This is a genomic window from Hahella sp. NS-SX17, from assembly GCF_057367735.1.
Genome location: NZ_CM170632.1, coordinates 1,262,137 through 1,377,479, shown reverse-complemented (window position 1 = coordinate 1,377,479; position 115,343 = coordinate 1,262,137). Strand labels below are relative to the sequence as shown.

Sequence of the window (115,343 nt, the reverse complement as noted above, 5' to 3'; positions counted from 1 at the left end):
TGCCTAAGAGACTTTAAATAAATGTAGGAGTTATACATCTCAGGATATTTCTCTCGCAGCAAGCGGGCGGTGGTTATAAAGCTATTGCTATATGTCAGCCGCTCGTCATCGTGAAGCCGGATGATGGCTTGCGCTTCAGGCGCATGAACGATCTTCTTTCCGCTCATCAGAAAGTTAATGGCGATCTCTTTATCCTGCCCATTCCGAAAACGGGGGTCATAACCGCCGCGCTCAATAAATGCGCTTTTCCTGATCGTTACCGAGGAGCCGGTATAACCAGGGTTTTGGTAGATAAAGCCTGATAGTTTTGGTGTATTTACAGGGTCCTTAAACGGTAGAATTTTCCCATTTAGAAGCTTATCCAACTTCGCGACGACCAAATCTGGATGATCCTCATCAATGGCTTTCTGAATTTTCTCCAGATACCGGTCTTCCCAAATATCGTCATCGTCAAGGAAGGCGATAAACTCCCCGTCAGCCATACAGGCGCCAAAGTTTCTGGCTTGAGCCGCCCCCGCCCGATTCATAATACGATATAGACGGACCGAGTCCGGGAAGTGTGGCTCCAACTGACAAGGTTCGGTACCGTTATCGACAACAATGATTTCATATGGAGGAAGCGTCTGCCGCAACACCATATCTATGGTTGTATTGATATACTGCGGTCGGTTATAAGTTGGAATGACAACCGATATTCTATTCACCCCAGGCACCCTCTTGTTCTCAACTGTCATCCCGCCTCGCCCCCCATCTGGAGTAGCTCAAATACAAACCCAACGCCACCAGAGCTATAAACGCGGTATCTCTACGCATAGTCGTGGTTACTAACCCCGCCACTATTAAAGTCAGAAGGGTATTCATTGCAATAGTCCACAAGCATGCAAACATGGGATCTTCCCTAAGTTTGGAGAAGTCCTGTAATAGCGTAATCAGCCATGCCAAGAAAAAAAACAAAAGACAGAACAAACCTATCCCACCGTGCTCAACCAGCCAAGTCAGATAGACATTATGGGCATGCTCCACAAACCAAAAGCGGTCGGGATTGTATGTTTCTCCCCGGCTCTTAGCGACCTCTTTTATATAATCTTCTGTTAACTGCTTATACTCGTTGTATCCTCTGCCCAACCAAGGCGTTTCAGGATACGCCTCCAGTGCGGTATTCCATATTCTCTCCCTGGGGGTCATCTTACCCTCAAACATAGTGGACCACTGACTCTGTTTAGCGACAGCGCCAGGGAAAACCGTAATCAGTGCACCAGAGCCACCCAGTAATACAACAAGGGCGATAACAGCAACTTTTCTGCTCCGCATAACCACGGGAATTAAAGCAACAACAACGGATAAAGCCGCAACGCCAATTGCTGCACGACTGCTTGCCGCCAGTAGCCAAGCACCGGATACGACTACAGATGCCGCCAACATGGTAAATAGCAGCCAGCGCTTGCAAAATAAGACATACAGCAGGCTGGACAGAAGAAACTGAAAGACGATCAACACATATAAGGACGCGTGATTGACATGCTGAATATTTGGCAAGCGCAGAGCTGTAAAATTGTGGGTGCTTAGATAGTCAGGCCAGCTCCACGACATACCCGCAAAGGTAGACAGGGTAAGAGCAGCCAATAGCAACCAGTACTGCCGCATTGAAAACTGCGAATGCCTCAGTATGAAAAACACAATCAAATAACGAAGGACGTGAGAAACTTTTGTCGCCAAGTCATCCTGCAGCGCAACCGCAAGCTGGGTAACAACCATGCTTAAGGCAAGCAATACTGTCGCCAGATCCCATCTATCCCACACCAGCTTGAAGTCTTTAAGGCGGAGACGATTAACAAGCCAGATCGCCATGAAACCCACTAATCCGCTATTCCGCACCCCCTCAAGCAATGGCGTACCAACGACACCCGCCAACAGTAATGTAAACTCAACATACCGCCATATCAAATCGGTTTTGCTTAAAGAGCGCTCGCAGCAGTGCCGTGTCATAACTGAGCAGGTTCACATCACTTGCGTGAATTTGTTCGTGAGCTAAGAGTCTCACGATAAAGGTCAATATACTGTTGAGCGACAATTGGCCAGTCATGCTTCGCAATATACTCAGTTGTAGAAGCAGCGGTCTTTTGCATCAGCTGCCGATCTGCAAAAGCTTGATCTATCAGATGAGCCATAGCATCTATATCTTCACTGGGAAATAACCAGCCATTCACGCCTGGCGTCACCATTTCCAAGCACCCATCCACTGCGCTTGCGATGACCGGCAGCCCTGCAGCCATTGCCTCTAATAAAGAGTTGGAATATGGTTCTTTACGGGATGCAGACAGAAACACCGTCCCGCCTTTCAGTAGAGCAATTTTTTCATCGCCGATCGTAGGACCGTGGAAGATCACCCTATCTGCGACCCCCAACTCTTCCGCCAAAGATTTATATTTATCCATGTTGTCGCCACGCCCCAAAATCCTGAAGTCAATATCCTTACGCTGCAGCTTTGCAAAAGCTTTCAGCATGATATCGAAGCCTTTTCTGGGTATCAGATTCGCCACGCTAATGGCGTACGGTCTATCCGCGGCGTATGGAGCAACGTTAGAGAAGTCTTCAAGGCTGACTCCATTATTAATAATGTCGATACGATCTGAAGCTATTCCAAAGTCTTCCATAACATCCGCCATATAGCGGCACTGGGCGACAAAGCGATCAACAACAGCCAGCCCCTTGCGCATTCGTTTCGTCGCATAATCACTTTTGCGAATCCCCCCTTCAGGCACAATATCGCTGCCATGGGGGCGACAGATGATAGAAAAGCTCGTCCACCGCCGTAACTCACGCGCAACAAATGTCTGCGGGTATGCGGCATGGCAATGCAGCACATTGAAACGGTATTTTCGATAAACTTTATATAAATCAATAAGCCTCAGTCGATTGCCAATCTTTTTCGACCTGGGCGCTTTAAAACGAACGACATCATATGCATATTGGCTGTCGTCATACTCCCTTCTTTTCGGCGCAGGCGCCAGGACAACCACCTTGACGCCTAATTTGCTACATTCTGTGGCCAAATGGTGGAGCACTGTCTGAGCGCCGCCAATCGAAGGTAAAAACACATCTGTGTAAAAGCAGATACAAAGGTTGGACATGATAATCTTATATGCTTCCAATAATCACTTTAGCCACTCGTTCATCCCAAGAAAAACCCAGGCCTGTCACTATAAAACCGTAAACAGGGTGATAGCGCTAAAGCATTCAATCTAGTGAATCAACGACGGATAAACCTTTTCATACTATGCAGCGATATTACGCCATCTTGATGGATGCACGACAGAATAAGCCCTATTGCAAAGACTTTTCCTTAATTCTCCGTCATGCCATAAACGCGCTACTGCACATGCCAGCTGATCGACACTTTCGACCGAATACGCCAGCCCCGTCGAGCTATAGTCAATGATTTCGCGTTTGCCGCCCACCTCAGAAGCGCAATGTCAAAACCACAATCTGAACTTCCCGCCCAGTGAGCCCGGTCGACAAGTGGTGAAGCACTACCTGCATGCGCCTAACGAGAGAAAAACACCTGTATAAAAAGCATTCTGGGCCCGCCTTGCGCATCCGGTCTAGCGGTCTTCATTTACGTCCAGTTCTCGCAACTTGGCGTACTTAAAGAAACTATTCATACAACCCACTACTATGTGAACAAACCCCGGCGCACCATCTAGAAAACCCCGTTTAAGAAAATAAAACTTTATAAAGCGAAATAAAGGGCTAAAGATTAATTGGGCAAAAGAGAACTTTTTTCCTCTGCGCATCAACTCATGTGCTTGCAACGTCGTATACCGGTTTTGCTTTTCCAAATATGCTGCAACGCCATCCTCCGAGAAGTGCAGCAAGTCTCCGCTTAATCGTCCAGCTTCTGACCCCAAAATCACTTTTTCATGGATGGGATCATCGCTCCAACGCCCCTTAGACCGATCAAACAAACGTAGACTCAAATCGGGATAGCCCTCTCCATACCTGAGCCAGCGCCCCATAAATCTATTGCATCTCGGCATTGTGTAGCCCGAATGAGCAGGATTTTGCATTACTTCGAGAATTTCTTTCGCCAACTCCGGCGTCACGCGTTCATCCGCATCCAGACACAACACCCAATCATTTTCTGCTTGCTCAACAGCAAACTGTTTTTGCCTGCCATAACCCAGCCATGATTTCTCTATCACCTTGGCGCCAAGCGACTGTGCAATTTCGCGAGTATCATCAACACTACCTGAATCAATGACCACCACTTCATCCGCGAAGGCCACACTTTCTATACAGGATTTTATTCTCGCAGATTCATTAAACGTAATAATGGTTACGCTCAATAATTTTGAATCAGGGCTCACGATACTCACTCCCTATCAACAAGCTTGATAATCCTTTCCCAAATCGAGTCGGGCGAAAGCTCATTCCAGCATGGAGGGTAATTAAAGCCCTCACCCAAAACTTCATAACGGCAATGCTTTCGCATACAGGGCGCACAATGATAACTTGAGCGAAGAGAAGTCTGTTGCGCTCCGTATATTCCTGTGAGTGCAGGATTTGTTGGTCCATACAAAGCAATTGTAGGTTTGGCCAACGCAGCCGCCAAATGACCCAGCCCGGTATCCACGGTGACAATGACTTGAGCCCCGGCGATATGCTCTGCGACCCCTTGCAGAGGCATTTTTGGCAGTACCTCCACACCCGCTGAAGTTCCCAAGCGCTCAGCTCTCGCTCTCTCCTCCGCACTCCCCCAGGCAGCCCATACGCGAAACCCCGCCTCTCTACACTTTTGCGCAAGTTCGCCCCAAAAAGACTCAGGCCAGTGTTTGGTGCTCCATGTGGTTCCATGCAAGAACATAACCGTCGGCCTGGAATCGTCATGGATAGCAGGTTTCACCTTGAGTCCGTAATCCGGCTCTCCTGCCTTCGCATAACCGAGCCCCTGCGCGAATAACTCACGAGAGCGTTCGACCGCGTGCATTTGCTTGGTTACCGAATATCTACGGTGGTAAAACAAGCTGGCGAACGGCTCTCTAGCGGAGGCGCCATCATATCCAATAATTTCCGCGCTGGCTTTTTTAGCGACGAATGCGCTCTTAAGCAATCCTTGAGCGTCAATTACAACGTCATAGTCAGCTTTCAGTTTTTCATTAAAGGCCGCCCACTCATCCGACCTAAACGCTTTCAGAGGACTTTTTCGCCAACGGCGCAATGCGACGGGAATGACTTTGTTTACGGACGGGTGCCACGCAGGAATTTCTGCAAACGCCTCCTCGACCACCCAATCCAACTGCAAACCGGGCACATTCAGGGCAGCCTCGGTAACCGCAGGCAGCGTATGCACGACATCTCCCAAAGAGGACATTTTCACCAGCAGAACTTTAGGCAACGGGAGCGGCTCCCTGGTTATCAGAGCCGCAAGGCAACTTATCCAACGCAGAAATTACCTGCTGCGCCGGTAACTGCTTGAGGCAGTTGTAATGTCCCAAAGGGCAAGTGCGCTCAAAACAAGGGCTGCAGTCCAAGCCTAAGCGAACGATTTGCTTATGCTCTGAAAGGGGGGGCGTAAAGTCCGGAGAAGTAGAGCCGTAAACAGCGACCAAGGGACTTCCTAGCGCTGCGGCGACATGCATAAGGCCGGAGTCATTACTGACAACGCGAGAAGTCAATGACAACAATGCAACAGCCTCCTGCAAAGTCGTCAAGCCGGCAAAGTTCACTATGCCAACTGAGCCGCAGGCTGCCGTAATCTCCTCGCAAACAGGTTTGTCATTGGCGGAGCCAAACAGCCAAACACGCCACCCTTTGTTGAGATAGTGGCACGCAACCGCGGCATAGTATTCCGCCGGCCATTGTTTGGCTGCGCCAAACTCCGCGCCCGGGCACAACCCCAAAACCGGGGCCTCGTCTCCATTTACAGAGTACTTGGCGCATACCTTAGCAATCAGCGTCGCATCAGGCTTCAGCTCGGGGTTTGGAATTTCAGTTAGATCTGCACGACCTTTATCGTAGGCGAGCGCCACGAAGCGCTCGACCATCAGTGGGTACTGTGCTTTATCCAGTTTGCGAATATCATTCAACAAGCCATAGCGCATTTCCCCCCGCCAGCCCGTGCGCCTTGGTATGCTCGCAAACCAAGGAATTAAGGCGGATTTCAGGGAGTTAGGGAGAACGATAGACCAAGCGTAGTCTCTTGCCTTCAATGAGCTGGCCAGCTCACGTCGCGCCTTCCACATCAGCTTGCCATGACCAACCGGCATATCAATGGCGTCTCTAACTTCAGGCATGGCTTCGAGAATGGGACGACTCCAACCTGGAGCAAGAACGTCTATTTGGGCATCGGGATAAAGGCGCACAAGCACTTTAAAAAGGCTTTGCGCCATCACCATATCGCCAACCCACGACGGCCCGATAATCAGAATATTCAAGGGCTGGCGCCTCTCACAAGGAAATGAACTGAAACTTAGGCGACGGGCGTCAGCCAGTGTTTGAATTCTTCGTTACGCCCTTTAACCACGTCAAAATACAAAGACTGAAGTTTTTCAGTGATCGGTCCACGTTGTCCAGACCCGATAGGGCGACCGTCCAACTCCCTTATAGGCGTCACTTCGGCTGCCGTGCCGGTAAAGAATGCTTCATCAGCGATATAAACTTCGTCACGAGTGATACGCTTTTCCACCAGTTCAAAGCCCATGTGCTCGGCCAGATGAAAGATCGTATTGCGGGTGATTCCGTTGAGGCAAGAGGTCAGCTCCGGTGTGTAAATTACGCCATCACGGATAACAAAGATATTCTCGCCGGAGCCTTCCGCCACATAGCCTTCCGGATCAAGCAGCAGCGCTTCGTCACATCCACACGCCAATGCTTCATTAAGGGCCAGCATAGAGTTGATGTAATGACCATTCGCTTTGGCGCGCGTCATGGAAATGTTCACATGGTGCCGAGTATAAGAGCTCGTGCGAACCTTAATGCCTTTTTGCAGCGACTCTTCGCCCAAATACGCCCCCCATTCCCAAGCGGCGACAATTACATGCACGCTCAGATTATTAGCGCGCAGCCCCATGCCTTCAGATCCATAGAAAGCCATTGGACGCATATAAGCGGAACTCAGGTTGTTCTCACGCACGGCTTGACGCTGTGCTTCATTAAGCTCGTCCTTGGTAAAGGGCAGCTTCATATTCATGATATGCGCAGAGTCGAACAACCTGTCAGTATGCTCCTGCAAGCGGAAGATCGCAGCGCCGTTGGGAGTCTGATAGGCGCGAACCCCTTCAAAAACGCCCATCCCGTAATGCAGCGTATGCGTTAACACATGCACATTGGCGTCACGCCAAGGCGTCATTTTGCCGTCGAACCAGATCAAACCGTCACGATCAGCCATGGACATAGCAGTCAACTCCTTCGGGCCCAAAGCCACAAATTCTAAAACAGTAACCCAACGTTAACGTCGGAAGAATATAAATGAATAAGGGAGGAACCAGGTCACTCCGCGAAAACTTTATCCCAGAATGCTTCAACCCAACGCCGCTCTTCTTGCAGCTCGTCGGCGTGTAAACGCGCAGGGAGGTTCTGAAGCGCCAGCCGGTGCCCACGGGCGCGTAACAAACGGTATATATCGCACAGTTTATCCGCATCTGCGACAGCAAAAACGCCAGCTTCGCCCAAGGCTTCCAATATCCTGATATTGTCGCTCCAGACAACGATCTGAGGATACTCATTAGCCCAACGCAAAGCCGCATATTGAACCATAAATTCGATATCAACGATACCGCCCCTATCGTGCTTGAGGTCGAAATAAGGCGGGCTTCCAGAGGAATCGGGCTTGGCCCCCAGAGACGCACGCATTTTCTCTCTCATTTCCATGACGTCTTCGCGCAACTTAACCGGGTCCCTCGGCTGCGTGAGCAAGCCTTTTCTCACCGCTTCAAACTCAGCTCGAATAGCCGGGCACCCCGCCACCGCCCGCGACCGAACTAAAGCCTGATGCTCCCACGTCCAGGCGCTCTTCTCCTGATAAAGTCGAAATGCATTTAATGAACTGACCAATAGCCCCGAATTACCCGATGGTCGCAACCTCATATCCACTTCGTAAATATCGCCTGAAGCAGTTTTTGTCGTCAGCAGGTGAATAATCCTCTGACCCAGGCGAGTAAAAAATACTTGGTTGGCGATACTTGTTTCTCCATCGGTGTTTAAATCACCAGAGGCGCCGTGAAGAAAAACAAGATCCAGATCAGAGCCATAACTCATCTCAATCCCGCCAAGCTTGCCATATCCAATTACGGCAAATCGCATGTCATTGGCTTCGTTATCCTCATGCCCGGGCTCACCGTGCTTTTTCACCATGGTTTCCCATGCTTCGTCCACTACCTGTTCAAGAATGGTTTCTGCGATAAATGTCAGGTAATCGCTGACCTTCATCAGCGGCAGAGTTTCCCGCAAGTCTGAGGCGGCGACTCTGAGCACGTGCGCCTTTTTAAAGTACCTCAACGCCTCCATCTGTTGCTCTAGATCATCGTTGGGAATACGCAGCATTTGCTGTCGCAGCTCATCACGCAACGCAGTAGTATCAGGCGGCGTATAGAGTCCAGTGGAGTGTAACAACTCATCCAACAATAAAGGCGTAGTTACAATTTGCGTCGCAATCCAGGCGCTTTCTGCAAATAATCGAATAAGCTCCGTCAGCGCGTTTGGATTCTCATTCAGTAACGCCAAGTAAGCGCTCCTGCGCAGAACGGCTTCTACCAAAGCCAATAGTCTTCTGCACGTTTCGTGTGAGGCTCTGCTTTGCGCCAAAGACTGCAGTAGATTCGGCATGAATTCATCTAAACGCTCTCTTCCCTGCAACTGCATATGCTGCACCCTGGAGCTTAGGCGCAGCTGCTTCACCGCTTCATATATCTCACTCGCCTGCTCACACCCGAATCGCAACAACAACTCCTGCGCTTCCTCGCCAGCCAATCTACCCGCCCACAGCGCACGCCACTCAACCGCCTCCGGCTTCTCGAGCGGCGTCTCTCGACGCTCAGCAATGATGTCAGCAAAGTGCTCTGATACAGTGTCGCGGTGTTTATCAAGCTGTATCCTACACTCTCCCCACCCAGTAAAGCCCATTGCAACAGCAACTCGCTCCCGTCCTTCTTCATCCTCAGGTATCTCCTGAGTCTGCTTGTCATCCAATCCCTGAATTGCATGCTCCAGATTGCGCAGAAAAATATAAGCCTCACGTAATTCGGCAGCCGCGGAGACAGGCAATAACTCCTCATCCTCAAGACATTTCAAAGTTGACAACAAGTTGCGCTGCTGCAATCTGACATCACGACCGCCACGCATCAGCTGGAACACTTGAACAATAAACTCGACTTCCCTAATGCCTCCCCGGCCTACTTTAATATTTCCATCCAACCCCTTACGCTGAACCTCCCTTTCAATCATTTCTTTCATAGCTCTTAGAGCCTGAACAGCGCCGAAGTCGATATATTTACGGTAAACGAAGGGCTTAAGTGAGATTAGCAACTCTTCACCGGCATCAATATCCCCTGCGACCGCTCGAGCCTTGATCATCGCATAACGCTCCCAATCCCTGCCCTGCTCCTGGTAGTACGCCTCCATCGCCGCAAAGCTGAGAGCTAAAGCGCCGCTCTGTCCATAAGGTCGCAATCTCATGTCAACCCTGAACACAAACCCATCAGCCGTTGTTTTATCTAACGCTTGTATTAACCTTTGCCCTAGCCGAGTGAAAAACGTCTGGTTATCTATGGAGCGGGGCCCACCTTGCGTCTCTCCCTTCTCTGGAAAGGTAAAAATCAAATCAATATCTGAAGAAACGTTGAGTTCAGCCGCCCCCAGTTTTCCCATTGCAATAACAACCAGTTGCTGCTTATCGCCATCAACAGAAAACGGCTCGCCAAATTGCCGACACAGATCAAGATATACCCAGCGCAATGCCTCATCAATGCAAACCTCTGCAAGCCATGACATCTCGCGGGCGGTAATCTCGTAATCCGACATTTGCACTATGTCTCGCCATATAATTCGAAACATCATACGGCGGCGATATCGCCTCAACACCTGAAGCAGATCTTCCTCTTTCTGAACCTCTGACAACTCTTCAGCTAATAGCGTTCGATAATCGACAAGCTGGTAATCTTTTTGGGGCGGCAAAGTCTGCAAGAAGTTAAGAACCAGCTCAGGCTCTCTAAGAATAGTTAAAGCGAGGAAATCACTGACTGCAAACGCGCGGAGAATATCGGGATAGAAAGAAGAAAACGCGCCGAATATCTCGGCAGGCAAATCAGCAAACTCTTCCCAATACTTCTGAATTGTTGGGTGGATTGCCAACGGATATGAATTAAGCTCGCTTGGCGCAGCCATTAGTCTGTGCTCCCCTGACCAAAATTTCTTTTGTTCAGGATAGCACGATAAGAATCGTAGCTACCGCTTCTATACGCGACATAACCCAGCGCTATCACTTACCAATCGTTCTTGGCTAACGCTCGTTTCAATTCTGAACGACTCAAAGTGGCGTTAACATTCCAGTTATACGGCAAATCCGCGGAAAACTTAATGCCTACGGGCAGGTCTTGGCGATACTTACGGACAAATGCTTCAACCCCACCCACTACTGCAAAGTCGTCCTCAAACCAACCAAATATACTGGACAAATGGACAACACCATTTTCAATGACTATCCCTTTGTTATCCTGCATTAAGTATTTTTGGGATTGTTGCTCTAGTTGCAAATCGAGTTTATTTGCGGTGTAAGGTTCAAGTCGCAAGTCTGGGCAACTCATAGATGCACAATTAAGGGCCATATGGATCCTTGGGTCCCCCATCTTACGCAAAACCTCATGCTCCAAATAACGCAGGGTCACCGTCTCTCCACACAACACTCCCGCATCAAATGTCCAGACCGGCTTAAAGAAAGAGCCTAACGATTTAAGCTTTATGACTGGCCAATTATCGACCACCATCTTAATTGCGAGGATATTATAGCCATTCAGATAAAAGGCCATGCGCTCTTCATGAGTCTCAAGCTCAGACAAAGGAAAGGTAGCGATTTGCTCAACTAATTTGGCAAATTTCTCATTCCCCTTCAATGCCACGTAGTCTACAAAGTTCGCATCCATATACTCTTTGTGACCAGGTTTGACATACTGCTGAAGTAGTTCTGAGTATGCCGCCCAATCTGGCTCTTTGGCGTTTGCTGTAAATGCACCTAAAACAGCTAATCCAACACATAAGAAACAAATAGACCTCAAATTGAGACGCATACTCTTCCCCTCTGAAAACAGAATCAGCCTGCTAGCTCCCTCCTCAGCACTTCTAAACCTATCAAGCCAGGTGCTGTAGAGTTAAGTACATATTCTGAAAAACCAACCTCTTGCTCTCTACTCAACCACTCAAACAAAGACTCAACTTCCGCTTTAACTAACCGTCCCACATTATTTCCCTTGAGACCACTTAAAGTCAGCAATGAACTTATCCCCGCCATACATTCAACGTACTTGCACCAATCCTTAGCCTCGCCTTCGGCTATAGCGTCCATATAGCATGCCAATTCATCAATTAATTCATCGAGCAGCATACTTATCGTGCGCTCAAGATCATACTCTCGCTCCGGCGCAACTATTCCCGCAAGACTGTATCCACGGGCCGCCTTACTTTTCTTACTCAACCAACAAGGGACTTGCTTAGCGAAAGACTCCGCAATCATCAGTACCGGAAATAGATCGCCTTCTTTAAGCTCAATTTCAACTTCTGCTATCGGCTTAACAGCATCAGGACAGCAAATCTCACCAGCATCCAAAGCCAGCTCGAATAAACTCCCTCCTACCTCTACCAACCATCTTTTACGTTCAAAGTTGGTTTCAAACACAGGCGTCAAGCTATCCAACTCGATATTTTTGACAACACCTATCTCCGAAAGTTTCGGTATATCTAACTTATTTTCTGACAACTGCCAGTTCCACTCATCCCGGACATGTAAACCAGCTACATTTTTGCCGCCCCCCTTCAGCGTTTGCTCCCATACCTCACCGAGATTTCGTAGCCTCAAAGCAATCCTTGCACGCTGCATGGCAAAGTCAGAAGTATCGTAATACACGTTGTGGAGCACGGAGCTTGAGCTAGGGGCCCCCCAAAGAACAGTGAGGTCAGAGAGCACTTTTGCTAACGCCTGATGAGGAAAGGAAAACTTAAGCTCGATCTCTTTCATGGCACATATCCTTAATTTCACCTAGGGTGTGTTGACGTTTCACATCGGCAACCATAAATACCCACAAGCCATGGTTACCATACTTTCATAGTTCCTCTTCAACTTGTCATACCTCGTCGCGATGGCCCGGTACTGTTTGAGTCGGGCGAAGGCGTTCTCCACTAAATGGCGACACTTGTATAAGCCCTAATCCATATCGTCATTGCCTTTGACAGAGTTTCGCTTTCTCGGTATCACAGCCCTGGCTCCCTTCCTTTCGATCTGTGCCCGCACTCGTTCACTGTCGTAGCCTTTGTCTCCGACAACCGCTTCTGACGAGGGGAGCCTTTCAATTAACTCCGCCGCTGCCGTACAGTCATTGTACTTCGCCTCCTGTGATCTCAAATTCCACAGGAAGACCATAGGCATCCACGGCCAGATGCACTTTCGCGGTATTCTACGCCAAGGCGTAGACCTGCCCGCCCGACTCTTACAATCGCCTGAGGCTCTTCCGTACAAGCTCCAGCGCTATGCTGATGGGCCTTCACATAGCTACCATCAATAAACTCCCATTCCAGATCCGGCTCGCGGATCAAGCCTCGGAAGATCCTCAACCACTTGCCCTGGGCAGACCAGGAATTGAATTTTTTGAACACCGAATTCCAGTCGCCAAACTGCCCAGGCAAGCCTCGTCAGGAACACCCCGTCCGCATTCGGTACAACATGCCTTCCACCATCATTCGTAGTGTGGGCTTGTTATAGATTCGCTCTTGCAGCATGACCTCTCTTCAGCCTCGACCAAAGCTCGTCGCTGAGCATCAATCGGGGCATCGCAAACTCGTCTTGTTGTTGGTGTGGGAACCGCAATATGACGAGTTTGCACCTATCTATCACCTATGACGAGACGTCAACACACCCTAGGACTTTTATATTCTCAACTTTGTTTTGGGCAAAAAAAAACCGGCTCGACGAGCCGGTTTTCTTTCTGAAAAAGCTTTCAGACAATATTAGAACGCGTAGGTTGCGCCAACATTGAAAGTTTCGATGTCAGTGTCGTCACCACCACCTGCTGGCTCTCTTGTCAACATGTCATATTCAACATATACATACATGTTGTCAGACAGGTTGTGCAGAGCTTGCAGAGTGATTTCGCTATCTTCAGCATCGCTCTCGTAATCGTTCATACCATATGCAACAGCAAACTGAGTCGCACCCATGGTGTATACACCACCCAGCGCCCAAAAATCCCTGTTCTCGTCTTGAGTTTCGAACTGGCCAATTACTTTAAAGTCACCAAACTTGTACGAACCAGACAAACCAATTACATCTTCACCACCATCCAAATCATTAATGGCGTAGCCTAATACAACTTGCAATGCATCCATTTCGTATTTAGCAGCGATAGAAGCTGTGTAATCAGAACCACCTTCCAAAGACTTAGTTACACCAACGGTGAAACCACTAAAGCTAGGAGAGTAGTAGTGCAGAGTATCGCCTTCATCCATACCTGCAACATCACCAGCTACACCAACGGACTCGAAGAAGTCGATTTGGTCAACCCACTCATATACAGTGTCTTCGGAACCAATCAAAACAGTACCGAAGTCGCCCTTAGCGCCGATATACGCTTCATCTAGTTCGAAAGAGTTTGTATTGCCACCTTCGTTAGTTTGTGGATTATTCTTGTCGTCAGCATTGAAATCAAATTCCGCTTTCAGGAAGCCTTCAACGCCTGGCATAATTTCATGCTTATGCTTGAAACCGATAGTAGAACCATTGTCGGCAAAATCCGTATTACTTGACTCAGAGGAGCCATCATCAACGTTTTGATATGATTGAACCAACTGAATGTTACCGTAAACGGTAGGCATGGAATCTAAACGAGCAGCCAGCTCAGAAGCTGGATCCATCGCAAAAGTGGTAGAAGAAATCGTTGCAGCGGCAACAGCTGAAGCGATCAAAGTCTTTTTCATTTCGTCTTCCTTTTGTGTGTTAAATCAACTTCTTTCGAAGGTTGATGGTTAAAAGCCACATTTTTCTTTATGTAGGCGAAAATTTTCGCCAATTTATAGTTCGTGATTATGTCAACTTAATGACATTTTTCAATCCGATGTTTTGTCTATATCAAAGCCTCCTTTTTCGCCGTACCCCATCAGTTTTCAAATGTTGATAGACTTTCGTAGATCAGGCCTCTTCACAGAGGTCTACATTTCTTCACTGAAGGTCAGCCAAAAAGGCTTAAATTCCCACCCTATCAACAACTTACCATCAAGGTTCTGACAGTTTTTTTGCAGAGAGGCAAAAAATCCTTACAAACAACGGGTTATGCAACTTTCCTAAACAAGAAAATTAATAACCATATGTAATACAATGTTGTCGTTTTTGCAACCAAAAAGTGCCGACTAGACATTCTTTTTTGTAACAGAAGCCAGCTTCTTTGACCTTTAAATGGCAGCGGGCAAAGCTCCAAAAACTTTTAAAAAACCTAAATAATCAAGCGCTTATATCGGCAGCCGACTAAACATCACATTTCCACAAGCCGCCACCCTACTATGAGGTATACATAGAAGCGCACCAGTACTATACCAAAGGAAATAAATTATTGGGCCACCTACCCCATAGTGGATTTCCGAAACCCGGGCGCACTTGAAACCCAGCATATTTCGAAACAGCACCTCAACAAAAAAGGCTTTAACTTCAACAGCATCCTATTCTACACGCAGCATAAAAGTTGTCGGGCCAATATTGTTTGACGTTATCTCCATATCTCCACCAAACTTCCCCGTTTTCACACAACCAAGCACTACAGAGGCCTTTTCAATAAAGTAGTTATAAAGCCTCTCTCCTATCTCAGGCGAAGCAGCAGAAGAAAAGCTGGGGCGCATCCCTTTCTTTGTATCAGCAGCCAGTGTGAACTGAGATACAACCAACAACTCTCCCCCCACATCTTTGAGACTCAAGTTCATTTTGTTATCCGCATCAATAAAGATACGATACCCGAGAACTCTTTCTAGCAACCTTTCCGCCTGACGCTCAGTATCATTTGGCTCAACCGCCAAAAGCAAAAGAACACCTTCTCCTATAGAGCTAATGAACTGACCATCCGCTTTTACGGCGGCATGCGCAACACGTTGCACTAGTCCAATCATTTAGTACGCTCGCGCTTAATTCTTAAAGAACTGTTACAGCCTTTTTAAACATTTGCGGCATTAAAACTGCCTACTACTTAACTGTCAATAGGACTAGCCATTTAGTTTCGATATGCCGCCAATTCTATCCGCCATAGAGCCAATAGCTTTGATCAGAGCATCCACCATTGCTGGGTCTCTTGCAGAGTGGCCTGCGTCTCGAATAATGTAGAAGTCACTACCCGCCCAGTTTTGGTGCAAATCAAATGCTCTAGCCATGGGCGAAATAGCATCGTAGCGACCGTGGACAATAATGCCAGGAATTTCCTTGAGCTGGAGGTCAAAACTCACAGAGACAGACCTCATCTCTTGATAGAACTTGCAGCCTAGCTTCGCTAAAGAAATAGCCTGATGGGGGTGGGTCAGTCTATCCACAAGATCCTGACATGGGTGCAAAGTGGAGATCTTGGCCATCCATGCCGCCCATTGCTTTGCAGCCTGAATCTGAAGCAACTCATTCGCACCGCTTAAATACTTTGAGAAGTAGCTCAATATTTTTTCCACATTCCCTCTCGGACAATCCTTCATAACCTCATGCCACGTATCAGGAAACATTTTCGGGGCGCCATCCGCCAACATCCATGAAACACCCGCTTCATCGGCAACAAAGTAACCAGCAATCACCATCCCTAATATCGTTTCAGGGTGAGCACTGGCGTACTGTTGCGACAAGAAACCGCCCCACCCCATCCCAATTAGCATCCACTTTTCTATACCTAGATGCTGCCTTGCTCTCTCTATATCCTGAACGAGAGAATCAAGGCTATTGTGAGCAGTTTCAGCCAGTGGAGTGGATTTACCGCAGCCACGCTGGTCCATCATGATGATACGAAATCTTTCAGAATCAAGAAGGCGACGGCAGAAGGGGTCCGAGCCGTACCCTGGCCCGTCATGCACAAACAACACTGGCAGCCCGTCTTTATTACCGGACTCCTCAATATAAATTGTGTGAAGATTATCTACAGAAAGGAAGTGTTCTTTATGGGGCTTTAGATCTGGGTATAAGGTGAGCATTCGGCTTTTCCAGCATTGTCCTTTAACTCGAAAGAACTATAGCACTCTGTGGAAAAGCCGAAAACTTTCTAGATCACTTTATCCAATTAGTTTTGGATTTTAGTCTTTGTTACGGTCTGCGCGCTTACGCTCATGCTCTTTCAGCAATTTCTTGCGAATCCTGATGTTGCTGGGCGTCACTTCAACCAATTCATCATCTTCAACAAACTCTAACGCCTGCTCCAAAGAGAAACGAATCGGCGGAGTCAGAAGAATATTTTCGTCCGTACCTGCTGCGCGAATATTGGTCAACTGCTTGGCTTTGGTTGGATTAACAACCAAATCGTTATCTCGGCTATGCAAACCGATAATCATACCTTCGTAGACTTCGATGTTTGGATCTACAAACAGACGACCGCGGTCCTGCAGATTAAATAGTGCGTACGCCAATACTTTACCCGCTACGTTGGAGATAAGAACGCCATTGTTACGCTCAACGTTCACGCCTTCTTTCACAGGACCGTAATGATCGAAAATGTGGGTCAGAATGCCTGTGCCTGAAGTCATGGTGAGGAACTGAGAACGGAAACCGATCAGACCGCGAGAAGGTACAACAAATTCTAGACGCGTGCGTCCTTTGCCATCTGGAATCATGTTAACCAGTTCACCGCGGCGCAGGCCCATTACCTCCATGATCGATCCCTGGTGCTCATCTTCCACGTCGATGATAACCTGCTCGTAAGGCTCAACTTTCTGCCCGTCAATTTCTCTCACGATAACTTCTGGACGAGAAACGCCTAACTCAAATCCTTCGCGACGCATGGTTTCGATCAATACGGACAAATGCAATTCGCCGCGACCAGATACGACGAATTTATCAGGAGAGTCACCTTGCTCTACACGCAAAGCTACGTTGTACAGCAACTCTTTCTCCAGGCGTTCCTTGATATTTCTACTGGTGACGAACTTCCCTTCTTTACCTGCGAACGGGGAGTCGTTGACCTGGAATGTCATGCTCACGGTTGGCTCGTCAACGATCAACGCAGGGAGAGCCTCTGGACGCTCTGGGCTGCATAGTGTATCGGATATATTCAGCTCATCCAGACCAGTAATACAGATAATGTCCCCTGCTTCCGCTTCAGGCACATCTACTCGCTGCAGGCCGTGATAGCCCATTACCGTCAATACGCGACCATTACGCTTGCCGCCATCGCGATCAACTACGACAACGGGCGTATTGGTTTTTACTTTACCGCGCGAAACGCGTCCAATTCCGATAACGCCAACGTAGCTGTTGTAATCGAGGGCGCTGATCTGCATTTGGAAGGGACCACTGACGTCTACGGAAGGCGCAGGAACTTTATCAACCACCATTTCAAACAAAGGAGTCATATCCTGCTGTAATGCGTCTGGATCAAACCCTGCGATACCGTTTAATGCTGATGCGTAAATAACAGGGAAGTCCAACTGCTCTTCCGTAGCGCCAAGACGATCAAACAAATCCATCACTTCTCCAACTACCCAGTCAGGGCGCGCACCGGGACGGTCAACTTTATTAACCACTACTATTGGCTTCAGGCCACGTGCAAACGCCTTTTGGGTCACGAAGCGAGTTTGCGGCATAGGACCATCGACGGCATCGACGAGCAGGAGAACAGAGTCAACCATAGACAAAACACGTTCAACTTCACCGCCAAAGTCAGCGTGCCCAGGTGTGTCAACGATATTAATTCGGTAGTCATTCCACTTGATGGCGGTATTTTTCGCCAATATAGTAATACCACGCTCACGCTCCTGATCATTGGAGTCCATGACGCGTTCAGCATCCATGTCTTTACGGCCCAGGGTGCCCGACTGCTGAAGGAGTTTGTCAACCAGAGTGGTTTTACCGTGGTCAACGTGGGCAATAATTGCGATGTTACGTAAGTTGTTGATACTAGATGACATTAAGCGTACTCAACCTTGATTGGATTCAGAATTTGTACACAATAATGTACGCATTCTCAAAACTACCGACTGAGCAAATTTTAGTCAGTCCGGCATAAAAAAGCGGTCAATTATAGAGCTATCTTTGTTAAGTTCCTAAGACTATTTCTTAATAATAAGTAGATTTTACGCTTACGGCGAAAATTTCACCTTCCAGCAGCGCACCGCTTTATATTACTCATCTACCTCAAAAGCTATCATTTGCACCAAAATAGTGCGCACATCAATAGATTTCCCGGTCGTTACTCACATCATTAAAAGTAGTCAGTAGATCTAGAGAGCACCACACCAGAATTGACAACTCAGGCGCCAATCACGCCCTCATCTATACTTAGTTAAGCGCCTGACTCAAAGCTTAAGGATAGCTCCATGGAATACCCATCATTTGTGGAAGACAGTGTTTATATCGGAATGGATGACAGCGTTCCAGAAATTGAGCAGCTGCGGGCGATGGTCAGCAACCTGACACGAGTCCACCTTCTCTGCGCCAATAAGTATGAGAGCTTTGACGAGCTAATACGCGAATACATTAACGCAGGCATTGAAGTTTTTAATCTTGAGACGGGCATCGTAAGTGAAATTACAGCAGAGGGAGTCTATAAAGTTTGCGATGTCGTCAGCCCGCTTGAGGTACTCGAAAAGGGACAGGAATTCCCTCTTGAAGACACCTATTGTCGTGAAGTTTATAAGAGCGAGAGAGTGATTGGCTTTCCTGAAGTCGGCATTCTCAACTATATGAACTGTCACCCGGTTTACAAAAACCTCAAGTTAGAGGCTTACCTGTCCGCCCCCATCTATGTTGGCGACAAGCTTTTCGGGACCTTTAATTTCACATCGACAACTCCTCGCGCTCGCGGCTTTTCTCAGCATGAGCACAACCTGATTCTGATACTCGCCAATTCAATCGGAGCTTATATTCAGCTGCGCAACAAGGAGGATCGCCTGATAGCGCTCAACGACAAAATGAAGCGATTCGTGGGGTATGTCGCTCACGACCTACGGAACCCCCTCGGAGCCATCCTTGGATTCGCAAAGCTTGCCATTCGAGAGGGCCTTGAGAAAGAGCAAATAAGAAGTTTGACCAGCAGGATTATAGCTCCTACCGAACGCGCCCTGGAACTTGTCTCAACTATCCTTGAGAGCGCCGCATTGAGTACTGGCAAGATCACACTTAACATCAGTGAGCATGGCTTCAAAGAGATCCTGGACATGTCTTTGGAGTCCGTTATCGATTTTGCAGAAGATTCGCAGATAAGCATAGAAGTCAAAGCGCATCCAGGCATACGCCTTGAGTGTGATCAAAACCGCCTTATTCAGAGTCTGAACAACTTATTAATCAACGCCATCAAATACTCACCTAGCAATGGAAAAATCCTTGTCGAGGCAGAAAAAATAAAAGGCGACTGCGTCATTACAATATGCAACCTTAAAGTAGCGGCATCACGGCTTAAAAAGATAAATGAAAGCTCAATTTACAAATCTGTGGGCTTCGGCCTGGAGATAGTAAAAGAAGTACTGATCGCACATAACGGCGCGCTAAAAGCGGAAGATGGCGAAAAACAGTATCGCGTCATTATGACACTGCCAATCAGATCTCCTATTGCCAAGTCGCCTAATGAAGTGAGGTAGCTCATATATGGCGTAACTGCGAGTAGGCCATCCTCTTGAGGCATGCTAATACCGAAGCGATTGAAGGAGGGAAAGAATGTAATCAGCTATTTCAGCGTCTCCGCTTTCAGCCCAGGACAGAATTAAGACTAAAGACGCGGCGTTACATCTGGCCTCAGAGCCTTTTTCTACATCTGCATACACCCTCTCGAAAAATTATCTATCCTTAGCCTGATACCAAAATGGTGCACGACGCCCCAAAAGCGCACAGACACCCATTTTCATGCACCAATACTGTGCAAACATGTAAGAAGCGCAGGTTGAGCTTTTCACACCAATTTTAAAACATCGTTAAAAAACAAAATGTTATACAGCAAAAATCTCTTGGCAAATAAATTGCTAATTAGGAAAACCAGAAGCAACTGACCACGAGGCGTGATAGTATTTTTGCGCTCGTTAGACTTCCCGGAACGCTCTCCCCTCCACGGGTCTGTTTCATGGTGGCGAGGATACACTACTGCAGTGTTTCGGTTTCACCTCAACATAAATAAAATCTTACGGAGTAACTGGAATGTCAGAGAAAACTCTGAATCTTATTAAAGAGCACGAAGTTAAATGGGTTGACATGCGCTTTACCGACACCAAAGGCAAAGAGCAGCACGTGACTATCCCTGCTAGCGAAATCTCTCCGGAATTCTTTCAAGAAGGCAAAATGTTTGACGGTTCCTCCATCGCTGGTTGGAAAGGCATCAACGAATCAGACATGATCCTGCTAGCGGACGATGAAACTGCAGTTATTGATCCGTTCACAGAAGAAACCACTCTGAACCTGACTTGTAACATCATCGAACCCACCACCATGCAGGGTTACAACCGCGACCCACGCTCTATCGCCCAGCGCGCGGAAGAGTACCTGAAGTCCACGGGCATTGCGGACACTGTTCTGTTCGGACCAGAGCCTGAGTTTTTCATCTTCGACAGCGTAAAATGGAAGTCCGACATCAACGGAGCCATGTACGAAATCTACTCTGAAGAAGCCGCCTGGGTATCTGGCGACGACTTCGAGAAGAATAACGTGGGTCACCGTCCTGGCGTAAAAGGCGGCTACTTCCCTGTACCTCCAGTAGACTCTCTGCATGACTTGCGTGGCGCGATGTGTGCAGCGATGGAGTCAATGGGCTTGACCATCGAAGTTCATCACCACGAAGTAGGCACCGCCGGTCAGTGCGAAATCGGCGTAGGCGCTAACACGCTGACCCGTAAAGCTGACGAAGTGCAAATCCTGAAGTACTGCGTTCATAACGTAGCGCATGCTTACGGCAAAACCGCAACCTTTATGCCCAAGCCTCTGGTTGGCGATAACGGCTCCGGCATGCACTGCCACCAGTCTCTGTCTAAAGACGGTAAGAATATTTTCTCTGGCGACGGCTATGCAGGCCTGAGTGACACGGCTCTCTACTATATCGGCGGCATTATCAAGCACGCTCGTGTACTGAACGCCTTCACCAACCCGTCCACCAACGCTTACAAACGTCTGGTTCCAGGCTTTGAAGCCCCAGTTATGCTGGCGTACTCCGCTCGCAACCGTTCCGCTTCCATCCGTATTCCTTTCGTGACTAACCCGAAAGCCCGCCGGATCGAAGTTCGCTTCCCTGACCCATCCGCCAACCCTTACTTAGCGTTCGCAGCCATGTTGATGGCCGGCCTGGACGGCATCCAGAACAAGATCCACCCTGGCGACGCCATGGATAAGGACCTGTACGATCTGCCGAAAGAAGAAGCAATGAACATCCCAACTGTTTGTAGCTCTCTGTCTCAAGCTCTGGACTATGCCGAGAAGGACTTCGAGTTCCTGACCAAAGGCGACGTATTCACCAAAGACATGATCGAAGCTTATATTGAGTTGAAGCGTAAAGAAGTAGAACGTCTGGACATGACCACTCACCCGGTCGAATTCGAGATGTACTACTCTGTATAATCCGCTGCGTAGTTATTAATCAGGCAGACAAATAGCTTCCTTCTATTTGTCTGCAACGACAGGACCTGCCTGTCTCCCGCGACTAACCGCCGCACAGGCGCATCCATGCGCCTCTTTATTGACATCCCAATATCATGGCCATGTTAATAACTACGACAGACTCGCAAACCCCGCATTCTGCGGGGTTTTTTTTGGGCCTGCTTCTGCTACAGTTCAGGTAATCGGTCAATTGGGTTGAAGTTATGAAATCTCGGTTCGCTTATATTCTTCTTTCTTCTGCGCTTTTTTCTTCTTACTCGGGCTTAGTCTACGCCGAAATTTACCGCTGGGTGGACGCACAGGGCAATGTGGAGTATTCAGACCAAGAAAGAGAGGGGGCAGAGAAGGTGGAAGTAGGTCCTACCGCCACAATCACTATGCCCAAAATGACGAATTTACCCTCTACCAGCAGTGAAGAGCCGGCGTCGGCGCCATCAAACTATTATGCAACCCTGAACATCACGTTTCCCAGCAACGACAGCGCTTTTCACTCAGGCAATGGCGACCTGACCGTCTTGTTCACCTCAGACCCCACTCTGTATCCTAATCACAGCTTTCGCGTCTCCCTTGATGGTAGCCCTGTAGGAACGACCAAGGATAATTTCCTGGAGTTGACAGGCGTCAACCGGGGAACACATTCAGTTTCTCTCGACGTCGTTGATAATTCAGGGGTTGTTCAAAGCGCCGCGCCAGTGCAATTCACCATTCATCGCCCTAGCGTTAAAAACTAGCCAACACAGCGCACCAAAATAGAGCATAATTAAAGTGTAGCGCATCCACTTTGTGCATGATGCATCACCTTCATGCATATCGTCGCTGACTTTCACTGCCCCAAAGCCCGCTTCTGGAGCGCTTTCTAATGAGGTAGCTCGTAATTGAGCCGCCCGCCCCACGCCTGTGCAGGGAACCCGGTAATTCGCACCGCTTTACCGCAGTTCTGGTTTGGATATTGCATTCTCAATGCAAAAATAGGTCAACCTTATGCTACCCATCGTTTTTCAAACTCGCTTATTCGAAAACCTGACAACATCTGTGCTGGTTATGAATCACCAGCAGCGGATTGTTTTTAGCAACTCTTCCGCCGAAGTATTGCTGGAAACCAGCGAGCAAAGAGCCCATGGGGCCGCTATTAAAGAGTTACTGATAGAAGGCAGCTCCACCCTGACGGGTCTGGAAGAATGCCTGCGCACCGGACAGACTTATACACAGCGTGAAGCCGAGTTTCTTCTCCCCTCCGGGAGCCGTCTTCTCGTCGACTACACTGTCTCTCCTGTGCATATTTCCAGCGATGTCTACGTCATCATGGAGATACAGCCACGTGACCGATTGCTGCGTATTAGTCGTGAGGAAGAGCTGCTTTCCAAGCAGGAGACATCCCGCATTCTGATTCGAGGACTGGCTCATGAGATCAAAAATCCTCTGGGCGGCATTCGCGGCGCGGCGCAACTGTTGGACAAAGAACTAAGAGAAGAAGGGCTGCACGATTACACCCGGATCATTATCGACGAGGCTGACAGGTTACGTAACCTGGTGGATCGCATGCTTGGTCCTAATCGAAGTTTCAAACAGGAACCCACCAACATTCATGAAGTGCTTGAGCGGGTATACAGCCTTATAGAGGTGGAAAGCGCTGGGAGTATAAAGCTGATCCGCGATTACGACCCCAGCATCCCCGAGTTCGCTGGCGACAAGGAACAGCTCATCCAGGCGTTCCTTAACATTTGCCGCAACGCCATGCAGGCTTTCGAAGATTACACGCCGCGAGAGTCAGGCGGGCCGCAGATATTATTACGTACGCGCCCGCTTAGGCAGTTCACGATAGGCCATACACGGCACCGACTGGTTGTACGGGTTGACGTGATCGACAACGGTCCCGGCATTCCTTCTGAGTTCCTGAATAATATTTTTTACCCGATGGTCAGCGGCCGCGCACAGGGGACCGGACTGGGTCTCTCCATCACACAAAGCATAATCGGACAACATAAAGGACTGGTGGAATGTGAAAGCCAGCCCGGCAGTACGAACTTCATCATATTCATCCCACTGGAGCCACTATCATGAGCGCATCACCCAACGTATGGATCATAGATGATGATCGTTCTATCCGATGGGTCTTAGAAAAAGCCCTGGAACAAGCGCATCTGAACACTCGTTCATTCGAGTCCGGCGACGGTATTCTTCACCGCCTGGAACGAGAACTGCCGGATGCAATCATCAGTGACATCCGCATGCCCGGCATTGACGGTTTAAGCTTGCTGGGACAGATACATACCAGCTACCCACACCTGCCTGTCATCATCATGACTGCGCACTCGGACCTGGACAGCGCCGTTTCCTCCTATCAAAGCGGCGCTTTCGAATATCTCCCCAAGCCTTTCGACGTGGACGACGCCGTCTCTCTGGTAAAACGCGCCGTAGCTCATGCGCAGGAACAGATGGCCACCAGTCGCGCGCCAGAAGGTGGCTCCTTGAGCCAGGATACGGAGATCATCGGCGAAGCGCCGGCGATGCAGGAAGTGTTCAGGGCTATTGGGAGGCTCTCCCACAGCAATATCACTGTGTTGATCAATGGAGAATCCGGCACCGGTAAGGAACTGGTCGCCCGGGCCTTGCATCAACACAGCCCCAGAGCCGGCAAGCCCTTTATTGCTCTAAACATGGCGGCCATTCCTAAGGATCTGATTGAATCTGAGTTGTTTGGCCACGAAAAAGGCTCATTTACCGGCGCCGGCGGACAACGTCAAGGCCGCTTCGAACAAGCCAACGGCGGCGCGCTCTTTCTGGATGAGATAGGAGATATGCCGCCGGACACCCAGACTCGCTTGCTGCGGGTGCTGGCGGATAGCGAGTTTTACCGCGTCGGCGGCGCCACGCCAATAAAAGTGGACGTACGCATCATCGCCGCTACCCACCAGAATCTCGAAAAACTGGTGCAGGAAGGACGCTTCCGGGAGGACCTGTTCCACCGTTTAAACGTTATACGGGTACACCTTCCGAAGCTTAGTGAGCGTCGTGAAGACATCCCAAAGCTCGCCGGGCATTTCCTGAAAAAAGCGGCCGAAGAGCTGAATGTCGAACCCAAAGTGCTGAAAACCGAGGCGGAAGAGTACATGTGTTCGCTGGCGTGGCCTGGTAACGTGAGGCAGTTGGAAAATACTTGTCGCTGGCTCACAGTAATGGCGTCTGGCCGAGAAATTCACGTTTCCGACCTTCCCCCGGAACTGCAGGAGCAATCCAACCACCGCAGCCCGACCCAGGATTGGCAGGAGTCATTGCGCACTTGGGCGGAACAGGAGTTGAAAAAGGGCAAAAGCGGGCTCTTGGATACGGCGGTGCCAACATTTGAGCGCATCATGATAGAAAGCGCGCTCAAACAGACCGCAGGAAGAAAGCGCGACGCTGCGCTGTTGCTTGGTTGGGGCCGCAACACCTTAACCAGAAAAATCAAAGAACTTGGGGTGGCGGGCCACGACGAAAGCGAAGACGATGATTAAGTCGCTCCATCTACACTGGCTGAAGAAAAGGGGCGTTCACGCCCCTGATCCATTGTTTTTAGAAGTTCGCCAACGATTTTGGACGCTCTATATAAAAGCCTTGTACGTAATCGACGCCCAACTTTTGTAACATCTCCAGCGACTCCTTGGTCTCTACTTGCGGGGCGATAATCTCCCGTCCTAAATAATGCGCCATCTCTGTCATTGAACGGATCATCGTTTGGTCATTCTGATCCGTCGCAACATCCTTGATGAAAGTCCCGTCCACTTTGATCAAATCTACAGGCAGCTGTTTGAGGTACTGGTATGACGCCATAGCCGTACCAAAATTACCCAGGCAAAATCTACAGCCATATTCCTGCAGCTCCACGATAAACTCAGAGACATCGCAAAGATTGGAGATGGCCGCAGCTTCCGTAATTTCAAAACACATTTTGTCCATTGGGCAGTCGTATTTAGTGAGTCTCTCAAAAATAAACTCCAGTAACGCCTCATCATTCAGAGAATGACCGGATAAGTTGATGCTGACGCCCCCCATACTTTCAATTTGCTGCCGGTTCTTCGACATCCAGTCCAGCATATGGCCGACCACCCAGCGATCCACCACCTGCATCCGCCTGTAGGTCTCCGCCGCACGCACAAAGTCGCCAGCGGGAATCAGATTGCCGTTATCGTCGTATATGCTGAGCAATATCTCATACTGAGCCCCCATTTTAGCGGCGGGATGTAGAGGGATAATTTTTTGGCAACGCAGCAATACCCGCTCGTTTTCCAGCTCTTTCCCCAAACTCGCAACCTTAGAGGCGATCGCATCCCGCCTGGCGATCAGCGCCTGATCGACATCAAACTCTTCAACCCGATTGCCGCCTTTGCTCTTGGCCCGACGCGCCGCCTCTTCAACGGCTTGCATCATGTGCGGTACATCCAGTACGCCGCCGCTGACCTCAACGTAGCCAATACTCGCTGAAACGGAGAAGACATTGCTCTCCCAGTGCAACTGATACTGACGCAACGCCGCCGTGATTTTCTCCACCGCCGCCACAGCGTCACCCTCCACCAATAGCATGAATTCATCTCCGCCGAAGCGGCACACCACCGTTTTAGACGTGAAAAGCGACTTCAGCAGACTCGCAACATCCTTCAACACCTGGTCTCCCGCCTCAATCCCGGCGGACTCGTTGATCAGGCGAAACTGCCCAAGACTGACCAGCAGCCCAGCGAACTGATCGCCATCATTGGACTGGGATAGCTTCACCAGCGCCTGACGCTCAAATTCCTTACGCTGAATCAACCCGGTCAACTCATCGTGAGAAGAGGCGTGGCTCAACTGTTCGTACAAATCCTGGACCATAGTATCCAGCCCCTGGTCAACTACCGGCATATCCACTGATTCATCCGGCGTTGCGATACCTTTTTGCAAATACGCCGCCAACGTCAGCGCATCCAGGTCTATCACCTTCATGCCCTGGTGATTCACGAATACATAACGGGAGAAGCCACGACCAACCCAGACCAGCCGTATAAACTCGGCCTCCTTTTCATCCCGCTCCAGCCGCAGCCAGTCACCCACTTTCAGCTTTTGCGCCCGCATCAACCAACGTTGCAGCCCTCTTTGCCTGGCCTCGCCGAGCAGTTGTACGCCTGGGTCTTGAGTTTCTTCCCGATTATCCGGCATGGCCACCATTTCAGGCTCAGCTCCCGCGCCACGCACCAGCAGCCGTTTAAGTTCATCACGAATATGGCCGGATGGCATATGGTTGGATGAAATGGCGGAGAGTCCATCTTGAATAATGCGTAACAGCTCCGGCAAATTGAATTCGAAATTCGGGTCTTCTCCGACATGAATCAGCGTGTCCAAAACGCTCAAATAGTCATACCAGGCTTGGCTGGAAGCGCCCTGCCGGATATACGTCAGCGATAACAGGTCTCTCCAGCCGCCATTCAACAACGTCGCCACCGCCCGCGGCACCTGCTTGCCGGCAATGCGCTGCTCTATTTCGTCAATCACAGCCTGTTTGGCTTCTTCGACTTTTTGCTGCCCCTCCGCTGCGGCAGTGACTCTTTCCACATTCCTGCGATAAAGCAGGTTCTGCCGTTCCAGCAGTTCATCTAACTCCGCCAGGGCTTCGTCAAAGACGCCAGGGTCCCGCTCATGGTCCACCTGAATACGATGAATAAGCGTGTTGATGCGTTCCAGGGCGGACTGACTATTCCTCCCTCCTTTGACGCCAATCTGGGCTATTCGGTTGATGACCTTATGCGCCGTGTTTTCAGTCTGTTCCAGGAAATCAGGATTGCGCATAAGCAAACGCAATACCGGCAACTCCAACCCTTTGATCTGCATCTTGGCGAGACCACTCAACTTCTGGTTTTTAAGAAGGCTTGCGAAAAAGCGGTCCACTACATCCAGGGCTTTGTCCTGCTCCGTTCCGAAGGATTTAAGGCCTGCCTCATTGTTCTGCAACACACTGAACAAACGTTCACGCAGCCCTGATTCTTCAAGACTAACGCCCTCCCCGGGCGGGGGCTGCTGCACAGACTGCAAGTTGAAAAGAATTTCTTCATTACGAAACTGGGGCGCTTCAGATGCTTTTGGAAATGGGGGCGCTTGCTGCTCTTTTTGCTTCAACAGGGCGCGATTGCTTTCCAGGATTTCAAACAGCTTATTCACCGCTGCGAAGCTGGTTTCCGCATCAGCCAGATAGCCCCGCATATCCCTGTCGTCGCCTTGGGCGGCCGGAGGAGTGGGTGCACCAGGACTGGCGGAGGGCGCCGACGCCTCCTGTTCGGGACCCAATAGTTTGCGGCGTAATTGCTCAGCGCGCTCTTTGTCTTCATCGCTAAAAGGTTCTGGCTTTCGTTCCTCCTGTCCTTTCTCGGACGCCTCCTCCTGCGCCTTCTTTTCCGCCTCCGGGGAGGTCAAGTATTTCGATAAGTCGAGATTGGGCAATACACCGCGCCGAATCAGCAAATCATTCAGTTCCGCATACAAAGGCCCGAGTTCGGACAGCACTGTTCGCTCGAATACCCGCAGGCATAGCCGTTCCGCAGGCAGAGGCAGATGCAGCTGCATCAAAGTGTCACGCAAGGCGTAACACAAAAGCGGCGGCCCTACTGCGTTGTTATAGCCTTTTTGACAAACCACTCCGGCTGCATCCAAGCGCATTTTCAGTTGCACCAAAACGGCCCGATAGGTGGTTTCCGCTTTCGTAACCATAACCTTCAACGTAAGCCAGTCTTCAAACTCGGACTTATCTATCAGCGACAGGTCGGTGCGCTCTTCTTCTTTTTTTATTGCGCTGTCGGCTTTGGGCGTCAGCGCCTGGCCGATATGTTTGAAAAACTGGCTGGAGAAAATTTCGTTCTGTTTCGCCAAAGCAATAGCAGAATCCGCAAGCTGGGAGCGCTGATTATCCGTAGGGGCAGTATTAATAGCTTCATCGAAGCTCTTCGGCAGGGCGTGTAGATAAGTATCGAACAACGGCGTCAAATGCTGATGAATAGCGCGCTCACACTGCCTCATCAGCAGAGAAGCAGAATCAGTGGAGCTTCTCGAAGCGCCAGAGCCAAGATTCTCCGCCCCGCAAATACGCAACAGTGCGGTCACCGCCGCCATATTGCCTTCCGCAAAGCTCCCTCCCATCGCGCTATCGATGGCTCTCACTACATTCACTTTCAGCGTATGGTTGCGATTCACGAAAGGATCGATAAAACTCACTTGTATGCGCTGACCCGCGGTAAAACCGCTATGCTTGAGGCGTTGGGCAGTCTCAGCGGAATAGGTGACAAACACGCCTTCCGGGCAGAAATCCGCAATAGTGCATGACAGGCCGTTCAATCCCTTGAAGTCGAGAGAGGCGCTCAACTGAATGGGGCGCCGCTGGCTCGCACGTCGCTCCTGTTCTCTGCCACTGATTTCCGACATGGGTTTCTGTAGGTTAAGTTAATTAACTAGGAAGGCGCCGGTCGCCGCTATCGCTCCGCCCGCATTAGAGCGCTATTACCAGTATAGACAGCCAATAAATTTTTGGAGAAAGAGTTCGCCCATGGCATTACTAAAAAAAACCTTTCCTTTATCTCCAGTTATAAAACTTTTACCTCTGTTACTGATGGGCTTACTCGTTCTTGGCGGCTGCCAATCCACTGGTTTTATGTTGCAGGCGATTCAAGGCCAGTGGGAGATTCTGCAGAAAAAGCGGCCCATTGAAGAGATCGTGCAGGAAGATGCGACTCCCGCGCAGCTCCGTGAGCGGCTTGAATATGTCATACAGATCAGAGAGTTCGCCGCCAGCGCCTTATCCCTTCCCGTGGAAGAGGCGTATAGCGAATACGCTGACCTTGAGCGCCCCTACGTAGTCTGGAACGTCTTTGCAGCGCCGGAATTTTCCATGCGAAGTAAGACTTGGTGCTACCCCGTCGCAGGTTGCGTCGCCTATCAGGGATACTTCGCCGAGCAGCCCGCCCATGAAGCTGCGGAAGCATTGGCGAGCGAAGCTTTTGATACCCATGTTGGCGGCGTCCCCGCTTACTCGACCTTAGGCTGGTTTGATGACCCGGTCCTGAATACATTCATATGGTATGACCCGGTAGACTTGGCCGGTTTGCTTTTTCACGAACTGGCGCATCGCAAACTCTATATAAAAGGCGACACAGCTTTTAATGAAAGCTGGGCCACCGCCGTAGAACAGGAAGGCGTGCAAAGATATCTTCAACACAGCTCACGCGCGGCCTCCCAGAACACGCCTGCGCTACTCCGCGCCTACTCCGCAGACGCCATTAACGCCCGCTACGCCGAGCGCGCTCAGAGCCGGGAGCAATTCGTCGCTTTGGTGAAGCAAACCATTGGAGAGCTGGAAGCGCTTTATAAGGAAGAGATAACTCCTGAAGAAAAGCGCGCCCGTAAAACGGAGATAATTGATACATTGCGCACTCGGTACGCGGAACTATCACAACAGTACAAAATATCCACCGGCTACGAACGCTGGTTCAAGGCGCCGATTAACAACGCCAAGTTACTGACGGTGGCCAATTACCACCAATGGACGCCAGGGCTGCGTTACAAGATCCGCGAGCTAGGGGATCTCAATGCATTCTATCAATGGTCGGAGTCCTTAATGGACCTGAGCAAGGAAGAACGTATGGAAGTGTTGCAAACGTTAAATGAACTGGCGCAACCCAGCGCCGCCAGTTCACTTTAGAGCAAGATATGGAATAGAAGAGAACACGGACAGTTAGTCCAGATTCTTCACAAACACTTTCGAGTTACGTTGCAGGTTATACATGCTTTGCTTTTTCACCGGCAAATCCGCAACCTGTCCCAACTGGAAGCCTCGCTCAATAAACCAGTGAGCGGTTTGTGTAGTCAGAACAAAGAGCTTGCTCATATTGGCGGACCTGGCGCGACGCTCGGCGTAGGCCAACAGCTGATCGCCTCGGCCTTGCTTGCGGTAGCTGTTTCTCACCGCCACGCAGGCCAGCTCCACGCAGCGCTCGTCTTCGAATGGATACAAGGCCGCGCAACCGATAATGGCTCCGTCTCGGTCATCAACGATAAAGTTGCCAATTTCCTGCTCAAGCAGCTCACGAGAACGCCTTACCAGAACGCCCTGCTCCTCCAACGGCCTGATCAACGCCAATATGCCGCCGACGTCATCAATGGTGGCGGGGCGAATTTCATCATAGGAATCATCCGTGATTAAGCTGCCTACGCCATCACGCGTAAACATCTCTTGCAGCAAGGCGCCGTCTTCCGCATAACTGATCAGATGGGCCCGCCGCACGCCACTTTGTAGCGCTCGACAAACTGATGAAAGCTGCCGAAACTCTTCCGTGTCGGAGGAAAGGTTCTGCAAGTGCTGTAGTGCATCATTCACTGACAAATCACGCAGAACGCCGCCATCTGGTCCGGTTAATCCCCGTTTAGGGCCAAAGACAATCAGCTTATCCGCCTTCAAAGCCACTGCAGCGGATGCCGCCACATCTTCACAAGAGAGATTAAAAACCTCACCCGTCGGCGAATATCCTAAGGCAGGCAACAGGACGATCTGCCCCATCGCCAATAGCTTATGAATGGGTTCCGCCTGCACTTTTCGCACAAACCCCGTATGACAGTGGTCAACCCCATCCACTACCCCTACAGGTTTGGCGATGACAAAGTTGCCGCTGATCACCTGCAGCGCAGCGCCGTGCATAGGTGAGTTCACCAGCCCCATGGACAGCTTGGCCTCCAACTCCGTACGCAACCGCCCGACGGCCTCACATACGCAAGGCAGCGCGTCCCCATCTGTAATGCGCACGCCATGATGATGCTGGGAGCGCAAGTCTGCCCCTTGTAATCTGGACTCGATCTGCGGCCGGGCGCCGAAGGCCACGACCAAACGCAGCCCCAGACTGTTAAGTAGAGAAATGTCCTGTACGATCGTGTTTATTCCAGCGTGCGCCAGCGCTTCGCCGGTGAGAAGAATAACGACGGTTCGACCGCGATAGGCATTGATATAGGGCGATGAATGTCGGAACCAGTAAACCTGCTGCGCTGGGTCGCGTGGCGCAGCGGCGCCGGATTGCGCGCCGAAGGAGGGAGGTTTTTCCTGATTTAATTCATTCATAGTCGCCAATCTCAATTCTTTCCTGGGCGTATCCCAGGCGGTTAATCCAGCCAAACGCTCACACTGAAGCACAACTCTCTTTTAAGCATGAGCGACTGCCGCTTAGCATAAGGCAATTTGCAGATTTGAAAAGTCCGGGGAAATAACTTACTTCGAGCGCTACATACACAGGCGTCGTATCAGCTCTTCCAGCAGCTTCATCATGGGAGGAAGGCGATCCAGTGCGACGTATTCGTCGGGCTGGTGCGCCTGATCAATGTCTCCAGGCCCCAACACAACTGTTTCCGCTCCCAACTGCTTGAAAAAAGGCGCTTCCGTCGCAAACGCGACACTTCCTGAAGACTTGCCCGTCAGCTCTTCGCAAATACGAACCAGGCGACTGTCTTCACGCTCCTGGAAACTGTCTACGCCGTCAAACAAAGGCTGCAAACGGATGTCCACTTCATGCTTATCCGCCACGCTACGTAATCGACTACGTATATTGTCACGCACAGTCTCCATTGGCATGCCTGGCATTAAGCGCACGTCATATTGCAGCTCACAACTTTTGCAAATGCGATTGGGGTTATCACCGCCGTGAATGCACCCCAGGTTTAGGGTTGGATAAGGTACGGCAAAGCCTGGGTTGCTGTATTGCTCCATCCAGGAGGCGCGTAATTCCCTCAAACTGACCATTACATCCGTCATTGCCTCCAGAGCATTGCGCCCTAATGCAGGTTGGGACGAATGGCCTGAGCGGCCTTCCACTTTGATGGCGTCCATCAAAATGCCTTTATGCTGCCGAATAGGCCGCATGCCTGTCGGCTCTCCGATGACAACATAGTCACCGTAGCTTTTGGCCGCCTGCATTAACCTCCGCGCGCCATCCATCGAGCTTTCTTCATCCGCTGTAGCGATCAATGTCACCGGCTTGCGTAAATACGGCAGGGCTGGAGCCAACGCCGCCAGCGCCAGAGCGAAAAAGCCTTTCATATCGCAAACGCCCAAGCCGTACCACTTGCCATTCCTTTCACTCAGCTTGAATGGATCGCTACTCCAGGCGCCTTCGTCATAGGGCACCGTATCCGTGTGTCCCGCCAGCACCAAACCACCTTCGCCCTGCCCGGCCTTGGCGACCAGATTCCATTTATCGCCAGCTTCGTTCACTGGCAGTAACGCGACATCCATCCCCAGGGTTTCGCACCATTGCGCCAATCGTTCCACCACAGAGCGGTTACTTTGGTTCCATCGTGGCAAAGTGCTGCTCACGGACGGAATGGCGACTAACTCGCGCATCATGGTTTCCAGCTTAGGCAGCTCAGGCATGCGTACTCCTCTGACTTGAACGTTAATACCAGGCCGCTTCAGACGGCCAAGTTATAGCTACTTATATACCTTAATCTCCGCAATATCGCGCTTCTTGATGTGAAAGCTCACGGAACCTGTCTGCAATGGCACAGCGACATCGATTTGATATTCCAATACTTTTTCGATGCTGCCTTCGATTAACTTACCTGAGTTTTCCTTCAGCCTGACGGGATAACCGACGTATGCATCAAGTTCTTCCACCGCCACTTGGCGATAAGCTTTTTCGATCTTGGGAGGCGGTGGCGGTGGCGCTTCCACGACGACAGGAGGCGGAGACAAAAACGCCTTCAATCTGGCTTGATCGATAGTGGCGCTTAAATCGGGAATCATGACTTGATTCATTCGCAGCTGCAGCCCCAGCGCGTCCACAATGGAACTCATGTCCATAAAGGCGAGCAGGCTGTAGTCGAGATCTTCAACGGGGTTCAGAATAAATTCGAAAGAGCCATCGCCTTTTAAGTAGTCTGCGTAAGCATTGATCATATCAGCGCTTGGAGCGACCCCCGCTTCAGCCAGAATTTGCTGACTCTTCTCCACGCTACCTTCAACAAATTGTGCAGGAGTGTCGCCCGTCTTCTTGGTGCAAAACAAGGTCAGCCGCTTGATAAACGAAGCATCTTCATACAAATACGTCAGATATTTGAGTCGCGGCAGCTTAGTCCCTTCAGATGGCGGCCAAGAGAAATTACGATCCACATCAATGTCCAGGCGCCCCTGGATATTGCTTACGCCCTGGATATCCGTATTAAAAAACAGGCTCAACATAGAAGACATTGAGTTGTAGTTATATCCCCAGGACGCATCGACCTGCAGGCGGTCGTACCCCATCTCACGCATCTCTTTAACATCGACGCCATCTACATCGCCGCAGTCTATCGCCAGGAACTCCCCAACATTATGAGAGCCGTCCGGCTCAGACTTATAGTTCTCCCAAGAATCCACCATCGGCAGATTAGCGTGGACAATAGAAATCTCCAGCGACTCAGGCATCCCCGCATTTGAGCTTTGCGGCGAGCGACGATTCAACGGAGAGTAGTAGTCAAGCATGGCGAATACAGATGGAAACTTCAGACTGATTTCCTGAATGGGAATAGTCTCCCGTAACTGGAAAGGAGTAAGCCTGACGTCCTTAATGACAATTTCTCCCTCCAGATTAGAGCTGATCCAGCCGTAATCCACCGCCATATGAAGCGCTGTCGCTTCTTTAAACCTGGCGATAGCCTGATCCGTTTGATACCAGACCAGTCCTTTGAACGCCCCATAGGCCCCTAATACAACTAAAAAAGTAGTGACTATAAATTTCTTCATGAGGTCAGCATCCAAGTATTTGCTTACTAATCAATGCGCGACTTAATTAAAGCAGCCTAGTCCGCAAAAACAAACAGGCCCGGTGTGAACCGGGCCTCAGCCTAAAGGCTTTTCTGCGGTATGGCGCTAAATCAGGCGTCGTCGCAGCCTTTGCGGGTTATCAATGTGCCTACGCCTTCATCAGTAAAAATTTCCAGAAGCGTGGCGTGAGGGACCCGGCCGTCGATGATATGCGCGCTATGTACGCCGTTTTTCACCGCCGACAGGGCGCATTCGATCTTGGGCAGCATTCCACCGTGAATGGTGCCATCAGCGATCAGTTCATCGACTTGCTTTGTGCTCAGGCCAGTCAATACTTTGCCTTCTTTATTCATCAGGCCGGCAATGTTGGTAAGCAGCATCAGCTTTTCCGCCTGTAGGACTTCAGCGACTTTACCTGCGACCAGATCGGCGTTGATATTGTAGGACGCGCCATCCTGGCCGACGCCTATAGGCGCGATGACAGGAATACAGTCACTATCGGTGAGCATGGTGATGATGTCCTTGCGCACCCCCGTTACTTCCCCAACATGACCGATGTCTATAATCTCCGGTTTTTGCATGTCTGGCGTGGCGCGGGTTACCTCCAGCTTACGTGCGGTAATGAAGTTGGCGTCTTTGCCGGTCAACCCGATTGCTTTACCGCCATTACGGTTAATCAGGGCGACGATATCTTTGTTAACAGAACCGCCCAGCACCATCTCCACCACATCCATGGTTTCACTGTCTGTTACACGCAGCCCGTTAATAAAACTGGATTTGATATTAAGTCGCTGCAGCAAGTCGCCAATTTGCGGGCCACCGCCATGCACAACGATGGGGTTGATTCCCACCAGTTTCATCATAACCACATCCCGGGCGAAGCTGTTTTTCAACTCTTCGTCCGTCATGGCGTTGCCGCCATATTTGATCACGATGGTTTTACCTGCAAAACGCTGAATATAGGGCAGCGCTTTACTCAACACCGCCGCAACCTGGAGGGCGTTATCTCGATCAAGCATAATTCCGTTAGTCTCCTGCGAATCTCAATGCACAGTTTCAGCGAACCCAATCCCGGGCCCGCTGTGATTTAAAAAGGAATCGACAATGAAGGGTCCACCGCCAGCAGCTGGTCGCGGAATACCTTTTGAATTCGGGCCAAGGCGTCCTGGTTCTCCGCCTCAAAACGCAACACCAGGACGGGAGTGGTATTAGACGCACGACACAAACCCCAACCGTCGACGTACTCAACTCTCACGCCATCGATGCTGGACACATTGCCGTCACCCCAGGAAGCGTTTTGAGACAGCTTCTCCATAACCCCAAACTTGCTGCTGTCGCTGACCGCCACATTAATTTCCGGGGTGGAGACATCCTCAGGGAATTCGTCAAACACAGCATCTGCGTCACGCTCGTCTATGCCAAGAATTTCCAACAGACGGGCAGCGCTGTAGATACCGTCGTCAAAACCAAACCAACGCTCTTTGAAAAAGATATGGCCGCTCATCTCACCCGCTAATAAAGCGCCAGTCTCTTTCATTTTCGCCTTTATCAGCGAATGTCCTGTACGCCACATGATTGGACGGCCGCCATAACTGGAAATAAGAGAGTTCAGACGGCGGCTGCACTTCACGTCGAAAATAACATCGGCGCCAGGATTACGGGAAACGACATCCTTGGCGAACAGCATCAGTAAACGATCCGGCCAGATGATCTTGCCTTTCGCAGTTACAACCCCTATTCGATCTCCGTCGCCGTCAAATGCCACACCGATATCTGCGCCCACTTCCTTCACCTTAGCGATCAACGCCTGCAGATTTTCCGGCTTGCCTGGATCTGGGTGGTGATTCGGGAAATTCCCGTCCACTTCACAAAACAGCGGCGTCACTTCACAGCCCAATTCTTCGATCAGTTTGGGCGCAATATCCCCAGCGACGCCATTACCCGCATCCAGCACGACTTTAAGAGGCGCAGCGACAGCAATGTCATTGACGATGGCGTCAATATAGTTCTGGCGAGTATCCTGATTTCTCAGTTCGCCCTGCCCTTTGATGTAGTTCTGCGTGCGTATCCGTTGCAGAAGCTTTTGGATTTCCGCTTGCGCCAGCGTATCTCCCGCCAGCATCATCTTGACGCCATTATATTCCGCGGGATTGTGGCTGCCGGTCACCATCGCGCCGGATAGCGTTTGCGTATGGTGCGCAGCGAAATAAAGCACAGGCGTGGGCACAAGACCTACATTGATGACATTAACGCCAGTCGCCATGATCCCTTGCGCCAACGCCTTGGCCAGAGCTGGACTGGATTCACGACCGTCATAACCCAGGCACATGTCCGTCACGTTCTTCTGCCGCGCCTCAGAACCAAGCGCCCGGCCAATCTCATACATCACTTTGGCGTCCAGGGTATCTCCCATCACGCCGCGAATATCATAGGCCCGAAAGATAGTCTCTGATACGTTCACTACCTGGGATTCATTCACCTGCATCGAGGCGCTCTCGCCAAAGTCGGAAGCAGGCTCGTCATCATGTAACCCCAATAGATCGTCGTCTTCCCCCAACATGCTGATATCCAGCGCATCATCATTTTGAAACAGCGGAGCGGATTCCTCTTTTGCCGGTTGCTGCGCTTTCTTGGTCGGCGCCGCCTCTCCTGCTTCCGCGGCGGTATCATTGGCTTTGGATTTTGCAGGGATTGAGCGTTTCACGACGGTCTGCCGCGCCTGATCAAGCAGCACGACCATAGAGTGAAAAGAAAGCAGGGAAATATTGGGGGTGCTTGGCTTTTCTCCCATGATGCAGGCTTGGCCAAATGCAGTAACCGCCGAGATATCCTTACGCACTTTCTTGCTCAACATTAACACTGGCGCCGCAGCCAGTCCCCCTGCTAATAAGGCTAGCGCCAGAGCGACAATCCACAACATCTCATCGCTATACGAGAACTGGGCGGCGTCATTAGGGTGGTAAGCTACCTGCCATTGCGGCAGCGCAGTATCGCCAACCAGTTTATCTCCAGAGCCCTGACCGTGTTCAATCACCACCCTCTGCTGACCGCCAACAGATTGCAATAACTGGTATTTGCCACCGCCAGTCTGACGCCAAGTGGGCGCAAGAATATCTGTACTGAACATCACCAATACAGTGCCGACAATCACGTTGGAGTCCGTTTGCACTGGCTTTACGACCTGAATGAACCACTTATCATTAGATACGAAAGCCTCCAGACGCACTGGCTTGCCCTGCTCAACGTTGCGCACCATATCCAGGCTGGCGAAGCTTACTGGCACTGGCGTCTCAGTATCGCGCACGCCCCGCCCTTTCTGAAACGCCACCGCACGCACAGCCGCAGGCAAGGTTTTTACCGCGATGCTGGTTACCTGAGCGCGCACCTGGTCATCCACAAATCTGGCGGCGTCAACACTGCCCGCCAAGACTGAGACCTGATCCTCGATAAACTTCAGACGGTTATTAATTACTGATACAGCCGCATCCAGATTACTCTTCTGGGTGGCGGCATTTACTTCATCAACCAAAGGTTGCAACACCGTGGCTTTCAACACAAAAGCGGTAATTACTACACAGATCGCCGCCAACGCAGCGCTCAGCCCAGCGAAAACTCCTGGGCCAGCAAGCCCTTTGGTTTCAGCTGGTTTGGACTTGGCTGGGGTGGGTTTGGTTTTCTTCGCGCCGTTGCCGTTCGCTTTGCCGTTAGTCTCCGCCTGCTTCTTTTTCATCGGTTTCATTGATAAGCCAATTTACCTTTAATTCGCATTTCGCCACATGGCCTCCGTACGCACTGCGCACCGAGGCTAACGCCATGTAAAGAATACACATTTACTGCAACACGGCCTACGCCGCTTAATTGCGGCGGTTATCAAAAACGAACAAAACTACTTTGTTCCCGTCGAACCAAAGCCGCCTTCACCGCGTGAGCTGTCGTCAAAGTCTTCAACAATTTCAAAGTCGACCTGCACCACAGGGACGACAACCATCTGTGCAATCCGCTCTCCCACATTAATAGTGAACGCCTCAGCTCCTCTGTTCCAACACGAAACCATGACTTCTCCTTGATAGTCCGAGTCAATCAGACCAACCAGATTCCCCAGGACGATACCGTGCTTATGTCCCAAACCAGATCGCGGCAACAACATCGCCGCCAATCCAGCATTTGCGAGATGAATAGCCATCCCCGTTGGAATAAGTTTGGTTTCTCCTGGGTATAGAGTAAGGGGCTCTTCCAGGCAAGCGCGCAGGTCAAGACCAGCGGAGCCGTCTGTGGCGTATGCAGGTAACGGGATCTCCTTGCCCAGACGTTTATCCAGAACTTTCACGAGTAATGCTTGTTTCATGAACCTCAGTCCAATTTCAGTTGTCGGTAGATAGTGATTTTCGATATTGCTGAACGATATGACTCATTAACTGCCCAGCAAGCGCCTGTTTGGATTGTTTGGCGATTGGGATCACCTCATCTCGGCTGATGAGGGAAACTTCGTTATCATCGCTGTTAAAGCCGATATCTTTGCGGGACACATCGTTCGCAATGATCAGGTTAATGTTCTTTCGTTCAAGCTTGCCGCGGGCATATGCCTCCACATTCTGGGTCTCAGCGGCAAAGCCAACGGTAAACGGAGCGTCCTTCAAGGCGGCGATGTCCGCGAGAATATCGGGATTGCGCATCAGGGCTATCTGTAAATGTTCAGCAGATTTTTTCATTTTCTGATCTGCGGCGGTCACCGGACGGTAGTCAGCCACTGCGGCCGCAGCAATAAATATGTCAGCCCCTGCTTGCACCTCAGCCAGCGCCTCCGCATGCATATCCAATGCGCCTTCCACATTTACGATCTTCACGCCACTGGGCCTTGCCAGAGCCACCGGGCCGGAAATTAACGTGACTTGGGCGCCCATTAACGCCGCCGCCTCCGCCAAGGCGTACCCCATTTTTCCTGAGCTGTCGTTACTGATGTAACGTACGGGATCTATGCGCTCACGAGTCGGGCCTGCAGTGATCACAACCCTGGCGTCCGTTAGCTGCCGCCCCCTCGCAAAGTAATCTTCTGTCAAAGCAAGCATAGCAGCCGGCTCCAACATACGCCCGGGCCCCAGATCGCCACACGCCTGTTCACCCGCCTCAGGCCCCCAAATAAAAGTATGAGGACGAAGAGCGGTTATTTTTTGCACATTCGCCTGAGTCATTGGATTGCGCCACATGGCTTGGTTCATTGCAGGAGCAATCGCCAATGGGGCCTCACTGGCCAACAGCACAGTGGTAAGCAAGTCATCCGCCAATCCACCTGAGATTCGGGCAATGGCGTCCGCCGTCGCGGGAGCCACAATGATGAGATCCGCCCAGCGCGCCAATTCGATATGCCCCATCCCCATCTCAGCTTCAGGGTCCAAGAGGCTGTCTCGGACAGGTCTGCCGGATAGGGCCTGGAACGTGAGTGGAGTGATGAACGCTTTCGCACCCGAGGTCATTAGCACTTGTGTTTCTGCGCCACTTTTTACCAGTAGCCGAGTCAGTTCAGCGCATTTATAAGCGGCGATTCCGCCAGTAATCGCCAATAAAACTTTTCTGCCGGTAAGCATCGCGTTACTTCACTCTGTCCCCGTTTTGACTGGGGCTACGATAGCACCAGTCCGTTTTTTTTTCATTGCATTTGTATATAATAGCGGCCGTCTTGATTGCCGTTGCATATCATACAAAGATGTATAAATGGATGAACCAACTTAAAAGGGAATTTTATGCCTATCTCCGATTGGCCAAAGGCCGACCGTCCTCGCGAAAAACTCATTGCCCACGGCTCCGGCAAGTTAAGTGAAACAGAACTGCTGGCCATATTCTTTCGCACCGGCACTCGCGGACGCAGCGCGGTGGACCTGGCTCGCGATACGATCAATCATTTCGGGGGACTCCGCCCTCTGCTGGACGCCACTTTCGAGGAGTTCCGGCAAATCCCCGGTCTCGGAGAGGCCAAATTCACCCAGTTGCAAGCAGCGACGGAACTCGCCAAACGTTATCTGCAAGAGAAAATGCAGCGCAGCCATAACCTCACCAGCCCTGAACTGACACGAGAATACCTGAGCGCTCACCTGCGCCATTACCCTTATGAAGTGTTCGCCGCCTTGTTTCTCGACAATCAACATCGGGTCATTGCCTATGAAGAGTTATTTCGCGGCACTATCGACTCCGCCAGCGTACATCCGCGGGAAGTAGTTCGCAGAGTGCTAAAACACAACGCCGCCGCTATAATATTCGCCCACAATCACCCGTCCGGCGTCGCCGAGCCCAGCCTTAGCGACAAAGAAATCACCGAAACCTTGCGCAAAGCGCTACGACTGGTTGACGTGCGAGTATTGGACCATATGATTGTCGGCGACGGAGAAGTTGTTTCTCTGGCGGAACGGGGTTGGATTTGAGCACACAACCCCTTATAAAGAAGCGCTTGGAGCGAAAAGCAATAAGAGACGCGATTGGCCCTATGGAAATTGTGCAAAAAATGCAAAATATTTTGCTTTGAAACCCTCTTTCTGCTATAAAGTCGTGCTCATTTTTACGGGTCTGGGTAAAGCGGGAAATTCTCCACCCAGAAGCAGGAATTTTTCAGTACCAACGTTTGGTTGGAGGCGAGTCAAATGTCTAGAGTTTGTCAGGTTACGGGCAAAGGCCCAATTACTGGTAACAATGTTTCTCACGCAAACAACAAAACCAAGCGCCGTTTTCTTCCGAATCTGCAAACTCATCGTTTCTGGGTCGAGAATGAAAAGCGCTTCGTTAAATTGCGTGTTTCTACCAAAGGTATGCGAATCATCGATAAAGTCGGCATTGATCAAGTGCTGAACGATATTCGCGCACGTGGCGGCAAGGTTTAAGGAGCTTAATTATGCGCGAGAAGATCAGATTGGTTTCTTCAGCTGGAACCGGCCATTTCTACACTACCACTAAAAATAAGCGCACTATGCCTGAGAAGATGGAGATCAAGAAGTTTGATCCAGTCGTTCGCAAGCACGTTGCTTATAAAGAAGCCAAGATCAAGTAAGTTCTTACTTCTTCAAGATAACGGCCAAGCCTTCCAGCTTGGCTGATGAAAGCCCGGCCCTGTCGGGTTTTTTTATGCTCACCCTTTTCCATACCCTGCGGGCAACGCCACATCTACCGCAACAGGGAGATGGTCAGACACCGGAAAACAAACCACACCCGCGTTTCGTATCTGCAGCCCTGGACTAACCATAATATGATCAAGAGACCGCTCAGGACGCCAACTGGGAAAGGTGTTCACTCGCTCAGGTAAAGACACCAGCTTTGTACGCCCAAGCGCCGTTGAGCTTAGCAACTGTTCTGCATGGTTGTTCAAATCCCCCATCAAGACAACATGCTCATACCCCTCAATTAATTCGCAAACGTGCTCTAATTGCTGACATTGAGCCTTTTCGCCAAGTGAGAGGTGCAACATCACCACAACAAGAGGGTTAGAGGGGTCGCCATAGGTTGCAATAATAGCGCCCCGACCGGGAATGACGCCCGGAAGTTTATGCTGTGTAACGGAGTTCGGCCGGTAGCGACTCAACAACCCATTACTATGCTGAGCAATGCGCCCTAAATTGCGGTTTAACTGTTGAAACCAGTAGGGATGTCCACTCTTCTCCGCCAGGTATTCAACTTGATTGACAAAACCGCTGCGGATACTGCCTCCATCGCACTCTTGCAACGCTACAACGTCATACTGGCTTAATAAGGCGGCTATGCGATCGAGGTTCTTATTGCGGGATTGGCTAGGCAACACGTGCTGCCAACTGCGGGTTACGTAATGTCTGTATGAAGCCGTCGAAATACCGACCTGGATATTGAAGCTGAGAAGCCGAATATGCCGATGGTGGGGAAACTCTTCAGCGGCGTTCATGTCGCCCTCCATGATCGGAGAGCGACGAGGAAGCAGGACGCCAAACTTATCTCTGAACTTTTGATACACGTCCCGCCACCCCTACTACGTTAGTTTAGATAGCGCCCTCTCAGGACCCCTTGGCCTGGCGCTCTTTTTCTATCAGGAAGTCCGCAACCTTAAGCATGTCCTCGTATGTACCGCCACGAATGGCGTCTATACGATACTTGCCGTTAATCACCAATGCAGGAACTCCAGTCGCCCGGGCGGAAAGCGCACGGGAGGCGGCCTGCTCAACTTTAGACTTCACACTGAATGAATTATAGGCCTTTTTAAACTGAGCTTCGTCAACATCGTACTGTGCGAAGAATTTAGCCAAGTCACCCTCTGAGGTAAGAGATTGGTGGTCTCTCGCCAAAGCGTCAAACAGGGGCTGATGCATTTTATCCGAGACATCCAGCGCTTCAGCTGTATAAAAGGCTTGAGCATGAGCTTTCCAGACCTTATTGAAAACGGCTGGCGAACGGAAAAAGCTTACGTCTTCCGGCAAGCTTTTTTCCCATGCGCTAACAAGTGGGTCGAACTTGTAACAGTGTGGACAGCCGTACCAGAACAGCTCCACCACTTCGATTTTGGAAGCATCTCGCACCGGAATCTGCGCCGGTAGTGTCTTGTAGTGCTGTCCTTCAACATAAGTCTCAGCTCTGGCCGCCAAAGCAACCAGACCCAAAGTCATTATTAATAGAATCCTGGCGAACATCCGCATTTACGATCTCCGAGCTCCGTTGATTAGAAAATATTGCAGGCATGCAGTAAGGAAAAAAGTTTTACCTCTTACCATGCATTATGCAACTCCAGGGCCACGCTTATGACAAACAATTAATTTGGCGGCAAAGCTGTACATAACAAAAAAGGCGGTCAATGCCGCCTTTTTTGAACAGGAATATTAAAAAGCTGTACTTAATGCAGACCTAAAATGTAGTTGGCCAGCGCCTTAATCTCGGCATCGCTCATATTTGCAGCAATGTCGCGCATAATACGACTTTCACCATCATTGGAGCGATCGCCGGAGCGGAAGTTCTGCAACTGCTTAGCGACATAGTCGGAATGCTGACCACTCAAACGTGGAAATCCGGCCGGAAAGTTTCCTGCGCCATCAGGAGAGTGGCAGCCTGAACAGGCGGGGATGCCTTTAGCTGCATTACCTGCGCGATAAAGCGACTCTCCCTGCTCCAAGGTTGCTTCACTGGCGGAGCCTACAGTCGCTGGCTGGCTGGCGAAGTACGCAGCGATATCGGCGATATCCTGTTCCGTAAGGCCGTCAGTCATCCCCGCCATTTCCGGTACTGGGCGATCTCCGGATTTAATATCAAGAATCTGCTTGATCAAATACCTTTCGCCCTGCCCCGCCAGTTTGGGAAAGGTAGGAACGGCGCTGTTACCGTCCGCCCCATGACAGGCCGCGCAAACTGCAGATTTGGTCTGTCCCTCCTTGGGGTCTCCCTTAGCGTGCGCCAGGCCAATCATACCCATCGCCAGCACCAAACCAGTTACGAAAATTCTCATTATTGACCCCATCAGCTACCTATTAATTTGCAATTACATTGTTTGAGGCGCTTTGATCCAAGATACCCCAAGCACAATCAGTATCTTATTTTACCAATTCGCGCATGCTGCAATTACGTGAAAAGAACAGGATTATCTTCCCACGCCCTTAAAACGGTCTGGTATTATACATAAAACACTCAAAACATGAACGAATAAACAACGCGACATCGCCACTCGAAAACGCAGCTTTAGCAGAGCGCTGCATCCATTCACATTTCGATAATTGAAAGCATTTAAGGTATGACCCAAACCACCAAACGCCCCGTCTCATATCAAAGCGCCCGCTTCCTTATGAGCGCAGAACAGCTGCAGCAGTGCCCTCCCGACGTGGGCGTAGAGGTCGCCTTCGCCGGACGCTCCAACGCAGGAAAATCCAGCGCTTTGAACGCGATCACTCAAAACGGAAAACTAGCGAAAACGTCCAAGACGCCAGGCCGCACTCAGCTGATCAATTTCTTCACCCTAAATAGTGAAGGCTGCCGTCTCGTCGATCTTCCCGGCTATGGCTACGCCAAAGTACCGAAAGCTATGCTCGAAAAATGGCGGAGCAATTTGCAGCGCTATTTAGAACACAGATTGACGCTTAACGCTTTGATCCTGGTCATGGATATCCGTCATCCCCTCAGCCCCTTCGACTGCAACATGCTGGATTGGTGCGAAGCGCGCGAGCTGCCAACCTTGATATTGTTGACCAAGGCCGACAAGTTGAAGTACGGTCCGGCCAAGACCACACTGCAGGAAGTAAAGAAAGAGCTTAAGCAAAAGTGGCGCTTTCCTGTTGAAGCTCAGCTGTTCTCCTCCGTCAGCAAAGTGGGCGTAGAGGAAGCCCACGCGTTTATGGATCGCTTTTTTATTCCTTCCGACGATGGTGCGGATTTGGAGACATTTGAAGGGCCAGAAGCATAACGCTTCGTCTGATTTGCCGCCTATAGCCCCAAATCATTCAGGACGCTAGGGGAATAATTCTGCTGTATACCTGTCACTTGGTCATAAAACGCCGGTTGCAGATATGGAGCCTCCAGGCAAATCACTTGATATATACCGTGTTTGAGAGTGTCTTTACGGATCAAAGCGCTCTCTTCATCTGCGGCGGTTTTAAGAAACGACATCCAGTTCGTCACCACCAGCCAGACGTTTAACGCCAAAGATCGTCGCAAGTGATCAGACACCGGCCTTAAAATTCCAGACAGCTCCATTCCCTGAATGATATTCACCACACTTCCGATACAGCGCTGAGTAAACTTCCGGTAGTCAGCCTTCAAGCGTTCATCCGACTCCAGATAATGCTCCAGGTCACGGTGAAAGAATCGATAACTCCACAGCCCATCAAACACAGACTCCAGGTAATCGAACTGATCTTCCACCGTCAGCGGCCGCCCCTCCGGCGCCTGCAAGTAATGGTCGACCAGCAGCTGGTACTGTAAAAATATTTCGTAAATGATGTCTGTTTTATTGCGAAAGTGGTAATAAAGATTGCCGGGCGAGATCCCTAAATGAGAGGCGATGTGATTAGTGGTGATATTGCGCTCTCCGCGCTCATTAAATAAATCCAGACTGGCTAAAATAATCTTTTCTCTAGTATTCATTACGACTGCTCTAATCCAAACCGGCGACTTTCATTATGAATAGCTCCTTCTAAACATCGAGGCCTTGACACCTAGAGTATATACTCTAAAAATATATCCACTGATGCAAGCGTAGAAAAACAAAAATCAGCACGATGGGGCAAGACGCCCAGGAGGCGATAATGGCGGCGGACGTACTCACGATTACAACCAGCAAGAAAGAAATTCAGCATCTGCACCGGGCGTTTCAAGCACAAAAGCGCGCGTTTGAACATGATCCGAACCCCAGTTACGAGGTGCGGCGCGACACCTTGATTCGCTTAAAAAAAGCGTTGCTGAACAATCAGGAGGCGTTGCTTGACGCCATCAATGAAGACTTTTCCTCTCGCTCCCGCGATGAGACGCTTTTGGCTGAGTTTATGCCCGCTATTCAAGGTATCAACTATACGCTGAAGCACCTCAAATCTTGGATGAAACCGTCACGCAGACAAGTCGGATTATTGTTTTTCGGTTCCGAAAATGCCGTTCATTACCAGGCGCTCGGAGTTGTTGGCGTGATTGTCCCCTGGAACTATCCGCTCAATTTAGCGATTGGACCACTGATTACCGCCTTGGCGGCAGGTAACAGGGCGATGATAAAGATGTCTGAATATACGCCACGCACTTCCCAGGTGTTTCAGGACTTGATGGCTAACACCTTTAGCGAAGATCTGGTCTCCGTGATCATCGGAGAAGCTGATGTCGCTGCGGAGTTCTCCCGACAACCTTTTGATCACCTGATTTTCACCGGCTCCACTGCGGTTGGACGCATGGTGATGCGCGCAGCGGCGGAAAACCTTACGCCAGTAACATTAGAGCTGGGCGGCAAATCCCCAGCGGTTATTTCGAAAAATATTCCTATTAGCGACGCGGCTGAGCGTATCGCCTTCGGCAAGGCGTTTAACGCCGGCCAAACCTGTATTGCGCCGGATTACATTCTGTGCCCTGAAGATAAGGTAGAGCCCTTTATCGACGCCTTTAGAGAAAAGTTTCGCAAACTGTACGCGTCACTGAAGGACAACCCGGACTACACCGCAATAATCAATGATCGCCAACTCAAGCGCCTGAACGGCTATCTGAAGGATGCTGAAGAGAAAGGCGCCACCCTGATCGAGATGAATCCCGCGAATGAGGACTTCAGCCGGGGAACTCGCAAGCTACCATTGACGCTCATTATCAACGCCACACCGGAAATGAAAGTGTTGCAGGAGGAAATTTTCGGCCCTTTGCTACCGGTTGTCCCCTATCACTCGATTGACGATGCTATTCGCTACATTAACAACCGCCCTCGTCCTTTGGCGCTCTACTATTTCGGCTACAAGAAAAGTGAGCAGAAACATTTACTGGAGCGTACCCATGCGGGCGGCGTCTGCATAAACGATACTCTGGTGCACTTCGCTCAGGACGATCTCCCCTTTGGCGGCATCGGGGAGTCCGGCATGGGACACTATCATGGAAAGGAAGGGTTTCTTAACTTCTCCAACCACAAAGCCGTGCATACAAAGCAGCGTTTCCATAGCGGGAAAATTATCTTTCCCCCACACGGCACCCTTCTGCACCAATTGGTATATAAGCTGTTCCTGCGCTGACCGGAACAACTTTATTGGCCTTACTCAGACTAGCTACTCACCGAGCGTCCGCCGCCATACGCGACTGACGCTCGGCTTGCGCAGCGCCGTCATGGCGCGTAGCCTATACGCGAATTGCGCGCCGTCAGACGCGCGCTCACCTGACTCCCATAACAACCTTTAGCTGACGCCGGAATATTCCGTCTATGAATACCGTTATTTACCCAGGCACCTTTGACCCCATTACCAATGGCCACAAAGACTTGATCGCCCGCGCTTCGCGCATCTTCGATAAAGTCGTAGTGGCCGTCGCAGCCAGCCCGAAAAAGAACCCTCTATTCTCATTGGAGGAACGGGTGGACCTGGTGCGTAAGGTCGTCAAGCCATTCTCGAACGTGGACGTCAAAGGGTTCAGCAATTTGCTGGCGGATTTCGTGCAACAGAACCAAGCCAATATTATTCTTCGCGGTCTTCGCGCCGTTTCCGACTTTGAATATGAGTTTCAACTCGCCGACATGAACCGCAAATTGGCGCCGAATGTAGAAAGCCTGTTTCTTACCCCGGCCAACCACCTCTCCTACATTTCTTCCACGCTGATCCGAGAAATCGCTGCGCTGGGCGGCGATGTGACAGAGTTTGTAGATCCAATCGTATCTAAGGCGCTCGAACAACAATTCGCATTGCGCAAGTGATTCCAGGGTTGTGTTTTTGATACAATCAGCGTGTTTCTAGAGCACTGTATAGTCGGATGGGGCGATAAAAGAGCGGCGTCGGCCACTCTGTCCGACAAGCATGAGGTACCCTATGGCGCTAATGATTACGGACGACTGCATCAATTGCGATGTATGCGAGCCGGAATGCCCGAATGAAGCAATTTCTCCGGGCGAAGAAATATATATTATTGATCCTAACAAATGCACCGAGTGCGTCGGCCACTATGACGAACCTCAGTGCCAACAGGTATGCCCTGTCGATTGTATTCCTCTGGACCCGAATAAAGTGGAAACGGAAGAGGAATTAATGTCGAAATATTACAAACTGACAGGCAACACGCCCGCCTGACCCGCCTCCCGGGACGGACCTTCAACCTTTCCGTCCCAACCTTTTCCAGCTTCCCACGTATAAATACAGCAAAAAAACCTCACTCTCTTTTACTTGTTTTTACCTGATATAAAGGAGTTAGCTCCATTAGTTCACGACATTTTTAAGCAATGTAAGCTAAACTTATATACTGGAAATGTATTTCCAAACGGCGAGGCCGTCTCATCATTGTATTGTTTGCTGGAGATAGATCATGGCTACCCGTGAGCGAGAAAAAGACACTGAAGACGAACAGATGACCGAAGCGCAACGGCTGACGCTGCTTGAAAAAAGCATGTCGCTGAACCGCTTTTTCTTGCTGCTGCTCGCCATGCTGATCGTGGTGACCCTATCCGTCACCATCACCGTTTCCATCATCAGCGCCATGGATGGGGGAGATACCGCCAAAACAGCAGAGATCGTCGACCTGCAAAACAAAGTGCAGGAGTTGCGACAAGAGCTTCAAACTACCCGCGAGCAGGTTGCAGCTCTGAACGCACAGATCCCCGCCATGAAAACCGCTATCGCTAACGGCAGCGCCCCGGCTTTTCAACGCCTGCTGCTGAAGCAGGAAGCCAGTTATCAGGAGTTTATACGTGGCGTTAAAGAAGGGATGTACGACTTGGCGCGCATGGTGCCAGGGTCCCGCACATGGCTGGAGCTTTACAACGAAAAGATGGATCGCGCACTCCAGCTCAGCCAGGAGCGCCAGCGGGAACTACAGCGCTTGAATACTGGCGGCGTACTGATAGAACCAGGCGGCTGAATTCAGGTTCAGCCCCCTTCGCTTTCAGATCCCATCAATACGGACATCCAGCGCGTCTCTTCGCTGGAGTCCAATGCGATTTTCAGCATCATAGTCAGCGGAACGGACAGCAACATGCCAACCGGTCCCAGCACCCATCCCCAGAATACCAAAGAAAGAAACACTACCAGCGTAGACAAGCCCAGCCCGCGCCCCATGAACTTGGGCTCAACAATATTTCCCATCACGACGTTAATCACCACATACCCTGCGCCGGCTATCGCAGCATGACCAGGCCCAAGCTGAATCAGCGCCAGCAACACCGCTGGAATCGCAGCAATGATCGACCCTATATTCGGGATAAAATTGAATAGCAAAGCGAGCAAGGCCCATAACAGCGCATAATCGACGCCCAGCGCCAGCAGCATAATCCAAACAATCAGCCCTGTTACCAGGCTGATGATGGTTTTTATCGACATGTAACGTTTTACATTGTCGAGAAACAAATCCAACCGCTCAAAGGCCATGCGTCCCTTAAAGGCGCGATGCAGCTTGTTAGGCAGCACTGTGGCCTCAAACACCATAAATATTACCGTCAGCACAATAAGGAAGGCGTTGGATAACACGCCGCCCAATCCCCCCAACATATTCGTTGCGGTCTTCAGCAGAGAGCCAGGATTGAAGTAATTCTTCACGACCTCCTGGGAGATATGTATCCCCATTGAGTTCAGCCAACTTATGAACTCCCCGCTTACACCTTGCAGACGCTCCTGGTAAAAATCGAGGTTTTCCTTAAAGTCCGCCATTGATGACGCGATGACGCTCGCCACTATAAGCTGCGCGCAGGTAATTCCCACCAGCACCAAGATCAGTGACAGCCAGGCTGGCGCCCCTTTGGATTGAAGGAAAAGAAAGGGCGGCGTACACAAAATTGCGAAAAACGCGGAGAGAAGAAAAACGGAAACGATGGATTCCGCTTGCTTGACGCCAGCGACGACAACGATAAACGCCGCCAGAGTAATCAAAAAACGCGCGCCAGCAGAAAAGCCTGCCTGCTGAGACATAAAAAATGCTCCTGAAAGTTGCGGAGAGTCGACGACCTAAACGGAAGCCAGCTGAGTAAGCAAAAAGTTCTGGGCGTTGAAGCGCTCCTCGCCTTCTTCCATCGCCTTACGCTCATAGGAGCCGTCCGGCTGCAGAAGCCATGCGTTGGAGTTATCCCGCAAATACGCATCCAACTCGCTCTTGATGCGCTCCGCCAGCTCTTTACGCTCAATGGGAAAGCAGGTTTCCACCCGATTCAACAGATTGCGCACCATCCAATCCGCGCTGGAAGCGTACACTTCATGTTTGCCGTTATTGTGGAAATAAAAGACCCGCGTATGTTCCAGAAACCGCCCTACAACTGACCGCACCTGGATGTTCTCCGAGACGCCGGGCAGACCGGGACGAAGACAGCAAATTCCGCGAATCAACAAATCAATACGCACGCCGGCTTGCGAGGCCTCATAGAGCGCCGTAATGACTTTGGGTTCCGTCAGCGCATTAAACTTTGCCAGAATGTAGGCTTCTTTTCCCGCTTTTGCATTTTCAGCTTCGCGGCTGATCAAGCCCAGCAATTTGTCATGCAAGGTAAATGGAGCATGAAAAAGCTTACGGATTTTCAAAGCTTTCCCCATTCCAGTGAGCTGAAGAAAAATTCTGTGCACATCTTCGCAAAGCGCATTTTCAGAGGTGAGCAGGCTGTAGTCCGTGTATAACCTCGCGTTGCTGGCATGATAGTTACCTGTGCCCAAGTGTACGTACCGCCGTAACTGCCCTTCTTCTCGACGTACGATCAAAATCATCTTGGCGTGGGTCTTGAAGCCGACCACGCCATACACAACGATAACCCCCGCTTCTTGCAAGCGGCTCGCCAACTCCAGGTTTTCCGCCTCATCGAACCGGGCGCGCAGCTCGATAACCGCCGTTACTTCCTTGCCACGACGGGCGGCGTCCACCAGGGCGGCGACTATTTCAGACTGACTGCCGGAACGATACAGCGTCTGGCGAATGGCCAGCACATTGGGGTCTTTCGCAGCCTGACGCAGGAGATCGATGACCGGCGTAAAGCTCTGAAACGGATGTAACAGCAAAATATCCTGCTTGGCGACAACCTCAAACAGGTTTTCTTTATGTCGCATCTCCTTGGGCAACCCGGGCGTGAATCCGAGATACTGCAGGTCGGGACGGTTAACAAAATCGTTTACAGCCAGCAATCGCGTCAGGTTGACGGGACCGGCGACTCGGTAGCACTCTGTCTCCGTCAGGCCAAACTCCTGCAAAAGAAACTGCACCAGCTCTTCCGGGCAGTTATCCGCCACTTCCAGTCGCACCGCATCGCCAAATCGACGGCTCAGAAGCTCGCCACGCAGAGCCTGCGCCAAGTCTTCCATATCATCCTCTTCCAACACCAAGTCCGCGTTACGAGTAATGCGGAACTGATACATGCCTTTCACCGTCATACCAGGGAACAGGTCGTCGGCATGGGCGTGAATGACAGAAGAGAGAAAGATCAGGTTGTCGCCCCCTTCACAAACTTCGTCCGGCAGACGCACCAGTCTCGGCAGTGATCGCGGCGCAGGTACGATCGCCATGCCGGTCTCGCGACCGAATGCGTCCTTACCGTCCAGTTCGACGATAAAGTTCAGGCTTTTATTGACCAAACGAGGAAAGGGATGACTGGGGTCCAAACCAATAGGGTTGATCACCGGCAGCAATTCACGCTCGAAATACTGGGCCACCCAATCCCTCTGAGTAGGCGTCCAGTCCGCACGGCGCAGAAAGAAGATGTTTTCCTGCTCCAAGGCGGGGATCATTAAATCGTTCAGCTCAGTGTATTGCTGCTCGACCAGCTTGTGCGCCTGCTCAGCGATATGCTGCAACGTCTGCGCCGGCGACATGCCATCAGCGCCGACTGTCTCACGCCCATATTTGATCTGTTGCTTAAGGCCCGCCACCCGAATCTCGAAAAATTCGTCCATATTGCTGCTGAAGATGCATGAAAACATCAGCCTCATCAGCAGAGGGTGGGAAGTGTCCATGACCTGATTCAACACTCGGGCGTTAAACTGCAGATGGCTCAGCTCACGGTTGAAGAAATACTCGGAACTGTTCAGGTCTATTGCTGGGACCTGAGAGGCGTCCACCTCCCCTTCTAACACATCGTTAACGGCAACCGTTGTCGAATCGCTACTCATGAAACTGTAATCCTTAAGCGTTTGTTGGTTATGTCTGTTTTAAGTGTTGCGCCGCCTTCTTGGCGAAATAGGTCAATATCCCATCGGAGCCAGCACGTTTGATACACGTCAGCGACTCCATCATTACCGCAGTTTCATTCAACCAGCCCTGCTGAGCCGCCGCCATATGCATGGCGTATTCACCGCTGACCTGATATACAAATGTCGGAACCTGAAATTCTGATTTGGCCCGACGCACTATATCGAGGTAGGGCATACCGGGCTTGACCATGATCATGTCAGCGCCTTCGGCCAAATCCAACGCGATTTCCTGCATGGCCTCATCGCTGTTGGCGGGGTCCATCTGATAGCTGTATTTATCGCTTTTCCCCAGATTGGCGGCTGAGCCGACCGCGTCACGGAATGGTCCATAATAGGCGGACGCATACTTCGCCGAATAAGCGAGTATCCTAGTATTAATATAGCTTTGTTTTTCCAAGGCGCCGCGCAACTCGCCGATACGGCCGTCCATCATATCCGAGGGCGCTACGACGTCCGCGCCGGCTTCAGCGTGAGTCAGGCCCTGCTTGACCAGCACATCCACCGTTTCGTCGTTGAGCACATAACCTTTATCGTTAATCAGGCCGTCCTGCCCATGGGTGGTATAAGGGTCCAGGGCTACGTCGGTGATAACCCCCAACTCGGGAAAGCGGCTTTTCAGCGCCCGCACAGCGGTCGGGACCAGCCCTTCGGGGTTATAGGCTTCCGCAGCATTCTCGCTTTTGCCCGCCGCAGGAATCACAGGAAACAAGGCGATAGCGGGAATACCCAGCCCCACCAGCTCTTCCGCCTCACGCAACAAATCCTCGACATTGACCCGCTCAATCCCAGGCATGGAGTCGATCTTCTGCGCCTTCTCCCTGCCGGGGAGAACAAACACCGGGTAGATCAAATCATCAACGGTAAGCGTGGTTTCGCGCATCAATCGACGGGAAAAGTTATCGTAACGCATGCGCCTCATGCGCACAGCCGGATATTGACGGGGGGTAAATGCCACGTAATCGCCCTCTATGCTGTCAGAAAATTTATCGCATCATGATAAGCCTTTGTTTTAATGAGCGCCACGCCATTTCCTCACCTTAGAGAAGGGATTTCAGGCAAGATAAATTGAACTATTCTCCTCAGTACGAGGTCTATTTCATCACTGACTTTTTAACGCCTTTGGGTTTCGGAAATAAGACATGAAAGCGAAAAGACTTAGCCTGTTATTGCTGTTGGCGTTGCTGATCGGCGCTTTTTTTCTGTTCGATTTTAACCGCTACTTCAGCCTTGAGTATTTTGCAGAGCAACGGGAAGCGATATCCGCCTACACCACAGCCAACCCTCTCACCGCCGCCGCCATTTATTTTGTCGTCTATGTGGTGGTTACGGGCCTGTCTTTGCCAGCGGCGGCCGTTTTGACACTTGTCGGAGGCGCAGTTTTCGGCTTGTTCGAAGGAACCTTGCTGGTATCTTTCGCCAGCGTGATTGGCTCCACTATCGCCTTCTTAGTTTCACGACTCTCTTTGCGCGACTGGGTGCAGGATAATTTCGGCGACTCGCTGCAAGCTATTAACGCAGGCGTCGAACGAGAGGGGGCAATGTACTTGTTTGGGCTTCGGTTAGTGCCGCTATTTCCGTTTTTCGTCATCAATCTGGTCATGGGGCTGACGCCTATAAAAACCCGCACTTTCTTCTGGGTCAGTCAACTGGGCATGCTTCCCGGCACTATTGTGTACGTCAATGCAGGCACTCAGCTCGGACAAGTTCAGTCCGCCTCTGGCATCCTGACTCCCGGATTGATAGCTTCTTTTGTTCTACTCGGGATATTTCCCTTTATCGCCCGACGCATCCTGGACGCGCTGAAAGCACGCAAAGCCTTGGCGGGGGTCGATAAGCCAACTCATTTTGATCGCAATCTGGTGGTTATTGGCGCCGGCGCGGCGGGCCTGGTGACGTCCTACATCGCTGCGGCGGTGAAGGCCAAAGTCACCCTTATTGAAAAGCACAAGATGGGCGGAGACTGTCTGAACACGGGGTGTGTGCCCAGCAAAGCGTTAATCCGGTCAGCAAAGATCGCCAATTATGTCGAACGCGCTGGCGAGTTTGGCGTCCAGACCAGTAATCCCCAGGTAGATTTCGCCGCCGTCATGGAGCGCGTGCAGTCCGTGATCAGACAGGTTGAGCCTCACGACTCCGTGCAGCGTTACACCGACCTGGGCGTTGAGTGTCTCGAAGGTGAGGCGACCATTCTCGACCCTTACCGGGTAAAGGTGAATGGGCAGGTTTTGACAACACGCAATATCGTCATCGCCACCGGCGCCCGCCCTTTTGTTCCGCCAATTCCTGGCCTGGATTCAGTGGAGTATTACACCTCCGATACAATCTGGAGTCTGCGCGACAAGCCAGAGCGTCTACTGATCATTGGGGGCGGCCCTATTGGCTGCGAGCTTACCCAGGCGTTTCAGCGCCTCGGCGTCAAGGTCACGCAGCTGGACATGTCCCCCCGGTTGATGCCAAGAGAAGATGTAGATGTCTCCGCAGTGGTGGAGGAGCGTTTTCGTAGCGAAGGCGTTGACTTGCGCTTAGGTTATAGTGCAAAAGCGTTCAAAAGAGACGCCTCTGGAAGCAGCCTGTTGATCTGCGAAAAGGACGGGGAAGAAATAGAACTCGCCTTCGATAAAGTGCTTCTGGCGGTCGGGCGCAAAGCCAACACCAGCAATCTGGGGCTGGAGAATCTGCAACTAAGCGTGAACAAAGACGGCACACTGCAGGTAAATGAGTACTTACAGACAGGGATACCGACTGTCTACGCAGCAGGCGATGTGGCAGGCCCCTACCAATTTACGCACACAGCCGCCCACCAAGCCTGGTACGCAGCGGTAAACAGCCTGTTTGGCGTATTTCGAAAATTCAGAGCGGACTACCGGGTAATCCCCTGGGCGACTTTCACTGATCCTGAAGTCGCGCGCGTTGGATTAAATGAGCAGGATGCTATCGCTCGCAATATTCCCTACGAAGTCACCCGTTATGGCATTGACGACCTGGACCGCGCCATCGCCGACAGTGAAGCGCATGGATTTATAAAGGTATTGACCGTCCCCGGGAAAGACAAAATTCTCGGCGCCACTATTGTCGGCCATCATGCGGGTGAGTTGATAACAGAGTACATCACCGCGATGAAGCACGGCATTGGTCTAAACAAAATCCTGGGGGTTATCCACATCTACCCGACTTTGTCAGAAACCAATAAATACGCCGCTGGCGAGTGGAAACGCGCGCACGCACCGCAAAAAGCGCTGCAATGGCTGGAGAAATGGCATCGCTGGCGACGCAAGAGCGATACCGATACGAACTCTGCGTTAGGACAAAGCAACAACGAAATTTAGTGTAGATACAGTGTGGGCGCGCTCAACAAACTGAGAAGGAGCTCCTGCTCAGTTTGCGCGCCAAGAAAGGCTAGTTTCGAATCACCGTATGCTGCACGACACGGCTTGTAGCGGGTTGAGCAAACTCAGCATCCGCTGTGAACTCGCCACCCGATAATTGCGGGGCTAATCCAGCGCCCCCAAGGAAAAACGCCGCAGCGAACAGAAAAGCTCCTGTCGCCAGACAGCCTCCGCCCAATACCCGGGACGCCCAAATGCGACGGCGCTGCCTGCGATTGGTAAATAAAGCGCGCCAATGACATACATTAGTAGGCTCCTGCAAAAACACGCAATTAAGCACGCGACGGCGTACATGATGAACACTGTCGGCGGCGGTTTCGTCCTGCTGTCGCAGGTAGAGCACAATAATAAAGAGGCAAATAGCCAGCACTACCGAACCCAGCAGGATGTGAATAACATCCACCTGCTGCCCTAACAGCATGGCTCCACCGAGAATGCCGGCGACCAGCATGGTCATGGAGGCGATCATCAACGCTACTAAACGGCCAATACGAGTGTGTTTGCGACGGGAGCGGGAGAACGAAAGTTGAACCTGATCGCCAATCTGCAGACCAGCGATACACTTGTCATCAAGAGAGGTGAAGCGAATTCTATCGCCTTGCCAATGGTATTCGATAACAGGAAAAAAACTGTATGACGCTTTGCCTGGTTGCGCCTGTTTTTTGCGCATGCCATAACCGGGCTCAAGCGACACGACGCGCCCTTGAACGGCGTAAGCGCAGTGGAGAAACCGGGTGAACTCCCATATCAGGACCCACCCTGCAGTGATGAGCGTAAGGCCCATAAGCAGAATCAGGACGTCCATTGTGTTTTCCTTATTATTATCTTGTTTTCAACGCAATTTATTATTTGATGAGTGCACGCTGCGAAGGGAGAGTATAAAGAAGGAAAAATCTCACAGCAATAGCGTGACGCAGGTCTCAGGCAAGGAATTAAAGAAAAGCAAGGAGGGGGAATAATATTGACAATTAGAACAAAGACTTAATAAAAACATTGGCCAGCGCCGAGCCACCCGTTCGACGTTTATCATGCATCGAAACGGGCCCCGTTACGCCGCACAACTAATTCGTTATATCGGACTGCTTCCGTATTGCATATCCGGTTTTCGGGGGGGATCAGCACGCACGTCGTTAGCGATAGTTTGCACCTGACCTCCACGCTGCAGGAAGGACTCAATATCGCTCTGCAATTGCTCACGAATTTTGTTCTTCAGGGCAAGCGACTGAGACTCAGATTGCGCAGTCTGCTTGACCGCCACACCATCATCGTCAGAATCAGTCGCGCCGGAGTCATAAGCAGGCTCCAGATCCTCAAAGTCGTCGTTATCAATGTCGCTCATGGGGTTGCCTCCAAAAGACAGAGTATATGGTCGCTATCCTTTGTTGTTATGTCCTCTGGGAATTTTCAACCTATTTATAGTTGAGCCATGAAGCTCTGCAAATATTCTAAGAGAAGAATTTTGTATCAAACTGTGATTTTCTGTAAGCAGCGGCCAGCAAGGCGTTGAGGCGCGCCATCATAACGCGGAGACTCACATCCCATAACAAACCCTCTAAACACAAAATATGGGGGCGGCGAGAGAAATTGAGAGGAAAATATAGTAAGAGGGGCTTAAAGATCCAGCAAAGGAACGGGCTTGCCCACGATATAGCCTTGCACCCAGTCCACACCGATTTCACTCAGCGCTTCCAGGACCTCCACACTTTCCACGCACTCGGCGATCGTCGCCATTCCCATGAAGCGCCCCAGTTCATTTATAGAGCGCACCATGGCGTAGTTGGTCATGTTTTCATGAATGTCACGCACAAATACGCCGTCTATTTTGAGAAAGTCGACAGGGAGGCTTTGTAGGTAGGCGTAGGAAGAGAACCCCGTACCAAAATCATCCAACGCAAAGCGACAGCCAGTGCGTTTTAGCTCACGAATGAAGTCCGCGGTGTAGTGCAAGCTGGCGACCGCCGCGGTTTCAGTGATTTCAAAGCAGACTTTTTGAGCAGGAAAGCCGCCCTTTCTGAAATGGCCTTCGAGGAACTCCAAAAAGCCATCGTCACTGAGGGAGTGTCCGGAAAGATTAATAGTGAAACCGCCCATATTCTCGAGCTTGGCGGGATTGGCGCGCATCCAGGACAACACGTTATCCACCACCCAGCGGTCAATATATATGGAGCGTTTATAACGCTCACCCGCTTCGATAAAAGCCGCTGGAGAAATAGGCTTACCGTTCTGGTCGTTCAGACCCAACAGTATTTCATAGAAATGCTCGTCGCTGGTCTTATCCATAGACTGGATACGCTGCGCGCGCAGCCATAAGTCGCAATCGTCTATCGCCTGATCGATCCGGGAAACCCAGTGCAACACTTCCTGCTGGAAGACTTGATCACGATCCTCTTCCAAGAACAGTTTCACACGGCTTCCACCTGCGCGTTTGGCTGAGCGACAGGCCAGACTGGCGTGGTTCAGGAGTGCGCTGGCGTCAGTACTGCCACCGTTGATCATGACGACGCCCACGCTGAGCGCAGCGGAGAAGTGGCCTTCGCCAGCTTCAAACCGGTGCTTGGAAAACTGCTTGCATACCCGCTCTGCTGCATCCAGCGCCACGTCCTGGCTCGCTGGAGAAACCAGCAAGGCGAATTCGTTACCGCCAATACGCCCCAACTTGAGTTCAATGTGTAATTCGTCCAGCCAGCTATCCACCAGCAGGCTGAAATCGCGTAATAGCCGGTCGCCAATGGCGTTGCCGTAATTACTGTTAATAGCGCCGAATTGATCAATATCGAAAACAATCAGCGCTGCGGTTTCATCGTTGTTTTTCACCCAGGTGGCGAGATACTGCAACTGCTTCTCAAATTCGTGCCGGTGCATACAGCCGGTAAGAGGGTCGTGCACGGCCTGAATGGCCATCTTGTGATAGAGGTCCTGGACGATTGAATAAAGGCTTTGGTCGACAAAAGGTACTTCTCCCTCTTGCACACGCGCAAGCTGCCCCCGATCCATCTTTGTCACCAAATCGCTATAGTCCAAGTGCACCTCATGTAAACCCTGGGGGGTTAGAAAGACAAATTTATAAGCATCCTCCCCAACCCACACCAGACGCATGCGTTGAGTAGTATCCGCCTCGCACATTTCCACCCAATCCCCCACCTGCAACTGATGCGCTCTTTCCTGCCAGCGTTCCGCCAGCTCAGAATCGCTCTCAGCGCCGATTTCATCGGCTTCCTCGGTAGTGGGGTAAGCGGCGACCAAAGTGTAAGTAACCGCCAAATCATCTGCAAATATGGCGCGTAACTTTTTGCAAACGGCGGAAGCCTTCTGCGGGTCGGGGCTGCTGAACAACTCTTTTTCAATCAGGTCCAGCATGGCCGGGCCTTCAAGCTCACGCTCGAACGCCAGGTCTTCGCTATCATTCTCCCTTCCCAGCCAGTCATGCAACTGCTCGATAACGGCGAAATAGTCCGCTACGCTGTCGCTATCGCCACCTTCTTTAAGCAGCGCCAGCACCATGAAATTTTCCCATCCCGCCGCCAGCAGCTCCAGGATTACGTCCGCCACCTGAGCGCCCGCCAAAAGCGTACTGATGCGTCGCGACACCGCTTTCCGCGCCCGCTTCAGCCTATCGCGACCTTCACAGGTTTTAGCAATGCGCTCTGCGTTGCGAACAAAGGCGCGCTCCTGCCGCTCCACCAATTGTTCCAAACGGCTGGATACGGATTCCAGCAACGCCGCATCCAACCGGCCTGCTGAAAGCTCATCAATCACTTCGTTAAGCACTTTTTCCAGACTCTTGCTGGAAACCCGATCAGCGGAGGCCAGGGCCATAAAGTGATTCAACACGCTACGGGCTGGATGCCGGCTATCATCCAGGAAGGTGCTGTCTTTCAGCAGCAAAAACAACAGAGGCATACGCAACTGGTTGATCAGCCCTTTCAACTCCGTTGGCATGTTGCGGGAAGACAGCGGCGCGAAGATGCGGTCCACCAAGTCGACGCGATCCCACACCTCTTGCGAATCGGAAGGCATATTCACTCGCCCGCCTTCCGCCATAATTTCGACTACTTCCCGGATAGTCCCGTCTTGCTGCGCAAGAGAACCTAACAGCTCTCGCTGGTTTTGCTGCAGGTCCTGCAACAGCTGGGTTGCGCCGTATTCATAGTCGGCTCCTGGCTCGGAAACGCCGCGGGTAGGCGCATAACCGCCCCGCTGCATCCTGACCAGACTGAGTATACTGCCCCGGGGAGCACGCATCCTGGGGGACAATGGCGTCGCTGCGGCAGGAGCATCCTGAGAAAAATCCAGTCCTTCCAAGTCTGGAGCGGCGCCATCTGTAATCTTAGGCGCAGGCGAGCGCGCCTTGGCGCGCCCTTCCGACCAATTGGTGCGCATTTGGTCCAATGGCACAGCTTTAAGGCCATGCGACTTGAACATATCGATAAACTCGTCGGAGGAATCCGCCAGCTCTCGCGTCAACAGCCGCTCAAAGGCCAAGTACAGAACTGGCTTGGCGGGGTCGGGAGTCTGTAAGGAGTTTACGGCGTAGTGCAGACATTGACATAACACCGCCGGGCCCATTGGATTCCAGCGGTCGTCGATATCTTTGCCTGACACCTGGCTGAGCATCTGATTGAGTTCAAACAGCCTGGAGCGCTGCCGATTCGCCACAGCGGTCGCCACCATTTGCACTTCCAGCCAGTCTTCAAATTGCGTCTTATCCACTAACTCCAGTTCACTGGATGACCACTCGCCCATAGGTCGGGCGCCAAATAATAGATCCAGCTCTTGATGCCAGTGCTCAATGAAGTCTTTTTTGAATTTTTTGCGCCCTTGGGTAAACAGAACCTTGGCGTCTCGGAACGCATTAATATCGCGCAGCACCGCGCTGGAGCCGATACGGGTATTCAACTCGGTTTCGATATTGGCGAAGAATGTCTCCAGCAAATTGCCGATAAGACGCTCCGCCGCATTCTCAAACCACTCCTTCAGCTTCTGTCGCTTACTGCGGGTGGTGTAGGACGGCAAATTGGATGCGCTTTGCCGAATCTTGAGCATCATTTCCAGTAGCTGGGGCTGGGACTGGAGAAACTCTATTCCGACCTTGCGCCCTTCCACTCTGCGAGTGTCAGCCAGCAGTCTGAGATGGTGTTCGCTACCGTTGTACTGGCAGAAGATATGCACTTCCACCCGGCAGTCCGGTTTTTCCCTCAAATGCTGCGCCAGCTTTTCCGAGTCTATATCAGCCAACAACATGCCGCCTGCGCAAATGTTGGCGACCCCGCATGAGGCAGGGGTGAACCCTTTGGCCACGATAAGCGCTTCATGTTGCAGCGAATAACGGGGGTGTTGGCGTTTGTTGTTTTGCATCAAAACAATACAGGCGTCATATGAAGGTTCCCTTAAATCAGTTTAGTCATCGCCCACGATTCGGCAACCGCCAGCCCCTTGGGCTACCGAAATTACAAAAGTCGTGTATCACCAGACATTCCTGGGCGACGGATTTTCCGATGAAGCGCAAACTCAGCGCCGCATGGGAAAGCCCGCCGCGGATTACTGCAGGGAACAACTCATCAGGAAAGGAAACCTCTTTTATATTTATTGAAACTTCGTAATACTTTCACGCACTTACTTTTCCTTACTGCAACATTCGCCCCATGGCCTACCGAGAAACTGAGAAAGTGCGGGCGCGCAAAGAAAGCATCAAATTGCGCCTGTTCAAAGCCGCGGAAGAGCTTATTTCCGAAGCCGGCTTCAAAGGAGCCTCCGTGGCGGCTATCGCTGCTCGCGCCGGGGTAGCCACCGGAACCGTTTACCGCTACTTTCCAGACAAGTCCACACTCTGCGCCGAGGTATTCCGCCATGTCACCCAGCGCGAAGTGGATCATGTCGCCGCCTCGCTTAACGCCCCGGGCGATATCGATGACCGCCTGCGCCTTGCAATCGCCACTTTCGCTCGCCGCGCTCTGCGCGGGCGACGTCTCGCCTATGCGCTGATCGCAGAGCCGGTAGACCCGGTGCTGGATCAGGAGCGCCTGAACTACCGCCAGGCCTACGCTGAGTTGTTCAGTCAAACGATAGCGGAAGGCGTCAAGTCCACTGCGCTACGTCCGCAAAATCCGGAAGTCAGCGGCGCAGCCCTGGTCGGCGCATTGGCGGAATCTCTTATTGGTCCACTGGCCAAACAGATCAAGTCCTACGTCCCCGGCCTGAGCAGTGATATGCAACCACCTATTACGGCAGACCACCCTATCGTCATGGATATTGCAGAATTCTGCATTAATGCGCTCGGGCCTATTCCAAAGCGCTGATGACGAAAAGCCCCCTTCATGCCTTCAACAAAGTTCGCCGAGGGGCGTAATGATCGCCGAAAACAAGCCGTAACGCTACTGGCGCAAGCCTGACGGGTCTGTCAGAATGCCATGGCCCTCAGGCAAGTTCCTGACGCGGATCAACAATTATTTATCGCAATCGATAGCACATTAATATCAACCAATTAGACTAGACCCCACCAAAAACGCTCATGGCTACTCAGAAAAAACCGGTTCCGGCTCTTTATATTGGCGTAATTATGTTTGCGCTTGGCCTCTTGATCGCCACACTCTTGCACTCGACCCGTTTTACTCAAGGCGCCCATTCAGCCCCCGTTGCTGGCGACTCGCTATTCACTCTGCAAGGGCAGGAATATAATCCAGAGCAGCTGCCATACGCTGAAGCCGCTGCGCTGTTCGAGCTTGAGCAACAGATTTTTGAACGCAAGTCACAAATTCTGGAAAACGCCGCGCTTCAGGTGCATTTCCAGAATTTGGCGAAGACGCGCAATGTCTCCAAAGAGCGCATTCGTGATGAGCTGATTGAGGCCAAACCAGTAACCGACGAGGATGTGTCGCAGTTTTTTGAGGCCAATAAGCAACAGATTCAACGTCCTTTTTACGAGATCAAGGACGCCATTAAGGACGCTTTGCAAAAAGACCGAATCCAGCGTGCTGAACACGACCTTATCGAAAGCCTGAAAAAGCAGGGTCAACTCAGCATTAATCTGCGCGAGCCCAACGCGCCTGTCGCCGACCTGCAATTGGCGGGCTATCCTGTTCGGGGAAATGCACAGGCGTCAGTCAGTATCGTCGAGTTTGCGGATTTCCGCTGCCCTCACTGCAAACATGCGTCGCATACCCTGCGTAAAATAGTGGAAGCTCAAAGCGATAACGTACGCTGGACCATGGTCGACTTTCCCGTGACTGGAAAAACCTCTGTATATCTGGCGCAAGCCGCCTATTGCGCCGGCAAACAAAACAAATACTGGGAATTCCATGACGCACTCTTCGACTACGACGGAAAGTTAAACGAAGCCTCTGTCGCTGGAGTCGCGGAAAGTCTGGGGCTCGACAAAACAAAAATCGAAGAATGCGCCTCCAGCCCAGAAGCTGTGCAGTTTGTCGAAAAAGAACAAAGTCAGGCCATGGCGCTTGGCCTGCGCGGTACGCCAGCGATATTTATTAATGGCCTGCCCTTCCATGGAGATAATCTGGAAGCTGCGCTGGAAGAGGCCGTCACGGCGGCAGTAGCCCGCTCTCACGCGGGTTAACACGGCACATCAACGAGGGCTTCATCATGCATGGCTTCGTGGTGAGAATAGAATTCCAGTTGCAGGGTTGCCTCTCCCTAAAAGAAAAGCGTCAACGCACCAGCGGCGTTCGCGAGAAACTGGGACGGCAGCCGCATCTCGCCATTGTCGAGTCCGGGAGCGCGGACTCTCTGCAAACCGGCGAATGGACCCTCATCCTTCTTGCTTCCAGCCGCGCTGCGGCGGACAGGCATCTCGCCCAGCTGGAGCAAACACTGGCGCAGAGCCTGGACGCACGCATAACGCTCTTCGAGCAGGAGTCGCTATAGGATGTCCGAGCCCCATCACAATGGGCTCGGCGACGACGCCGGATTGATGCAAAACAGCCGCCGACTGGTGTAATATCGGGCGACTGGCGCTTGTATTTGACAATCTCTATACTTGCGCGTCGACTCGTTCCGCCCCCTGCGGCAGGTTCAGAGTCTCGGGAATATTGTTGCAGGACACGCGGGGGACGACTCCGCGCGTTCCGAAAGCGCCATTAAGCGGTAGCGGGGTCCTATGTCGAAGACCAAAAAAATCGCCAAAGCCAGTTTGGAAACCATGTATCGGGTATTCACCATTCCCGAGGCGCCTAATTCCACACTCGGCCGAATCGACCAGAAAATCTCACAAAATCTGGCCGGATTCCTACAGGATCACATTGTGGCGGTGGAAAAAGATCTCAGCGAAATGGAGAAAGACTTCGCCGAGTCCCGCATTCCAGAAGATCCCGTATTTGTCTCCGAGCAAACCCAGTTTTTGCTGGATAAGCTCGTATCACAGTCTGTACATACAGCCTCCCCCAGTTTTATCGGCCATATGACGTCAGCGCTGCCCTATTTCATGCTGCCGCTGTCGAAAATCATGATCGCGCTGAACCAGAATCTGGTGAAAACAGAAACCTCCAAAGCGTTTACGCCGCTGGAGCGCCAAGTTATCGGTATGATGCATCGACTCGTCTACGACCGGGACGACGCTTACTACCGTGAGTGGATGCACAGCAGCAGCGTGGCGCTAGGCAGCATGTGCTCAGGCGGCACTGTGGCCAACATTACAGCGCTTTGGGTAGCAAGAAATCTGTGCTTCCCCGCAGACTCCGTCTTCAAAGGCGTTCGCCGGGAAGGCATGTTCAAAGCGCTCAAGCATTACGGTTATGAAGGCGCAGCCGTACTAGTCTCCAAGCGGGGCCACTACTCGCTCAGTAAGTCCGCCGACCTGCTGGGCCTTGGCAGCGACAACATTATCGCTATTCCTACCGGGGCAAATAACAAAATAGACTTGCAGGCTCTGCGCGCCACCTGCGAAGAATTACAAGCAGCCAAAGTCCGCATTATCAGCCTGGTGGGCATCGCCGGCACGACGGAAACCGGTAACATTGATCCGCTGGAAGACATGGCGGCTATCGCCAAAGAGTTCAATACCTACTTCCATGTAGACGCAGCCTGGGGCGGCCCCACTTTATTCTCTAATAACTACAAGCACTTGCTGCAAGGCATCGAGCTGGCTGACTCTGTCACCATGGACGCTCATAAGCAGCTATATGTGCCCATGGGCGCAGGACTGGTGGTATTCAAAACGCCTTCCACCAGCAACGCCATTGAGCATCATGCCCAATACATTATTCGCCAGGGCTCTCGCGACCTTGGCAGTAAAACCCTTGAAGGCTCTCGTCCAGGTATGGCCATGCTCATCCAGTCCGGCTTGAAAATCATTGGCCGCACAGGTTACGAGATTCTGATCGACCTCGGCATTGAGAAGGCCAAGACCTTTGCGTCAATGATTAATCAGGCGGATGATTTCGAACTGGTCAGCGAACCTGAGCTGAATATTCTCACTTACCGTTATTGTCCCGCCTGGGTCAGGCAGGCCTTCGATTACGCCGATGAAGAGCGTCGCCAGGCCATCAACGATTGCCTCAGCCGGATCACTAAAAGTATCCAGAAAACCCAACGGGCGCGGGGTAAGGCTTTTGTGTCCCGTACGCGCCTCAATCCCGCCGCTTATGACGGACAAGCCTGTGTGGTCTTCAGAGTAGTTCTGGCCAACCCGCTGACGACGGTGGAGATTCTGCAGGATATTCTTGGGGAGCAGCGCGCCATAGCCGCAGAAGACATTCTCTCTGAGCGCATGACTGAACTACGTAGCCTCTGCGCCACAAGGGCGGCGAAAGCAGCGGCGTCTTAAGACGCCGCACTCCTGCAAAACGGTAAAACAGCGCAAAATTCGATCAACATCATTGCACCCGCCAATAATTCAGTGCACATTAAAGGCTTCCCGGCAGTACCACTATGGGAGAAGCTTATGCGTCTGGATTACCGTTCCCCTCTTGCTGACGACGCCAATTTCTGCGCCCTCTCCGGCAACGACCGGCAACGTGTAGAGTTATTTATCAAAGATACAGGCAACGCCACTTACACACTGATCGCATTGGCCGGGCCGGAGAGTAAGCCTGCCGTAAAGGTGAAACTGCAAGGTCCCTATCACAGTATTATGCAAGCCCGCGCCGCAATGAACGCCATAGCTGGATCGCTACTGAATATTAACTTTGCGCTGCTCGAAAACACCATCAGCATATGGGGCCTGCAGGCGCAAGCGCAAGCACGCAAACTCCGGCAGGAACGCAAGCAGAACATGGGCGACTTCCGCTTCAATCCCGACGACGTATATTTTTAACTTGGCCTTAACGCGGCGGAGGCTTGTCGAAGTTGCTTAGCGCCTGTGCTCAGCAGTGCGTCCTTTGACATCTTTTTACATTAGACCCACACAAAGTGGAGAATACCCTGCTAATATAACCAACATACCGGCGCATTTTCGCCGTAGCTATCATCGGCGCACTAATGAAAACTGAGCGCCGCTCACCTTACTAACCTGGCGCCGCTTTTGCCGGGATACATCCTGTTACACAGTCGTTGTTATTATTCGCCGCGTAAGTGTCTATACTAGCCGTTCCGGCCAGTTCGTGGACGCCCCCCCTTGCGGGATCATCCAGGTCTTGTTTGGAGGATTGTGGAAGGCTCTCACGCCCTCTTCAATTTTCCAGCAAAGGACGCCTTCCAGGTTTGGTAAGGCCCACTTAAATCGTATGGAGGCGACCTCGTCTACCGGCAACACCCTAGATAACCAGAAAAACTACGGAGCGTGAATCACATGGAATGGAACATTGATTCAAAACTCAATATAGCTCGTCATATAAGTGGTTTCGAAATGGCATTTGAACTACGGAACGGGGAAATTGTGGAGCTGAGACCTATCCAGGTACCCAAGCACCTGTCGCCGGTTCAAGTATGCCAGCTTATACGCGAGTCTAAATCCGCCATTGAAAGTACTGCAAGGACAGAAGACCGAGGCCACTACTATGGTGGCAGGTCAGCCCCGGCCCACACGCCGAAGGTTGTTGTGAAAAGGAAAAGAACGTTAGTGCTGAATAACGAAACCAACTAGGTTTCCGTGATCAGCGCCCCCTTTACGCCTGCTCATAAACTGGCAGCAGTATCCGCCAGTTGCAGGCGAAGTCAGGGCCAACGTAATATTCCGCTTCAATGGCGGCTTTCCCTTCCTTCTCCAGAATAACAGGCGCGCCTCCCCATAGAACGCTCCGTATCCTCACTGATTCATCCTGTCATTTGGGCCTGTCGTTTCCTTCCCTGACTTAATACAATACCTGCTCGTATTTGAACGTTGCCCGGTTAAACAATGTGACTGACGAAAGGCATCCAGCATACTTTCTGTTGGCGACGCTTCGATTTAAGGGCGTCCGCGCTTATCCAGCCGCGGCGCGGAGAGAAAAGCCGTCTATCGACGCTTTTCCTCACGACAGCCTCTACTAAAGGAAGACGATTCCATGAAATGCACAAGCTGTAACTCAGGCGCACTGAAGCCCGGTTTCCTCGAAGATCTACTAGCCTGCCATATCTGTGACAACTGTGGCGGAACCTTGATCTACCTGCAGGATTATCTGCGCTGGCTGAATTCAGAGCACTCTTTAAGCGAGGTGGATTTTGATCTCGCCGTCAATGCGGAAGACTCCAAAAAAGCGCTGCTCTGCCCCAAAACCGGCCGCCTGATGCTGAAATATCGTATTTCAAAAAATACTGATCACCGACTCGACCTCAGTCCGGAAATTCTCGCCATGTGGTTGGATAAAGGCGAATGGGAATTGCTGAAGCGGGAAGGACTCGCCACCAAATTGAATGCGATTTTCACCGACCCCTGGCAGCGCAAGATTCGCGAAAGCAAAGCCCGGGATGTATTCGAAGCTTTGTACGAAGAAGAGTTCGGCAAAGAAGAGTACGCCAAACTACAAGAAGTTCGTGAGTGGCTGAACAAGCAGCCCAAGGAGAAATCAATGATCGCTTACTTGCTGGCGAAAGATCCCTATTCCGCCAATCGTTAGTTATTAACTTGGCAATGATATTGACCTGTTAATAATCAGACGTCTGCGCGGCGGCCAATCGCGGGAGACAAGGCCTGAGATGCGCAAGCCCTGTCGTTGCAGACAAATAGAAGGGAACGATTTGTCTGCCTGATTCATAGCACAAAAAAAGCGGGTTTTGCGCCCGCTTGTACATATCCACAGTGGAAATTGGCTCCGCTTCTTCAGTCCTCCGGTTTCTTCAGCTCAACACGCAGACTGTCTATTTTGGCGTTCAGGTCCGCCATGCGCTTATGCGTCTCCAAGTCCAGCTGCAGCTTACCATCCATAGTTTTTACCAGGGGATAAATGCTGTGCTGAATAGTGTCAGCCAGCGTCGCCAAGATCTTATCCAACCCAGGCATGGGTTGGTTGATCACCTCCACTTTGGGCGCCACGTCCACTCTTGGCGCGGCGTCTTTCAACTCAGCCATGGCCTTCACCATCCGGGCAAGTTGCTTGACTACATCTGCGGAATGGTCCTTTGGCGCTTCCGCTGGCGAAGCGGGTTTACTCGCCAGGCCGACGACCTCCGTCAACCGGCTCAGCCCATCCGTCATCTCCCTCAGTTGACGCACCGCCTGCTGTGAAGCGTCCATATCTTTCAAGCCGCGGTTTTTGCCGAACTCTTCTTTGATGGCAGTCCAGCGTTTCTGCTGATCAGCCGTCAGTGTTCCACGCAGTTCCGCAAGCTTCAGCAGGTTTTCCTCCGCGCCTTGAGTCAACAGCTGCGACTCGCCCTGATAATGATCTTCCAGCAGCTGCTGTAATTCCTCAGCCGTCATTACCGACGTAATCTTTTCCGCCAACTTGTTCATGTTGCGATAGCTTCCCTGCAGCTTGAACGTCGGTTCAGTACGGTAAGCGTCAGCCTGAGCGCTGCTGCGAATATATTCCTGGTTTACCCGCAATACGACTTTCTGAACGTCCATCAACTTGCCGAGAACATCGACCACTTCTTTAAATTCTGCGCCGCTGTAAGTGTGCTTCATATCCGTCGCAGCCACTTCACGGCCTTTCGCGGCGTTAATGAATTTGTAGAAGTCCTCCATATCCCGAGTCGCCAGCGGAGCAAGCACAGGGTTGGATGTCATCGAGTTCTCGATGTAGCTCATCGCGAACGCGTCCTCCATCCCCCCTAGAACGTCCCCCAAGTTATAGATATCCGCTCGGTTGGCGAGCATGTCCGGCACCTTGAAGGTTTCGCCGCTCTCTGTATAAGGGTTGCCCGCCATGACAATACAGAACTTTTTACCGCGCAGGTCATAGGTGCGGGTTTCTCCATTCCATACGCCTTCCACCCGGCGGGTGCCGTCACAGAGGGAAATGAACTTCTGCAGGAACTCTGGATGGGTATGCTGGATATCGTCCAGATACAGCATGACGTTGTTGGCCAGCTCAAAGCCGAAGTTAAGCTTTATCAGCTCCTGTTTGGCGGTTGAATGGGGCGCCTTTTCAGGATCAAGGGATACGACGTCATGGCCCAGGGACGGACAGTTCACTTTCACAAACGTCAACCCAAGACGACTGGCCGTATATTCCATCAACGTCGTTTTACCGTAACCGGGCGGCGAGATAATCATCAACAAGCCCATATTATCAGTGCGCTTGCTTTCGCCGACGGTCCCCATCTGTTTCGCGAGGTTGTCGCCAATGAACTTGAGATAGTGATCATTAATCAGCTTGTTGCGTACGAACGACGTCAACGGCCTTGGCTTCAGTTCACTCAGGCGCAGCTTCTTACGCGCTTTCTCCAAGGCCTGCTGACGCAGCTTGAGATAGCGTTCATAGCCGGCGATATCCTCTTCCATATGCCGCGTCATTCGCGCAATGAAATCATCCAGCGCCAGTTGCAATGCCTGTTCTTTGATCCGCGGATGTGAACCCAGCAGTCCCGACACAGTAAAGCGTAGGTCGACCTCCCGCTTATCTCGCGGAATCTGATGCTCCGCCGCCAGAATGGCGACCGCCTCGTAGTGATAGTCCTCAAAGGTCTGATCCGCCTTCAGCAGAAACGCCTGTAGCCAGCTTTGCGCCAAACGCCAGCGCGCGCCCAAGTCGCCATCCAGAGACTTCATGCTCTCCTGCAACATATTCCAGGCAGTGGAAGTTTGCAGGTTGAGTTTCATACGTTCATAGCTGTCCATGGCGTACTTGCCGGACTCAAACGCCAGCGTATCTTCACCCAGTTCCGCAGCCAGATAAGCCGCCGCCTGCGCCACATCCACCTCGCTGAAGTCGAGACGTTGCAGGGCGACAAACTCCAACAGCAGCTGACCTAGGGCGTCTTGCAGTTGCGTCATCGCCTGCGGACTGTTCAGCACATCCACCATGATTTGCGCCGCTCGCGCCTGCGCGCGCCACGCAGCGCTTTCCTCATCGCGCTGTCGCGCAGACCAGAACAAGCAGGCCAAGGCGCGAATGCGCCCGGTATAGCGCAGCAACTGCGCCTGATTAATAACCGGCAACACCTTCGCCAGAATCAACGCCGCATCATGGTCATGAATACCCTTTTCATATCCTTCTTTATAGCGGGGTCCGGCAAACTCCGTGACAAATGACTGCACGCCATCGCCAGCCGCCAGCGCCTGCATCACACTATCCTTAAGCGCCACTTGCTTAGGCTGGTTGATATGCTCCAGAAAACGATGCGCGAGGAACTCGGCGCGATACACATCCGGAGTTTCGGATATCAGCGTCATATCCCAATAGCGACGGCAAGCGTCCAGCTCAGGATCGTCGATAAGCTGGTAATAATCACTGCCAGTGACATGGATATACAGCTTGTCATCCCGGGGCAGGATAGACAGATCCAGCTCCTGGGTATTAACGCTGAAACGGTGACGCGGCCCTAACTTGATGACCTTGCCGCCCTCTTCAAAGATATCCGTCTTATCCCGCAGGCCTCTAACCGCCTGCTCTTTCGCGGACTTGAGACGACTTTCCAGGTCATCCGCAGCAATTTGATCGCCCAGTTCACGCAGCTGCTTTACTATCTGCCGGACTTTCTGCGCCAACGCATCCGAAGCGAAGAAAGTATTCACTTCATCCATTTGCTGGAAGCGCTGACAGCGCTTGCCGATACTTTCCAGAATGCGTCCGGCGGCGTCCGCCAGAGTATGCGTCTTGCGTTGACGCTCTTCGATCAGGCGCTGTTTATGCTTGTCGAAGGCGTCATACACTTCGTCGCGCTTGGCGAGGATGTCTCCCAGAAATTCGTCGAACTCGCCGAATTGTCCTTCCAGCTCCTGCAACTGGTTCAACAGGCGGGACAGCAGCTCATCGCATTTATCCGGGGTGTCCGCCAGCCCGAGCGCATTGCTCAAACTCTGTTCAAAGAGGCGAAACTGGGCGGCGAATTGCGCCGTGGCCTCTTTTGAACCCAGCGACTTGGCCTTGTTCTGAACCTTCGCCTTCTGCTGGTTGATCTTGGCGTAAATCTCGGAGATTCCGTCGATAATATGCGTGCGCTGTACGGCGTCTTCCACCTCCAGCGTAGCCACCAGCTCCGACAGCAAGTCCAGTCCCGCACTGATGGAGGCGAACTCTTCCAGCAGAGGTTTCAGCTCTACCCGCGTTTCCAGCTTTTCCGCTTTCTCCGTCAGCTCATCCAGGCGATTGTAATAGCCATCAAGGGCTTTGGGTGTGGCGAGAAATCTGACGGTCTCCTGAGCCAGATCCTGCTCAGTCTCCACCAGCTCTGCTTCCATTGCGTCGATCGCCGCCAGATCGATATAGCGATAATCCCGCAATGTCATCAACCGGCCGCGCAGCTTGCGCGCGCTATCCAGGGCGTTGACGAAATCTCCCGGCTGGCTCCAGGACTCCGGCGACAAGCTTTGGATCAGCTTTTTCTTATCTGCAGCCGCTTGTTCCAGAGCAGTGCGGGAGCTTTCCTGTATCGATGCGACTTTCTCGTACTCGTCCAGCACCAACTCACCGCTGGCGACGAGCTCTTTCAACAGCCCGTGGACTTCCGCAAGCTCCTTGGAATCCAGCCAGTAATACTGGTCGAACAAACGCATCGCGGATTTGATCAATGAGTTGTAATGCTCGAATGAGGCGACATTCTGCTCCACAAGACGGCAAATGCTGAGCAAATCAGAAATGCCGCGCACCAGCTCCTTGTTGCCGATGCGCCCCAGAAACGTTTGACTGGCGGTTTCCTGCGCCGCAAAGGTCTCACTGAAGTACGGCGTCTTCCATACCTGCATGGGATGAATGCGCGTCGGCTCGTCATCCGCCGTGAACACCACCATACGCCCGTCGTTAAGCAAAGCGTAACCATGGCCGACAATGGGATTCTGCAGGGACTTGGTTATCAGGTTGTAGCTGTATAGGCCGCTGATGCCCTGTGGTATTTCGTAGAAGACAAACAGCACGTCCTCGCCATTGGGCGAGCGAATCATGCGCTTGAAGCGAAAGCCGTCGATCTCCTCTTCAAAGTGCTTGAGTTCGCCGGTTTCCAGATAATAACCGCCAGGAAACATAAGACCATGGTCTTCCGGCAACTGAACGCAGGACTGACCAATAGCGTCGATGCGCGTTACTTTGCTGAGGCGTTTGTTGAACACGTAGTAACGCCAGCTCTCCTCCCGATATGGCAGGATTTTAATCAGGATCAGCTCGCCTACTTCCGCATAGAAAAACTGACCGTCGTCCAGTGACTGGTTCTCGTCCTCGACCGGATCGGAAAAAATACCTTCGCCAGTACGGGTGTTATTCTCAATTTTGAACGTCAGGTCGCCGCGAGAGTTATCGACGAATAAAGTGTCGAGGATATTGATATGCGGATGCTGGCCTTCGACTACTTGCTCCCGTTTGATTTCAATCCACTCGAAATCATGGCTCGGCGGCAGTTGAATATAGCGCTCGCCGCGATTGTCGATATAACTCTCCACCTCGCCAGCGGCGTTAACCGCCCACTGGAAGACGCGCAAATCTTCCAGCCGTTCGCCAATCTGAAATGCAGCCAACAGGCGCCCTTGTCGCACCACTACCTGCAACAGCTTGGCGTTTTTATAGTAGGTGTATAACTCATTGAAATCGGATAGAAATTTGGCGTCCGCCAGGAAGGTTCCTTCCGAAGCGTGTTCGCTAAGCTCCAACCCTTGTTCTGTTTCAGTCAGTTGATACAGGGCGAAAACATCGGAGACTTTGGTTTCTTTCTTCAGGCCGATAAAAACGTTGTATCCGAATAACAAAAACTCCCCGACCCGCACGATGTCGCGGGCGACGCAATTATTCTCGGTACGCACCCGGATACGACTGAGGATGTCCATATCAGAGCTGCCGAACTCCTGCAGACGCTCCTTGTTGAGCGCCTCCACCAGTTCGCGCAGTCGAAGCCCCTGTTCCTGAAGGCGTTTGCGCAATACTTCATAGGCGCCTCCTTCAGCAACGGCGTTTTCAACCAGATCATTGGTTTGCGATGTCATAAAGACTCCATCCAAACTGCGGTTCTATCAGGTCAGCTCGACAGGCGACCGAAGCCGCCCGCCAAGCTGTAAAGAAAGGATCGAAGGGTTAGTGGGGCTTCTCGCCGGACGGCTTGCCAGTGATGGAAAGCAGTTTGTCCAGCGCAGCCTGCACCGCCTGGCTCTTGCCTGCAACGCCATCGATGGCTTTACCAACCGCCAGAGCTTTGGAGAAGCTTTCGAAGTACTCTCCGCCGCCGCCGACAATTTCGATATTGGACTTCTGCAGCGCTTGCGCCAGCACCTGCGCCTGATCCGTCGCAATGGATTTGTTGGCTTCGATGCTCGCCATAACTTCTTTGATGGCGGCGTCCATACGCATACGGAACTCTTCGAATTCGCGCGCTTCTGGAGACATATTGCCCATCGCGTTGAATTTCTCCACCAGGCCATCTGCTTCCGCTTTGGCCTTCTGACGGATGATTTCCGCTTCGGTCGCGCCCAGCTCTCTTTCCGCCCGCGCTTTCGCCATACCGATGCTCTCGTCCCCGCGCGCTTTGGCGGTCAGCTTCTCTTCCAGCACCTTGGCGTCCGCCAGACCGCTCTTCTCGTTGGCCGCCGCCTGGGCTTCGATGACCTCGGCTTTCGCCAGGCCTTCCGCTTTCTGAGCATTCGCCTTCGCCTGACCTTCCCGCTCGTAAGCGGCCGCTTTGGCTTCCGCCACACGGGCCTGCGCCAGCCCGGACGCCGCTTCCATCGCCTGAATGCCCTCGGCTTCCTTCTTGTTGGCTTCGGCTTTCTTGGATGACGCTTCCAGCTCCGCCTGGGCGATCGTATTGATCTCCTGGGCGCGGAACACCGCTTTTTCTTTCTCCGCTTCCGCCGCTTTCACTTGTTTGACCAGCTGCTCATCCGCTTCCGCCTGAGCCGCCAGAATGCGGACTTGTTTCTCACGGTCCGCCTGAGACACTTCGCGAACTTCTTTTATGCGCTCTTCTTCTTCCGCCACTTTCTTCTCGACGGAAATACGCTCGCTGATCGTCAGCGTGATGACTTTGCGCTGTTCTTCCAGTTCCTTCTCTTTCGCGATGCGCTGTAGTTCCACTTCACGCTCGCGATTAACCATTTCCAACTGGCGGGCTTTCTCGACTTTCTCGTGCTCGATCGCTACTGTGCGTTCACGGTTTTTAACCGCGATTTCAACCTGACGCTGTTTATTTTCTTCCGCAATAGACAATTGCTCTTCCGTCAGAATGCGCGCTTCTTCCGCTTTCTTGCGCTCTTCCTCGCGTACTTTCTGGGTTTCAGCGGTTTCACGAGCCTGAAGGGATTCAACTTCGCGCTTCTGCTTCGCTTCGGCGTCAGCCTGCTGGCGCTCAAGCTCCAGCATGGCTTCACGGGTGGCGACGTTCTTCCGTTTAATCTCCAGCTCTTCATCACGCTCCAAACGGTTGGTGTGGATATTGTGTTGGGCCGTGATCTCGGTGATCTTCTTGATGCCTTCGGAATCCAGGATATTGCTGGAATCCAGGCTGGATTTCGGCGTTTGCTCCAGATAGTCGATAGCGACGTCTTCGAGCACATAACCGTTCAGGTCATTACCGATGGTCTGTACGATACGGTCACGGAAGCCGATACGATCTTCAAACAGACCCAAAAACTCCATCTGCTTACCGACAGTCTTCAGCGCCTCGGAGAATTTGGCGTTAAACAGCTCGTTGACGGCGACGCGATCTGACGCGCGGGACACGCCCACCGCTTTCGCCACCTTCAGCACGTCTTCCGCTGTTTCATTCACTCGTAGATAGAACGCGACAGTGATGTCAGCCCGCAGGTTATCCTGACAGATCAGGCCGTCTTTACCGCGGCGATCAATCTCCAGCGTAATAACCGAAATTTTCATGGTTTCGGCTTTGTGAATAACCGGCAGCACCATAGCGCCGGTAAAATACACTTTCGGCTGGGTCGACATATCGTTAACAATCAACGCCTGCCCTTGCTCTACTTTCTTGTAGAAAGCTTTAAACAGGGCAAGGATGCCCAGCAATATTAGGAGAGCGCCCCCTATAATAGTTAATACACCAAGCAAAGCTTCCATAAGCCACTTTCTCCTAGCTCTATACCTAGTTGATTTATGAATTTATTTAGTTAGAAATATTGAAACAGCGGCTATCAAGAGTCCGCCAAAAAGTCTTTCTCGGGCATCACCTGATATGCGTTTTCCGCTTCCAGGTATTTAACGAAGATGACTTTGTCCCCACGTTTCAGATCCAAGCCCGCCTCTCCCCTGGCCTTCAGGATGAGATGGGCGCCATCGATGGTTATTTCCGCCTCTCCAAACGTTTCACTGATGCTCCCTGACCGCACAGTCCCTGTTCTTCCGATGACAATGACTTTAGCGCTTGCCGTCCCATAAGCTTTGCGAAACAAGGGACGCAAAGGACGTATGGACTTGGCCGTCAACAGGATGGAAATCCCAAAGGCGATAGCGATAACGCCTGCGCCAGCGATATACAGGATGACGCCCCCAAACATAGGGATAAGGATATATAGTGAAACGAAGTACGTGAGAAGCCAGCCGTACATGGCCAGGAAACTCAACACCAAAGGTAGCGGAACGCCAGTTAAGCCCAGGGTAACCATCAGTCCCGCCAGTCCCTGCGCGTCGGCCACATCCAGATCAAGATCCAAATCGAAAGGGTCCAGATCAAGCAAGCCGATAATGGCGAGAATCCAATAGCAAACGACAATCCCTAATAGCACTGTGAAAACCACAGTCGGAAACGAAAAAATTGTTGCCAAGTATGCTTCCATATCTCACCTCTTACGACATACTATGTCATTAATACTCAGGACGGCCATATTATGTCAACAGAAAAATTCGTCCTTCAAACAAATCGTTTAGCGTTTAAGCTTAGCTGTAAATTCAACGCTTTTTTAGATTGACATGATATGGCGCGACCATTACGATCGACGCGGGACATATTATGTCGCGAGGAGACAACGGTGAGTTTGATTAACGATTTAGCCCTCAAGTTATCCGACGCCGCCTATGAAGGCCACACGTTCGATTGCCTCCCAATTCGAGGAGAAGTGGAGGTGTTGCAAGTGCAGGTTTCAGAGTTGGATGCATTGCCGATTTACGTGACCGCCACAGAGACCCAAATCCTATGCATCAGTTATCTGTTTCGCAAGGGGGAACTACTTGCATCTCGCCTCGCGGAACTAAATGAATCGTTATTGGAGATGAGTCTGCCGATGCCCCTCAGCGCTTTCGCCATTGTCGATGACTTCTATGTCATTTACGGCGCGTTGTCGCCTCAGTCCATTCTCGAAAACATCCTGAAAGAACTGGTGACGCTGGCCCGCAACGCCAACGATTGTTTCCAGGCCTTTGAAGAGTATTTGAAATAGATCACCGGAGGTGTTCCATGAGCAGCATCATCGAAAAGCTACTGACCGCATTACGCGGGGGCGTGAGGGAAATGGGAGAGGCGGTAATGGATGCGGATGGCGTACGCGCCATAGAACGGGAGATCGACATCGCCAAAGCGCATATAGAAGACGCCAAGCGCAGCCTGACGGATGTCATGGCCCATAAACTGGAGGCGGACGCCACCGTTAAGTCCTTACGTCTCGATATCGCAAAACGTGAAGCGGAAGCCCTGGCCGCTCTGGAACAGAATAATGAAGCCCTCGCCTTACAGGCGGCGGAACAGATCGCCAGTCTGGAAACCGGCGTGAACGAGAAACTGGCGATCAGCCGCCAATACAATGAGCAGATCCAACGCCTCAAAAACAACATTCACAAAGCGGAAAAACTGATCGCCGACCATGAGCGGGATCTCGCCGTCGTCCAAACAACGGACAAAGTACAAAAAGCCACACTGCAGATAACCGACAGCGCCGCCGCGCATAACGCCAACCTCGGTTCGGCGCGAGAAACGCTGGAGCGGATCAAGCGCAGTCAGCAAATGACCGAGTATCAGATTGAAGCGGGCGAAGAGTTACAGGCTGAGCGCAATGGAGACCCTTTGGCCAAACGGCTCGAAGCCGCCGGCCTGACGGGCGACCAGCACAACGCACGAGATATTCTTGAGCGCCTGAAGGCGAAAAAAAGTTAGCGATACCGGCGCGACGCTTTGGCTGCCGTCACATGCGGCCCTGTGCAGGCTGCTTTTTAGTATCAATGAAAAACCAGAATACAGGCGACCCGCCAGCCAAAGCGGCGCCGGGAGATAACGTTGAACAAAGGTAAAGATCGTTGGCTTGAAGAACAAAAAGCAGTAAAAGCCACCCAACTTGCTTTTGACGTATCCAAAGAAGTGCAGCAAGTACTGAAACGGGCGGCCCTGGACCAGGACCTGAACCCGCCGGACATGATCCGCAAGATACTGGGGCTTTCCTACAACAAAACCCCAATCCGCCCACGACTGACCGTCTCTCTGCGCTCGGAGGACTTCACCCTGCTGGCGCAAAAATACGACATTGATCCAGAAGACACTCTCGCCATCCGGGAGAAGGCGGCGGAAGAACTGATCGCCTTCGCCCAGTCACTGTTAGAGTGATTCCGTACAGGACGCAGTCTTCAGGCTGCGTCCTGACTTTGCGACTGTGCGCTGACCTGGCCGCCAAAATAGGCGACGCTCAACTCTTCATGCGTCTGCGCAAACCCTACCTGCAATTGATCCATAAAGTTCTGCAGTTCCGTCTGTTTCAGCTTGGCGATCTCCACATTGTCGATCTGCCGGTTGATGCGATGAATCACCAGTTGCGCCTTTTCGTGGTTCGGCAGCGACTCCAATGATTTCTCAACTTCCGACATAGCATGGGCAATCGCCCTCGGAAACACCTTGGACTGAATCAGGAATTTCAATACTTCCTGACGTTGGATGCGCACCTGCATCTCGCGTCGGTACATCTGATAGCCGGTCAGCGACTTGAGCACGCTCATCCATTGCAGGTTATCGTTAGTGGCTTTGGTCACGATGGCGTCCGGCACCAGATTGGCGGAACGGGTGTCGATTATGCGGCTGGTCATATCCGCCCGCTCCAAGTTACGCCCCACTTTCAGGAAGGTATATCCTGCATCGTGGTTCATCGTGCCCGCCAGAATGCCGGTTATATGCTGGCATTCACTGATGATTTCGAAGAGAAAAGGATAACGTCCACGTTTAGTCAACGCCTGCTGCGCATGGTCTTTGGCGTAGAGATAAACCCGGTTGATCGCTTCCCACACTTCACGGGGGATGACATCGCGAATAGTGCGGGCGTTTTCCCGGGCATAAGCCATACAGGACAGGATGGAAACCGGATTGTTGTTTTCAGCAATCAGGTATTTCAGGACCGATCGTTCATCGAATTCGCCTTCATAAAGCTCGCCGACGCCCGTGATGGCGATAAGCTGCCCCCAAATGGGCGACAAGCCTTTCGGCAAGTCCAGTGTCAGGTTGGCGTTGACGTTGATCAGGCGCGCCATGTCCTCCGCACGCTCAAGATACCGGGCCATCCAGTATATGTTTCCGGCTACTCGTGAGAGCATTTCAGGCCTCCTCGTCTATGATCCAAGTATCTTTGCTCCCCCCGCCCTGGGAGGAATTCACCACCAGCGACCCTTTTCTCAGCGCCACCCGGGTCAGTCCGCCGGTGGTCACGTAAATCTGGTCGCTGGAAAGAATGAAAGGACGCATGTCCAGATGTCGCGGCTCTACTTTACCCTCCACCAAGGTGGGCGCGGTGCTGAGATTCAGCGTCGGCTGTGCGATATAGTTACGTGGGTCCGCCTCGATCAATTCCGCGAATTTTTCCCGCTCTTTTTTGGTGGATTTGGGACCGACCAGCATGCCATAGCCGCCGGACTCATTGGCGGGTTTCACCACCAGTTCCTCCAGGTGAGAGAGCACGTATTTGCGGTCTTCGTCCTTCATACACAAATAAGTTGGCACATTGGGCAGGATCATTTCCTCACTCAGGTAGTACTTGATCATGTCCGGCACAAAGGCATACACCACTTTGTCGTCCGCCACGCCTGCGCCCGGCGCGTTGGCCAGCGCCACATTACCCTTCAGCCAGGCCCGCATCAGGCCGCGCACGCCCAGCACTGAGTCGGGGTTGAAGGCTTCCGGGTCCAGAAACAGATCGTCTACGCGACGGTAGATCACGTCGACCCGCTCCAGACCGTAAATGGTTTTCATATAAACGCAGTCGTCGTCGGTCACCACCAAGTCCGTGCCTTCCACCAGTTCACATCCCATCTGCTGGGCGAGATAGGCGTGTTCAAAATAGGCGGAATTATAAATGCCCGGCGTCAGCACCACGACCTGGGGATAATCCGCCGGACGCGGCGATAGCGCCGCCAGGGTATCGAAGAGTTGGGAAGGATAATCGTCTACTGGCAGAATGCTGAAGTCGCCGAACAAGTCTGCGAACACACGCTTCATAACCTGTCTGTTTTCCAGCAGGTAGGACACGCCGGAAGGCACCCGCAGGTTGTCCTCCAGCACGTATATCTGGCCATCGGAGTGTCGCACCAGGTCCGAGCCGCAGATATGCGCCCACACGCCATGAGCCGGGCTCACGCCAATGCATTGTTTCCGAAAATTCTTGGATTTGCTGAGCAGCTCCTTGGGGAAGACTTTATCTTTGACGATCTTCTGGTCGTGATAGATGTCATCGATAAACATGTTGAGCGCTTTGACGCGCTGCTTGAGTCCGGCGTCGACCACATCCCACTCTTTTTTGCTCATCACTCTGGGGATAATGTCAAACGGCCACTGCCGGTCGATGGAGCCGCCTTCCTGGTCGTAGACGGTAAAGGTAATGCCCATTTCCTTGATCGCCAGTTCGGAAGTGCTTTTCAGCCGCTCCAGCTCCTCGTCCTCCATTTCCGCCATATGCCTGGCCAGTGTTTCCGCCACTTTCCTTGGCTTCCCTTTGCCATCAATCAATTCGTCATAGAGTTCCGGGTATTTATAGTCTTTCCATTGAATGCCCATGGAAGAGATCCTCTCGTTTTATTATGTCTACGGTTACCGCAACTTCAGGCTGCTGCTGGCCCCCTCCGTAACAAACGCCCTTGAGCGGCGGTACGTCGGTGTAATCCCGCCCTATCGCCACGATGATATGCTCCTTCGCCACCCACATGTTGTTGGTCGGGTCCACATGAATCCAACCATATCCTGGCGCATGCACAGCGAACCAGGCGTGTGAGGCGTCGGCGCCCTGACGCTTTTTCTCCCCCTTCGGAGGATAAGTCAACACATAGCCGCTGACGTAAGCAGCCGACAGCCCGATGGCTCGCAACCCCAACACCGCCAAATTGGCGAAGTCCTGGCAGACGCCTTTACGCAACTCCCAGAACTCCGTGACGCGGGTGTCCACTTGCGTCGCGCCAGAGGTGTACTTGAAGTCGCGAAAGATGCGGGCGGCGAAATCTTTCACCGCTTCATTCAGAGCGCGCCCTTTCTGAAAACTCACCAGCGTGTAGTCAATCACCTCCTCCAGAATCGAAATGGACGCATCCGGATAAGCGAAAGAGCACAGCGCGGCGCGTTCCGCCGGGTCGGCCTCCGCAGCGTAGCGCGCATCTTCCCATGGCGCTGCGCAAGCCTCGTTATGCGGTCTGGGGCGACGCTCAACAATCGCCTCACTTACCACCTTTAGAGCGGAATGAGGCTTATGCACCTCAAAGTAGTGCATCTGATTGCCAAAAGCGTCGGTTCTCAGGTTCTGAAACTGCGGCTTGGGCTCCACCTTCAAGCGATGTTCAATGCGCTTCTGGCCATCGCCGGACAGCGGCTCCAGCCAGGCGGCGTTGTAAGCGAGCGAGGCCGGTCCCGGATACCGGTAGACCGTCTCGTGCTTCACCCTCAGCAAGACGCCTTCAGCGCATGAATCGGGTGAGGGGTTGGGCGTGCTTGAAGTATTGGTGCTCAATATTCAGACCAAACTGGTATAGTTGTTGTGTCAGGTTCTGCAAAAAGGGAGCCAACTCAGTCTGAGTCAGTTCGAGGTCGCGCCATTCCACGGCATCCGCCAGTCGTAGTGGCGTAAGAATGGCCAGAACATTCTTTTCCAGCCCGATCAGCCCGTGTTGCGGAGTTGGATTCAGGTAGCTCAACAAGGGTTCCAACTCACTGACAGCATAGACCAACGAACGCGGGTTGGTAGGCTCCAGCAGTAAATGTTTCCATAGCGTGTAAAAAGGCAACTCAGTGCCATAACGACGGCGGTGGCTGCTCAGGCAATCATGTGCTTCGAGCAGCATTTCCCGCAACCCCGCCTCATTGTCTTCGTCCAGCTCCGCACAGATTTTATGGGCGCTGGACAGCGTATTTTGCGACCGTTCCAAACGGCGCCCCAGCTGTAACCATAGGCCGCCCTGGTTCAACGCCAGACTTTCCTGACTGGCGCCGAGAAACGCCAGTAAAGCAGTCAAAAAAGGTTGAATAAACTGATCCAGCGCCAAAACGCTGCGATTCTTTTCGCTGTACTCCAGTAACTCCTCCAGTTCCTCAACCGCCCGCCAGCAGTCGCCGGACCACAGGTCCCTCACTGTGTAAGCGGAGTTGATGGCGCCGCGCAGGTTGAAAGCGACGCCGCCGATGCGGGTGGAGTCCAGCACATACTGCTTCAAATCCTCAACGGTAGGCAGTCCTTCATGGCCAAGTGGACAGAACGCTTCAACCGCCGGGAACATGCCCGCCAGCACCGCCTTGTCGCTATCGAAACCATAGTCGATATAGGCTTCCAGGCGTCGCACATAAGCGCGGATATGACGCAGCAACGACTCCGTACGCTCCAGATATCGCGCCAACCAGAACAGGCTTTCCGCCGCCCGACTGGTGAGCACCGCTGAAGCGAGACGCCGCTGCTTGGTCGGGCTCAGCCGCAGCACATCGCGCATGGAGCCAGAGCTTTTCAGCAGCCAGGTGTCTTTACTCCACCCACCGGACTGGCTGGACACCAAAAAAGTATGCGCATCCGGGGATACTCGGGTAAGACCGCCCGGCATGACGTCATACTGTTCGCCATCGCCGGCGGCGAATCCCCGCAGCACCAGGTGACGCGGCTGAATTTCAGACCCCACCAGGGTTGGCGTCGTCGAAAAACTCAGCAGCTCTTGTCCCACATAACGCCAGGGCTCCGCCTGAATGCGCCGTTTTAGCGCATCACGTTCACGTGCGCTCATTTTGGGTCCAAAACTCACCGTTGCGTGGCGATCCACTGTTTTGATCACCAGATCGTCCAGATTCTGCAGCACGTGCTTGAGTTCTTTTTCCTGACCGCACCACCAGGTCGCCACATTGGGCAGCTTCAGCTCCTCACCCAGAAAGTGTTTGGACAGCGCAGGGAGAAACGGCAACATCGCAGGCGACTCCAGAAAGCCGCCTCCCAACGGATTGGCCATACCCACACGTCCCAGCGCCTGGGCCTGCGCCAAACCCGGAACTCCCAGCATGGAGTCTGCGCGAAAGTTCAGAGGGTCGCAAAAAGCGTCGTCCACCCGCCGAATGATCACATCCACCTGCTGAAGGTCGTCCACCGTCTTGAGATATACCTTGCCTTGCCGCACCGTCAGGTCATCGCCCTGCACCAGAGTGATGCCCAGTTGCGCCGCCAGGTAAGCGTGTTCGAAGTACACTTCGTTACCGATGCCCGGCGACAACAGCACAATCGTGGGTTCTTTCTGCTGATCCGGCGCCAGCGCCGCTACATGCCGTTTGAAGTGATAGAAAAACTGCGCCAGGGGCGCAATGGCGTAATCCACGGCGTTTTGACTCAAAACGCGCTTGGTCACCATTCTGGCTTCCAGAACATAGCCGGCGCCGGAAGGTCCCTGAGTACGATCCGCCAGCACCCACCAGGAACCGTCAGGGCCTCTGGCCAGGTCCGCGGCGAACAGACTCAGCGGTAATGCCGCGGAGCCCATCATCGAACGCAAAAAACCCGGATGCTGCAACACCAGCTCCGGCGGCAACACCCCTTGCTTCAAACAGGTTTGCGGTCCCAATAAATCCGCCAGCACCCGCGAGTACAAATGCGCCCGCTGCTGTAATCCCGCTTCAATCGGGTTCCAGTCCGCTTCGGACATCACCATCGGCAGTGGGTCCAACTGCCAGGTTCGACGCATACCCTGCGGGTCGTCGTATACGTGGTAGTTGACGCCCTGCTCTTTCAAACGGCGCAGCGTGTCGCGACGCAATTGCCCGAGATCGTCCCGGGATACCCGAGAAAAATATTCCGCGAAGGCGCGCCAATGCGGCCGCACCTCACCGCCGGAACCCAGCATTTCATCGAATGCGGTGGCGAGGGGGGAATAAGGCAACCCAGTCAAGTCAAGACTGGGCTGTAAAGACGGCGCTATGTTTTCTGACATAGCTTAATCGTAGCGTAAATCCAGGGTTAAGGGGTAGCTGCCGTTGGGCGTCGCTGGCAATGGAGCCGCCCCCGTACGCGGTTCGCGACGCGGATAGAAACGACCGCCGCCGCCGATGACCGGAGGCGCAATCAACGGGCCATGCGTATGACCAATGTCTTCAAAACGACTGATGCGACGCGCCTCTGCTTCCAATGCGTTCACTGGAAAGTGCTCATAACTTCTGCCGCCCGGATGCATGACATGATAGGTGCAACCACCCAGACTGCGCCCGTTCCAGGTATCGAAGACATCAAACACCAGCGGCGAGTGAACGCCTATCGTCGGGTGCAAAGCTGACCATGGCTGCCAGGCGCGATAACGCACGCCCGCGACAAAACAGCCCTCTTCGCCGCTAGGAGACATGGGAACAACACGCCCATTGCAGGTCAGCACATGGCGCTCCGGCGTCGCCAGTCTCAGCTTGACCTGCAGTCGCTCCATACTGGAGTCCACATAGCGCGCCGTTCCGCCTGCCGCCGCTTCTTCACCGAGCACAAACCAAGGCTCCAGCGCATGCCGCAGCTCCAGTTCAACGCCCTCAAGCTCCATGGTTCCGACACGCGGACAACGAAACTCCAGAAAAGACTCATACCATTGGGATTTAAAGGGGTAGCCATTGTCCGCCAGAAACTGCAGCACATCCGTCAGATCCCGCCACAGGAAGTGCGGCAACATAAAACGGTCATGCAAGCTGTGTCCCCATTCAATCAACTTATGCTTGTAGGGGCGCTCCCAAAACAGAGCCACACAGGCCCGCAGCAACAGCATTTGCGCCAGACTCATGCGCGCATGAGGCGGCATTTCAAAGGAACGAAACTCAAGAATGCCAAGGCGACCTGTGCTACTGTCCGGTGAATACAGTTTATCGATACAGAACTCGCTACGATGGGTGTTGCCCGTTAAGTCCGTCAGCAGGTGCCGTAACAACCTGTCCACCAGCCAGGGCTGGGGCACATCTCCCGCCGGCATATGAGAGAAGGCGATTTCCATCTCATAAATCCGCTCCACTCTGCCTTCGTCCAAACGCGGAGCCTGACTGGTAGGTCCAATAAACATGCCGCTGAACAGATAGGACAGACTGGGATGATGCTGCCAGAACGTAATCAGGCTGCGCAGTAAGTCAGGACGTCGTAATAAAGGACTGTCCGCCGCCGTGGGCCCGCCCAGGGTCACGTGATTGCCGCCGCCCGTACCGCTGTGCCGCCCGTCCAGCATGAACTTCTCCGTTCCGAGACGGCTCAGGCGCGCTTCATGATATAGCGTTTCCGTAATCTGCTTCAGTTCATTCCAACTGGCGGCGGGCTGGATGTTTACCTCAATGACCCCAGGGTCCGGCGCCACCACCATTTTCACCAGCCTGACGTCATGAGGCGGAGGGTAGCCTTCAATGCGCACTGGACGCTTGATCCGGGTCGCCGCCCGGGACAGGGCGTCCAGCAGCGCAACGTACTCTTCCAAAGTACTCACAGGCGGCATAAAGGCATGCAGGTATCCATCGCGGACTTCCGTACATATCGCAGTATGTATCGCCATATCCGCCAGCGGACGACTTTCCGCCTTGGACGGGGGCGTCAGTTCCTGCGGCAGTGGGGCGAATGGATCGCGCTCATGTATTTCAAATGCGTCGCTGACTTCATGAGAGGTCAGGCTCGCCAGGGGTAACCGAAATCCAGCCGGTGAATTACCGGGACTGAGATACAAGGCTCCCTGCAAAAAACGCCATAAGCAGGTGCGCCACACGCCGGTCACTTGATTAAGACCGATAGGGAGACAATACCCCGCTGGCTGATTCAACCCCTTCTGCATGACCTGAACCAACGTGCGGCGCGCCAGCTCTTCGTGATCGCCGTCCAGCTCGTCTCCCGCCGGCAATTGGCCATGACGCCACATATAATAAAAAGGGTCCTCATAGCAAGGTTGCGCCGCACTGTCGGATAACCCCATTTCCTGGCAAAAAGCGGCCATCAAGGCGCGGGCGTCATCCGGCTTGGCGTCATGCGCCAACACATCTTCCGGCCCCCGCCACAAAGGCTCGCCGTCTTTACGCCAATACAAAGCGTACTGCCAACGCGGCAATGCCTCTCCTGGGTACCATTTACCCTGGCCGTAATGCATAAAGCCGTTTTCCGCGTAGTGCTTTTTCAAACGCAACGACAGATCAAACGCCAAACGGCGCTTCTCGACGCCATCCGCCTCGGTATTCCACTGCGCCGACTGCATATCATCAATTGACACAAATGTCGGCTCGCCGCCCATGGTCAGGCGCACGTCATTACGGATCAGCGTCTCGTCGATATATTGTCCCAAAGCGTCAATGTCTTCCCATTCGCATTCGGTGAAGGGGCGAGTGACGCGGGGGTCTTCTTTTATGCGCGTGACCTGGTTGAAGAAACTGAATTCGACTTCCGCTTCGTCTACAGAACCGAGAATCGGCGCCGCCTCTTCAGGATTAGGCGTGCAGGTAAGGGGAATATGTCCTTCCGCGGCGAACAGGCCGGATGTCGGGTCCAGTCCCAGCCATCCGGCGCCGGGAACAAAGATTTCGCACCAGGCATGCAAGTCGGTAAAGTCATTTTCTGGGCCGCTAGGGCCATCCAGGGACTTCTGATCCGACGTCAACTGCACCAGATAGCCGGATACAAACCGCGCCGCCAGCCCCATGCGCCGCAGCAACTGGATCATCAGCCAGGCTGTATCCCGACAGGAGCCCCGGCCAATCTCCAGCGTCAGCTCCGGAGTCTGGACGCCCGGCTCCATGCGAATGTTGTATTGGATGTCCTTGCACAGTTTCTGATTCACCTCGACAAGAAAGTCATTGATCGGCTTCTTTTGCCGGGGCAGCGCCTGCAGATAAGCCTCAAAGCGGGCGCCCCACTTCTCCGTCACCAGAAACGGCTCCAGCTGGGCTTTCAGTTTGTCGGGGTATTGGAAAGGATAACTTTCAGCGAAGCTTTCAACGAAAAAATCGAAAGGGTTATAGGCGGTCAAGTCCGCGACCAAGTCCACATCCACTTCCAGTTTTGAGGTCTTCTCGGGAAACACCAGTCTCGCGACGTAGTTGGAGAATGGGTCCTGCAGCCAGTTAATGAAGTGAGGCTTGGGGTGAATATTCAGACTGTAACTGATAATCGGCGTGCGGCAGTGCGGAGCGGGACGTAGTCGGACGGTGTGTGGAGACAAATTGACCAGTCGATCATAGGTGTATGTCGTTCGATGTCTGATCCCTACCAGAATACTCATAGCAACCCCCTTGCTTAGTCATCGTCGGTAAACGCCTGTCTTATTATGACGCGTCCTTCAACAACGCCGACTCCGCCCCTGCGCTGAGATTAGGCCGGAATAGGCGTCTGCTGCGGAAACGCGTTAATCCATCTTGTCGCAGCGTTTTTGTGCAACTACCGCGCCTTGGCGCTTATTTGTTTTTCTCCCACTCGAAAAGCGGTAACTCATTAAACAACGCCTTAAGCCCTTCGCTCCACTGCTTGCGCAAGGACGCATAATAAGGCGAGTTCAGCTTCAAATGCATGACATGGGCTGGCTCAAGCTTGCCTGTTTCATACACCAGAAGATCAAACGGCGGCGCCACGGATAAATTGCTGCGCATCGTGGAGTCCATCGACACCAGCGCGCATCTGGCCGCCGCCTCCAGACTGGAATTACTGCGGATCACCCGATCCAGAATGGGCTTGCCGTATTTGGTTTCCCCTATCTGCAGGTACGGCGCATAGGGCGAACTTTGAATGTAGTTTCCTTCAGGATAGACCATGAATATCTCATGGGGGCCGTCTTTGTATTGCCCGCCGACAATCAAAGTACAGTCGAAATTGGCGCCCTGTTTCAAATCCTTTTCATAATAGTTTTTCAGAGCGACGCTCAAGGCGCCGATATAGCGAGCCGCATCGCTCATGTCATTGCAACTGGCGAGACCGCCGTCTCCAGAGGGATCTTCCAGATCCCGGGCGATGCGTCGCACCACAGCCTGCGTCGTCGCCAGATTGCCGGAGGTCAGCACCGTGACAAAGGCCTTTTCCGGCACATTGAACGAATACATCTTGGGATAGGTGTTGACGTTATCAACCCCTGCATTGGTACGGGAATCAGATGCAAACACCAACCCGGCATCAACGGATATCGCCAAACAGTATGTCACGACCGTTCTCTCAATAAACAACAGGGAATCGGCTGCATAATGTACTCGGCGACGCATGCTTGCAATAATTTCTTTGTTAATATTCATATGCAAGCGCAACCGGCGTGAAAGCAACTCATCACCCGCCTGAATTGCGCGCTTTTACGCGGAGCAGGATGGACGCCGGCGACCTTTGATCTGCGCCGGCTGCGCGAACTGATTCACATCAAGCCCAGTGGGCGAGTTCGTGTTAATCTGTGTCGATCACCCGGCCAGGAGCCGCCGCCTCAACCCACGCCATCTGCGGAGACATCCCGATGACCGGAGTCAAAATAGGATTAACTACTCCAACCCCCACACCGAGCGCCGACAAAGACGTACTCTCCGCCTCGATCAATTATCTCGACAGCGCGTGCATCAATGCATTCTTTCATGTCTCAGTGGAGGCAGTGACGTCTTTACTGCAAGGAAGCGGCCTCAAACCCGCCTTCGCCCTTGGCTCTCATACACTCATTGTCGTCAGTATCTATGATCACAAGCGCTGCTCTATTGGCGCTCACAAGGAAGCAGGGTTGGTTATTCCGGTGTTGCCCGAGGGCGAAAGCCTGCCGCTAAGCAATGTGCTGGACCTGTATTTACCCATCAACCAGCGACGCATCGGATTCTATCCGCTGGACCTGCCCGTCACCTCTGAAAGCGCCATTGCGACAGGCAAAGAGCTGTGGGGATTGCCACGATTTCCTGCTGATATTACTTTCGCCAGCCAGCGCCGACAGATACATGCCCAGATTCGCGCAGATAAAGAAGTGTTACTGACGCTTAGCGGGGAAACCTTACCCGGCATTCCGGTCATTCCCATTAACCTGCTCATTTATACCCGGGTAGAAGAGCAGTTAACCAAAACCAAGGTTCGTTTGAAGGGGTTTGGCAAGCTCTACCCGGCGGGGACGGTGCAACTGAGCGCAGGCGACGCTGACCACTCGATGGTGACGCACTTGAAACGCCTCGGTCTTGATGAAAAAAGCCCCGCATTAATCATGCGGGCGGAACGACTACAGATGTTGATGGAGCCGGCGACAAAGATTGAGTAGAACTCAATACGCTTGTGCGCACACACGCACATTAATTGAACAGAACGCGACGGAAGCGCCCCAAATTAGGGCCTTATGGCTGCTCCAGGAAATGCCTGGGACAGGAAGAATGCGCCTGTAAAGACATGATCCAGAACAATATTAAGGCTTTTTCATTAGCTTTCAGTGAATTGCCCGGAAGCTGAAAACCGCTGGCACGGCTTATGCTGAATATGAAGTGAAAGAGGTGTTCCAAACCAAACGATAGACCCACAACCCAACGACACGGATTAACTCGACTTAACCACTGAGAAGAAGGATTTAAACGATGAAACCCGAAACCAATGAAAGCCTGCTGTTCGCCTTGACCCATCCTTACGAAGTGACGGTCATGCAGGAAATGAGAGAGTATTTTGAGTGGATGTATTACGCCAACTAGGGCGTCTCGCCGAGCAGGAAACGCACAGACAAGGACGTTTCCCGCCCCCTGCGTTTTCTTTGCGGTTTCCGCATAAAACAAAAGCGGCCACTCAGGACCGCAAGGAAGACGAGAATCCATTCTCCAATGCACTAGAGAGCATAAGCGCCGAAGCGCTTGTGCGGAGGTTTAACGGTTTTACCCGTTAGAACAATGTCGCCTGTTACAGCAACGCCAGACCTTCTTCCGGCGTCAGGGACTCGATATCCTGAGCTACGCCAACGGATGGGCAGGTCAGTTTGCCTTTCACTACGTTCAGACCTTGCAGCAGGAAGGCGTTATCTTCCAGAGCCTGCTTCGCGCCTTTATTGGCCAGTTGCAGTACAAATGGCAGTGTTGCGTTGGTCAGCGCCAGAGTAGAAGTACGCGCCACAGCGCCAGGCATATTGGCTACGCAGTAGTGAACAACGTCGTCAACGATAAAGGTGGGTTCCGCGTGAGTGGTCGCGTGTGAAGTCTCGAAGCATCCGCCCTGGTCGATCGCCACGTCGACAACCGCCGCGCCGCGCTTCATCTTTCTCACCATTTCGCGGGAAACCAGTTTTGGAGCCGCCGCGCCAGGAATCAGAACGCCGCCGATTACCACGTCAGCCTGAGTTACCCACTCTTCAACTGCTTGCGCAGTGGAGAATACGGTTTGTACGCTATTGCCGAAAGTCGCGTCGAAGCGTCTCAATACGTCAACAGACTTATCCATCACAACAACGCGAGCGCCCATGCCAACAGCCATCTGGGTGGCGTTGAAACCAACTACGCCGCCGCCGAGAACAACAACCAGCGCCGCTTCCACACCAGGAACGCCGCCCAGCAGCAGACCACGACCCGCCTGGGATTTTTCCAGACAGCGCGCAGCCGCCTGGATGCTCATGCGTCCAGCAACTTCAGACATGGGGGACAACAACGGCAAACGGCCTTGCGCGTCAGTAACAGTTTCGTATGCGATACAGGTAGCGCCGCTGTTCAACAGATCCTGAGTCTGAGGAACGTCTGGGGCCAAGTGCAAATAAGTAAACAGGGTTTGCCCAGGACGCAGCATAGCGCGCTCTTGAGCTTGAGGTTCTTTCACCTTGACGATCATATCAGCGACTTCGAAGACTTGCTCAGCGGTAGCGGCGATTTCCGCGCCAGCCGCGACATACTGTTCGTCAGTGAAGTCGATAGCTGCGCCGGCATCCTTTTGCACCACCACTTTGTGTCCATTGCGAATCAGCTCCTGGACAGCGGCGGGAGTCAATCCGACACGGTATTCGTGGTTTTTTACTTCTTTTGGTACACCGACAATCATTAATAAGCCCTCTCAAGGTTAGTAATAATTCCAGTCTACGCTTTGTATGCAGAATTTATCTCTGTTGTTAAAATAAAACTTAGTGTTTTATTCTTTTGTTTTAAAACTTTCAGCATATTTGACTGGCAAAAAATGAAAAAGCAGCTGGACCGCATAGACCACGCCATTTTGCGCGAACTACAAAGTGAAGGGCGCCTCAGTAACAGCGAGCTGTCACGGCGGGTCAACCTGAGCCCCACCCCCTGTCTGGAGCGAGTTAAGCGGCTGGAAAGAGACGGCTACATCCGTCGCTACACCGCCGTTCTGAACGCCAAGAAACTGGGTGTGGGTTTGGTGGTGTTTATTGAAATCGGTTTGAACCGAACCTCCAGGGACGTTTTCGCCGACTTCAAGGATTCCGTCATCAAGGTGCCCGAGGTGCAGGAATGTCACCTTGTCTCCGGCAATTTCGATTACCTCATCAAAGCCAGGGTGGCGAATATGGACCAATACCGGGCTCTACTGGGTGAAAAGATTCTGGTGTTGCCCGGCGTGCGGGAGTCACGCAGTTACGTGGTGATGGAAACCGTGAAAGAAGGCCAGGAACTGAAACTGGACGGCTGGCGCGAAGACGCCTGATCTTCTCGCCAGCCGGACCCGTTAAGCTTCCGCCGCGTCCATATCGCCGCCCTTGAGGTTATACCAGTCGATCTTGCGAGTTGCGAACATCGCCGCGCCAAGAATCACAAACAGTCCCAGGGAGCCGTAGAGCAGCGCCAGATCCTGCTCGTTCAGCAACGACAACAGATAGCCGTACAACACAACCAAGAGAGAAATGAATGCGATAGTCAGCTTCCTGCGCCGGATAAACTGGCCGGCGTACCATCCCACCTGCCCAATTACCGCACCGCAGGCAATCAGATAGGCCGCCCAGGTTCCCAAATGCTCCGACAGGGAAAGAAACAGCAGATAGAACAAACAAAGGGTCAAACCCGTAAACAGATACTGCATAACGTGAATGCGCACGCCGCTGATGACCTCAAATAGCCACAGGCATGCAAAAGTGCAGGTTAAAAACAGCAATGCGTACTTCACTGAGCGGCTGATCTCCTGATAGCCCGCCCCGGCAGCGGGACGGGAGACGCCGACGAGAGGCGCAACCGGGTTTAGCAGCGCCGGCGCCGAACCTGTCCATGAGGCGGGGACGCCTTTGGCAAGGAATGGGATGTCCCATTTGGCGTAAAAATCTCTCTGCTCAAGTTTACGCTCTACCGGCAGCCAGTCTCCCTGAAAGCTCGGAGCCGTCCAGTCGCCGCTGATTTCAATATTGCTTTCTTGCCCTACCGGCGAAACATACAACGCCTGCGCGCCTTTTAACTTTATCGCCAGGTTGAATTCGTTAGCCGCATCGGTCTGGATCGCCCCAACCGGCAACCGCACATGCACACCGCTGATGTCCGCGATAGCGCTTCCCGGAGAGGGCGTGGCTTCATGCTCATTCCAAAGAAACTTGATTGGACTTTGAATCGCTTTGACATCGCCAATCTCGACTGAAAGATAAGCGTCCTTTAAGCGCAGCGACTGGTTCTCCATCAGCTCCGCCAATTGCGGACGCAAGTCGAATGCGCCCTTCAGTTCCGCATCCGTTCGGTAAAGTGGCGCTTCATAAATCCCCCTGTAGCGGATATCGCTGGCGATTTTGAACTTCGCATGTAGAAAGGTCGGCGTCACCATTAAATAGTGAGTCCTGACGACCGGTTTATCGGCGGATTCCAGACCAAAGCCTTTAGACATAGTATCCACCGGTACAATCAGAAAGGGACCGTTCACAGTCTGCTCTCCGCCCCACTTCTCGGTAATCTCCGTCACGACGTTGTGATATCTGGCGCTACGCTCCCCAATCAGGCCGTTAATCTCCATGATGGGTATCTGCAATATCAAGATCAGAGCCCCGATCATCAAGGCCTTGCCCAGTGGAGAATGCAACACTAACCGCCGCCAACTTACTTCTTTCACGCTCACCCTTGCCCACTCCTTTATGTGTAATAGGGTTATCAAAACAAACAAATCAGGCGAATCAGTGGGAAAATTAAGGCGAATTATGGCGAGGAGAACTTCGTTGGGCAGGGTGAATTATCGCCATTGAGCAACTAGACTTTAGATAACGCCTGAACCGATACATTTCACTGGCAATGAGCCGTCATATTAATAACAGTCGCTACCGTGAAGGTGTCCCATGAAAGCCTCTTCCACTTCCACAAACGCCGCCGATCCCTATCGGGCGGGGACCATGATGGGCGACGCACTCGTCGCGATACGTCCTGAAGTCATTTTCCTGTTCTCTACCGTGCACTATGAGAATCCGCAAGAGCTTGTCGAGGGCCTGTATGACAGCATCGGCAACGATAACCTTGTGATTATCGGCAGCACTGGAGATGGCTTTTTTGAAAGCGAGGGTCCACGGGATATCGGCGCCTGCGCGTTGGGATTGAACTCGGAAGGCAAGGTCAGATGGCGCGCCGCCCATGCTACCGGCGTCGGAGACCAGCCTTCGCAAACAGCCCGCTCAGCCCTTTCCGCCGCCCTGCAAGCCTGCGGCGACGATAAACCGACCTGCATGTTCATGATGTCTGACTTTCGCGCGGACGCGTCCCAGATTGAGAAAGTGCTGGAGTTCGAGACCGACATCCCCATCGTTGGAGGCTTCGCCGCCGACGATAACAAGATGGCGCATTGCACTCTGTACGCCAACCGCCGCGCGCTTGCCGACGCCGTCGTAGTCATGACAGCCTCCGGCGAACTTAATTTCGACATATCCATCGGTAACACCCTGACCCCGGTGGGACAGCCCGGAATTATCGACAAAGCGGAAGGCGCCACGATTTACTCTATCGACGGCACCGACGCCATGGACTTTATCGAGCGGGAAACCGGCAAACCCGTGTTGCAATCGGACCGCGGCATCACCTCACTTTCAATCATTGACTCCGACGAACCGGACATCACTCGACTGCGCTCCATCGTACCGGATTTCTCAGTCTCTGAACGGTTTCTAGGGTTGTACGGCGGCATAGAACAAGGCAAAACTGTACAGGTTTGTCTGGCGCAACCGGAAACTATCATTAGCGAGGTATATAAGATTGCGGAGAAAGCCCGCAACCGGGGAATCAAGCCCGTCGCAGCGCTCATTGTCAGTTGCGTTGGACGCAAATGGCTGCTGGGACAGGAGATCGAACATGAAATACGGGCTCTGGCCGACCACTTTGGCGCCACCCTGCCTATCGCAGGCTTTCCGTCATTTGGAGAAATAGGGCCGCTCATGACAGCAAAGGGCTATTCTAGAAACTTGTTCCACAACATGACCTATGTACTTCTGTTAATATCGGAATAACCCGTTAGCGCTTCCGTAGGGCATTGATAATAAATGAAAGCCAGGTTACTCAGCACGCTCGACCCCGCACCGCCAGGCTTTACTTTTCGCCTCCCGCAAAAACGCGACCTGGTGACAGGGCCCGTGGTGGTGCTGACGGATGACGCCGAGCAGGTGCTCGCGGTCGTCGATCATCGCAGCGACCGCTTACAGGGAGCGATAGTCAGCTTCGGCGAAGCCTTTGATATGAAGCCTCTGGGGCCTCGCTGCTGGTTGCTGCAGGCCCCTCGCCACTGGTTCAACGACCTCGCGCAAATCTTCACGCCAATGCTACAGGTGTTGGACGATACAATTCCGCTGCTGGATGAGTCTCAGGAGCTAAAACTCAAGTTGGAGCGCGCCAGTCGCGACCTGTCCACAACCCACGATGATTACCAGCGCGTCAACGCACGCCTGCAAAACAAGGTGGAAGCCGTCACCAATGCCCAAAGCGAGATACTGGCGCTGAACACCGCCTTGGAAAAGCGTGTAGATGAACGTACCGCCGAGCTGGCGGAAACCAATCGCAAGTTGCTTGACGCCAAGGAAGCGGCGGAAAGCGCCAATGAAGCGAAAAGCTTGTTTTTGGCGACAATGAGTCATGAAATCCGAACGCCCATGAACGGCATACTGGGCATGTTGGAATTACTATCGCATTCGCAGCTCAGCGCAGAACAAACCAAAATGATCAGCACTGTAAGGGATTCCGCGTTCTCACTGCTGAACATCCTCAATGACATTCTCGACTTCTCTAAAATTGAAGCCGGCCGCATGGAACTGGAAAGTATCTCCCTTTCCGTGGAGGAAATCATCGAAGGGGTCGCCGAGACTGTGGCGGCCAGCGCCAACAAGCGCAATTTACACCTGCATTGTTACGTGGACCCGGACATACCTGACGCCCTCATAGGCGACGAAGTGCGGCTGCGTCAGATTCTGTTCAACTTATGCAGCAACGCCATCAAGTTTACCGATACGGCTAATGGACTACAGGGTTGCGTCACACTGCGCGCCGACTTGTTACATAGCGCCGGGCAGCTTTATTCCATCCGTATCAGCGTCAAGGACAATGGCATCGGTATTGACCGGGTCACGCTCGACAAACTGTTCAGCCCCTTCACCCAAGGAGAAAGCTCCACGACCCGGCGCTATGGCGGCACCGGGTTGGGGTTGTCCATCTGCAAACGGCTAACGGAAATAATGGGGGGAGCGATAGAGGTCGCCAGCGAGCCGGGACAAGGCACGGAGTTCAAGCTTAATCTGACACTGGCCGCCGCGCCGGGATCGCGCATGCAGCCTCCTCCTACGCTAGACGGCATTGAGACATTAGTAGTGCTGAGCGACGAACTCACCCAGGCGACCGTCTCCAGTTACCTGCTGAAGTTCGGCGCCCAAGTGCAGCGTTGCCTGGATATAAAAGAAGCCTCCGCCCACCTTTCCAGGACTCAGCAACAGGACAATACACCGTCCGTATTACTGACTTACGCGGAACAGGACAGCGATCTGTCTCCTTTGCTGAAGTTACGCGGGCAGCCCTGGGGACAGGACGTGCGCTTCATCATCCTGACGCCGCGACGATATCGATCGCTGAACCCGCCTCCCGATTCCGTCAAAGTATACGTCTATCCGCTGTGTCGGAACGATCTGGTCATGGCCGCCGCGGCCGCGGCTGGACGTTGCAGTCCGCCGGTCAGACATTTTCAGGATCCGGACAAGATCCCCCGTTTCGAGGAGCCAAACCGCCCAGGATTGTACCCAGTGAGCATTCTGGTGGCGGAGGACAACCTTACCAACCAGGAAGTCATCCGCCTGCAACTGAAGCGGCTCGGCCTTGACTGCATCATTGTGGAAAACGGGTGCCAGGCGCTGGCGGTCTGGCAACAACGTCAGGTGGACCTGGTGCTCACCGACTGTCATATGCCGGAAATGGACGGCTTCCAGTTAACTACTGCAATCAGAGAAAAAGAAGGCGCCGGCCTGCGCACCCCCATTATCGCCATCACCGCCAACGCCCTGCGCGGAGAAGCGGAGCGCTGCCTGCACGCGGGCATGGACGATTACCTTTCCAAGCCTGTGGAAATTCGCAAACTGTATGAAACCCTGGCCAGGTGGCTGCCGCATCAACGCCGAAAACTCAATCCCGCCGACCATCCGGAAATGGTGGAAGGCGCTGTAGACCTGAATGTACTTAGCGACTCAGTTGGCCCGGATACTGACGTCCAGTATGAAATTCTCACTAAGTACCGGGAGGACGCCGCCGCCAACCTGCAGGCGCTGCAACTCGCCGCCCAGCAGGACAACCCGGAAGCAGTGACCTTTGAAGCCCACCGCCTGAAGTCCTCTTCCCGCGCGATTGGCGCAGAGGCCCTGGGCGAGTGGAGTGAGAAAGCGGAAATGGCGGGGCGCGGAGCCAACTGGCGTGATATCCGCTTCGCAATCAGCGCTATTGAGCAAGAATTCGAAAAAGTAGACTATTATTTACAAAACTGGCTGGCCCATAACGGAGATTAAGCCGACTGCGGCGATAACCGTCACGCAGCCCCTCGGCCAGCGCGCCCTGACAGTTCCGTCCCCACAGGCGACAGGGCTCAAAAGAGTTAAGAATTGATTGTTATGAGCGAAAAGCAGTTTTGTCACCTGAACGCCCTGATTATCGATGACGACGCTTTCATGCGCAGCATCATCACCAAAACGCTGCAGCGGCTTAATCTGGGGAGAGTGGAAAGCGTTGCAAGCGGAGAAGAAGCGCTGACGTTGCTGGAAGACGCTGACTCTCATTTCGATATCCTGCTGGTGGATCTTCTGATGCCCGGTATGGACGGTATCGAACTGCTGCGCCATCTGGCTGAACATGAATACCAAGGGGGCGTACTGCTGTTCAGCGGCGCTGACAGCAAAGTGTTGAAGGCGGCGGTCAACGTGGCGCGGGCGCGCTACCTGAATGTGCTGGGCTCCCTGCAGAAGCCCGTCACCGTCGACGCTCTCACCTATTACCTCACTCATTACCAGTCTTACTTCCGCTCCCGCCATACCGTCTCCGGCGGCTCCCTGCTCAATACCAGCGAGCTGCGCCAAGGCCTGAATGACGGTCACCTCACGCTCTACTACCAACCTCAGGTGGATATGAAAACCGAAGCCGTCGTGGGCGTTGAGGCGTTGGCGCGCTGGAAGCACCCACAACATGGTTTGCTGGGACCCGGCGCTTTCGTCCCCCTGGCGGAAGAAAGCAATCTGGTTGGCGATTTCACTACCGCCGTGATCGCCCAGGCCATAGATCAGATGCAGAAGTGGAAGCAAAAGCAGCTCAACCTGCAGGTCGCCATCAACATTTCCTCTTCCTCTATCTCCATCCTGGACCTGCCCCACTTACTGGAGCACTACTGCCAGCACCATAAAGTCGAGGCGTCCAGAATCACGCTTGAGATTACGGAAACCCAAGTAGGACAGGATATGGTGACCATGCTGGAAGTGCTCACCCGCATAAAACTGAAAGGGCTGGGTCTGTCCATTGACGATTTCGGCACCGGCTACTCCTCATTGGAACGGCTGCAGCGCATTCCCTTCGATGAACTGAAAATCGATGGCAGCTTCGTACACGGCTCCAATCGCGATCAGGCGGCGCGCGCCATTTTTGACTCCAGCGCCGCCCTGGGCAAACAACTGGGCATGAGTATCGTAGCGGAGGGAGTAGAAAATCAGGATGACTGGGATTACGCCGCCAAACTGGGCTGTGATATCGCTCAGGGCTTCTTTATCGCCCAACCGATGGCGCCAGAGGATTTTGAGGCCTGGCTGAAGCGCCGCGAGGCTGGCAAAGAGTAGTTTACCGTTCAGGCAGATTAGGGGCGGGAATGTGAATCACGCCGCCATAATCGAGAGGGATGCTGAACGTTTTTGACTTGTCCCAGTGGCAGTATTCGGGATGCAGCTGCAGACACAGGCAACGCAATAAGCCCGAATGCGCCACCACCAACGCCACTTTCCCCTTCGCTTCCCGCGCCAGACGCTCAATAAATTGTTCACTTCTCCGATACAGATCTGGAAAACCTTCGCCTCCCGGAGTGCGCTGAGTCAGCCAATTGTCTCCCCAGTCCCGCGCTTCTTTTTGCGGCAAGTCGGTTAGCAGCTTGCCATCCCAATCGCCAAAGCTCATTTCCATCAGTAGGTCGTCAAAATCCGGCGCAGGGCCCAACCAGTCCGCCAGTGTTTTACAACGGGTCAGCGGACTGCTGTATAACAGATCCCAGGCCGCCGGTAATTGCTCGCGAATGGTGGCGGCTTCTTCCGCAAATGTATCGGCCAGCGCGACATCGGATTGGCCGTACAGCGTTCCTTTCGGGACCGCAACCCGAGTATGGCGGATCAGATAGAGCTCCATAGCGCCCCCAGCAACAGGAATAGAACAATTTCCGCCAGTTGTTGCACGGCGCCCAGACAGTCTCCGGTGTAGCCGCCCAAACGACGGGACAGGTAAACAATGCTGGCGCGACGCAGGAGCCACAAGCCCATGACCGCCAGCGCCAGTGCTTTGACGCCCGCCAACAGCAGCGGCATGAGCGCTATGACTGCGGCAATGGCGATATCTCTCCTTCCGATGCCTTTAGCGACCGGCTTGACCTTGCTGAGCTGGTCCGCGCGCACGTAGTCCAGACTCGCGATCAGGCTGATCGCCAGGGCGCGACTGCAGGCATGGGATATCCAAAGCAATAACAGGGCGGCGTCCGGGGCAAGCTGCGCCAGAATGACGATTTTTAGGGCAAGACTTAAGGCCAGCGCCAGCGCGCCATAGGTCCCCACCCGGCTGTCCTTCATGATGTCAAGGATGCGCTCCGGGGTGTGTCCGCCGCCGAATCCATCAGCGGCGTCCGCCAACCCGTCTTCATGAAACGCGCCCGTGATAAGAACGCCTGCCGCAATAGCCAGCACCGCTCCGCCCCAGGGTCCATAGAAGTAGAGGCCCAGCAAATAAGCGCAGGCGGCCGCAAGGGCGACCAGCCACCCTGTCAGGGAGATATAGCGACTGGCCTGATTCAGGTCCGCTTCATTGAAGTCATACAGCAAGCGTACCGGGACACGGGTATAGAACTGCAGGGACAGCATCAGCAGGTGCCATTGCTGACGCAGAATTTCCGCCCAGCGCTGCGCCGCGGACTCCTCGGCTCCATTCACGGTTTCGCCGCCGTCCATGATTGTTCGGGATCTTTGGTCAACGCGCTCGTAGTCGCTCACGAATCGAGTCCACTAGCTCTTTTCACTGACGCCAGCATCCGCGAAACTGGCCATTTCATTGAAGAAGTTCAGAGAGGATTGCAGCAGAGGGTACGCCAACGCACAGCCAGTCCCTTCACCCAGTCGCAAGTCCATCTTGAGAATTGGGTCCGCGTTCAATGCTTCCAGCATATGTTGATGCCCCTGCTCCAGTGAGCGGTGGCAGAAAATAGCGTATTCACCGATAGCCGGCGCCAGCTTGTAAGCCGCCAGATAGGCTGCAGTGGCAATAAAGCCGTCGACCAGCACCAGCATCCGATTTTGCGCGGCTCGTAAGATGCCTCCCACCATGGCGACAATTTCAAAGCCAGCAAAAGTCTGCAGAATCTCAATTGGAGTTTTCAGGTCAGTGTATTTCTCCGCCGCCTGTCGCAGCAGTTTGACTTTGCGCTCATATTGCTCATCGCTCAACCCTGTGCCGCGACCAATGCAACGCTCCAAGGGGACGTCAAGCAGGTAGCTCATCAGCATAGAGGCGGAGGAAGTATTGCCGATCCCCATCTCACCAAAGCCCAATACATTACAACCTTCTTCGGCTATCGCATCGACCTGCGCCGCCCCCAGACGCAATGCCTTTTCACATTGTTCCGCGGACATCGCCGGCTGCTCCAGAAAGTTCTCCGTTCCCGGGCCGATTTTCCCTTTCACCAATTGGGGATGATCCTCAAAATCATGATTCACGCCAGCATCGATAACACGCATGCTGATTTGGTGCTGGCGCGCAAACACATTGATCGCGGCGCCGCCTTGCAGGAAGTTATGCACCATCTGCCAGGTGACATCCTGTGGGTAAGCGCTGACGCCGGATTTCGCGACGCCATGATCGCCGGCGAATACTAAAATGTGAGGATTCTTCAATGTGGGGGTCATCGTGCCTTGAATGCGGGCGACCTGAAACGCCAGCCTTTCCAGTTGCCCCAATGCGCCCAGAGGTTTGGTTTTCTGATCAATTTTTTGGTGCAACGCCGCATCCAGCGTGTCGTCTATGGGGGGAACGCGCAAGCGTCTGATAAATTCCATTTTCATCCTCATCTCGTCAAATAATCAGTCATTGTTGTTTTCCAAACCCATGCGCTAAAACGTCAATCGGCCTAACTAAGGTTCAGACCTTATTTTTAATGGTAATCAGTATACTTAGGCAAGCTCCAAACGACCCTTCAGACAATGCGGCAGCCCCGCAACTGTTAATACCACCCGATCGCAGGCGGCCGCAAGCGCCTGATGCAACAGGCCAGCCTCATCGCAATAGCGACGCGATAGCTCACCCAGCGGCGTAACGCCCATATTGGTTTCGTTACTGACAAATATGATGTCGCCCTCAAGTTGAGGCAGCATCTCCAACAGCGCCTGCCGTTGCTGTTCAAAAAGTTCTTTGGTGTCTGAGATCAAAAGGTTGGTAAGCCAAAGCGTCAGACAGTCCACCAGTACGATACCTCCCTCCTGCATGGCGTCGCGAATGGCGTCGGCGAGATAAATTGGCGCTTCGATCAGCCCCCAGGCGGATGGGCGGCGGGCGCGATGGTGCGCGATCCTTGCGGCCATTTCGCCATCGCCGGCGGTAGCTGTGGCGATATAGACGACGGGGTTGTCCTGAGAACTCGCCAATTGCTCAGCCAGCGCACTCTTTCCTGACTTCACGCCCCCCAGAATCAACGTCCTCACGCCCTGCTCTCCCTGTCGCCGCTGTTTGGCTCAATCTGTAGAAACCCTGCGATTTCGTCCCAGTTTAAGTACTGGTCCACGACATCCGCCAGGCGATTTATGTCCGCTTCCCGTAAAGCATCGTAATCCAGATGTTGCGCTTCGTTCAGTCCTGCCCAGCGCAATAGCGCCGCCAACGCCTGAGGGCTTTCAAACAGGCCATGCAGATACAGTCCCAGCACCTGATTATCATCGCTGACGACGCCGTCCTGGCGTCCGTCCTCAAGACGCACCGCCGACGTTTGCGACGCTGCGCAGCGAGTCACTCCGGCATGAATCTCATAGCCGGTAATCCGAGCGTCATCCAGCCAAAGACGACCCTCCACTCGCCGTAATTGCTTTTCCGGCTCCAGGGTAGTTGCGATATCCAGCCATCCCAGCCCGACGCTCTCTCCAGCAACGCCTTCCAGACCATGAGGATCTGCGATAGTACGTCCCAACATTTGGTAGCCGCCGCAAATACCGATGACTCGACCGCCATAACGCAGATGCTTGCGAATAGCCTCTTCCCAACCATTTTCGCGTAGCCACTGCAGGTCGTTACGTACGGATTTGGAGCCAGGGAGAATAATGAGGTCAGCGGAGGGCGGCGATTGCCCTGGCCCGATAAACTGGAAGTCTACTTGCGGGTGTAAGCGCAGAGGATCAAAGTCAGTGTGATTACTGATTCGGGGCAAGGCCGGCGCAATGATTGTAAGCGCCGCGTCAGGTTTAACGACAGCCTCTCGCGGCAAGGCGTCTTCCGCTTCCAGATGCAGGCCGTTCAGATAAGGCAGCACGCCCAACACGGGTTTGCCCGTATACTCTTCCAGCCACTGCAGACCGGGCTCAAGCAAGGCGATATCGCCGCGAAAACGGTTGATGACAAAACCACGCACGCGCCGCTGTTCGCTTTCGCTCAATAAAGCCAACGTACCGACCAAGTGAGCGAACACACCCCCCCGATCAATATCGGCGACCAGGATGACCGGGCAGTCTACCGCTTCCGCAAACCCCATATTGGCGATATCGCGATCGCGCAGGTTAATCTCCGCCGGAGAGCCTGCGCCCTCCACCATCACCATATCATAGGCGGCGGATAAGCGCTGATATGACTCCAGCACCGCCTGCATGGCGGTGCGTTTGTAGTCGTGATAGGCCACTGCGTCCATGTTGGCGCAGGCTTTTCCATGAATGATGACTTGCGCGCCAATATCCGTATTGGGCTTCAACAACACCGGGTTCATATCCGTATGCGGCTGCAGGCCACAGGCCTGCGCCTGCACCGCCTGCGCCCGCCCAATCTCACCGCCATCCACTGTCACAGCGCTGTTCAGCGCCATATTCTGGGGCTTGAACGGCGCTACTTTCAGTCCGCGCCGCAGCAAACTGCGGCAGAGGGCGGTGACCAGCGTGCTTTTGCCCGCGTCGGAAGTGGTTCCCTGGATCATAAGTACAGACTTGGTCATCCAGATACGCGTCCCTCTATATTATTAATCCGGCATCGATATAGGCATTCTATGCCGCATATTTGATGCTTGGATGGTTAAAGTATTTTTTCACCCTCGAAGGCTTCTTTTGCAACATACACATATGTGATCGAACTTTCTTTTTGAGATCCCCTTTCTTTCGCGCCGGCTTACCACTGTGAACTCCCGCTTTTAAGTCACAATTCAAGTATTCGTCCGGGTTCAATTCCGGGGAATAGGCGGGTAAATAGAACACTTCTATACGATCCTCATTCTCCTCAAGCCAGGCCTTCACAACCTTGGCGTGATGGACTCTCAAATTGTCCAGTATCAGGAAGACCTTCCGTTGGGCGTCTTGGATCAGCCGCTTCATGAACCCTATCAACCGGTCTGCGTCCATTGAGCCGTCATAGATTTGAAACCGCACTTTGCCCTGGTTGCTGATCGCTGAGATCATATTGACCGACTCACGTTTGGCGTTCAGGCGAATCACCGGCGTTTTCCCTTTCGGCGCATAGCCCCGCCCATGTTGAGCGTCGCTTCGCAGCCCTGTCTCATCCCCCCAATAGATCTCCGCCCCTTCCGCCTTCGCTCGTCCACTGATGACCGGGTATTCCTCCTTCAGCCACTTCTCGACTTGAGACGGGTTTTGCTCATACGCTTTCTTCACCGGCTTCTGCGGCGTGAAACCCCAGGCGGTCAGATAACTGCCAACCGTTCGGATCGCCAAGTGCTCTCCCGTCTCCTGCGCAATAAGCTGTTGCACCGTCTTACGGGTCCAGAGCGCATACTCCAGCTTGAGCTGGTCCGGGCTTTTATCGACAATCAAACATCTGATTCGGTTCTCCTGGCTTGGCGTCAATCGCTGTCCCGAACCGGGCTCTCGTCCCCGGGGCTTGGATTTAATCCCGCTAACCCCTTGCGCTTCATAAGCTCTAATCCACTTTCCCACCGTCAGGTTATGGACACCGACCTTATCGGCTATTTCCTGATAGCTATACCCCTGCTTGCGCAGTCGCACGGCCTGTTTTCTTTTTTCTTCCTGCGCTGCGGCAGGTAATGAGCGAGCGTCTTCTATAATCATATGGGCAGTGTATCATATCTATATCGATGCCATGTTAATAAAACGACTCGCTGAAACAGGCGCACGCACGACCACGTCAGTCTTTTTCAGCGAAAACTATTTTTGCTGGATCTTTATTAACGCCTATCGTTTTGATGATGGTTTCACTGGATGTGTTAGCAATAACCAAGTCAGGATTTGCCCCACCTATGCCAAACCAAAGTTCTCCCGTTGGACTGGCGGCGATAGAACGTAAATTCACACTGGCCGTACCAGGGATCGCCGAAGCAACAACGTCTCCCGAACTTGGGTTAAACCGGTAAAGAGATGTTTTTTGGAACTCTTCATAGCCGCTGAAGTAGCCCACCGTATCAGAAACAATAGTCATATCCGTGATCAAGCCGTACGGATGACTGACATCATTGCCATCGTCGATGAACACATAGTGGTCATAGGTGCTTGGATTTACGACCTCGATGCCTCCCGTGTACTCAGCAGGTCGGGCAGGACTTGAAAAAGTGTCGTCGTACCGTCCAAGGCCTGCGATAAACAGCGAGCCGTCCTGCTCTATGATGGTATGAGGGTTTTTGATGTTCAGAGCCAAGCCTTTCTGGGCGCCGCCGGAGATATTTATTTCTTCATTAGTGGCGACATTAATTACCGCCAGATAAGCCGTTCCCGGCGCGAAGTCAGCGTCCATGTTCTGCATGACGACATACAGCTTGCCATCGTATATCAACCCCGCTGACATCTCTGGAACGCCATCATCATCGTAGCTGCTCAGGTCTATCTCACCTGTTTTGAAAAGATCTTCATCGCTTAATGCTACAGAGGGGTTCACTACCCAAATTGACGAATCGCCGTACCTCAAAACGTACGCCTTTGTATCGCTGACAAAGATTATGTCATAAGGGTTGCTCAGCGACTCGCCATCGTCATTGGTGGTGAACTGCCAGTCAGACACGCCTGGACTGTCATAGCTGTATTTAGAAATATTATCCTGGTTAAATCTTCCGATACGGTAAAAACTGTCTCCATAGGCCGCCACAGACATATCTGACTTGTTGGAGCCAGCATACCCTTCTACAACATCGTATGGCGCTTCAGCAGATGCAATCGAAACTTCACTTGATGAATAGTCATTCGCCACACCGGCGATAACCGCGACCCAATCCGAATTCGGTGTCGTTCCACCATTACCGCCTTCACCACCGCCGCAACCAACTATTGTCGCAAGCGTCAGGGTTAACCCCGTCCATCTCAATACTGTTCCAATACTCTGTTGCATGCCCACGTCCTCTTAGCTATTAAACAAAAACTAAAATAAATGTTGTAAAGACACAAAGAAATGACGTCCTGGAGAGGGAAAACCATTAAAGGCTTCAACAACCTCATCGGTCACATTATGTGCGCTGACTTCGACAGTGGTCTCGCCATCTGACCAGCGCCCCACCACATTGACAATGTTCTGATCTTCCACTTCCGTTTCCTGAGCGCTGTCGTAATACGCGCCTGATTCGTGATGATATTCAACAGATGTGGTGATACGGCCGATACTCCAAGCAGTGGATAAAAAATGGGAATAGGTGTAGGCGCCCGCCAGTTGCTTGCCGTGCAGGTCACGTGCGTTTGACAGGTTTTCCGTATCCTGGGCGGTGCTTCTGGCGATAAACGTCCAGGCGGGAACAGGTTGATACATGGCGTCCACTTCCACTCCGCTAACCCTTGCTTTGCCAACATTCTCAAAGCGGCCGACTCCCCTTGAGTCGTAAGAGGGGACGATAGCATCTTTTAAATCCCGATAGAAATAGGCGGCAGAGACGGTGACGCTATCCAGACCCACTTCGAAGCCAACGTCGCCGTTCAACGCGGTTTCCGGTTTTAAGTCACTATTGCCAATGAAGAAACCTCTGTCGCCGAACTTTTCCGCTAACTGGGGAAATCGTACGTCTCGGGATGCATTAGTCTTAAGTGACAGCCAATCTGTCAGACGATAACGAACGCCCGCCTGCAAAGAATGGTACTGAGCTGTATCGGAGGCCACCTCCGCGCGACCGCTCATGGATGCGGCCGGGGTTTCATCGTCCAGGAAATACTGGCGCGCGCTCAGACGCACCAGCCAGATATCATCTTCATCCGCCCACTCGTCCTGAATACCTAACAAGTAGGTCATGCGCTCAAAATCCTGCTTTTGGCTACGTCCGGTCAGGTCCTCTTCTTGGTATGTTTCCCGGCGCGCTTCCACCATTGCGGACAATAAATGCAACCCTATTGAGTAGGAGCCATACAGCTCAGCGCCGACAACCTCTGTGGTAGCTTCTGTTCTCTGTACGCCCAGGCCGACCCGGCTTTGACTGTCATCATAACGCTCTTCCTGGGTGGACCAGAAAACGCGTCCCGAATAATTCTCCTGCGTATTCCTGGCGAAGCTGAGTTTGCTCTGCAGACGTGTGAAGTCAGTATCCAGGCTGGTTCGCGTGCTCTCCAGATTGGCGATGTCAGGCAGATGCTGATCTTTATTGAAGTGTTGCGCCATCAGTTGCAGATCCGTGCGATCCGACAGGCTGCGCTCCGCCGTCAGCATGCCGTTGAAATGACTGAATTCCGCATTGCGACGACGTTCTACGCGGTCATCGTAGGGATTAAATTCGGTCTGATTGTTGTTCAGCATCTCGAAGTCGTTATCACTGCCGAGGTAATCAAGGGACGCGAGGTAGTTGGTTTCGCCAACGCCGTCGGCGAATGTGAGCGCCCCTTTGCGACTGTTGAATGAACCATACCCAAGGCTCAATTGTCTGAGGGGTTTGCTGAAGCGAAGGGACTTGATATTAATGGCGCCGCCGACGCCTGAGTAGCCCAGCTGAATCGGCGTCGCGCCCTTATAAATTTCAATCTGCTCAATGCCGTTAAGCAATATCTGGCTCAAGTCCACCGAACCGCCAGTCGCGTCGTTTAACAATACGCCATCAAGATAAACGTTCACCTGCTTACTGGTGGAGCCACGCAGATAAACGGCGGAGTATGACCCCAGTCCGCCGCTCTGGCGCACTTGAACGCCGGTTTCATTCTTCAGCACGTCTGCGACGGTCGCAACTTTCGAGTCAAATTGCTCGCGCTTGATCACCTTCACGAAGCCAGTTTGATACTCGGCGTCAATCTCATCCGCAGATGGAGCCTTGGCTTCGACGACAACAGGCTCCAACTCTTCCGCGCGAACGCCGGTCAGTTGTGAGCCAACTAAAAGCAAAAGGGTTACAAGCCTCATAATGTTCCGAAAGAATAGCGCCAGTGAATGCAATTGTTGCGCAGCGGATACAAGCAAAGAGGGAAAGGAGTCGAGTCAGACGAGTCCCGGCAAAGCCCTCCGCTATGCCACGCGATAAGCAGGCGTCAGGCCGGTCTCCGGGCTCATGAGTGGCGTAACCGGCGACAACGTCTTCCCGCGAATCCGCAGTGACAGGGGGTTGTCGTTTGACTCATTTACCGTTGCGGGGGCAGCGTCGGGCTTAAACCGACTTCCCGTTTCATCCCTTGAACGAATGTTCTCAGGACACCTGATGCAATGGGGGCGTAAGCTAAATGGCCGCCCCGGCAAAGTCAAGGCGCACAAAGCGCCTCACGAAAACAACAGGCTCCAAGGTGACGACAACCTGTTGATAACTATCAAAATGTAAAACTGGTCCACTTATCCCAAAGTTTAGGCGTGGGGCTGTTCGCTTAGCTGTCTGAGCGGAACAGACAGTGTTTGGCGTAATCCGTCGCCTCATTGGCCGTCCAGTCGCCCTTCGGCTTGGTCGCCATATCCTCACACCAATCCTTGCTCCCCACCTCTGGAGAACAACCGGCCAAAGCGCCCAAGCTCAACCCCACCACCAATAGCCAAGAAGATACGCGTTTAATCGCCATAGGAAATCCTGAATAACAAGTCATCAATTCATATTTAGCGAGCAAGTATACAGGAGAGAGATAGAAATTAGTCATCCGAGCTCTGAGACTTTGAGGGCATTTAACTCATCCTCCTTTTTCTTAAGTTCTATAAAGAATACTCATTACTATGGAGCCAGCCCTTAACATGCTGGATATATTAGTTAGATTTATGCAATCTTTGCGATTTTAACGCCCAAAAGCGCCGGCTAGAACGAGCCAAGCTCATATTTACAAACCTGATGAGGTTATCAGCAAGTGAAACTGGATCAACTGACTTTTTTCCTCCAACAAACCCTCACGGATGAAAAGTTCGATAATGCTGAGAAACAGGCGTTGCTGGCGATGCTTGAGACTTTACAGCCGGATCAGGTGCGTTTTATGCGTAATCGCGCCTTTGAGTTGACCCGTCCGTTGATCGTCAATGGCGGCGATGGTGCGCTCAGGGCGCTGAAATGGCTGGAGCGGGTGATCAAGGCTTTGGACTCTGGCGAGGAGGAGAGCAATTTAACGCGGGCCTATTTCAGCCCAGGGGAGCAATGCCGTCGCGCAATCATAGAACGCATACGCAATGCTCGAAGCAGTTTGAAAATCTGCGTATTCACCATTTCCGATGACAAAATCGCGGACGAAATTATTAACGCCCATGAAAGGGGGCTAAAAATTCGCATCATCACGGACAATGACAAGACCTTTGATCTGGGCAGCGACATCAATCGTTTCAAAGATGCCGGCATTTTGGTGAAGATGGACGATGAACCCCACCACATGCATCATAAATTCGCTCTTGTCGACGACAGCGTCCTGATTCACGGCAGTTTTAACTGGACTCGCAGCGCCAGCACTTATAACCAGGAAAACATCGTAGTAACCGACCACCCCGGCCTCGTCAGAGAGTTCTCCGGAGAGTTCGCCAAACTATGGCGCACCTTCGCGGAGTAAGACCTGTACGATAAAGAATTGTCATTAAATCTCCCTCGCTAATCGCCAGCCGTTATTAGCAATGTATAGACAAATTCTGCGGATTGTCATTTAATCAGAGGAAGGCCCGGCCGGAAAATATTCCGACCTCGCGCCGTCCAACCCAACTGACGGCCGCCAGATTAAGCCGGCCACAAGCCGGTAGAATAATAAGAGTGCCATGGAATACACCCTTCCTGACACGTCACGAGGTGAGAAAATGGGCAAAGGTACAAAGTATGTTGCGAGAGAGCCTGACGCATCCGGCTTTATCGCCTACCCCGATTCGGAGCACGCCGTCTGGCGTGAGCTGATCACACGACAATACAAGGTCATACGCAATGTGGCCTGCGACGAATATCTTCATGGACTGAAGTTGTTGGACTTACCCGAAGACCGTATCCCTCAGCTGGAGGATGTCTCCTCCGTATTACGCCGTGAAACTGGCTGGGAAGTGGCGCAAGTGCCCGCATTGATTCCCTTCGATACCTTCTTCGACCTGCTCTCAAATAAGAAATTTCCCTGCGCCACCTTTATTCGTACGCCAGACGAAATGGACTATTTGCAAGAGCCGGACATCTTTCATGAAATATTCGGTCACTGCGCCATGCTGACCAACCCCTACTTCGCGGAATTCACGCAGATGTACGGCAAACTGGGTTACTCGGCCTCCAAGGAAGACCGTATCTTCCTGGCGCGGCTGTACTGGTTCACCGTCGAATTCGGTCTGATGGACTCCGCTCAAGGGCAACGAATTTACGGCGGCGGCATTCTGTCCTCTATCGGCGAGACGCAATATTGCTTCTCCGACACGCCGGAACGCCGTCCCTTTGATATCGTAGACGTACTGAGAACACCTTACCGCATCGATATCATGCAACCTATTTATTATGTGCTGGATGGCCTTAAACAGCTTTATGAAGTCGCCCACTGCGACATCATGGATAAAGTGCGCCAAGCCAAAGAACTTGGGCTGTTCGCCCCGACTTTTCCACCCAAACAACAATCCAATACGGAGAAGTTAGCCGCCGGCGCCTGAAGCGCGGGAACGGCGACGACGTACAGACGAAGCAGGTTAAGTCCACTAAGGTTATGAACGATTTTGCATTACTCGCATTGAAGCTATTGATAGCCGCAGAAATACGCGCCCAATGGAGCTAAGCGGGGCTTTGCCCCGGCTGACGACAATTCCATTACGCGTTTTTTAATTGATAATACAGAGGACTGTATCATGAGTAATGTATATACAAACCCACTTGGCACTGATGGTTTCGAGTTCGTTGAATTTGGAGCTCCGGACAAAGCAGGCGCAGAAAGCCTGAAACCTCTTTTCGAAACCCTGGGCTTCACCGCCATCGCCAGACACAAGCGTAAAGCCATCACCCTGTATCGTCAGGGCGACATCAACTTCCTGGTCAACGAAAACGTCCCCAGCTATTTCCACAAATTCAGCATGGACCATGGCCCCTGCGCCTGCGCTATGGCGTTCCGCGTCAAAGACGCACAAAAGGCGTTCGAATACGCCGTATCTCAAGGCGCCAAGCCCTTTGACAAAGGCGACGTTCAAGGCGAAGAAGTTCGCATCCCTGCGGTGTATGGCATCGGCGACAGCGTGCTTTATTTCGTTGATAAATATGGCGAAGACAGTATTTACGATATTGATTTCGAGTACTTCCCCGGCGTGGACAAACACCCGAAGGGACTGGGACTGACTACCCTGGACCACCTGACTCACAACGTCTTCCGCGGCAACATGGACACCTGGGCCAGCTTTTACGAGCGCATCGGCAACTTCCGCGAGATTCGTTATTTCGACATCGAAGGCAAGCTGACCGGCCTGCACAGCCGCGCCATGACCTCCCCCTGCTGCAAAATCCGCATTCCGATTAACGAGTCCGCTGACGACAAGTCTCAGATCGAAGAGTATCTGCAGGAGTACAAAGGCGAAGGCATCCAGCACATCGCACTGTCTACCGAAGATATCTACAAGACAGTACGCGATATGCGCGAAGCCGGCGTGGTGTTCATGGACACCCCTGATACTTACTACGAAAAAATCGACACTCGCGTCCCCGGCCATGATGAAAATATCGATAACCTGAAAGAACTGCGCATTCTGATTGACGGCGCGCCTCACGATAACGACGGCCTGCTGCTGCAAATTTTCACCAGCACTGTGATCGGCCCGATTTTCTTCGAAATCATTCAGCGCAAAGGCAATGAAGGTTTCGGCGAAGGCAACTTCCAGGCATTGTTTGAATCCATCGAAGAAGACCAGATCCGTCGTGGTCTGCTGTCTCCTAACGCCGGAGAAAAGGAACATGCGTAAGTGGATCTCTTTTCCGCATAAAGAAGGGCTTGTTTCCAGACAAGCCCACGCAGATCTGCCCAGCGAAGCCATCTATGAAAGGGAAGCCGGACGCAGCGGTTTCTTCGGGCCTACCGCCCACTTCCACCACAAGCGTCCGCCTACCGATTGGGATAGCTGGGAAGGGCCTCTGCGCCCTCGGGCTTTTGATCTCAACAGGCTGAACATCGAGACGAAGTCTCCGTTCGACGCCCCAGTATTGCTGCACAATACGCACTGTCAGTATCGCTACTGGCGCTGCACGCAGAAGATGGACACCCTCGCCCGCAATGCGGACGGCGACGACCTGTTCTTCATACACGAAGGAGAAGGCGACTTCTTCTGCGACTACGGCCGTCTGAGCGTGCGCGAAGGCGACTATATCGTGCTGCCGCGCAGCACCATGTGGCGACTGGAGCCCAAGTCTCCCATCACTATGTTGATGATCGAAGCGACTAACGACAGCTATCAGCTGCCTGAAAAAGGACTGGTGGGACCGCAGGCGATCTTTGATCCCGCCATGCTGGATGTTCCCCGCATTGACGACGCCTTCCTCGCCCAGCAGGACGACACCCAGTGGATCGTGGAGATCAAGCGTCGCAATGCGATTTCCAAAGTGACCTATCCTTACAGCCCATTGGACGCTCTCGGCTGGCATGGCGACCTGTCCGTAGTGCGCATCAACTGGCGCGACATTCGCCCGTTGGCGTCTCACCGCTACCATTTGCCGCCATCGGCGCACTCCACCTTCGTCGCCAGCCGTTTTGTGGTGTGCACCTTCGTGCCCCGTCCGATCGAGTCCGATCCGGGCGCATTGAAAGTGCCCTTCTACCACAACAATGACGACTTCGATGAGGTCATTTTCTACCATCAAGGCAACTTCTTCAGCCGCGACAATATCGGCCCGGCCATGGTGACCTTCCATCCTTCCGGTTTCACTCACGGGCCTCACCCCAAAGCGTTCGCCGCGGGACTGGAATATACCCGCAAAGAGACCGATGAAGTCGCCGTTATGCTCGACACCCGCGATGCGCTGGAAGTCGGGCCGGCCGCCTGTCAGGTGGAGACCATCGAATATGCAGACAGTTGGAAAATGAAATAGCGACGGTTAAGGAGCAATATCCATGAAATTCGCAACATTAAAAAGCAATTCGCGGGACGGCGTTTTGGTTGTCGTCAGCCGCGACCTGCAACAGGCCGTCGCCGTTCCACAGATCGCCCCCACGCTGCAAGCCGCTTTGGACCAGTGGAGCGACCTGTCTTCCGCGCTGGAGGAGATGTACAGCGCCCTGAATGAAGGCTCCGCCAAAGACGCCTTTGCGTTTGATCCGAGCCAATGCGCCTCCCCCCTGCCGCGTGCTTACCAGTGGGCTGACGGCAGCGCTTACGTCAACCATGTGGAGCTGGTGCGCAAGGCGCGCGGCGCGGAGATGCCGGACAGCTTCTGGACCGATCCATTGATGTATCAGGGCGGCAGCGACGCATTTCTAGGGCCTCGCGACGACATCAGCATGGCCTCGGAGGACTGGGGCATCGATATGGAAGCGGAAGTGGCGGTAATCACTGACGATGTCCGTATGGGCGTCGACCCGGCAGACGCCGGAAAACATATTCGCCTGCTGATGCTCGTCAACGATGTGTCTCTGCGCAACCTCATTCCCGGCGAGCTGGCGAAAGGCTTTGGCTTTTTCCAAAGCAAGCCCTCCAGCGCCTTTTCACCCGTGGCGGTCACGCCGGATGAACTGGGCGACGCATGGGATGGCGGCAAAGCGCATTTACCTTTGATCACTCATCTCAATGACAGTTTGCTGGGACAGCCCAACGCTGGCATCGACATGACTTTCGACTTTCCCACATTGATCGCCCATGCGGCGAAAACCCGTCCGCTATCCGCCGGCGCAATCATTGGCTCAGGGACAGTCTCCAACAAAGATCGTTCCACCGGCTCAAGCTGTCTGGCGGAAGTACGCATGCTGGAAATTATTGAAGGCGGATCGCCCAAAACGCCTTTTATGCGTTTCGGAGACCGCGTACGTATTGAGATGCTGGACAAACAAGGGCGCTCGATTTTCGGTGCCATCGACCAGAAAGTGACGCGCTACTCATGATGCGGCTATACGACTACTGGCGCTCCAGCGCAGCTTACCGGGTGCGCATCGCGTTGAACCTGAAAGGGCTTCCTTACGAAGCCCACAGCGTTCACCTGGTGAAAGACGGCGGCCAACAAAATCAGTCAGACTACAAGGCCCTGAATCCTCAGGGCCTTGTACCTCTATTGACGGATGGCTCATTCCACCTGAACCAGTCTCTTGCGATCATTGAGTATCTGGAAGAGACGCATCCATCGCCAGCTCTGCTCCCTGCTGATCCACAAAGCAAAGCGAAAGTGCGGGCTTTCAGTCAGGTCATTGCTTGCGACATTCATCCACTGGACAACCTGCGGGTATTACAGTACCTGACCGGGCCAATGGAAGTTACCGAAGAAAGGAAGCTGGTGTGGTATCAGCATTGGATTCTGGAAGGATTCAAAGCCCTTGAACAAATGGCGGCGAGCTATGCCAGCGCTGGACCTTACTGCTTTGGCGAACAGGTGACTATGGCGGACGTCTGCCTGGCGCCGCAGGTCTACAACGCCAACCGCTTCAACTGCCCGATGACCGCTTTCCCCCGACTGCAGGAAATCAGCAGCAATTGCCTCAAGCTGGAGGCTTTCGCAAAAGCGGCGCCTGAGCGGCAGGCTGACGCCTCCTAGCGGCGGCTCAAATCAAAAGGGACGCAGACTATTAGTTTGTTAGTCAGGGCCTGCGCAGGTCAGGCCCTGACTCCCGCGGCTCGCCACCGCATCCATGCGTGTGGTGACTAACATGCCAGTATCATTGCCATGTTAATCATTCTGCGTCCCTTCTTCCGATACAGCTAAAGCGTCTTTCAGTTCTTGGATATATTCTGCGTACGCTTCTATTTTGATGCGCGCCCAACGGCTCAGGCTCTTACGATCCCCCAGGTTATGACGCAACAGGAGACTGATCACACAAACGCCTAGCTCCTGGTCTTCGCTCAAGATCCAGTGCCCTAACTCCTCTCTCAAGGACTCAACGGATTCTGCAGGCAGGCGGTCGATAAGATTAACGACCAGATTATACGCCCACCAGGGATCATTTTCCTGACGCGCCGCTTTTAGCGCTTGCAATAACGCAGGAGTGAGCTTTTCTCCCAGTGCGGCTAAAGGTTCAATAATGACGCCGGCGACAGGCCAGTTGGGGTCCTGTAGCCATGTCAGCATCTCCGGCAGACAAGGCTCTATGCGTTCAAACGGCGCCTTAAGCAACGCTTTCGCTTTATCCGTATCGCACTTATTTTGCGGCCGTAACGGCAGCAATGACTCAGGCCACACAGGGAAGCTGCTCCAGGCGGACCTCTTCAGTAAGTCTGGAGGAACCATATTGCTCTCAGGGTCATACATGGACGCATAAGCCTCCCATATTCCCTGATAGCACAGCTCCACCTGCAACATCAATTCCTCTTCGTCAGAGTCAAGGTTGGCCCGTGAATGCTGGCGCCGCGTCATATCATCCAACCAGAAACGCAGGCCTTGCAGAGCATAAACATAATCACTTGAATTCATAGGTTATCGCTCAAACCTCATTTTCAGTTTTATACAAGATTCACAGACGCTACATCCGTATCGACAGGATCGGCACAAAGGGAATGAGGCGGTAAACCATTTGTTTCTGCGCGACGCTTCCACGGCGCAGCATAAGAAATTTCCAGAAGAACCGGAGCGTCGCCACGACCGCTCCGGGTGATCCAGTATACCCAGCGCAGAGCTATACCGCGACGGCTGGCTCCAATGGCTCCTCCTCCAGCTGCCTGAACGCCAACACAGTGGACACCATCGCCAACAGGCAGCACAAGAATGAGAAAATAAATATGGCTTCATACCCAAGCCAGGCAACGATCGAGCCGCCGATTATTCCGGCAATCAGAATTCCAATGTCGAAGCAGGATTCGTAAGTGCTCAACGCCAGCCCAATGTTCTTATCCGGCAGGCTTTTCAGGGCGGGCAAAGCCAGCAACGGATACACCATGGATAGACCAAAACCAGTCAGGAAAGCCCCGATCATGGCTTGCTGAGGCGATGTCGCCAACCCAATCAATAGCAGCCCCACCGCCTCAATAACGAGAGAGAACAGCGTCATTTTCAAGCCTGATGAATCCGCCGTCCAGCCCAGCGTCAAACGCGCGCAAACGTAACCCACGCCAAAGAGCGATAAAGAGAAAGCCGCCTCTTCCCGCCAGCCGCTTTCTACAAAGTACAGCACCAGGAAAGCGGTAATGGCCGCATAGCCGATATTCGCGAGAGAGAAACCTGATCCCGACTTCCAGATCCGACTGATCGCATAAGCGAGCTTGATTTCGCTTCTTTCCGGATGCACGTCCACGGGACGGACAACCGCCACAAATACAAAGCCAATGACTGGCAGCAGGCTCAT

General features: G+C 52.6%; 90 protein-coding genes, 1 pseudogene and 1 riboswitch (2 of these 92 only partly in view). Of the genes and pseudogenes, 35 read left to right on the top strand and 56 right to left on the bottom strand.

Translation table 11 applies throughout. The features are described from left to right. From AC2IBB_RS06190 to typA, 15 genes and pseudogenes are all read right to left on the bottom strand, one after another. Nucleotides 1–734, bottom strand: partial view of a glycosyltransferase family 2 protein gene (locus AC2IBB_RS06190; RefSeq protein WP_486332030.1) — the 5' portion only. It extends 103 nt beyond the left edge of the window; the window shows 734 of its 837 coding nt (coding positions 1–734); the start codon lies at nt 732–734; the stop codon falls past the left edge of the window. After that, nucleotides 724–1,848, bottom strand: coding sequence for an O-antigen ligase family protein (locus AC2IBB_RS06185; protein ID WP_486332029.1), 1,125 nt, complete (start codon nt 1,846–1,848; stop codon nt 724–726). Before AC2IBB_RS06185 ends, AC2IBB_RS06190 begins: the two co-directional genes overlap by 11 nt. A 155-nt stretch (nt 1,849–2,003) precedes the next feature. Continuing rightward, on the bottom strand, nt 2,004–3,131 hold the full coding sequence (locus tag AC2IBB_RS06180) for a glycosyltransferase family 4 protein (RefSeq protein ID WP_486332028.1): 1,128 nt from the start codon (nt 3,129–3,131) through the stop codon (nt 2,004–2,006). A gap of 471 nt (nt 3,132–3,602) precedes the next feature. Next, a complete protein-coding gene (locus AC2IBB_RS06175; protein WP_486332027.1) occupies nt 3,603–4,367 on the bottom strand; it encodes a glycosyltransferase family 2 protein in 765 nt (254 codons plus the stop codon). Nucleotides 4,368–4,372: 5 nt separating this feature from the next. After that, a complete protein-coding gene (waaC, locus tag AC2IBB_RS06170) occupies nt 4,373–5,395 on the bottom strand; it encodes a lipopolysaccharide heptosyltransferase I (protein WP_486332026.1) in 1,023 nt (340 codons plus the stop codon). Beyond that, nucleotides 5,388–6,434 carry a lipopolysaccharide heptosyltransferase II gene (gene waaF / locus AC2IBB_RS06165; protein WP_486332025.1) on the bottom strand — a complete coding sequence of 349 codons (1,047 nt, stop codon included), beginning with the start codon at nt 6,432–6,434 and terminating at the stop codon, nt 5,388–5,390. Before waaF ends, waaC begins: the two co-directional genes overlap by 8 nt. Nucleotides 6,435–6,469: 35 nt before the next feature. Further along, nucleotides 6,470–7,393 (bottom strand): branched-chain amino acid transaminase, encoded by a 924-nt coding sequence (locus AC2IBB_RS06160; protein ID WP_486332024.1) that lies wholly within the window; start codon nt 7,391–7,393, stop codon nt 6,470–6,472. 95 nt (nt 7,394–7,488) lie between these two features. Continuing rightward, entirely contained in the window at nt 7,489–10,380 is a 2,892-nt protein-coding gene (glnE, locus tag AC2IBB_RS06155) for a bifunctional [glutamate--ammonia ligase]-adenylyl-L-tyrosine phosphorylase/[glutamate--ammonia-ligase] adenylyltransferase (RefSeq protein ID WP_486332023.1), read from the bottom strand. Nucleotides 10,381–10,478: 98 nt separating this feature from the next. Further along, nucleotides 10,479–11,279, bottom strand: coding sequence for a DUF547 domain-containing protein (locus AC2IBB_RS06150; protein ID WP_486332022.1), 801 nt, complete (start codon nt 11,277–11,279; stop codon nt 10,479–10,481). A gap of 23 nt (nt 11,280–11,302) precedes the next feature. Next, nucleotides 11,303–12,223: a CYTH domain-containing protein gene (locus AC2IBB_RS06145; RefSeq protein ID WP_486332021.1), complete on the bottom strand. Its 921-nt coding sequence runs from the start codon at nt 12,221–12,223 to the stop codon at nt 11,303–11,305. A gap of 39 nt (nt 12,224–12,262) precedes the next feature. After that, nucleotides 12,263–13,033: pseudogene (locus tag AC2IBB_RS06140) on the bottom strand (IS5 family transposase). Between the two features lie 176 nt (nt 13,034–13,209). Next, complete coding sequence (locus AC2IBB_RS06135; protein WP_486332020.1) at nt 13,210–14,175, bottom strand: porin; 966 nt, start codon at nt 14,173–14,175, stop codon at nt 13,210–13,212. A 735-nt stretch (nt 14,176–14,910) separates the two neighbouring features. Further along, nucleotides 14,911–15,351, bottom strand: coding sequence for a D-aminoacyl-tRNA deacylase (dtd, locus tag AC2IBB_RS06130; protein ID WP_486332019.1), 441 nt, complete (start codon nt 15,349–15,351; stop codon nt 14,911–14,913). 93 nt (nt 15,352–15,444) lie between these two features. After that, nucleotides 15,445–16,404 (bottom strand): prolyl aminopeptidase, encoded by a 960-nt coding sequence (gene pip, locus AC2IBB_RS06125; protein WP_486332018.1) that lies wholly within the window; start codon nt 16,402–16,404, stop codon nt 15,445–15,447. Nucleotides 16,405–16,503: 99 nt separating this feature from the next. After that, nucleotides 16,504–18,330, bottom strand: coding sequence for a translational GTPase TypA (gene typA, locus AC2IBB_RS06120; protein WP_486332017.1), 1,827 nt, complete (start codon nt 18,328–18,330; stop codon nt 16,504–16,506). 408 nt (nt 18,331–18,738) lie between these two features. On the opposite strand from typA, the gene AC2IBB_RS06115 reads away from it, so the two are divergent. From AC2IBB_RS06115 to ntrC, 5 genes are all read left to right on the top strand, one after another. Next, entirely contained in the window at nt 18,739–19,998 is a 1,260-nt protein-coding gene (locus AC2IBB_RS06115) for a GAF domain-containing sensor histidine kinase (protein WP_486332016.1), read from the top strand. A 550-nt stretch (nt 19,999–20,548) separates the two neighbouring features. Beyond that, nucleotides 20,549–21,955 (top strand): glutamate--ammonia ligase, encoded by a 1,407-nt coding sequence (gene glnA / locus AC2IBB_RS06110; protein ID WP_127968597.1) that lies wholly within the window; start codon nt 20,549–20,551, stop codon nt 21,953–21,955. Nucleotides 21,956–22,197: 242 nt separating this feature from the next. Further along, nucleotides 22,198–22,725, top strand: a complete 528-nt coding sequence (locus tag AC2IBB_RS06105) for a DUF4124 domain-containing protein (RefSeq protein ID WP_486332015.1) — start codon at nt 22,198–22,200, stop codon at nt 22,723–22,725. 250 nt (nt 22,726–22,975) lie between these two features. Further along, nucleotides 22,976–24,055 (top strand): nitrogen regulation protein NR(II), encoded by a 1,080-nt coding sequence (gene glnL / locus AC2IBB_RS06100; protein ID WP_486332014.1) that lies wholly within the window; start codon nt 22,976–22,978, stop codon nt 24,053–24,055. Further along, nucleotides 24,052–25,488 carry a nitrogen regulation protein NR(I) gene (gene ntrC, locus AC2IBB_RS06095; RefSeq protein ID WP_486332013.1) on the top strand — a complete coding sequence of 479 codons (1,437 nt, stop codon included), beginning with the start codon at nt 24,052–24,054 and terminating at the stop codon, nt 25,486–25,488. The genes glnL and ntrC overlap by 4 nt, the downstream gene beginning before the upstream one ends. Nucleotides 25,489–25,546: 58 nt before the next feature. Here ntrC and AC2IBB_RS06090 read toward each other — a convergent pair whose 3' ends face one another. Next, a complete protein-coding gene (locus tag AC2IBB_RS06090; RefSeq protein WP_486332012.1) occupies nt 25,547–29,413 on the bottom strand; it encodes a DUF1631 family protein in 3,867 nt (1,288 codons plus the stop codon). A gap of 121 nt (nt 29,414–29,534) precedes the next feature. On the opposite strand from AC2IBB_RS06090, the gene AC2IBB_RS06085 reads away from it, so the two are divergent. Further along, entirely contained in the window at nt 29,535–30,686 is a 1,152-nt protein-coding gene (locus AC2IBB_RS06085; protein ID WP_486332011.1) for an aminopeptidase, read from the top strand. Nucleotides 30,687–30,719: 33 nt separating this feature from the next. Here the strand turns inward: AC2IBB_RS06085 and argA are convergent, their stop codons facing one another. The 7 genes from argA to coaBC form a co-directional block, all read right to left on the bottom strand. After that, the gene (argA, locus tag AC2IBB_RS06080) at nt 30,720–32,093 is read right to left on the bottom strand and encodes an amino-acid N-acetyltransferase (protein WP_486332010.1); all 1,374 of its coding nucleotides are present in this window, start codon (nt 32,091–32,093) and stop codon (nt 30,720–30,722) included. 159 nt (nt 32,094–32,252) lie between these two features. Further along, the gene (gene argE, locus AC2IBB_RS06075; protein WP_486332009.1) at nt 32,253–33,398 is read right to left on the bottom strand and encodes an acetylornithine deacetylase; all 1,146 of its coding nucleotides are present in this window, start codon (nt 33,396–33,398) and stop codon (nt 32,253–32,255) included. Between the two features lie 57 nt (nt 33,399–33,455). After that, on the bottom strand, nt 33,456–34,748 hold the full coding sequence (locus AC2IBB_RS06070) for a hypothetical protein (RefSeq protein WP_486332008.1): 1,293 nt from the start codon (nt 34,746–34,748) through the stop codon (nt 33,456–33,458). 131 nt (nt 34,749–34,879) lie between these two features. Beyond that, complete coding sequence (argB, locus tag AC2IBB_RS06065) at nt 34,880–35,788, bottom strand: acetylglutamate kinase (protein ID WP_011394984.1); 909 nt, start codon at nt 35,786–35,788, stop codon at nt 34,880–34,882. Nucleotides 35,789–35,856: 68 nt separating this feature from the next. Beyond that, on the bottom strand, nt 35,857–38,508 hold the full coding sequence (locus tag AC2IBB_RS06060) for a phosphomannomutase/phosphoglucomutase (protein WP_486332007.1): 2,652 nt from the start codon (nt 38,506–38,508) through the stop codon (nt 35,857–35,859). A 147-nt stretch (nt 38,509–38,655) separates the two neighbouring features. After that, complete coding sequence (dut, locus tag AC2IBB_RS06055; RefSeq protein ID WP_486332006.1) at nt 38,656–39,114, bottom strand: dUTP diphosphatase; 459 nt, start codon at nt 39,112–39,114, stop codon at nt 38,656–38,658. Between the two features lie 16 nt (nt 39,115–39,130). Further along, entirely contained in the window at nt 39,131–40,351 is a 1,221-nt protein-coding gene (gene coaBC, locus AC2IBB_RS06050; protein ID WP_486332005.1) for a bifunctional phosphopantothenoylcysteine decarboxylase/phosphopantothenate--cysteine ligase CoaBC, read from the bottom strand. A gap of 156 nt (nt 40,352–40,507) precedes the next feature. On the opposite strand from coaBC, the gene radC reads away from it, so the two are divergent. From radC to rpmG, 3 genes are all read left to right on the top strand, one after another. Then, entirely contained in the window at nt 40,508–41,182 is a 675-nt protein-coding gene (gene radC, locus AC2IBB_RS06045; protein ID WP_486332004.1) for a RadC family protein, read from the top strand. Between the two features lie 216 nt (nt 41,183–41,398). Continuing rightward, nucleotides 41,399–41,635 (top strand): 50S ribosomal protein L28, encoded by a 237-nt coding sequence (rpmB, locus tag AC2IBB_RS06040; RefSeq protein ID WP_486332003.1) that lies wholly within the window; start codon nt 41,399–41,401, stop codon nt 41,633–41,635. Nucleotides 41,636–41,646: 11 nt separating this feature from the next. Then, the gene (gene rpmG, locus AC2IBB_RS06035; protein WP_011394978.1) at nt 41,647–41,802 is read left to right on the top strand and encodes a 50S ribosomal protein L33; all 156 of its coding nucleotides are present in this window, start codon (nt 41,647–41,649) and stop codon (nt 41,800–41,802) included. Nucleotides 41,803–41,880: 78 nt separating this feature from the next. Here rpmG and AC2IBB_RS06030 read toward each other — a convergent pair whose 3' ends face one another. From AC2IBB_RS06030 to AC2IBB_RS06020, 3 genes are all read right to left on the bottom strand, one after another. Continuing rightward, complete coding sequence (locus tag AC2IBB_RS06030) at nt 41,881–42,732, bottom strand: endonuclease/exonuclease/phosphatase family protein (protein WP_486332002.1); 852 nt, start codon at nt 42,730–42,732, stop codon at nt 41,881–41,883. A 40-nt stretch (nt 42,733–42,772) separates the two neighbouring features. Then, complete coding sequence (locus AC2IBB_RS06025) at nt 42,773–43,378, bottom strand: thiol:disulfide interchange protein DsbA/DsbL (protein WP_486332001.1); 606 nt, start codon at nt 43,376–43,378, stop codon at nt 42,773–42,775. A gap of 224 nt (nt 43,379–43,602) precedes the next feature. Beyond that, a complete protein-coding gene (locus AC2IBB_RS06020; protein WP_486332000.1) occupies nt 43,603–44,208 on the bottom strand; it encodes a c-type cytochrome in 606 nt (201 codons plus the stop codon). A 282-nt stretch (nt 44,209–44,490) separates the two neighbouring features. On the opposite strand from AC2IBB_RS06020, the gene yihA reads away from it, so the two are divergent. Continuing rightward, nucleotides 44,491–45,156, top strand: coding sequence for a ribosome biogenesis GTP-binding protein YihA/YsxC (gene yihA, locus AC2IBB_RS06015; RefSeq protein WP_486331999.1), 666 nt, complete (start codon nt 44,491–44,493; stop codon nt 45,154–45,156). Between the two features lie 20 nt (nt 45,157–45,176). Here yihA and AC2IBB_RS06010 read toward each other — a convergent pair whose 3' ends face one another. After that, nucleotides 45,177–45,836 carry a TetR/AcrR family transcriptional regulator gene (locus AC2IBB_RS06010; RefSeq protein WP_486331998.1) on the bottom strand — a complete coding sequence of 220 codons (660 nt, stop codon included), beginning with the start codon at nt 45,834–45,836 and terminating at the stop codon, nt 45,177–45,179. Between the two features lie 161 nt (nt 45,837–45,997). On the opposite strand from AC2IBB_RS06010, the gene AC2IBB_RS06005 reads away from it, so the two are divergent. From AC2IBB_RS06005 to AC2IBB_RS05990, 4 genes are all read left to right on the top strand, one after another. Then, entirely contained in the window at nt 45,998–47,443 is a 1,446-nt protein-coding gene (locus AC2IBB_RS06005) for a coniferyl aldehyde dehydrogenase (protein ID WP_486331997.1), read from the top strand. Between the two features lie 185 nt (nt 47,444–47,628). Continuing rightward, nucleotides 47,629–48,114, top strand: a complete 486-nt coding sequence (gene coaD / locus AC2IBB_RS06000) for a pantetheine-phosphate adenylyltransferase (RefSeq protein WP_486331996.1) — start codon at nt 47,629–47,631, stop codon at nt 48,112–48,114. 112 nt (nt 48,115–48,226) lie between these two features. After that, the gene (locus tag AC2IBB_RS05995; protein WP_486331995.1) at nt 48,227–48,484 is read left to right on the top strand and encodes a YfhL family 4Fe-4S dicluster ferredoxin; all 258 of its coding nucleotides are present in this window, start codon (nt 48,227–48,229) and stop codon (nt 48,482–48,484) included. A 232-nt stretch (nt 48,485–48,716) separates the two neighbouring features. After that, nucleotides 48,717–49,268 carry a hypothetical protein gene (locus AC2IBB_RS05990; RefSeq protein ID WP_486331994.1) on the top strand — a complete coding sequence of 184 codons (552 nt, stop codon included), beginning with the start codon at nt 48,717–48,719 and terminating at the stop codon, nt 49,266–49,268. 8 nt (nt 49,269–49,276) lie between these two features. Here the strand turns inward: AC2IBB_RS05990 and AC2IBB_RS05985 are convergent, their stop codons facing one another. From AC2IBB_RS05985 to hemB, 3 genes are read right to left on the bottom strand one after another with little or no spacing between them, the layout of a single operon-like run. Next, nucleotides 49,277–50,311 (bottom strand): AI-2E family transporter, encoded by a 1,035-nt coding sequence (locus AC2IBB_RS05985; protein ID WP_486331993.1) that lies wholly within the window; start codon nt 50,309–50,311, stop codon nt 49,277–49,279. Between the two features lie 36 nt (nt 50,312–50,347). Next, a complete protein-coding gene (gene ppk1, locus AC2IBB_RS05980) occupies nt 50,348–52,486 on the bottom strand; it encodes a polyphosphate kinase 1 (RefSeq protein ID WP_486331992.1) in 2,139 nt (712 codons plus the stop codon). A gap of 28 nt (nt 52,487–52,514) precedes the next feature. After that, nucleotides 52,515–53,477 carry a porphobilinogen synthase gene (gene hemB / locus AC2IBB_RS05975; RefSeq protein ID WP_486331991.1) on the bottom strand — a complete coding sequence of 321 codons (963 nt, stop codon included), beginning with the start codon at nt 53,475–53,477 and terminating at the stop codon, nt 52,515–52,517. Between the two features lie 229 nt (nt 53,478–53,706). Here hemB and AC2IBB_RS05970 point away from each other — a divergent pair, with 229 nt between their 5' ends. After that, entirely contained in the window at nt 53,707–55,893 is a 2,187-nt protein-coding gene (locus AC2IBB_RS05970; RefSeq protein WP_486331990.1) for an FAD-dependent oxidoreductase, read from the top strand. Nucleotides 55,894–55,963: 70 nt separating this feature from the next. Here AC2IBB_RS05970 and AC2IBB_RS05965 read toward each other — a convergent pair whose 3' ends face one another. The 3 genes from AC2IBB_RS05965 to AC2IBB_RS05955 form a co-directional block, all read right to left on the bottom strand. Continuing rightward, nucleotides 55,964–56,758, bottom strand: coding sequence for a DUF3592 domain-containing protein (locus AC2IBB_RS05965; protein ID WP_486331989.1), 795 nt, complete (start codon nt 56,756–56,758; stop codon nt 55,964–55,966). Between the two features lie 264 nt (nt 56,759–57,022). Beyond that, nucleotides 57,023–57,292, bottom strand: coding sequence for a hypothetical protein (locus AC2IBB_RS05960; RefSeq protein WP_486331988.1), 270 nt, complete (start codon nt 57,290–57,292; stop codon nt 57,023–57,025). Nucleotides 57,293–57,564: 272 nt separating this feature from the next. Beyond that, nucleotides 57,565–61,308, bottom strand: coding sequence for a DUF1631 family protein (locus AC2IBB_RS05955; RefSeq protein WP_486331987.1), 3,744 nt, complete (start codon nt 61,306–61,308; stop codon nt 57,565–57,567). A gap of 287 nt (nt 61,309–61,595) precedes the next feature. Between AC2IBB_RS05955 and AC2IBB_RS05950 the strand changes: the two genes are divergently transcribed. The 5 genes from AC2IBB_RS05950 to AC2IBB_RS05930 all read left to right on the top strand — a co-directional run bounded on the left by AC2IBB_RS05950 (nt 61,596) and on the right by AC2IBB_RS05930 (nt 66,217). Continuing rightward, nucleotides 61,596–62,249 carry a TetR/AcrR family transcriptional regulator gene (locus AC2IBB_RS05950; RefSeq protein WP_486331986.1) on the top strand — a complete coding sequence of 218 codons (654 nt, stop codon included), beginning with the start codon at nt 61,596–61,598 and terminating at the stop codon, nt 62,247–62,249. A gap of 260 nt (nt 62,250–62,509) precedes the next feature. Further along, nucleotides 62,510–63,523, top strand: coding sequence for a DsbA family protein (locus AC2IBB_RS05945; protein WP_486331985.1), 1,014 nt, complete (start codon nt 62,510–62,512; stop codon nt 63,521–63,523). Nucleotides 63,524–63,549: 26 nt separating this feature from the next. Further along, nucleotides 63,550–63,831, top strand: coding sequence for a DUF503 family protein (locus tag AC2IBB_RS05940; RefSeq protein ID WP_486331984.1), 282 nt, complete (start codon nt 63,550–63,552; stop codon nt 63,829–63,831). A 232-nt stretch (nt 63,832–64,063) separates the two neighbouring features. Continuing rightward, nucleotides 64,064–65,728 (top strand): pyridoxal-dependent aspartate 1-decarboxylase PanP, encoded by a 1,665-nt coding sequence (gene panP, locus AC2IBB_RS05935; protein WP_486331983.1) that lies wholly within the window; start codon nt 64,064–64,066, stop codon nt 65,726–65,728. Nucleotides 65,729–65,845: 117 nt separating this feature from the next. Continuing rightward, nucleotides 65,846–66,217, top strand: a complete 372-nt coding sequence (locus tag AC2IBB_RS05930) for a PA4575 family protein (protein ID WP_486331982.1) — start codon at nt 65,846–65,848, stop codon at nt 66,215–66,217. A 790-nt stretch (nt 66,218–67,007) separates the two neighbouring features. On the opposite strand, the gene AC2IBB_RS05925 is transcribed toward AC2IBB_RS05930, so the two are convergent. After that, nucleotides 67,008–67,151 (bottom strand): hypothetical protein, encoded by a 144-nt coding sequence (locus AC2IBB_RS05925; protein ID WP_486331981.1) that lies wholly within the window; start codon nt 67,149–67,151, stop codon nt 67,008–67,010. Nucleotides 67,152–67,385: 234 nt separating this feature from the next. Between AC2IBB_RS05925 and AC2IBB_RS05920 the strand changes: the two genes are divergently transcribed. Then, nucleotides 67,386–67,937 (top strand): TFIIB-type zinc ribbon-containing protein, encoded by a 552-nt coding sequence (locus AC2IBB_RS05920; RefSeq protein WP_486331980.1) that lies wholly within the window; start codon nt 67,386–67,388, stop codon nt 67,935–67,937. 203 nt (nt 67,938–68,140) lie between these two features. Here AC2IBB_RS05920 and AC2IBB_RS05915 read toward each other — a convergent pair whose 3' ends face one another. The 3 genes from AC2IBB_RS05915 to AC2IBB_RS05905 form a co-directional block, all read right to left on the bottom strand. Further along, a complete protein-coding gene (locus AC2IBB_RS05915; protein WP_486331979.1) occupies nt 68,141–73,393 on the bottom strand; it encodes a DNA repair ATPase in 5,253 nt (1,750 codons plus the stop codon). Nucleotides 73,394–73,481: 88 nt separating this feature from the next. After that, nucleotides 73,482–75,470 (bottom strand): flotillin family protein, encoded by a 1,989-nt coding sequence (locus tag AC2IBB_RS05910; protein WP_486331978.1) that lies wholly within the window; start codon nt 75,468–75,470, stop codon nt 73,482–73,484. Between the two features lie 74 nt (nt 75,471–75,544). Continuing rightward, entirely contained in the window at nt 75,545–76,186 is a 642-nt protein-coding gene (locus AC2IBB_RS05905; RefSeq protein WP_486331977.1) for a hypothetical protein, read from the bottom strand. Between the two features lie 192 nt (nt 76,187–76,378). Between AC2IBB_RS05905 and AC2IBB_RS05900 the strand changes: the two genes are divergently transcribed. The 3 genes from AC2IBB_RS05900 (at nt 76,379) to AC2IBB_RS05890 (ending at nt 77,940) form a co-directional block, all read left to right on the top strand. Next, complete coding sequence (locus AC2IBB_RS05900; RefSeq protein ID WP_486331976.1) at nt 76,379–76,786, top strand: YjfI family protein; 408 nt, start codon at nt 76,379–76,381, stop codon at nt 76,784–76,786. 17 nt (nt 76,787–76,803) lie between these two features. Next, on the top strand, nt 76,804–77,496 hold the full coding sequence (locus AC2IBB_RS05895; protein WP_486331975.1) for a PspA/IM30 family protein: 693 nt from the start codon (nt 76,804–76,806) through the stop codon (nt 77,494–77,496). A 120-nt stretch (nt 77,497–77,616) separates the two neighbouring features. Further along, entirely contained in the window at nt 77,617–77,940 is a 324-nt protein-coding gene (locus AC2IBB_RS05890) for a hypothetical protein (RefSeq protein ID WP_486331974.1), read from the top strand. Nucleotides 77,941–77,960: 20 nt separating this feature from the next. Here the strand turns inward: AC2IBB_RS05890 and AC2IBB_RS05885 are convergent, their stop codons facing one another. From AC2IBB_RS05885 to AC2IBB_RS05860, 6 genes are all read right to left on the bottom strand, one after another. Further along, the gene (locus AC2IBB_RS05885; RefSeq protein WP_486331973.1) at nt 77,961–78,914 is read right to left on the bottom strand and encodes an alpha-E domain-containing protein; all 954 of its coding nucleotides are present in this window, start codon (nt 78,912–78,914) and stop codon (nt 77,961–77,963) included. 1 nt (nt 78,915) lies between these two features. Next, nucleotides 78,916–80,367, bottom strand: a complete 1,452-nt coding sequence (locus AC2IBB_RS05880; protein ID WP_486331972.1) for a circularly permuted type 2 ATP-grasp protein — start codon at nt 80,365–80,367, stop codon at nt 78,916–78,918. Beyond that, the gene (locus tag AC2IBB_RS05875; RefSeq protein WP_486331971.1) at nt 80,342–81,238 is read right to left on the bottom strand and encodes a transglutaminase family protein; all 897 of its coding nucleotides are present in this window, start codon (nt 81,236–81,238) and stop codon (nt 80,342–80,344) included. The genes AC2IBB_RS05880 and AC2IBB_RS05875 overlap by 26 nt, the downstream gene beginning before the upstream one ends. 16 nt (nt 81,239–81,254) lie before the next feature. Then, on the bottom strand, nt 81,255–83,750 hold the full coding sequence (locus AC2IBB_RS05870; RefSeq protein ID WP_486331970.1) for a circularly permuted type 2 ATP-grasp protein: 2,496 nt from the start codon (nt 83,748–83,750) through the stop codon (nt 81,255–81,257). Nucleotides 83,751–83,753: 3 nt separating this feature from the next. Continuing rightward, nucleotides 83,754–87,032 (bottom strand): transglutaminase family protein, encoded by a 3,279-nt coding sequence (locus AC2IBB_RS05865; protein ID WP_486331969.1) that lies wholly within the window; start codon nt 87,030–87,032, stop codon nt 83,754–83,756. A gap of 172 nt (nt 87,033–87,204) precedes the next feature. Further along, nucleotides 87,205–87,942, bottom strand: a complete 738-nt coding sequence (locus tag AC2IBB_RS05860) for a proteasome-type protease (protein WP_486331968.1) — start codon at nt 87,940–87,942, stop codon at nt 87,205–87,207. Between the two features lie 296 nt (nt 87,943–88,238). Here AC2IBB_RS05860 and AC2IBB_RS05855 point away from each other — a divergent pair, with 296 nt between their 5' ends. Next, nucleotides 88,239–89,012 (top strand): acetoacetate decarboxylase family protein, encoded by a 774-nt coding sequence (locus tag AC2IBB_RS05855; RefSeq protein WP_486331967.1) that lies wholly within the window; start codon nt 88,239–88,241, stop codon nt 89,010–89,012. A gap of 620 nt (nt 89,013–89,632) precedes the next feature. Here the strand turns inward: AC2IBB_RS05855 and ald are convergent. Continuing rightward, nucleotides 89,633–90,754 (bottom strand): alanine dehydrogenase, encoded by a 1,122-nt coding sequence (ald, locus tag AC2IBB_RS05850; protein ID WP_486331966.1) that lies wholly within the window; start codon nt 90,752–90,754, stop codon nt 89,633–89,635. A 132-nt stretch (nt 90,755–90,886) separates the two neighbouring features. Between ald and AC2IBB_RS05845 the strand changes: the two genes are divergently transcribed. Beyond that, on the top strand, nt 90,887–91,372 hold the full coding sequence (locus AC2IBB_RS05845; protein ID WP_486331965.1) for an Lrp/AsnC ligand binding domain-containing protein: 486 nt from the start codon (nt 90,887–90,889) through the stop codon (nt 91,370–91,372). Nucleotides 91,373–91,393: 21 nt separating this feature from the next. Here AC2IBB_RS05845 and creD read toward each other — a convergent pair whose 3' ends face one another. Then, entirely contained in the window at nt 91,394–92,749 is a 1,356-nt protein-coding gene (creD, locus tag AC2IBB_RS05840) for a cell envelope integrity protein CreD (RefSeq protein WP_486331964.1), read from the bottom strand. A gap of 220 nt (nt 92,750–92,969) precedes the next feature. Between creD and AC2IBB_RS05835 the strand changes: the two genes are divergently transcribed. The 3 genes from AC2IBB_RS05835 to AC2IBB_RS05825 all read left to right on the top strand — a co-directional run bounded on the left by AC2IBB_RS05835 (nt 92,970) and on the right by AC2IBB_RS05825 (nt 97,961). Further along, nucleotides 92,970–94,124 (top strand): FIST signal transduction protein, encoded by a 1,155-nt coding sequence (locus tag AC2IBB_RS05835; RefSeq protein WP_486331963.1) that lies wholly within the window; start codon nt 92,970–92,972, stop codon nt 94,122–94,124. A 33-nt stretch (nt 94,125–94,157) separates the two neighbouring features. Further along, nucleotides 94,158–96,650: an ATP-binding protein gene (locus AC2IBB_RS05830; protein WP_486331962.1), complete on the top strand. Its 2,493-nt coding sequence runs from the start codon at nt 94,158–94,160 to the stop codon at nt 96,648–96,650. A 102-nt stretch (nt 96,651–96,752) separates the two neighbouring features. Then, nucleotides 96,753–97,961, top strand: coding sequence for an EAL domain-containing response regulator (locus tag AC2IBB_RS05825; protein ID WP_486331961.1), 1,209 nt, complete (start codon nt 96,753–96,755; stop codon nt 97,959–97,961). Between the two features lies 1 nt (nt 97,962). On the opposite strand, the gene cobC is transcribed toward AC2IBB_RS05825, so the two are convergent. From cobC to AC2IBB_RS05780, 9 genes are all read right to left on the bottom strand, one after another. After that, nucleotides 97,963–98,517: an alpha-ribazole phosphatase gene (cobC, locus tag AC2IBB_RS05820; RefSeq protein ID WP_486331960.1), complete on the bottom strand. Its 555-nt coding sequence runs from the start codon at nt 98,515–98,517 to the stop codon at nt 97,963–97,965. Then, nucleotides 98,502–99,368: an adenosylcobinamide-GDP ribazoletransferase gene (locus AC2IBB_RS05815; RefSeq protein WP_486331959.1), complete on the bottom strand. Its 867-nt coding sequence runs from the start codon at nt 99,366–99,368 to the stop codon at nt 98,502–98,504. Before AC2IBB_RS05815 ends, cobC begins: the two co-directional genes overlap by 16 nt. A 12-nt stretch (nt 99,369–99,380) precedes the next feature. Continuing rightward, complete coding sequence (gene cobT / locus AC2IBB_RS05810) at nt 99,381–100,427, bottom strand: nicotinate-nucleotide--dimethylbenzimidazole phosphoribosyltransferase (RefSeq protein WP_486331958.1); 1,047 nt, start codon at nt 100,425–100,427, stop codon at nt 99,381–99,383. A gap of 114 nt (nt 100,428–100,541) precedes the next feature. Beyond that, the gene (cobU, locus tag AC2IBB_RS05805; RefSeq protein WP_486331957.1) at nt 100,542–101,069 is read right to left on the bottom strand and encodes a bifunctional adenosylcobinamide kinase/adenosylcobinamide-phosphate guanylyltransferase; all 528 of its coding nucleotides are present in this window, start codon (nt 101,067–101,069) and stop codon (nt 100,542–100,544) included. After that, entirely contained in the window at nt 101,066–102,556 is a 1,491-nt protein-coding gene (locus tag AC2IBB_RS05800; protein WP_486331956.1) for a cobyric acid synthase, read from the bottom strand. Before AC2IBB_RS05800 ends, cobU begins: the two co-directional genes overlap by 4 nt. Before the next feature lie 49 nt (nt 102,557–102,605). Next, entirely contained in the window at nt 102,606–103,640 is a 1,035-nt protein-coding gene (locus AC2IBB_RS05795; RefSeq protein WP_486331955.1) for an IS630 family transposase, read from the bottom strand. 76 nt (nt 103,641–103,716) lie between these two features. Beyond that, nucleotides 103,717–104,907: an NHL repeat-containing protein gene (locus tag AC2IBB_RS05790; protein ID WP_486331954.1), complete on the bottom strand. Its 1,191-nt coding sequence runs from the start codon at nt 104,905–104,907 to the stop codon at nt 103,717–103,719. 30 nt (nt 104,908–104,937) lie between these two features. Beyond that, nucleotides 104,938–106,884: a TonB-dependent receptor plug domain-containing protein gene (locus AC2IBB_RS05785; protein WP_486331953.1), complete on the bottom strand. Its 1,947-nt coding sequence runs from the start codon at nt 106,882–106,884 to the stop codon at nt 104,938–104,940. A gap of 111 nt (nt 106,885–106,995) precedes the next feature. Next, nucleotides 106,996–107,192: riboswitch (cobalamin riboswitch) on the bottom strand. Between the two features lie 144 nt (nt 107,193–107,336). Further along, the gene (locus tag AC2IBB_RS05780) at nt 107,337–107,525 is read right to left on the bottom strand and encodes a DUF3012 domain-containing protein (protein WP_011394921.1); all 189 of its coding nucleotides are present in this window, start codon (nt 107,523–107,525) and stop codon (nt 107,337–107,339) included. 276 nt (nt 107,526–107,801) lie between these two features. On the opposite strand from AC2IBB_RS05780, the gene AC2IBB_RS05775 reads away from it, so the two are divergent. The 6 genes from AC2IBB_RS05775 (at nt 107,802) to maiA (ending at nt 113,602) form a co-directional block, all read left to right on the top strand. Beyond that, nucleotides 107,802–108,485 (top strand): phospholipase D-like domain-containing protein, encoded by a 684-nt coding sequence (locus tag AC2IBB_RS05775; protein WP_486331952.1) that lies wholly within the window; start codon nt 107,802–107,804, stop codon nt 108,483–108,485. A gap of 238 nt (nt 108,486–108,723) precedes the next feature. Beyond that, a complete protein-coding gene (phhA, locus tag AC2IBB_RS05770) occupies nt 108,724–109,542 on the top strand; it encodes a phenylalanine 4-monooxygenase (RefSeq protein WP_486331951.1) in 819 nt (272 codons plus the stop codon). A 192-nt stretch (nt 109,543–109,734) separates the two neighbouring features. Continuing rightward, a complete protein-coding gene (hppD, locus tag AC2IBB_RS05765) occupies nt 109,735–110,832 on the top strand; it encodes a 4-hydroxyphenylpyruvate dioxygenase (RefSeq protein ID WP_486331950.1) in 1,098 nt (365 codons plus the stop codon). Beyond that, nucleotides 110,825–111,952, top strand: coding sequence for a homogentisate 1,2-dioxygenase (locus tag AC2IBB_RS05760; RefSeq protein ID WP_486331949.1), 1,128 nt, complete (start codon nt 110,825–110,827; stop codon nt 111,950–111,952). Before hppD ends, AC2IBB_RS05760 begins: the two co-directional genes overlap by 8 nt. A 22-nt stretch (nt 111,953–111,974) precedes the next feature. Further along, on the top strand, nt 111,975–112,958 hold the full coding sequence (locus AC2IBB_RS05755) for a fumarylacetoacetate hydrolase family protein (RefSeq protein ID WP_486331948.1): 984 nt from the start codon (nt 111,975–111,977) through the stop codon (nt 112,956–112,958). Next, a complete protein-coding gene (gene maiA, locus AC2IBB_RS05750) occupies nt 112,955–113,602 on the top strand; it encodes a maleylacetoacetate isomerase (protein ID WP_486331947.1) in 648 nt (215 codons plus the stop codon). The genes AC2IBB_RS05755 and maiA overlap by 4 nt, the downstream gene beginning before the upstream one ends. 132 nt (nt 113,603–113,734) lie before the next feature. Here the strand turns inward: maiA and AC2IBB_RS05745 are convergent, their stop codons facing one another. After that, on the bottom strand, nt 113,735–114,475 hold the full coding sequence (locus tag AC2IBB_RS05745) for a DUF5071 domain-containing protein (protein WP_486331946.1): 741 nt from the start codon (nt 114,473–114,475) through the stop codon (nt 113,735–113,737). A 202-nt stretch (nt 114,476–114,677) separates the two neighbouring features. Next, nucleotides 114,678–115,343, bottom strand: the 3' portion of a protein-coding gene (locus AC2IBB_RS05740; RefSeq protein WP_486331945.1) for an MFS transporter. 531 nt of this gene lie beyond the right edge of the window; only the last 666 of its 1,197 coding nucleotides appear in the window; its start codon lies beyond the right edge, outside the window — the gene reads right to left on this strand; its stop codon occupies nt 114,678–114,680.

What these genes read in the sequence shown, in the direction of transcription:
- AC2IBB_RS06185 (WP_486332029.1), bottom strand. Translation starts at nt 1,848, where the DNA reads ATGGCGATCTGGCTTGTTAATCGTCTCCGCCTTAAAGACTTCAAGCTG.
- AC2IBB_RS06180 (WP_486332028.1), bottom strand. Translation starts at nt 3,131, where the DNA reads ATGTCCAACCTTTGTATCTGCTTTTACACAGATGTGTTTTTACCTTCG.
- AC2IBB_RS06160 (WP_486332024.1), bottom strand. Translation starts at nt 7,393, where the DNA reads ATGTCCATGGCTGATCGTGACGGTTTGATCTGGTTCGACGGCAAAATG.
- glnE (WP_486332023.1), bottom strand. Translation starts at nt 10,380, where the DNA reads ATGGCTGCGCCAAGCGAGCTTAATTCATATCCGTTGGCAATCCACCCA.
- AC2IBB_RS06150 (WP_486332022.1), bottom strand. Translation starts at nt 11,279, where the DNA reads ATGCGTCTCAATTTGAGGTCTATTTGTTTCTTATGTGTTGGATTAGCT.
- AC2IBB_RS06145 (WP_486332021.1), bottom strand. Translation starts at nt 12,223, where the DNA reads ATGAAAGAGATCGAGCTTAAGTTTTCCTTTCCTCATCAGGCGTTAGCA.
- AC2IBB_RS06135 (WP_486332020.1), bottom strand. Translation starts at nt 14,175, where the DNA reads ATGAAAAAGACTTTGATCGCTTCAGCTGTTGCCGCTGCAACGATTTCT.
- dtd (WP_486332019.1), bottom strand. Translation starts at nt 15,351, where the DNA reads ATGATTGGACTAGTGCAACGTGTTGCGCATGCCGCCGTAAAAGCGGAT.
- pip (WP_486332018.1), bottom strand. Translation starts at nt 16,404, where the DNA reads ATGCTCACCTTATACCCAGATCTAAAGCCCCATAAAGAACACTTCCTT.
- typA (WP_486332017.1), bottom strand. Translation starts at nt 18,330, where the DNA reads ATGTCATCTAGTATCAACAACTTACGTAACATCGCAATTATTGCCCAC.
- AC2IBB_RS06115 (WP_486332016.1), top strand. Translation starts at nt 18,739, where the DNA reads ATGGAATACCCATCATTTGTGGAAGACAGTGTTTATATCGGAATGGAT.
- glnA (WP_127968597.1), top strand. Translation starts at nt 20,549, where the DNA reads ATGTCAGAGAAAACTCTGAATCTTATTAAAGAGCACGAAGTTAAATGG.
- AC2IBB_RS06105 (WP_486332015.1), top strand. Translation starts at nt 22,198, where the DNA reads ATGAAATCTCGGTTCGCTTATATTCTTCTTTCTTCTGCGCTTTTTTCT.
- glnL (WP_486332014.1), top strand. Translation starts at nt 22,976, where the DNA reads ATGCTACCCATCGTTTTTCAAACTCGCTTATTCGAAAACCTGACAACA.
- ntrC (WP_486332013.1), top strand. Translation starts at nt 24,052, where the DNA reads ATGAGCGCATCACCCAACGTATGGATCATAGATGATGATCGTTCTATC.
- AC2IBB_RS06090 (WP_486332012.1), bottom strand. Translation starts at nt 29,413, where the DNA reads ATGTCGGAAATCAGTGGCAGAGAACAGGAGCGACGTGCGAGCCAGCGG.
- AC2IBB_RS06085 (WP_486332011.1), top strand. Translation starts at nt 29,535, where the DNA reads ATGGCATTACTAAAAAAAACCTTTCCTTTATCTCCAGTTATAAAACTT.
- argA (WP_486332010.1), bottom strand. Translation starts at nt 32,093, where the DNA reads ATGAATGAATTAAATCAGGAAAAACCTCCCTCCTTCGGCGCGCAATCC.
- argE (WP_486332009.1), bottom strand. Translation starts at nt 33,398, where the DNA reads ATGCCTGAGCTGCCTAAGCTGGAAACCATGATGCGCGAGTTAGTCGCC.
- AC2IBB_RS06070 (WP_486332008.1), bottom strand. Translation starts at nt 34,748, where the DNA reads ATGAAGAAATTTATAGTCACTACTTTTTTAGTTGTATTAGGGGCCTAT.
- argB (WP_011394984.1), bottom strand. Translation starts at nt 35,788, where the DNA reads ATGCTTGATCGAGATAACGCCCTCCAGGTTGCGGCGGTGTTGAGTAAA.
- AC2IBB_RS06060 (WP_486332007.1), bottom strand. Translation starts at nt 38,508, where the DNA reads ATGAAACCGATGAAAAAGAAGCAGGCGGAGACTAACGGCAAAGCGAAC.
- dut (WP_486332006.1), bottom strand. Translation starts at nt 39,114, where the DNA reads ATGAAACAAGCATTACTCGTGAAAGTTCTGGATAAACGTCTGGGCAAG.
- coaBC (WP_486332005.1), bottom strand. Translation starts at nt 40,351, where the DNA reads ATGCTTACCGGCAGAAAAGTTTTATTGGCGATTACTGGCGGAATCGCC.
- radC (WP_486332004.1), top strand. Translation starts at nt 40,508, where the DNA reads ATGCCTATCTCCGATTGGCCAAAGGCCGACCGTCCTCGCGAAAAACTC.
- rpmB (WP_486332003.1), top strand. Translation starts at nt 41,399, where the DNA reads ATGTCTAGAGTTTGTCAGGTTACGGGCAAAGGCCCAATTACTGGTAAC.
- rpmG (WP_011394978.1), top strand. Translation starts at nt 41,647, where the DNA reads ATGCGCGAGAAGATCAGATTGGTTTCTTCAGCTGGAACCGGCCATTTC.
- AC2IBB_RS06025 (WP_486332001.1), bottom strand. Translation starts at nt 43,378, where the DNA reads ATGACTTTGGGTCTGGTTGCTTTGGCGGCCAGAGCTGAGACTTATGTT.
- AC2IBB_RS06020 (WP_486332000.1), bottom strand. Translation starts at nt 44,208, where the DNA reads ATGAGAATTTTCGTAACTGGTTTGGTGCTGGCGATGGGTATGATTGGC.
- yihA (WP_486331999.1), top strand. Translation starts at nt 44,491, where the DNA reads ATGACCCAAACCACCAAACGCCCCGTCTCATATCAAAGCGCCCGCTTC.
- AC2IBB_RS06010 (WP_486331998.1), bottom strand. Translation starts at nt 45,836, where the DNA reads ATGAATACTAGAGAAAAGATTATTTTAGCCAGTCTGGATTTATTTAAT.
- AC2IBB_RS06005 (WP_486331997.1), top strand. Translation starts at nt 45,998, where the DNA reads ATGGCGGCGGACGTACTCACGATTACAACCAGCAAGAAAGAAATTCAG.
- coaD (WP_486331996.1), top strand. Translation starts at nt 47,629, where the DNA reads ATGAATACCGTTATTTACCCAGGCACCTTTGACCCCATTACCAATGGC.
- AC2IBB_RS05995 (WP_486331995.1), top strand. Translation starts at nt 48,227, where the DNA reads ATGGCGCTAATGATTACGGACGACTGCATCAATTGCGATGTATGCGAG.
- AC2IBB_RS05990 (WP_486331994.1), top strand. Translation starts at nt 48,717, where the DNA reads ATGGCTACCCGTGAGCGAGAAAAAGACACTGAAGACGAACAGATGACC.
- AC2IBB_RS05985 (WP_486331993.1), bottom strand. Translation starts at nt 50,311, where the DNA reads ATGTCTCAGCAGGCAGGCTTTTCTGCTGGCGCGCGTTTTTTGATTACT.
- ppk1 (WP_486331992.1), bottom strand. Translation starts at nt 52,486, where the DNA reads ATGAGTAGCGATTCGACAACGGTTGCCGTTAACGATGTGTTAGAAGGG.
- hemB (WP_486331991.1), bottom strand. Translation starts at nt 53,477, where the DNA reads ATGCGTTACGATAACTTTTCCCGTCGATTGATGCGCGAAACCACGCTT.
- AC2IBB_RS05970 (WP_486331990.1), top strand. Translation starts at nt 53,707, where the DNA reads ATGAAAGCGAAAAGACTTAGCCTGTTATTGCTGTTGGCGTTGCTGATC.
- AC2IBB_RS05965 (WP_486331989.1), bottom strand. Translation starts at nt 56,758, where the DNA reads ATGGACGTCCTGATTCTGCTTATGGGCCTTACGCTCATCACTGCAGGG.
- AC2IBB_RS05960 (WP_486331988.1), bottom strand. Translation starts at nt 57,292, where the DNA reads ATGAGCGACATTGATAACGACGACTTTGAGGATCTGGAGCCTGCTTAT.
- AC2IBB_RS05955 (WP_486331987.1), bottom strand. Translation starts at nt 61,308, where the DNA reads ATGCAAAACAACAAACGCCAACACCCCCGTTATTCGCTGCAACATGAA.
- AC2IBB_RS05950 (WP_486331986.1), top strand. Translation starts at nt 61,596, where the DNA reads ATGGCCTACCGAGAAACTGAGAAAGTGCGGGCGCGCAAAGAAAGCATC.
- AC2IBB_RS05945 (WP_486331985.1), top strand. Translation starts at nt 62,510, where the DNA reads ATGTTTGCGCTTGGCCTCTTGATCGCCACACTCTTGCACTCGACCCGT.
- AC2IBB_RS05940 (WP_486331984.1), top strand. Translation starts at nt 63,550, where the DNA reads ATGCATGGCTTCGTGGTGAGAATAGAATTCCAGTTGCAGGGTTGCCTC.
- panP (WP_486331983.1), top strand. Translation starts at nt 64,064, where the DNA reads ATGTCGAAGACCAAAAAAATCGCCAAAGCCAGTTTGGAAACCATGTAT.
- AC2IBB_RS05930 (WP_486331982.1), top strand. Translation starts at nt 65,846, where the DNA reads ATGCGTCTGGATTACCGTTCCCCTCTTGCTGACGACGCCAATTTCTGC.
- AC2IBB_RS05920 (WP_486331980.1), top strand. Translation starts at nt 67,386, where the DNA reads ATGAAATGCACAAGCTGTAACTCAGGCGCACTGAAGCCCGGTTTCCTC.
- AC2IBB_RS05915 (WP_486331979.1), bottom strand. Translation starts at nt 73,393, where the DNA reads ATGACATCGCAAACCAATGATCTGGTTGAAAACGCCGTTGCTGAAGGA.
- AC2IBB_RS05910 (WP_486331978.1), bottom strand. Translation starts at nt 75,470, where the DNA reads ATGGAAGCTTTGCTTGGTGTATTAACTATTATAGGGGGCGCTCTCCTA.
- AC2IBB_RS05905 (WP_486331977.1), bottom strand. Translation starts at nt 76,186, where the DNA reads ATGGAAGCATACTTGGCAACAATTTTTTCGTTTCCGACTGTGGTTTTC.
- AC2IBB_RS05895 (WP_486331975.1), top strand. Translation starts at nt 76,804, where the DNA reads ATGAGCAGCATCATCGAAAAGCTACTGACCGCATTACGCGGGGGCGTG.
- AC2IBB_RS05885 (WP_486331973.1), bottom strand. Translation starts at nt 78,914, where the DNA reads ATGCTCTCACGAGTAGCCGGAAACATATACTGGATGGCCCGGTATCTT.
- AC2IBB_RS05880 (WP_486331972.1), bottom strand. Translation starts at nt 80,367, where the DNA reads ATGGGCATTCAATGGAAAGACTATAAATACCCGGAACTCTATGACGAA.
- AC2IBB_RS05870 (WP_486331970.1), bottom strand. Translation starts at nt 83,750, where the DNA reads ATGTCAGAAAACATAGCGCCGTCTTTACAGCCCAGTCTTGACTTGACT.
- AC2IBB_RS05865 (WP_486331969.1), bottom strand. Translation starts at nt 87,032, where the DNA reads ATGAGTATTCTGGTAGGGATCAGACATCGAACGACATACACCTATGAT.
- AC2IBB_RS05855 (WP_486331967.1), top strand. Translation starts at nt 88,239, where the DNA reads ATGACCGGAGTCAAAATAGGATTAACTACTCCAACCCCCACACCGAGC.
- ald (WP_486331966.1), bottom strand. Translation starts at nt 90,754, where the DNA reads ATGATTGTCGGTGTACCAAAAGAAGTAAAAAACCACGAATACCGTGTC.
- AC2IBB_RS05845 (WP_486331965.1), top strand. Translation starts at nt 90,887, where the DNA reads ATGAAAAAGCAGCTGGACCGCATAGACCACGCCATTTTGCGCGAACTA.
- AC2IBB_RS05835 (WP_486331963.1), top strand. Translation starts at nt 92,970, where the DNA reads ATGAAAGCCTCTTCCACTTCCACAAACGCCGCCGATCCCTATCGGGCG.
- AC2IBB_RS05830 (WP_486331962.1), top strand. Translation starts at nt 94,158, where the DNA reads ATGAAAGCCAGGTTACTCAGCACGCTCGACCCCGCACCGCCAGGCTTT.
- AC2IBB_RS05825 (WP_486331961.1), top strand. Translation starts at nt 96,753, where the DNA reads ATGAGCGAAAAGCAGTTTTGTCACCTGAACGCCCTGATTATCGATGAC.
- cobC (WP_486331960.1), bottom strand. Translation starts at nt 98,517, where the DNA reads ATGGAGCTCTATCTGATCCGCCATACTCGGGTTGCGGTCCCGAAAGGA.
- cobT (WP_486331958.1), bottom strand. Translation starts at nt 100,427, where the DNA reads ATGGAATTTATCAGACGCTTGCGCGTTCCCCCCATAGACGACACGCTG.
- AC2IBB_RS05800 (WP_486331956.1), bottom strand. Translation starts at nt 102,556, where the DNA reads ATGACCAAGTCTGTACTTATGATCCAGGGAACCACTTCCGACGCGGGC.
- AC2IBB_RS05795 (WP_486331955.1), bottom strand. Translation starts at nt 103,640, where the DNA reads ATGATTATAGAAGACGCTCGCTCATTACCTGCCGCAGCGCAGGAAGAA.
- AC2IBB_RS05790 (WP_486331954.1), bottom strand. Translation starts at nt 104,907, where the DNA reads ATGCAACAGAGTATTGGAACAGTATTGAGATGGACGGGGTTAACCCTG.
- AC2IBB_RS05785 (WP_486331953.1), bottom strand. Translation starts at nt 106,884, where the DNA reads ATGAGGCTTGTAACCCTTTTGCTTTTAGTTGGCTCACAACTGACCGGC.
- AC2IBB_RS05780 (WP_011394921.1), bottom strand. Translation starts at nt 107,525, where the DNA reads ATGGCGATTAAACGCGTATCTTCTTGGCTATTGGTGGTGGGGTTGAGC.
- phhA (WP_486331951.1), top strand. Translation starts at nt 108,724, where the DNA reads ATGGGCAAAGGTACAAAGTATGTTGCGAGAGAGCCTGACGCATCCGGC.
- hppD (WP_486331950.1), top strand. Translation starts at nt 109,735, where the DNA reads ATGAGTAATGTATATACAAACCCACTTGGCACTGATGGTTTCGAGTTC.
- AC2IBB_RS05760 (WP_486331949.1), top strand. Translation starts at nt 110,825, where the DNA reads ATGCGTAAGTGGATCTCTTTTCCGCATAAAGAAGGGCTTGTTTCCAGA.
- AC2IBB_RS05755 (WP_486331948.1), top strand. Translation starts at nt 111,975, where the DNA reads ATGAAATTCGCAACATTAAAAAGCAATTCGCGGGACGGCGTTTTGGTT.
- maiA (WP_486331947.1), top strand. Translation starts at nt 112,955, where the DNA reads ATGATGCGGCTATACGACTACTGGCGCTCCAGCGCAGCTTACCGGGTG.
- AC2IBB_RS05745 (WP_486331946.1), bottom strand. Translation starts at nt 114,475, where the DNA reads ATGAATTCAAGTGATTATGTTTATGCTCTGCAAGGCCTGCGTTTCTGG.